This is a genomic window from Rhodococcus sp. P-2 (assembly GCF_016598535.1).
Classification (GTDB): Bacteria; Actinomycetota; Actinomycetes; order Mycobacteriales; family Mycobacteriaceae; genus Rhodococcus_F; species Rhodococcus_F baikonurensis.
In genome coordinates, this window is sequence record NZ_CP066779.1 from 3205919 (window position 1) to 3319542 (window position 113624).

The window sequence follows — 113624 nt, forward strand, 5'->3', positions numbered from 1 at the left end:
GCGCTTCGTCCGGCATCCCCTTCGGCGGTGACTCGCAGAACGCCACGATCAACGCGGCGTGCTCGAACGAACAATCCCCGCAATCGAACCGAGCCGCCACCGCCGGAAACGGCCGCAACGCAGCACCGAGGGCGGCGATCTTCTTCCCGTCCCGAACCTGCAGCATCGTGTTCGCCGCCAACCAGGAACCCACCCCGCGGCTGGCGATCACCTGATCATCCGGGCGCAACGACAACTCGTCGACCACCGCCACCCGCACCGCTTCCAGTCGCAGAATCTCCGCACTCGCCGACACCGCAGCAGCCCGTAACTCAGCAGCCGACAACCGCCACAGGCGTCCGCGTAAACCCACCGCAGAACCCGAAACCACGTCCGACAGATAGACACTCATTGAATCCCCCGATCCCCACCCTAAACAATACTCGAACACCAGTTCGAGTCAAGAGTGTTTTCGAATCTGCGATTCGATCCCGTCGAGGAGGATTTGGAGGCCCTGAGTAAACGACTCCTCGGCTTCTCGTTCGAGATAGAAGTCGCCGCCGAGTGTTGGCGGGGCCTCCCGACCCAACTGCATCGTGTGGGGGAAGCGGTCTGCGAAGTCTGGTGCAGCAGCGGTCAGTGCAGCAGAAGACTGTGCCCACCAATGTGACTCGGATTCTCCAATCGTCGATGCGCTCCGGATCTCGGCCAGGGTCCGCGCGGATCCTCGGATGAAATGGAAAAGCATGCTCACCGATCTGCGAATGGTCGGAGAATCGAGACCTGTGGAGTAGAGGATGGACAGGAGTGATTCGAGTCCGGCTTGCTCGCGCGGACCCAGGACGGGGCGCGCCAACGAGACGTCCAATGTCCACGGATGGCGTGTGTGTAGGGCGAAGAGTGTGGCAGCCCAGTCGGACAGCGAAATGCGCCAGTTGCCGGTGCCTTTGATCGTAGGTAGTTCGGCATGAACCCTGTCGTACATCAGGTCGAGCAACTCGTCCTTTCCTGGGACATACGTGTACAGCGACATTGCGGTGCGTCCGAGATGCTCGCCGAGCATGCGCATCGACAACGGTGTCGTGGGGTTGGCGTCGGCGACTTCGATTGCGGCGTCGACGACCGTGTCCGTTGACAGGGCGGGTTTCGGTCCTCGCCGTCCGGAAGGCGCCTCGGTACGGCGCCACAGAAGTGAAATCGTGCGTGCGATATCGCGTCGGCCTGCCTGTTTGTTCATCTTGTCGCTTTCGTGGAGTCGCGCTACTCTTAATTACTTTACAGTGTAAAGATTTGGGAGTGGGCATGGTTGAGGCAAGACTTCACGACGGGACAACTATCGAGGTGGAGGTTCTCGGACATGGCCCAGCCGTGCTGATGCCCGTGAACCCGATCCCGGCTACCGGCGACAAGGCGGAAGAACTGAGTGCCTGGGGCGTCGACCCGGCGCTCGGTCGAACATTCGTGGAAGCATTGGCGTCGAATTTCACCGTGGTTGCCTTCGATTACGAAGGGCACCGGATGGCGTCGCCTGCTCCGGACACGCTCACTCCCGACAAGATCGCGTCAGATCTTCTGGCCGTGGCGAATGCTGCTGGCATCGATCACTTCGCCTACTACGGATACTCCTGGCTGGCTGTGTGTGGGTTGCAGTTGGCGCTGCGCACCCATCGTCTGACCGCACTGGTCATGGGCGGTTTCCCGCCGGTGGATGGGCCGTACAAGGCAATGCTCCAGGTCACCGAAGCGACACATCGCATGGCGAGCGAACCGCCCCAGTCCTCATTGCAGTCCACGGCATCGCCGGACGAGTTCGATTGGAACTCCATCGACATTGCATTGACCGAAGCGCAGACCCGGCAGTTCGTGACGCTGTACCGCGCACTTGGTGAATTCGACGATCGAACGATTCAAGAGCGCATCCTTTGTCCGCGAATGTGTTTCGTCGGATCGCAAGACGTCATCGAGTACGGTGACCGATGGGGTGGGGTACGGGTCGCGCCGGCCGATCTCGACCTCGACGCCGCTCGGTCGGCAGGGTGGGATATCGAGGTACTCGACGGTCTGGATCACACGCAGGCAATGCAACCGGCTCATGTTCTACCCATCCTCAAACCTTGGTTGGAGAAGGTGGTCGGTGTTTGACCGTGCGAGCACGCGGGTAACCCGCTCCGGATGCCGTCAGCGTGAGGGGGCCGTGAGTGGACGAGTCACACAAGATCCGTCGCCGATCGTTTGTTCAAGGGCTGGGCCTGCTGGCTGGACTGAGCGCATTGTCCGCTGGATCTGCGACGGCTCGACCTCCTGATGTCGATCCACTGCGCCCGTTCCAACTTCCATCTCCCCGTCTGGAACCGTTCCGGGAGTCCCTTCCTGTCCTGCCGAGCATTTCGGGTGGCAATCTGGAAATTCGTGCGGCCTCGTCGATGCACCGTTTCCATCCGGACCTACCGCCGTCGCCGTCGCTGGGCTACGGCGGAATGGATTATCTGGGCCCCACCATCGAGGCTCACGTCGATCAGCTCGTGACAGTCCGATATGCCAACGACATTGCTGCGTATCCGCTTGCCGCGGATGTGGATCCGGGTTTACACGGCGTCAGCGACCTCGACCGTACACAGGTCCCCACTTCGCTTCACCTGCACGGAGGTGTAACCGCACCGCAGTTCGACGGGCATCCGGAGCTGATCCAGCGTCCGGGCGAAGGCTTGGTCCACGAATACACGAATGGTCGTGCCGCCGGCAATCTCTGGTACCACGATCATGCCATGGGGATGACGCGCCTCAACGTCTACGCCGGGTTGGTCGGGATGTATCTTCTCCGCGACGATGCTGACACAGGCACCGCCGGGAACTCATTCGGCCTGCCGTCCGGTGAGTTCGAACTCCCGATGATTCTGCAGGACAAGGTATTCACCTCCGACGGCCAACAGAGTGTCCGTTCCACGTGGCTCACTCCGCAGGGGTCCTGGGACCCTGCGACTCCCGGTGACGTGGGTGTGGTGAACGGCGTCGTATGGCCGAAGTTGGAAGTCGCTCGCGGACTGTACCGCTTGCGCCTGCTCAATGCAGCAACCTATTCGGTGTGGAATCTACACTTCGCAAATCGCATGCGGTTCTGGGTGATCGGGTCCGAAGGCGGGTTGCTGGCCGCTCCTGCGCCGACGGATCACGTTCGGTTGAGTCCGGGTGAGCGCGCTGATTTGCTTGTCGACTTCAGTATGCTCGAGCCGGGCACGACGGTGGAATTGCGCAACGACGAACCGGTACCCCTTGCGGTGGCTCAACGCGGCACCCAGGTGATGCCGGTGTTCTGTCGGTTCGACGTTGGCAGCGCAGCGGGGTTCACCGGATCGATCCCACAGCAGCTGAATTCCGTTGCCGCCGAACCAGCGTCCCCGGATGTGGTGCGAAATCTCACGATCATGCAGCTGTCGCGTTCCTCGGATTACCCGTCGATCACTATGTCGCTCAACAATTTGAGGTTCACCGATTCGGATATCGAACTGCCGCGTCAGGGAACCGTCGAGCAATGGAACCTGATCAATATCACCACGGAACCGCATCCGATTCATCTGCATCTGGTGGCGTTCCGCGTTGTGGGACGCCAGAACATCGACACGGCAGCGCTGATGCAGCGGTATCCGGTGCCCGACTTGGGGGTCCGATGGACGCCGTCGGCAGAGGAATTCGTGACTTCGTCGCTGCGACCTCACGAAGTGTGGGAAACGGGGGAGAAGGACACGGTCATCGTGGATGCCAACTCGATCACCCGCGTGATCGTGCGCTTTCCGACTGCCGATGAGTTGGGCTTCGATCCGGATGCAACTTTCGCGAGAGGATCCATGGCAGATCACTCGGCCCACGGAGAAGCCGGCATGGGAGACCTGCAGGGGTACGTCTGGCACTGCCACATGCTCGATCACGAAGACCATGACATGATGTTGCGATACCGGGTGGTGACGTAGCCTTCAAAGGGAGAAAAGTTCCCAGAGGAGGCAGCTGTGTCGGAAGGTGCGCCCACCGGGCCCCTGGACGGATATCGGGTGATTGAACTCGGAACCTTGATCGCCGGGCCCTTCGCCGGGAAACTGCTCGGCGACATGGGTGCCGACGTGATCAAGATCGAATCACCGGACCGCCCCGATCCTCTTCGCACCTGGGGTCAGGCAGAGCAGGACGGTCATCGATTCTTCTGGACGGTTCACGCCCGCAACAAGCGCTGTGTGACGTTGGACCTTCGGGTCGACGCGGGCCGCGACCTGTTTCTGAATCTGATCGAACATGCCGACGTGGTGGTCGAGAACTTCCGGCCGGGCACCCTCGAGAAGTGGGGTCTGGGATTCGACGTTCTCAGCGCGCACAACCCGAAGTTGGTGTTGGCCAGGGTATCCGGCTACGGACAGAGTGGCCCGCAAGCGAAGAGCGCCGGATACGCCTCGGTTGCCGAAGCGGTCAGCGGATTTCGGCATCTGAACGGTTATCCAGGGCAGGCACCTCCGCGTATTGCCCTTTCACTCGGAGATTCTCTCGGCGGGATGTTCGCCGTTCAGGGAGTGCTGGCGGCGTTGCTCTCGCGAGAGCGGACCGGCCGTGGCCAGGTGGTGGACGTTGCCCTCACGGAATCCTGTCTGGCAGTGCAGGAATCCACGATCCCGGATTACGATCGGGGCGGGATCATCCGGCAGCCCTCGGGAACGAGGTTGGAGGGTATCGCGCCGTCCAACATCTACCAGACCTCGGAAGGAAACTGGGTGGTGATCGCGGCCAATCAGGACACGCTGTTCGTGCGTCTGTGCACCATCATGGGTCGACCGGAACTAGCGCATGACGACCGATTCTCCAATCATGTTGCGCGTGGCAAGCATCAGGACGAGCTCGACGAATTGATCAGCGCCTGGGTCGCGCTCCAAGATCCCACCAGCCTGGTGGAACGCCTCACCGAAGTGGGAGTTGTTGCCGGGCCGATCAATACGGTTGAAGATGTGGTCAAGGATCCGCAGCTGATCGAACGGGGGATGCTCGTCGACCATTACGACGAACGGATCGGCGAAAACGTCCTCGGCCTGGGCGTCGTGCCTACCTTCAGTGAGACACCCGGGTCCGTGCGCAACGCGGGAGCATCGTCGCCGGGGCACGACAACGCTTCCGTCTGGGGCGGGATCCTCGGACTCTCGGACGACGAGCAGGCAGAATTGAAGAAGAAGGGCGTGATCTGACGTGTCGGTACCTGAAGCAGGTGTTCCCGCGGTCAGCATTCGCGAGGTCGGGCCTCGGGACGGGTTACAGATCGAAAAGCCAGTATCGCTGGCGGACAAACTTCGACTCGTAGAAGCTCTGGCTGCGACGGGTGTTTCGCGCATCGAGGCGACGTCATTCGTGTCGCCGCGAGCTGTGCCGGCATTAGCCGACGCGGAGTCGTTGGCCGCAGAGCTGCACCGGTGGCCGGGTATCGAGTTCTCGGCATTGGTCGCCGGAATCGGCGGAGCAAAGCGGGCCGTCGCCGCAGGAATGAAAACCGTCGAATATGTTGTGTCAGCGTCGAACGGCCACAGCGAGGCCAACACTCGGTCGACGACGGAGCAAGCGACCGAACGTATCGGAGAGGTCGTCCGGATCGTTCACGACGCCGGCGGGCGGGTAGAGGTCATCGTCGCTACAGCCTGGGACTGTCCGTTCGACGGTCCAACCGATCCGGATCGCGTTCTACGGATTGCGGAGCAGGCCAAAGAGTTCGGCGCTGATCAGTTCTCGATCGCAGATACCATCGGTACTGCAACGCCCGGACGTGTCGGACGATTGATCGACGCTGTCGGCGAAAGAGTGGGTGACTTCGGCTTGGGTGTGCACTTCCACAACACGCGTGGCGCTGGCATTGCCTGCGCGTTGGCGGCTGTGCAGCACGGTGTTCGAAATCTGGACGCATCCACCGGTGGTCTCGGCGGCTGCCCGTTCGCTCCCGGTGCGAGCGGTAACCTCGCGACCGAGGAGTTGGTCTACATGCTCGAAGACATGGGCATCACGACGGGCATCGACCTGGATGCGAGCATTCAGGCCGCCGCTGTCGCGGAAGAGATTGTGGGCCATGCTGTTCCCAGTAATCTTCTCCGCGCGGGCGATCGGAAGCGATAGGGAGCTTCACTCGTTTCGGTTGGGTGATGCGAGTTGAAGTTTGACCAGCTGTTCGTGTGCTGCCGGGGGCCAACCGGTGCGCTGCTTCTCCAGATACCAGGCGCCGGCGGCGAATACGATGGCGAGGACGATCCAGATCGCGACGCTTCCGATCTGCGAGCCCAGGTCGCTCGATGAGGACACTTCGCCCGTGCTGTAGTCGTATTCCGTTGTCGTGGTGATTCCCTCGACTGCGAAGGTCCACAGAATCGGAACGGCGCACAGTGCGGCGAGAGCGCGAGCGACATGCGCTGGACGCAGTTCGAAGATCATTCTTTTCTCCTGGTGATCGACCCGGTGAATCTCACTCGCCTCGAAAACTATTCGGGATCGACGGCGCTGTCTGTAGTCGGATCGACGGACATGGACGGGGTGCCGAGTTCCCCCCGATCTCCCTGCCGTACCAGCTGCACTCCATTGTGATCGAACTCGATTCGTCGAACGTCTTCAGCGTCGACCAGCATCGTGGCCATAGCGGTACGCCGTGGTGGAAGGATCCGAATGGTCACTTTCCCTCGCGTGATCGCGGTGAGTTCCCGGACGATGCTCGAGTGGATCCTGTCGCGAACGGCGGGGTTCGCGCCATCCATTCCGTGGTCGTCGAGCAGGACCACCTCGATGCCACGGTTTCGAGCGGCATGCACAGCATCGATGACATCTGTCTGTTGTAAGACAGGCGCTCTCAGCGAATCTCGGAGTTGCGCCTCGAGGAGTTCGCATTCTTGCCGTTCCGCCGTTGTCAGCGGAATCCCGGAAGCAACCCGTTCGAGAAGCGGGCGTGCAAGGAGATCGAGCCTGTCGAGTTGCGCGTCGCGTTCCTCGAGAACCGCAGCGCTAGCGGACGCGGAGGCAATTCGTTGGGTGGACTGCTCCCGAAGTTCGTAGATAACCCTGGCTTGAGGACGGATGGTGTACGCGAAGAAGGTCGACATCAGAACGGGGCCCGCGTTGATGACCGTCAACGACACTCCGTACATGGCTCCCTGGCCGGTAGTGGACGACCAGATGGCGGTCACCAACACCATGAGCCCAAGCCCGAGCCACGCGAGTGCCGTACGCCCACGAACGCACATGAAGGTGAAAACGGCCGTCGACATCCCGAACATCCACAATTGAGTCATGTCGTTGACGGGCACTGGAACCACTGACAACACCAGGCCACTCGTGACGGCGCCGGTCAGGGACACCAGAAGGCTCTGGCCCAGCGGCATCGGGTCGCCTCTGCTCAGAACGAGTGTGAATGCCGCAGTTGAGCACACGACAATTGCCAAAACCATCGGCCAGACTGCGCGGACGTCGGAGGAGGTGTACGCGACCGAGATCACGCAGGTGAGAGCGAAGCATGCAGCCATGAATCGAGCAGCACGGCTGTGCATGCCGAGAAGATCGCGGACATCTCGTCCGTCCGGTCTGGTCACGCCATCACCGCTGCGGGCAAGCTCAACGTCAGAGTCACCGAAGTACCGCGACCGGGTGACGATCGAATGGTTGCCGATCCACCGTCGAGTTGACGCATTCTGCCGCGGATACTGACAGTGATTCCGAGGCGATGCGTCTCGACGGAGCTCGGATCGAAGCCGACGCCGTCGTCCTCGACGACTACCTCGAGGCGGGTTGTGGTTGCCGTGACCGTGACCGAACGCCGTGCACTGCTTCCGGCGTGCTTGACGCTGTTGCGCAGCGCCTCGGCCATCGCACCGGCTATCGCACGAATCGAGTCGGGTGCGTATCCGCTCGGATCGGACCCGCTCGAGATGGCGGTCTCGAACGCGACGCTTTCATCTACTTCCGAAGCAGCTGAACGCAACTGAGCGAGGATTCCGTCGAAGTCGAGAATCGTCTCGTGATCGGTTCCGGAGCGGAGTTCGTCAAGCCTTTCGACAGTCCGTCGCGCCTGAGCGATGACCGAGGGATCGGCATCGTTTCTCGAAGCAGCGAGCAGAGTGGACATCACGGTGTCATGGATCAGTGCGTCGAATCTCTCGCGTTCGACGGACTTGGCCTCGGCCGCGGCGGCACCGGCGGCAGCGGCATGAGTGGTGGCGATGGTCGCGTCCAGTACTCGGCCGGTGCGCAAGGCCATGACGGCTGCTGCGACGAAAACCGCGCAAAATGTCCAGGCGAAGGCGAGGTCGGGAACAAGCAGGTGCGTCGTAGGACTCGTCCGGATTATGTGATTGGTCAACTGTGCGAGCGTTGCCGCCAGGAAAAGGTGCACGACGGCAGCGGCCGGTCGCCAAGCCGCAGCTGCCGCAAGGCTGGCGACACCGGGAAATTGGAAATGCACAACGTGAAATCCGTGACGTGCTCACCATTCCAGGCCGGCCACCACAGGAGGATGACCACGACGTAGAGAATCGCGTTTGCACTCGCGGCTCGTTTCACCCACCGGGTGTCTGCGTGAAACGTCGAAGCTCCCAATAGCAGTCCACTACCGAAAGTTGCGACCGCTGCCAGCGGGGTCCACCATGACGCGGACATCGCAGTGGCTTCGGCAATGGCAGGGGCAAGCAATAGCAGATAGCAGATATAGCCTGCACCGATGAAGCGGCCGAAGAGCCTCAGAATTTCGTCAGAAGCTGTGGCTGTTTTGTCGAAGGCAACTCTGTCGATCAGAGTTCGTCGATCGTCACTATCCGATCTTGTATCGCTCGCACGAGTAGTTCGCATTTCGTCGGTGCTTTCCTTCCAACGTCGGCATACTTCTCGCGAATCCGAGACAGGTGAGTCCCCACCGTTCCCACGCTTATGTAGAGGTTTTGAGCGACGCGTGACTTCGAGTCACTCAGTAGCCATTCCCTGAGGACCTCGACTTCGCGATCCGACAAACTTGGTCCGACGGGATCCTGTGCCATGCAGTTTTCCACAGTGACGGTCATGAGTTTCGTCCTTCTTTCGTCCAGCGGAATGACAGACTCCCCGACAGTGCCGTCTTCGTACCAGGTGAATGTAAGTCGAAGTTGGTCATTTCCCCAGACATCAATTCCTCTGCCCATATTTCCAGGGGCAGCCTTTTGGCAAAACCATTCGTTACCGAACTTTTTCTTTACTGAAGGTCATTATTAGTCAGGGTCAGATTTCTACCGAAATCCCTCCGTTCCGGAATCGGTAACACCCCGTCCTCGACTGCTCGCTTGTACAAATCGGTTTTGGTTGGCGCCGGCCGTCCGGCGGCAGCATATTTTTGCCTGATGCGCTGTAGGTAGTCGTTGACCGTTTGTGGTGCCAAACCGGTGAGCCGTGCAACGCGATCCGCTTTCTCTCCGGATGCGTAGAGTTCGAGGACCTCTAGCTGTCGAGGGCTCAGACCTACTTCATCTAGACCTGGATCCCCGTCGATGGCGGCGGCCCACTCCGTCGTCACCACTTGCCCTCCCGAAGCGGCGGCACGTATCGCATCAACCACGACGGCCGTCGGTTCGGACTTGCGCACAACTCCGAGTACACCGGCACGCGCGGCCGAGCGAACAAGGAAAGGGTTTTCTGCCCCGGTGAAGATCAGAGTCTCGAGGCCGGCGGTCCGAAGTTGCTCGACGTTGCTCTTGGGTGATGACCCGTCAGCTAATCGGAGGTCGAGAATTGCCAGATCCAGGGTGACGTTCTGCGCCAGAAGTTCGGACACGGTGGTCCCGATGCACACCAACTCGAGATCTGGCTCGTCCTTCAGCATCACAGACAGGCCGATAGCCACCGACTCGTGGTCCTCCACCAGTCCTATGCGGCGATGCTGAGATGCAGTTTGCTCTGACATAACGACCGATCCCCTCCTCTCGATGCGAAGACGCTATCAGGGAAGCTGACTGGTTGGTCCGGATAGTGTTATCGGCTGGCTAAGTTTTGAAGTCAGCCTGGACTGTTTTACGTTTCGGCTCTACAGTGTTCTTGTGACCGAGACCACTTCTGATGCGAAAGTGAGCCGTACGCAGGCCGAACGAACTGCCGCGATGCGTGGGCGTCTGCTCGACGCCGCCGTCGAATCGTTGGTCGAGCTTGGCTACGCACGGACCAGTACGCAAGAGATCGCCCGCCGCGCAGGCGTCTCGCGGGGTACGCAACTGCATCATTTTCCGACCAAGGAATCGCTGGTCGTCGCGGCCGTCGAGTATCTGGTCGACAAGCGACTTGAAGAAATCCTCACCGCTGAAGTGGATCGCGGCCGAGGTCTCGAGGTCCTGGCGGACGCGTTCTCCGGGCCGCTGTTCTACGCTGCGCTCGAATTGTGGGTCGCGGCGCGAACCGATCCTGTTCTGCACGCGGCGACGGTGCCCCTCGAACGCAAGGTCAGTGAGGCACTCGAGTTCGGTAGCGCCGAGTTGTTCGGCGATCGATTCGATTCCGAGTCGGTCGAGCTCACCATCGAACTCGTCCGCGGTCTTGCAGTCTCAGCCCTTTTCCGTACACCCGAAGCCGACGATGCGCTCAGAGCGCGACTGTTGCCGGCCTGGCAATCCCGAGTGGAGAAGAAGTGAAGCTTCCCGAACATGTCGAAACGCTGATCGTCGGTGCCGGATTCGCTGGTATGGGCTTGGCAGCCAGAATGCTTCGCGACAATCACGCGGCGGACGTCGTGTTGATCGAGCGCGGAGCTGACATCGGCGGCACTTGGCGCGACAACACCTACCCAGGGTGTGCCTGTGACGTGCCGACGGCGCTGTACTCGTATTCTTTTGCGCCGAGCGCCGATTGGAGTCACACCTTTGCTCGTCAGCCCGAGATCTACGACTATCTGAAGAAGGTGGCGGCAGACACCGGCATCGTGGATCGCGTAGTCCTGAACTGCGAACTCGAAGCTGCTGTGTGGGACGAGGATGCGGCGCTGTGGCGTGTTCGGACATCCCGAGGGGCATTGACGGCCAAGACGCTGGTCGCTGCGACCGGGGCGTTGTCGACTCCAAAGATTCCCGACTTTCCCGGTCTCGACCAGTTCTCCGGTACCACTTTCCATTCGGCGACGTGGAATCACGAACACGACCTGCGCGGTGAGCGCGTAGCAGTGATCGGAACGGGAGCGTCGGCGGTTCAGTTCGTTCCCGAAATTGCCGACCCGGCGGACCATGTCACCGTGTTCCAGAGAACTCCGGCCTGGGTGATTCCGCGAATGGATCGCACCCTGCCTGCTGCGCAGAAAGCCGTGTACTCGCGGATTCCCTTTACTCAGAAGGTTGTTCGCGGAGCGGTTTACGGCTTCCGTGAGCTACTCGGTGCCGCGATGTCGCATGCGACGTGGGTGCTGCCTGCCTTCGAGGCGGCCGCGCGCCTCCATCTGCGAAGGCAGGTGAAAGATCCGGAACTGCGCCGGAAACTGACCCCCGATTTCACGATCGGTTGCAAGCGCATGCTTCTGTCCAACGACTGGTTGCGCACCCTTGACCGCACGGACGTGAGTCTGGAAGACAGCGGGCTCGTCTCGGTCACAGAAAACGGAGTGGTCGACGGTCGCGGAGTCGAGCACAAGGTCGACACCATCATCTTCGCCACGGGATTCACTCCCACGGAACCGCCTGTCGCGCATCTGATCACCGGAAAACGTGGCGAGACGCTGGCTGCGCATTGGAACGGGAGTCCCAATGCGTACAAGGGCACCGCGGTCAGCGGGTTTCCGAATCTGTTCCTCATGTACGGTCCGAACACCAACCTCGGACACAGTTCGATCGTGTACATGCTCGAGTCCCAGGCCGAGTACGTCAACGACGCCTTGAACACCATGAAGCGAGAGCGGATCGATGCACTCGACGTGAACGAGACGGTACAGGTGCACTACAACAAGGGAATTCAGCACGAGTTGCAGCACACGGTGTGGAACAAGGGCGGATGCTCGAGTTGGTACATCGATCCGGAGGGGCGCAACTCGGTGCAGTGGCCGACGTTCACGTTCAAATTCCGTTCGCTGCTGGAGCATTTCGATCGCGAGAACTACTCCGCTCGCAAGATCGAAAGCGTCGAGGCATGACCACGACGCACTACGACGTGGTGGTGATCGGATCGGGATTCGGTGGCAGTGTCGCAGCTCTTCGCCTGACGGAGAAGGGTTACCGTGTCGGGGTGCTCGAAGCCGGCCGCCGGTTTGCCGACGACGAGTTGCCTGAAACCAGTTGGCGACTGCGAAAGTACCTGTGGGCGCCGTGGATTGGGTGCTACGGCGTGCAGCGCATCCATCTGCTTCCGGATGTACTGGTGATGGCGGGATCCGGAGTTGGCGGAGGATCGTTGAACTACGCCAACACGTTGTATCAGCCACCCAAGCGGTTCTTCGAAGACCGTCAATGGGCGCACATCACCGACTGGCACGATGAACTGGCGCCGTACTACGACCAGGCCAAGCGGATGTTGGGTGTTCGTACCAATCCGTCCTTCACTCCCGCCGACGCGGTGATGAAGGACGTCGCCGAAGAGATGGGCGTGGGGGAGACCTTCACGTCTACCCCCGTCGGTGTTTTCTTCGGGGAGGCAGGAGTTTCCGTGCCGGATCCGTTCTTCGGTGGCAAAGGGCCCGAACGCACCGGCTGCACCGAATGTGGGGGGTGCATGACCGGGTGCCGAGTCGGGGCGAAGAACACGCTGGTCAAGAACTACCTCCATCTCGCCGAGCAAGCGGGCGCCAGGGTTCATCCGCTCACGACCGTCACCGACCTTCGGCCGAGCGCAGATGGCGGTTACCACCTGCTCGCCCGAAGAACGGACGGCGTCCGCCGGCGAGAAATCAGGTTCACCGCAGATCAGGTGGTGGTTGCCGCCGGAACGTACGGAACGGCGAGACTGCTGCTCGGTATGAAGGAATCCGGCGCCCTGCCCGGCCTGTCGGACACGCTGGGCACCGTCGTACGTACCAATTCCGAAGCCGTGCTGGCCGCAACGTCGAAGTCACGTCGACGGGATTTCACGCAGGGCGTTGCGATCACCTCCTCCTTTCACCCGGACGATCACACGCATATCGAACCGGTGCGATACGGCAAGGGCAGCAATGCGATAGGTCTTCTGCAGACCGTCCTGAGTGACGGGGGTGGGCGAACTCCCCGGGTGCTGAAGACTCTGGCAGTCGCGGCCCGGCACCCGGGTGCGTTCTTCCGATCCTTGTCGGTGCGGAACTGGTCCGAGCGAACCGTCATCGCGCTGGTGATGCAGACCGACGACAACTCCCTCGAACTTTCCAAGAACACCAAACGATTCGGACGTTCCCTCACCAGTAGGCCGGGGCCGGGGGATCCACCTCCCCCGTGGATTCCGCAGGGGCATACAGCTATTCGCAAGGTCGCCGAGAAGATCGACGGCGATCCGGGTGGTTCCATCGCCGAGATCGTGAACATCCCGATGACGGCGCACTTTCTCGGTGGCTGCGCGATCGGGGACAGTGCGTCGAGTGGTGTCGTCGATCCGTATCTCCGTGCCTACGGACATGCGGGCCTGCACGTCATGGACGGTTCGGTGGTGAGCGCGAACCTCGGAGTGAATCCTTCCCTGACCATCACCGCGCAAGCGGAACGAGCGTGCGCGATGTGGCCCCTGACAGATCGATACCGCCGATGAGGATGACAAATGTGCCGGCGAGTGCGAGCACGGTCAGGAAAGCCATCTGGTTGAGAATGTTCTGCGCGGACGTGGCAGTGATGAAACTTTCCGTGCGCCACTGGAAATAGATGATCAGGACCAGCACTGCAACCGTCGGAACAACTATGTTGCGGTGCTGATCGAGTCGACTCAGCAGACCGCGCGCGCCTGACGGCGCTGCGGCATCGCTGGCCGGCGATTGCTTCGAGAGTGTCTGGGTCACTGCATTCCTCACATCATGTGCTTGATCACGTCGACTTCGGCGGGCTTGTGCTCTGCAGGGGCCGCCAACTCTGCGCTGATGACCCCGTCCTTCATGACCACGATTCGGTCGGACATTCCGATCACTTCTTCGAGGGACTCGGCGCACAGCAGCACACCGACCCCCGACGCAGCCATCGATCGGACCAAACCGTAGATCTCCTCGCGAGTTCCGACGTCGATTCCTCGCGTCGGATCGCTGAGTACCAGCACTTTGCATTCGCGACCTTGCCACCGAGCGAAGATCGCCTTCTGTTGGTTCCCGCCACTGAGTTCCCCGATAGGCGTCGACAACGACGGAGCCTTGACCTGCAGCGCGCGGGCCAACTCCGTCGTCCGTTCCCGTTCGGTCCGCAGACGCAGTAGCCGCGTCCACGGGTGGCGGATGAGATCGAGGAAGCCGATCGAGATGTTGTTTCTGATCGATGCGCTGCGGAAGAGGGAGTCCAGGGCGCGCTCCGGTGGGACGTACAGGACGCCGGCGGCCACGGCGGCGGGAACCGACCAGTGCTCGTGCACGGTACCGCCGACGTGAATCGAACCCGTCGACAACGACTCGGCACCCGCGACAGTTGCGGCCACCGACGCTTTCCCCGAACCGATGACCCCAGCTAATCCCACTACCTCGCCCGGTCGGACGACCAGATCGACCGACTCGAACTCGCCTGTACTGCCTGCATTTCGGAGTTCGATCAGCGGGTTCGTCGACAGCGCTCCGGCCTGTTCGCCTTCTCGGTAGTAGTCGGCGCTGCGCTCGCTACCCACCATCAACTCGTGCAGTCGCTCCGCCGTGACGCCGTCGGCAGAGAGGGTTTCGATGGACCGCCCGTCGCGAAGTACGAGTAGCCGCGTGCTGATCCGCAAGACGTCTTGCAGGATGTGGGACACGAAGATGAACGACACCCGATCGCGCCACCCTTCGATCAATGCGAAGAGAATTTCCACCTCGGTCTCGGTCAACGCGCTGGTTGGCTCGTCGAGAAGGATCACCGGAGCTTCGGTGGCGTCGGTGATCCGCGAAAAGGCGCGTGCGATCTCGACCAGTTGCCTTTGTGGGTATGTCAATTCGGCGACGACGGCGTCGGCGCGCAACCCTTCGATGCCGAGGGTGTCGAGAAGGGACTGGGCGGCGTCGCGCATTCTCCGACGCCGGCCGGGGCCCCAACCACCTATCTCGCCCTCACGTCCGAGGTAGATGTTCTCGTACACCCGCAGTGCATCGACCAATGACTGCTCCTGGACCACCACGGAGATTCCGAGTTCGCGGAGAGTGCGAGAGTCGCCGAGTTCCACGTGAGTCCCGTTGACGTCGAGGCTGCCGGCGTCGGGACGTACCGTTCCCGTCAAAACGCCGATCAGCGTTGACTTTCCGGCGCCGTTCTCACCGATCAAGCCGAGAACGTCACCTCTGCTGACGTCGAGTGAGACGTCCTGGAGGGCGTGAACGGGCCCGTAACTCTTGCAGACCCCACGCAAGCTGATGGTTGCTGTGTCGCTCACCTTCGTATCACTCATTTCAAGCCACGAGTTGATCTTTGTACTGCAGCAACGGGCCCGATCGGAACGCGGCTGCGTAATCGGTCCGTACTCCGGTGATGTCTGCAGAGTTCCAGGCGCTGTTCAGCGTGTACTGGTCCTGCGATACGCCGGCGTAGTACTCCCGCGGATCGATCGGGTTGAGTACGGTCTGCGGGTCCCAGTCGTCAGGATGCAGAGCCTTGCTCATCTTTGCCCAGTCGAACGGAAGTGTAGGCGCGTACACAGTTTTCAGTACGTCGTCGGCGATCTCCGGAGTCACCAGGAGTGCTCCCTGTGAAAGGAAGCGCTCCGGCAGGGACAGGTCGACACCGTTGAGTTGATCGAAGATGGTGACACCGAGAATTCCTGCCGTGAGTCCGCCGACCGTCGCACTGGTCAGGTATTGCTTTCCCTGCGCGATGTATTCGACGTTCTGCTTGTTGCCGTCGAATCCGACAACGATCTTGCCCGTGATCTTCGCAGCATCCAGTGCCGCGATGACTCCTGCGGCTTGACTGTCGTTCTGCGCGAACACCCCGACGAAGTCCGGCACCGAAGGCAGGATGTTCGTGAACGCCTTTCTTGCGTCCTCCGAAGTCCAGTTGCCCGGCGAAGCGGTGACGATCTTGATTCCCGGGTAGTCCTTGGCCGCGGCGTTCAAACCAGCGGTCCGTTGATCATCGGAAGACGAACCCTTCTGTCCCGGAACATGAATGATGGTTCCGCTGCCACCGACTTTCTCGAACAGAGCCTTGGCGGTTGCGACGGCGATCTTGGTCGACGGCGGCGTGATGAAACGAACCCACTTGTCCGCGTCGGCAGGCGTGTACCAGGCGGGTGCCGTGTACGAGCTGGCATACAGGATCCCCGCTGCCTGGCAGGCCTTCGTGACAGCGGCCGCTTGAGCTTCCGTGGCGGGAGTGCCGAAGATCGACTTGCCGCCCGAAGCGCGGACGTTGCCTACCTGCCCCAGTGCGGTGTTGACGTTGCCCTGGTCCTCCACCGAGGACATGCTGACGCCCAACGCGTCCATTGCCTGTTTGCCGCCGTCCGAGAAGGCGACGAAGTAGTCGTTGGAGAGTGTTGTCACCTGGCAGAGGGTTTTTTCCTGGACTTTTCCCGCACCGGCGCCACCGCCGGCAGCGGTACTGGTGGAACTGCCGCCTGCTCCGCAGGCCACTGCGCCGAGAGTGATGCCTGCTGCGCCCATTGCGGCGAAGAAGGAACGTCGGGTCAGTGGATGAGAGAACGTCGCGTTTCGCGCGACGTCCACGATCTTCGATTCGATCGAAGGCATGATCACATCCTTGGTCTCGCAAGAGGGGGTTCTCGAGAGGTCTTCTCGAGGTGTGGAGGAAACGGGAGATTTCGCTACTTCGACAGCAGATGCGTTGTGAACCAACGGGAAGCGTGTTCGGCAGCCACTGCGAGCTTGGACTGGTCGCTGTAGAGCGTCATGTGCGACGTGTGCGGCAGGACGACAAGTTCTTTCTTCGGAGTCGGGATGTTGTTGAAACTCTCGATTTCCAAGTCCCACAACGTGAGGTCGTCACCTTCGGCGACGATCATCATCGACGGTGTGTCGAGGATCCTGGGCACGAAATAGTTGACGTCGTAGTCGAGCAGGAGATCGACGGATTCCATAGTCGAACTGTTCTGGTAGAGAGGAGCTTCGGTGGCTTGAAGAGCTGCGAAGGTCGTCTTCGTCTCGGGGAACGGCCAGGAAGACAGTTCTTCCTCGGGATTCTCGCTGGCGTGAGCGATGTGCAGTCGCTGATCCGGATCGTCGAAGCGGAGTCGGCGATCTTCGAGGATCGCGTCCCACAGCTTTCGATAACCCATGGTCCCGTGGATCCGACGCATGTTGCGGAACCCGTCGATCACCGGAATCTGAGACACGATGGCCTTCACCCGAGGATCGGTCGCGGCGAGAATCATCACGTGGCCGCCGGAGTAGGAGATGCCCCAGGCTCCGAGACGGTCGTTGTCGATGCCGGGAGTGCGCTCGAGAAAGCTGAGCGCGTTCTGATAATCACGAATCTGTTGCTTCGGGTCCAGGTGTTGACGGGGTTCACCGTCCGACACGCCCAGGTTGCGGTAGTCGAAGACCAGCGCAGCCATACCGGCCGTCACGAAGGCCTCGGCGTAATAGGGCATGACCAACTCACGGACGTAGCACCAACCGCCTGCCAGTACGACGGCCGGTACGTCTTCGTCGGTGTCGGGTCGGTACAGCCAACCGCGGACGGTGACTCCGTCGCTGGAGAATTCGACATCTTCACGGCGCATTGCGCGACTCCTCATGTAACGAGTGAAAGCTGAACGGAAGTAGGTGCGAAAGAAAACGGACGGTCTTGTCGCCGTGCGTATTACGGCATCGACGCGGTTCGCTCGTGTCAACTGCCCCGAGCGGATCGTCGCGGATCCGAAGTACCCCGTAATCGTGAGTCACCTCACAGCCTTTGTCAAGTGTCACTGGACAGCAAGGAAAATCCGTCGGTATAGTCCTGCTCACCCACTGCGCATGTATTCGTAACGAGCGCAGCATTATTGGAGGTGTTCCGGCTCGTGAACGGCGAAGAAGTCCTGTGTGCCTACGAAAAGATGTTGTTGATCCGTGTGATGGAGGAGCGCATCTCGGCGCTCTACAAGGGCGACATCATTCCCGGATTCGTTCACACCTCGATAGGTCAAGAGGCATGCGCGGTGGGGGCTCTCACTCATGCGCGGGTCAGTGACGTCATCACCTCGACGCACCGCGGGCACGGTCATGTTCTGGCCAAAGGTCTCGAGCCCGACCGGATGATGGCGGAGTTGATGGGAAAGGTCACCGGGGCCAACAACGGCCGGGGCGGTTCGATGCACGTCGCCGATCCCCGCCTGGGAATCTTCGGTGCGAACGGCATCGTGGGCGCAGGGTTGCCGATCGCCCTCGGTGCGGCTTTCGCTGCCAAGGATCGCGGTGAGGGTGATCTGGTCGTGGCGTTCTTCGGTGACGGGGCGATCGCGACCGGCGCGTTCCACGAGGCGATGAACATGGCCGCGCTGTGGAAACTGCCGATCATCTTCCTTTGCGAGAACAATGGGTTCTCGGAGTTCTCCTCGACGGCGGATCAGCATCCGGTCCCGATCTCTGCGCGCGCAGCGGGATACGGAATGGAATCGATCACGCTGGCAGGCAACGACGTCGAGGCAGTCGCCGACGGTATTCGGCCGGTGTACGCGCAGGTGCGAGGCGGCAGTGGTCCGGTGTTCGTCGAGGTCACGACCCTGCGGGTGCACGGGCACTACGAGGGCGATCCGCAGGTGTACCGCGACAAGGACGAGATGGCCCGAGGCATTCTCGCGGCCGATCCACTGACGGTGACGCGGGGCCGACTTCGGGAGCGAGGCATCGGGGACGATGTCCTCGATCTGGTGGACAAGCGGGTGAGGGCGGTGGTCGACGAGGCGGAGCGTTTCGCGCGGGCGTCGCCGCAACCGGAGGCGTCGAGCGTGATGGAGTACATCTATTCACCGCGACGTGTCTATCCGCCGGGCCACCTCGACGTGAGTATCGACGCGGGTGGTGCAGCGGTGTCGCAGTCCAAGATCATCAAAGCCGCGCTCGACGACTCCCTGGGGGCGGATCCGGATGTGTTTCTTGCCGGTATCGATGTTGCCGGCGGGAATGTTTTCGGTCTGACCAGGGGATTGGCCGCGAAGTATCCGGGGCGGGTGTTCGATACTCCGATCTCGGAATCGGCGATCATGGGCCTTGCCGTCGGCTCCGCGATGGCAGGCCGAAGACCTGTCGTGGAACTGATGTACCTCGATTTTCTCGGGGTGTGTCTGGATCAACTGATGAATCAGGCGGCGAAGTTGCGGTTCATGACGGGCGGCGCAGCCAGTCTGCCGTTGGTGGTGCGGACGCAGTTCGGTTCCGGCAGATCGTCGGGTGGCCAGCATTCGCAGAGTCTCGAAGCGCTGTTGGCGCACATCCCTGGACTGACTGTGCTCATGCCCAGTTCGGGCGCCGATGCGTACGGCCTGCTGCGGGCAGCGATCGAGGACGACAACCCCGTGATGTTCATCGAACATCGACTGCTGTACGAGAAGAAAAATTTGTTGCCGAGCAAGGATTTTCGGGTTCCGATCGGAAAGGCGGCGGTGACGAGGCCAGGGTCGGACGTCACCATTGTCTCGTGGTCGAGGATGGCGATGCACGCTTTGATTGCGGCGCAGTCGTTGGCAGACGAAGGGATCGATGCGGAGGTCATCGATCTACGAACGATTGCTCCACTCGATCGGGAGACCATTCTCGAATCCTTCGGTCGGACCAACCGGATGGTCATTGCTCAGGAAGCGGTGGTGGACTTCGGCGTCGGAGCCGAGATCGCAGCGTTGGCAGTAGATTCCGGATTCTACTCGCTGGACGCCCCGGTGGTACGGGTGGGAGCACGGTACGCACCCGCACCCTATGCGCCGGTGCTCGAACGTGAGTGGGAAGTCGGGCCTGACGACATCGTTGCAGCTGTTCGGCGGGTGATGTCATGCTGAGCGCTACCCGTCCGCGGGCGATGACCGGCGGAGGTCCGGTGCTGCCTGAGATGCTTCTCGATGCTCTGCATCGAGATCCCGAGGCACTGGCCCTTGTCGATGGCAGTGCGCGGTGGACGTACCGGGCATTGGTGGACGCTTCGACGAGATTTGCAGGCGCGCTGCATAAATCAGGGTTCGAGCCTGGAGAAGTGGTACTCGTTCAGCTGCCGAACTGGTGGGAATCCGTGGTTGCGGCCTGGGGTACATGGCTTGCCGGCGGCATTCTCCTTCCGGTAGTCCCGATCTACCGCGCACACGAGTTGTCCTTCATCATCGAGCAAGCTGAGCCGACGGTGATCGTCGCCCCGCAGGAATACCGCGGATATCGTCACGTCGAGCAATTCGGGACCGTACTCCGTGATCTGGGCCGAGAGATTCTTCTCGTGGAAGCTCGCGGCGAAGGTGGGTTGCGGCGCACCACGTTCGACGACTTTCTGGACTTCGGGACGGCGTCGAACAGGCCCGACCGCCACGCGGATCCCGACGATGTCGCCCTCGTTCTCTACACGTCCGGAACCACTTCGGCTCCGAAAGGCGTTCTGCACACTCACCGGACCCTGATGGCCGAGAGTTCGAGCATGATTGCGCACTGCGGCGTGGATTCGCACGATCGAATCTTCATGCCTTCGCCGTTGCCCCACATCACCGGGATTTCGTATGCGGTCGTCCTGCCGGCAGCGGCAGCCTGCTCGACGGTTCTGATGCAACGGTGGAATCCTGACGAGGCGGTTGCGTTGATCGAGCGCGAACAATGCACGTTCACCGTGAGCGCGACACCGTTTCTCCGTGGTCTTGCCGACGCGTACGAGAGTGGCGAATATCGACGATCCCAGCTGACCCGATTCGTGTGTGGTGGGGCCGGGATTCCGCCCGAGTTGGTGCGCCGGGCCCATCGCGTGATGGGGACAGCGGTTGTACGTACCTACGGATCGACGGAACTTCCGACTCTCGTCATGGGTGATCCTTTCGGTGACATCGATTTGCAGGCCGAGGACGAAGGGGCTGTGATCGGGGGAAACGAATTCCGGCTCGGCGAAGACGACGAGCTGTTGGTGCGGGGTCCGGAACTGTTCGTCGGCTACGTCGACAGCTCGATCAACGCGGAATCGTTCACCGACGACGGCTTTTTCCGAACCGGCGACGTAGCCGCCGTGGACGGACCCGGTCAGATCCGGATCACGTCGCGAATCAAAGACATCATCAATCGGGGCGGAGAGAAATTCAGTGCTGCCGACATCGAGTGGGCCCTCGAGGCTCATCCCAACGTCGGAGAGGTGGCAGTGGTCGGGTATCCGGACGAGGAACTGGGGGAGCGCGCGTGCGCCTTCGTCGTTCCGGAGGGTGAACCACCAAGCGTTCGAGACCTGCGGATCTTCTTGCTGTCCGAAGGATTCGCTGTTCAGAAGGCTCCGGAGAGAGTCGAGACTGTCGCGTCTCTTCCTCGGACGGAGAGTGGGAAGGTTCAGAAGTTTCTCCTGCGTCGAGCGTTAGGCTTGGGCTCCGCACAGGCGGTCCCCGAGACCTACGGAAGCGAGTTCGGACATGACGGCAACCGGCGCAAAGCCACCTCGTAGGGCGGCTGAGTCGACAGCGGCTGCATCGAAGAAATCGCAACCGCGCAAGACGACTCCCCCAAAGGCGACGGCACAGAAGAAGTCGGCACAGAAGAAGTCGGCACAGAAGTCGGCGCCGGCCAAGGTGGCGGCGCGCAAACAGAAGGCGGAGGACAACGGTTTGGGGACGTCGGTAGGCAAGACGGTTCGTGCCGAACGCACGCGACAGGGAATCCCGGTTCGCGAATTGGCGAGGCGGCTCGGCGTATCGCCGTCCTTCCTGTCGCAGTTCGAACTGGGGCAGAGTCAGGCCGCGGTGAACACGCTTTTTGCGATCGCGACCGAACTCAACCTGTCGCTGGACGTGCTGCTGGGCAACAGCGTCGATCCGGAACGTGAATCCGCATCCGAAACGAAGACTCACGAACCGCGGATCTCCGACTGCCTCACCTTTCGGTCGGGTGTTCGCTGGCAACGGTTGGCGAACACTCCCGCCAACCATCACGTCCAGTTCCTCCTCACGGAGTACGAGCCCGGCGCCGACTCCGCGCCGGGCGATGCACCGCAGACCCATTCGGGTGACGACTACGGGTACGTGCTCGAAGGGACTTTGACTATCGACATCGACGGAATGCGTCGGCTGCTCAAGTCGGGTGAAGCGATCCACCTGGTCGGGAACGTTCCCCACCGGTTGCGCAACGAGACAGACGAGACGGTCAAGGCGATCTGGTTCGTCCTGGGCTGAGTAACCGGGTGCGGTGCACTGGGTGTGATGCCACTGGGTGTGACGCCGATCTCGATTCAACTTAGGCAATCCTTTTCTTGACTAATTCCAGAAAAGCGGCATACTGGGAAACATGCGAGACGGAGAGCATGACTTCGACCCCCGAGCGCAACTGCGCGCCGTCGGGTTGAGGGTCACTGCTCCGCGCCTCGCCGTGCTGGATGCGGTTACAGCCCAACCGCATTCAGACGCCGATTCTGTTGCAGCACTCGTGCGGCAGCAGCTCGGATCGGTATCCACACAGGCCGTTTACGACGTGCTGAAGGCATGCGTGAACGCAGGATTGCTGCGACGCATCGAGCCGGCGGGTTCACCCGCCCGGTTCGAGACGAGAACTGGTGACAACCACCATCACCTCGTCTGTCGCGGCTGTGGCAAGGTCGTCGACGTCGATTGTGTTGTCGGCCAAGCTCCCTGCCTCGAACCTTCCGATAATCACGGCTTCGAAATCGACGAAGCCGAGGTCGTGTTCTGGGGCCGTTGCGAAGATTGCCTGAAGAAGTCTGCCGAATCCGACACCGCGTCGGACACGGTCTCGCAGAATCGAATTGATGCGTCCAGAACCTCCGAGCCAGCCCCTTCGCATGCAGCCCATGCGTTCGGCTCGGATGCAGCCCCGCTCCTCTGACGCCCAGCCCACAACGCTAGGAGGCTTCGCCATGACCAAGCCCACCACCAACAATTTCGGTATCGCGGTCGCAAGTGATGACGAATCGCTGACCGCGGGTATTCAGGGGCCGGTGCTCCTTCATGACCACTACCTGATCGAGAAGCTCGCGCAGTTCAACCGCGAGCGTGTCCCGGAGCGCATCGTCCACGCCAAGGGCGGCGGCGCTTTCGGTGAACTCGTCATCACACACGACGTCAGCAAGTACACGAAGGCCGCGTTCCTGCAGCCGGGTAAGAAGACCGAGTCGCTCGTCCGCTTCTCCACCGTCGCCGGTGAGCAGGGCAGCCCGGACACCTGGCGCGATCCGCGCGGTTTTGCGATGAAGTTCTACACCGAAGAGGGAAACTACGACCTCGTCGGCAACAACACCCCGGTGTTCTTCATCAAGGACGCGATCAAGTTCCCCGACTTCATTCGTTCGCAGAAGCGACTGCCGGGTTCCGGCCTTCGTGACCACGACATGCAGTGGGACTTCTGGACGCTGCGTCCCGAGACTGCTCACCAGGTGACCTGGCTGATGGGTGACCGCGGTATCCCGAAGACCTGGCGCAACATGGACGGTTTCGGATCGCACACCTACCAGTGGGTCAACGCTGCGGGTGAACGCTTCTGGGTGAAGTACCACTTCAAGACCGATCAGGGCATCGAATTCCTGACGCAAGCCGAGGCAGACAGCCTCGCCGGTAGCGATCCCGACTACCACCGTGCGGATCTGTACAACGCCATCGAGGCCGGCAATTTCCCGAGTTGGACCCTCAAGGTCCAGATCATGCCCGTCGACGAGGCCGAAGGCTACCGCTTCAACCCGTTCGACCTCACCAAGGTTTGGTCTCAGAAGGACTACCCGCTGATCGAGGTCGGCAAGTGGACGCTCAACCGCAACCCGGAGAACTTCTTCGCGCAGATCGAGCAGGCGTCGTTCGAGCCGTCGAACGTGGTGCCCGGCATCGGATTCAGCCCGGACAAGATGCTTCTCGGCCGCGTCTTCTCCTACGCCGACGCACATCGTTACCGTATCGGCACCAACTACGCCGACCTGCCGGTCAACGCCCCGAAGAACGAGGTGAACTCCTACTCCAAGGAGGGCGCCATGCGGTACAGCTTCAATTCCCCGTCGACGCCGGTGTACGCACCGAACTCGTACGGCGGACCGCATGCCGATCCGTCGGTTGCCGGTGACGAAGGACTGTGGGCGTTCGACGGCAAGGCAGTGCGCGCCGGATACATCGAGCACGCCGAAGACGGCGACTTCACGCAAGCCGGAACGCTGGTTCGTGAGGTTCTCGACGACGCTGCTCGTGAGCGCCTGGTGAGCAACATCGTCGGCCACGCTCTTGCGGGCGTCAGTGAAGAAGTTCTGCTGCGTGTCTTCGAATACTGGAAGAACGTCGACGCTGATTTGGGTAAGCGAGTCGAAGAGGGTGTACGCGCAGGTCAGTGACCCGCTGACATGAGCATCGCCTAGGTGTACCGAATGCGGACCGCTGCAAGGGAAATCACTTCCCCGCGGCGGTCCGTTTTCGTCTGCCCGACTACAGCAGTGCGAACCAGTAGACGAAGCATGCGAGAAGAAACACAACTACTGACTCCATGACGACACCCCTGTTCGACGTGCACTTCTGCTGTTCGCACTCTCCATGATCCGCTTCTCGAGCGGAGAATGCTCGGGGCACAAGTTTCGCGAACGGAAGTGTTGGGCAGTCAATTCCCATGGCAATAGGTGCAGTTCTCTTCGACATCGACGGAACGCTCGTCGATTCCAACTATCTGCATGTAGAAGCGTGGTCACGAGCCTTCTTCGAGGTAGGTCGCCCGGTTGACGCGTGGCGGGTGCACCGCAGCATCGGGATGGACGGCGACCAACTGTTGGAGACGCTGCTCGGGGAAGACATCGACGGGTGCGGGCCGCGGGCCAAAGAACTTCACACCACGTACTACCGGCAGTCGGCCGACCGTCTCCGAGTGCTGCCGGGAGCGCGCGAGTTGATCCGCCGAGTTCACTCGCTCGGACTGCACGTGGTGCTCGCTACCTCGGCGCCTGACGACGAACTGAAGTTGCTTCGCCAGACGCTCGACATCGACGAAATGATCTACGCCGCCACCTCTTCGGAATCCGTCGAGGAGGCAAAACCTGATCCGGACCTGATCGAGGTCGCGCTCGCGAAGGCAGGTGTCGACGCGGGCGAGGCGGTCATGGTCGGGGATGCCGTCTGGGACATGAAGGCGGCGACATGGGCGGGCGTTGTGGCTGTGGGAGTGCGCAGCGGCGGCATGTCGACCGACGAACTCGAAGGCGCGGGTGCGGCGGCCGTGTACGACGACGCCCGCGACCTTCTCGACCACCTCGACGGCAGTGTGATCTCCGAACTCGTTTCAGGCCAAGATACCGGGAGTTGATCAGTGATGGCACGATTCGGCTACACCTTGATGACGGAACAGGCAGGCCCGAAAGAACTGGTTCGCCATGCAGTTCGGGCCGAGGAAGTCGGCTTCGACTTCGAAGTGATGAGTGATCACTACTCGCCGTGGCTGACCGAGCAGGGGCATGCGCCCTATGCCTGGTCGGTGCTGGGGGCAGTCACCCACGCCACCGAGCGAGTCGGATTGATGACGTATGTGACGTGTCCGACCGTGAGGTACCACCCCGCCGTCGTCGCTCAGAAAGCCGCGACGATCCAGATCCTCGCGGACGGTCGCTTCACCCTGGGGTTGGGAAGTGGCGAGAGCCTGAACGAGCATGTGGTTGGCGAGGGTTGGCCGTCCATCGACACCCGCCAGGACATGCTGCAAGAGGCGGTGAGCATCATTCGCGCACTGCTCGCCGGAGATCTGGTGAGCTGGAAGGGGGAGTACTTCGACGTCCAGTCCGCCAGGATCTGGGATCTCCCGGAGAACCCGGTTCCTCTGGCGCTGGCCATGTCCGGAGACAAGTCCGTCGAGCGTTTCGGTCCGATGGCCGACGATCTGATTGCCGTGCAACCTGATTCGGATCTGGTGCACCAGTGGAAGCACGTGCACGGCCGGGCATACGGATTGGCTCCCGCAGGACGGACCATCGGTCAGATTCCGATCTCGTGGGACCCTGATCGCGACACGGCAATTGCCCGAGCTCATCAGCAGTTCCGCTGGTTCGGCGGAGGGTGGTCCGTGAACTCCGAACTACCGACGCCGGCGAGCTTCTCGGGTGCGACTCAGTTCGTGCGCAAAGAGGATGTGGCTGAAAGCATTCCGTGTGGTCCCGATCTGGATGTGATCGTCGAGGCGGTCAAGGCATACACGGACGCCGGATTCACCGATGTGGCACTGGTACAGATCGGTGGAGATACCCAAGACCGATTCTTCGACGAGGCGGCCAAGCCGCTGCTCGAGGCTCTGCACGTCGAATTAGGTTGATCGAGAAGATCAATCGAGTTCCGCCTAGTGGGCTCTTGTCGAGTCGCGCGCTACCGCCGTGCAGTCGCGCCTGCTGCGCCACGAGGGCCAACCCCAAACCGCTTCCGGCGTCGCCCGCACCGGTACCACGAACAAATCGTTCGAACATCGCTTCGCGTTCCGAAGGCGCGATCACGGTGCCGTTGTCGTCGACGAATACCGTCGCCGAACCGGTGGCAGCACCTGATCGGACGGTGATCTCGACTTCGTCGGCATTGCCGTGCCGAACGGAGTTGGTGACGGCGTTGGTCAACACCAGACGGATGCCCGCGGGGAAGGCCTGAACCGAAAGTTCTTCCGGTGCTTTCAATCGAACGTCGACCTGAGGGTGCAGACGGCCCGCATCCGCGACAGCGCGATCGGCAACTTCCACGAGATCGACGTCGGCACAATCCTCGGGATCGGCCACTTCACCCAGAGCGAGTGTCTCCAGATCGGTCAAGGTGCGCTCGATCTGGCGCTGCGCTTCCAATAATTCGCTGGACAGTTCGCGCCGTTGGCTTTCCGTGAGATTCAGTGTTGCGAGAACTTCAAGATCGGTGCGCATCGACGTGAGAGGTGTGCGCAGTTCGTGGGCGGAGACGCGAGCGAAATCGCGTGCCGACTCCAACGCCTCCTCGGTGCGGCTTCGATCGTTCTCGATGCGACTGAGCATGCTGTGGATTGCCTCCGACAGTTCTTCGGCTTCGCGCGTTCCACGTACCGACGGTGCCCGGCGCGAGAGTCCTTCGACATCGAGGTTGTTGCCTATGGAACTGGTGGTCTCGGTCAATTGCTGGAGAGGGCGGACGGCACGGCCCGTGAGTAACCAGCCGAGCCCGGCCGCGGCGAGGATGGCGACCACTGCCGCAGCGGCCACTTGGAACTGCTGCTCACGGATTGCCTGGGTCAGTGGGTCTTCGGGGATACTGACAGCCAGTGCGGCACCGCTGTCGCCGGGTACGAGAACATCACGACTGCGAACATCGGTGGTAGCCAAGGCGCTGACGGTCGTGGCATTGAACCCAGGGCTGCCGACCAATGGTTCTGTTGTTGCAGTTGGTGTTTCGATGAACAGCGGGCTCGGCGCACTCGCTGCGACACCCAGGGTGACGGAATCGAGAGTGCGTTCCAGTTGTTCGGATCCGTTGACGCGCAGGAAGACCGCGAATGCAATTCCGATCGCGGCAATCACGATTCCGGCGGCCAGACCCGAGGCGATGGCTACCCGGGTCTGAAGTGACAGTGGCCGCTTCATCGTTCGGCCCTCAGGACGAAGCCCACTCCGCGCACCGTGTGGATCACGCGGGGCGCCCCGTCGACTTCGAGTTTCTTGCGTAGATAGGTGACGAAGACGTCGACGACATTGGTGTCGGCAGCGAAGTCGTAACCCCAGACGAGTCGCAGGAGTTGTGCGCGACTGAGTACGACACCGGCATGCTCGGCGAGTACCGACAACAGGTCGAACTCTCTTTTGGTGAGTTCGATTCGCCTACCGTCGATGTGCGCTCGATGGCCACGGAGATCGACCGTCAGCGGTCCCACCGTGATCGGATGGTCGACCGACGGGGTGGCTCGCGTCGTGCGTCGAAGCAAGGCATTGAGTCTGGCGACAAGCTCCGCCAACTCGAAAGGTTTGGTGAGGTAGTCGTCGGCGCCCGCCTCCAGCCCCGCGATGCGGTCACCCACGGAACTTCGGGCGCTGAGTACGCAGATCGGAACCTCGTTGCCGATTGCGCGCAGGGCCGTCACGACTCCGACGCCGTCGAGGCCGGGCATGTTGACGTCGAGAACAAGTGCGGCCGGGCATTGCTTGTTCACCGAGGACAAGGCGGATCGTCCGTCGACGGCAGTTGCCGTGTCGAAGCCCGACAATCGAAGTCCACGTTCGAGCGAATTCAGAACCTTCGTGTCGTCGTCAACGATCAGGATGCGCTCGCGTGTACTCACCCCAGCCATGGTGCCATCGGATTACGGCCCGGGGCCTCGCTCGGAGCCAGGGCCGCCGCATTCTCATCAACTCCTAAGAAACCGACAACAGATCTGCAGTGTCGGCTTCATAACCTCGGGTTTCTCGGATGCGACCGCGCCGAGAATTCGAGAACGTTCGATCAAGGAGAACAACGATGACGCGATTGACAGTGAACGGCAAGCGGGCCCGCCGGACCGGTGTGGTGGTGGCGTCCGTGGCGGTCCTCGGTATGGCCGTGGCACCGGGAATCGCCTGGGCTTCCAATCCGATTTCCGACGGGTCGCCGGTAGCGGTGCGATCGATCGCGACCGCTCCGTCCGATGCTGGTGTGGCACCCGAAGTAGCGTGTGGTGCCACGACGCCGATATCCGACGAGGAGCTGCAGAAGCTCATCGACGAGGGCAAGGTTGTGCGCGCGGAGGAGGCCGGTACAGCCGCAATCACGATTGAAGTGCCGAGCGACGCCGCGACATTCATTGCGCGTGAAGGGGTGCCGGCGTTGCCGACCGTCGAGTGGGCTCCGACCACCGAGGGGGTTCCGGCAGAGGTGCTCGACATGGCCGGCGTCGCTCCGCTGGAGGAAGGCGTTGCCCTGTCATGCACCGTTGCTGCGGGCTGACGAGCGAAAAAAGCTCCGCATGAACCGCTTTGACCTGGAACGGTACGGCCGTACTCAACTGGGACGAGAGGGCGGTCAACCCTGTCGGTAGCACTTGCTACGTTCGGGGCGGTCTCGGCGAGCATGCCGGGACCGTCGCCGATGGCGTCATGTGTGTGGTGTCTCGCAGAGGGTGCGGTACGGCCTGATGCGGGGCGCGTTTCGAAAGGTGTTGTGTTTCATGGTCATGGGCCCCACCCACGCGATGTCCGGTGCTGCTGTGGGGTTGGTGGTTGCAGAGTTGTTGCCTCTCGATTGGGGAGGGCCCACATCCACCGCTGAAACCTTGACCTTTGCCGGTGTGTGCGCCGGCGCCGCCTTGCTTCCCGATCTCGATACCGGTCAGTCGACGGTTTCCCGATCATTCGGTCCGCTCAGTAAAGCGCTGGCCAAAGGTATCGACGCAATTTCGGTGACCTTCTATCGCATCACCAAAGGCAAGAAGGACGGCAAGCGTCGTGGTGGGCATCGGACGCTCACGCACACCGCACTGTTTGCCGCCGGTCTGGGGGCCGGGGTTTCTGCGTTGGTTGTTCAATTCGGGAAGCCCGCCATCATCATCACGCTGTTCTTCTGCCTCGGACTGGCCATCCGAGGGTTGGCGGGTGAATTGGCCAAGGAGAAGGGGTGGCTCGCGGTTTCCGCCGTTGCGTTGGTGCTCTCTGCCCTCACTTGGCAGTGGTATCCGAGTGAGGCCGGATCCACCGGGCTAGGTGTTGCGGTGGCACTGGGCTGCGCCACGCACTGTCTCGGCGATGCGATCACCAAGGAAGGGGTGCCGTTTCTCGCGCCCCTGATTCCGCTCGGCGGCAAGCGATGGTGGGAACAACGGCTGCCGTCATTCCTGTCCATCCGTGCAGGTGGGAACCTCGAGAAGATCCTGATCGGGCCGGCGCTGACTGTTCTGACTGCCTGGTTGATCATCAGTGCGTTCGACGGCGCCCCGGAAGCGATCTATGCCGTCTTCGCTCCGATGGTGCAGTGAGCTTCGGAAAACTTTTATTACGGAACCACTGGCATCGTAATCATATTTGTTCTACGTTCGTCCCTGACATGAACCGAGTCGGCTGACGGAGTGAGCAGTGGTGCATCGAGCAGAACCCAAGGCAGAGCACAGCTCAGGAGTAGACGGTGTGAGCCGGCGCGGATTTCTCGCAGCGAGTGCCGGTGCTGCCGCGCTCGCGGGCATTTCCTGGGCGCCGGCGGGAGCAGTGCCCTGGGGTTCGGCATCGACCATCGCGCCACCGCCCGGATTTCCGTCGGACATTCCGCTGTCACAGCAGGCATACGCCAACTGGTCGCGAGAAATCATGCTCGACAGCGTGTGGACTGCAACGGCGCGTCACAGCGGCGACGTCGTCACCCTCGCCAACTGGGCGTTCGACAACGGGTACACAGTGCGTGCGAAGGGAACGATGCACGGGTGGAGTCCGTTGACCGTGGTGCCCGGCGCGCCTTCGGATCGAGTTCTGCTGGTCGATACGATGGCGAACTTGAATTCGGTTGTGGTGCAGCACGGCACGCCCGCAACAGTCACGGCGGGCGCCGGTACCAGTATCGAAGCCATTCTGACAGCGCTCGAGCGAGAAGGGCTCGGCTGGGCGAACTCTCCGGCGATCGGTGAGCTGTCCATCGCCGGGGCACTGGCGATCGGCGCTCACGGGGCAACGTATCCGGCGGTAGGGGAGACGATCACCCCTGGTCAATCGTATGGTTCGCTGAGCAATCTGATCACCGAGATCACGGTGGTGGCGTGGGAGGAAGGCAGCAATCGATACGGGCTGAAGACTTTTCGCCGATCAGATGACGAGATCACGGCTTTCCTGACTCACCTGGGCCGAACCTTCGTCACCTCCGTGACGCTGCAAGCCGGGGAGAATTATCGGCTGCGGTGCCAGAGTTTTACCGACATTCCGTGGCAAGAACTCTTTGCTGCTCCCGGTTCGCCAGGGCGTACCTACGAGAGTTTTGTCGAGAAATCCGGACGGGTAGAAGCCATCTGGTTCCCGTTCACGCAAACACCGTGGCTCAAGGTCTGGACGCCGACCCCGGTCAAACCTCCGGAGTCCCGAGAGGTGAGCGGGCCGTACAACTACTTCTTCTCCGACGCGATTCCCGAAGAAGTCACCACACCGTTGGGGATGGTGGCGCAGGGTCTTCAAGCTGCGACACCACTGTTCGGTGCCTCTCAGTTCGGAGCTGTAGCAGCAGGGTTGGTGCTGACCGACACCGACGATCTGTGGGGCTGGTCGAAAGACGTCTTGTTCTACCTGCGGCACACGACGTTGCGCGTCGTAGCGGGCGGCGGGGCGGTGATCACCAAGCGCTCCAACATCGGCCGCGTCGTCCACGAGATGACGAGTTGGCTGAACGAGCGAATGACGCACTACGCGTCGCTGGGGCAGTATCCCGTCAACATGCCGTTCGAAGTACGTCTCTGCGGTGTCGACGATAACGGCGAGGTGTTGGTCGACAGCGCCGGTGTGCCGGATCTGTCAGCGGTGCGGCCCCGCGCGGATCGTCAGGACTGGGACACGGCGATCTGGATGAACGTGGTCTCGATTCCCGGCACCGCGGGATTGCCCGTGTTCCTTCGTGAGATGGAACGGTGGATGGTCGCGAACTACTCCGGCGACTACGCGACTTTCCGTCCGGAGTGGTCGAAGGGATGGGCATTCACCGATCAGGCGGCGTACCAGGACGACGAATTCCTCACCAGCACAGTGCCGGCCACCTTCCGGGCCGGTGGAGACGGGAACTGGGACTTCGCTATCGCCACGCTCGACGAACACGACCCACACCGCGTATTCAGCAATATGTTCCTCGACCGCGTATTGCCGCCCAGCTGAATCTCCTACTGCGGGAGCGGTTTGCGCCAACGTACGTCGGTGACACGGATACGCTGATTGTTGTCACCGTTCCAGTCGATGCTCAGTCCCTGGGCTCGGAGTGCGTCGGCCACCTGGCGCCCGACGGTCTGATCGGTGTGCGCGATCATGTGTGCCTTGGCGGTTTCGTCGCCGCCGAAAGCAGCGGCGATCAGTGCGGGATCGAGATCGTGGGCAGGGCGAAACGCACTGTAGGACAAGTAGAGATCGGACGGCTCGTCGCCGAGACGCTCCGCATCCTGCATGTGGAAGAACGTGTACGCCCACTGAGCAAAGGGATACCCGTTCTCGTCCGGTTCGGCCGGCGTGCGCTCGTCGTCGATTTCGGTAGTGCCACACTGCATGCAGCAGGTGAAGTTCATTCGGGCCACGATGCCGTTGTGCTCGAGTTCTGCGAAGGCGGCGGATAGGCGCTCGAAGTCGCCAGGAGCCGTCCACTGGGTCTGCTCCTCGAGTCTTCGGTCCCAGACCTCACGCACTATTGCGTCGATCCGTCTGCCGAGTTCATCGTTCTCGAAACCGCCCTCGACGCTGTCTCGGGCGGCTTCGCAGATTTCGTCGAACGTCGCGAAACCAGGGACTACCAGTTCGCGCGCTTGCTCACGGACAGCGACGATGTCAGCCTCACTGAGCACCGGTGCTGACCGTGACTGTGTTGACCGTGACTGTGCTGACCGTGACTGTGCTGACCGTGACCAGGGCAATCGCATACCGGCACCGTACTGCACCTATTCGGCCGTCAGGCGACGTCGGCTGGTGCTTTCGTTTCCTCCTCGCTTGACGGGGCAGGCTTGTTCGGGATGAGCGCGGTGGCGATCAGGCCGACCACGACGAATCCGGCCGCAAGGTATCCGCCGAGTGTGATGCCGTGAGTCATTGCAGACTGTGCAGCGTCGGCGACGAAAGCGGTGCTCGGTGACCCGGCCAGCGAGTCTATGGCGGCGCCCGCGCTGTCGGTGACAGCACGAGTCAATTGATCAGCCTGAGCTTGGTCGACACCGGATTCGGTGAGGTCGTTGTTCAGCGTGGAATTGAGAGTGCTGAAGAAGGCCGTGGTCAGGACAGCGATGCCCAGTGCGGATCCGAGTTGGCGGAACGCACTCTGAATTCCGGAGCCTTGACCGGCGCTCTGCTCGGGAATCTCCTCGAGCACGACGTTGGTCACCTGCGCAGTCGCAAAACCGACGCCGATTCCGTAGAAGAACAGCACTGCGGCGATAGTCCACCAGGGGCTGTCTGTCGCAGCGATGAATCCGAGACCGGCGAGACCGAGCGCTTCGAGGGCCAAACCGATACGGACCAAACCCAACGGCGAGACCTTCGATGCCATTCCGAAGCTCGCACCACTGGCGACGAAGCTGCCGATGGCGATGGGAACCAGTGCAAGTCCGGCCTGGAGTGCGCTGTATCCGAGCGTGAACTGAAGCCAGAGAGGAAGCACCGCAACGATTCCGAACTCGCCGAGCCCGATGATCAGCGTCGCGATGTTGCCGTTGCGGAACGACGAGATGGAGAAGAGTCGCACGTCCATCAGCGCCCGCGACGGATCGTCGCTGCGGGTGAGCATGGTTTGCCGGTAGGCGAACGCACCGAGCGACAGAACGGCGAGTACGAGCGCGACCAGAACCGGTGACGGTCCGCTGGTCCATGACAGACCGAACAGATCGAAGGGTTCCTTCGTGGTCAGCCACCCGTACGTACGTCCCTCGACGAGGCCGAAGGCGAGCAGGCCAAGGCCGGCGATGGACAGTGCCGCTCCCGTGGCGTCGATGCGCCCAGCGGTGCGGGGTGAGGGCGCGATGAACAGCACTGCGCCGATGAGAATGAGCGCAGCCAGCGGAATGTTGATCCCGAATGCCCAACGCCATGAGGCATGTTCGGCAAGCCAGCCGCCGAGCAATGGGCCGAGGGCGGAGGCTGCACCGATGGTGGAGCCCCAGACTGCGAAGGCCTGGCCGCGGGCTTTGCCGGTGAACATAGCGTTCAGCAGCGACAGTGAGGTGGGCAGGATCATGGCCGCGCCGGCGCCCTGCAGGAATCGCGCCAGGATCAATAGACCGCCGTTCGGTGCCAGTCCGGCCAGCAGGCTCGTCGCGCCGAACACGATGACACCGGCAATGAAGATACGACGAGCGCCGACCAGATCGGCAACTCTGCCGACCAATAGCAGAAGTGCCGCGAACACGATTGCGTAGGACTCTTGGATCCATTGAGCCTGAACGGAATTGATTCCGAGATCTTCGATGATCGAGGGAACGATGACGTTGACGATGGTGGTGTCGACGACGATCAGTGCCACGCCGAGTGCAATGGCGATCAGGCCCAACCACTTGCGGGTGGTGGGTGAGATGTTCACGAATAAACCTCCATGGTGAAGTAACTTTATAATGAAGGTATATTTGAGGCGGTAAGTTGTCAACGTGCGCGCTGGGCTCTGCTGGCCGCCGTCTGGCACAGGAAAGGTGGGATCACCGAGGTGGAGGCACCGCGCGACATCTCCGTGGAGCGGGAGCGGCTGATGGACGAATTCCGCGCGTACGGTGGGACGTTCACCGAATTCAGCCATCGATTCGCGTCGTGGCTGGGTCTTCATTCCACCGATGCAACTGCCCTGATGGAAATCACCGCAGCCGAGGAGAAAGGTGCGCCGCTCTCACCCGCGCGCCTCGCGGAGCGGATCTCCTTGACGTCGGGCGCAACCACCGCGCTGCTCAATCGTCTGGAGAAGGCGGGACACATCGTCAGGACCCGAGAGAATGCAGACCGTCGCGTGGTCACGCTGCACAGCAGTGCGCATGTGCAGGATCTGGCGGACGAGTTCTTCGGGCCCCTTGCCGTGCGACTCGACGCCATGATGGCGAAGTACCCGCCCGAACTGCTCAGTCGATTCGAGGAATTTCTCGTCGACCTGCACTCGACGATGAACGAACACCTCGAGCAGGACAACCGCTGAACAAAAAACGCCGCTCGACTCCGGAGAGTCGAGCGGCGGTCTTGGCTTCGGTGACGGCTACTTGCCGAGCTTGGCCTGCAGGTCGTCGAGAACCAGGCCGGCACCTGTCGGGCCGAGACCCAGGAACCAGGTCTCGTCGCTGACCTCGGTGGCGCGGCCTTCCTTGACTGCGTCCATGCTGGCCCACAGCGGGCCGGCAACGACGGTGGTCTGGCCGGTGTCGGCGGGATTTCCGTAGCTGGAGTAGAAGATTCGGTCTCCCTCTGCTTCGGTGATCGTCTCTGGGCTGACCTCGACGGCCAGTTCGTCGATGTCCTGGATCGCCGGGCGGGGCAGGCCGACGTCCTTCAAGATGACGCCGATGAACGACAGGTTGCCGTACAGGCGCAGCTTGCCGGACATGAAGCGAACCAGAGAGATGGTCGGGGAGCCGTCGATCGACTCACGGACCTGATCCGCGTGCGTCTGGTAGTCGTTGAGAACCTGCTCGGCCTTGGTCTCCTCGCCGAGTGCGTCACCGGCAAGGAGGAAGTTCTCCTTCCACGGGAAGCCGGGGCGGATACTGAAGACCGTCGGAGCGATTGCCGCGAGCTGCGGGTACAGCTTGTCCTGGCGCAACTTGCTACCGAGGATCAGATCGGGCTGCAGTGCGGTGATCGCCTCGAGGTTGAGGTTGTTGGTCGTGCCCACGTCGGGGACTCCGACCAACTTGTTTGCCAGGTACGACGGCTGACCGGCGGCACTTTCCGGGCTGGCGATGCCTACCGGCGTGATCCCGAGCGAGAGGACCTCGTCGAGTTCGCCACTGTCGAGGACCACGACGCGGGTCGGCTTGGCCTCGAGTGTGGTCTCGCCCAGAGCGTGGGTGATGGTGCGCGGGAACTCGCCGGGCGCGGCGTCGCTGCCGAGCTTCGCAGTTTCCGTGTCGGCAGTGCTGAACAGCTTGCCGCCGGTCGCGACATCGGTGTTGCCGTTTGCGTTGCCGCCGGCGTCGGAAGAACCGCAGGCCGTAGCGGCAAAAACAGTCGCCAAGGCAACCATGGCGACCCGGACCGACGTGCGGCTCCGGAGAGTGGTGCGTGAATGCATTAGGCTACCCTACCTTCCGCCTATCGGGCTTGGTCAGGGAGGTATCCGCACCGTCGATACCAGGTGAACGGCGCGTCAGGTCTCGCTCAGCGGGACCTCTACGCAATTCGGACTACAGGGCTCGAGCAACGTGTTAGCTTCGCGAAAGACCTGTGCTGGTAAGTGAAGACGCGTGTAGTGAGGAATTCGATGACCCTGAACATTGCCGATCTGTTCGAGGCCGTTGCCGATGCGATCCCCGATCGAGTTCCCTTGATCCTGGAAGATTCGCGGTTGAGCTACGCCGAACTCGAACTGCGATCGAACCGCCTCGCTCATCATCTGCAGTCCGTCGGCGTCGAACCGGGCCAGCATGTCGGTATTCACATGCGTAACTGCGTCGAGTACGTCGAATCGCTCCTGGCGTGCTTGAAGATCAGAGCGGTACCGATCAACGTCAACTTCCGTTATACCGATGCAGAACTGCTGTACATCTACACCAACTCTCAAATGGTGGCACTGCTGGTCGAAGCAGAATTCGTGCCGACGGCTTTGGCTGTGGTTCCGCAGTGTCCGGAGATCACCCACGTGCTGATCGTCGGCGACGACTACGAGAACGCGCTTGCGGCACAATCCGATACCCGCGACTTCGGTCCTCGCAGCAACGACGACCATTTCATCATCTACACCGGCGGTACAACCGGAATGCCCAAGGGCGTGGTGTGGCGGCACGAGGACTTCTTCTTCGCTGCGCTGTCCGGAGCAAACCTCAGCGGGCCACCGCGTCGGAGCCTCGAAGAGGTTGTGGAGGCGGCCGTGGCGAACACCAACCCGACTGTGCTGCTACTCATTCCGCCGCTCATGCATGGAGCCGCGATCTATTCACTGCTCACGGCATTTCTCATGGGAGCGCCCCGAGTGTTGACCCGCAGCTTCGATCCGATGGAGGTGCTGCGACTGGTCGAGGCCGAGAAGATCACCGGGATCACCGTCGTCGGCGATGCAATTGCTCGGCCGATCGCCGACGCCATCACCGCAAGCGAAGGGCGCTACGACCTTTCGACTCTTAAACTTATCGGGTCGGGTGGCGCATTGTTCTCCCCGAACCTGAAGGCAGAAATGACAACCCGATTGCCAGGGCTGGTGATCAAGGATGCGTTCGGTGCTTCGGAATCCGGCAACGACGGCGTCGTCGAATTCGGGGAGGACGGTTCCAAGCGAATTCGATCCAACCCCAACATGATTCTTGTCGACGACGAGTTTCGTCGTATCGAACCAGGCTCGGACGCAGTCGGTTTCATCGCCAGGGCCGGCCATGTTCCCGTGGCCTACTTCGATGACCCCGTCAAGACTGCGGCAACTTTCCCCGTCGTCGACGGGGTGCGTCTGGCGGTGCTCGGGGACATGGGCACGATGGAAGCCGACGGAACCATCGTGCTGCTCGGGCGCGGTTCGATGTGCATCAACTCCGGTGGCGAGAAGGTCTACCCCGAGGAAGTGGAGCAGGCACTCAAAACTCACCCGGCAGTTTTCGACGCGCTGGTCGCGGGCGCGCCCGACGCACGATTCGGTGAGAAGGTCGCCGCTGTCGTGCAGGTTCGACCGGGGTTCGAAGATGTTGCGACGGAAGCATTGTCGGAGCACTGCCGCACCCACGTCGCCGGGTACAAGATCCCCCGCTCGATCGTGCTCGTACCAAGTATCCTCCGCTCACCCAGCGGTAAGGCGGACTACCGTTGGGCTCGCGAAACCGTAGCGGGAGTGTGAATCAACTTTCGACTCCTTTGACGACGCACCACTCGTTTCCCTCGGGATCCAGCAACACCTGAAACGTGCCTGCCGGGTCCTCCTGAACAGTGCCGACCCGAGTTGCGCCGAGGCGCTCGGCCGCCTCGGTTGCAACTACGACGTCATCCACGCTGACGTCGATGTGGAGGCGATTCTTCGTCAGCTTGGATTCCGGTACGCGCTGGAAGGCGAGGCGGGTCCATCCTGGTGGGTCGACAAACGCCCACTCCTCGCTCCGTTTCACCGGCTTCCCACCGAGGATTCCGGCCCAGAAGGTCGCCAACTGAACTGGCGCGGAGCAATCCACAACTACTTCGTCGACCTGCCCGATCACCTGTTCACAGCTCCGCTGAATGCGGCTGTCACAGCTGCGCCCAATTCGGCTGTCACAGCTGCGCTGAATTCGGCTGTCACAGCTGCGCTGAATGCGGCTGTCACAGCTGCGCTGAATTCGGCTGTCACAGCTGCGCTGAATTCGGCTGTCACAGCTGCGCTGAATTCGGCTGTCACAGCTGCGCTGAATTCGGCTGTCACAGCTGCGCTGAATTCGGCTGTCACAGCCAGGGCTCGATCGGCTTCTTCACCCACATGATCTTCTCGTCCGGATGCTCACGCCGAGCTTCGGGTCGGTCTGGATGAGCGGCTGCCCACACGGCTTTCTCGTCGAGCAGTCCGCCCGCGATCGTCCAGGTCTCCCGCGTGCTCGGCGGATTGGCGCCCGCCGCCCGCGCGAGTTTGCGCAGCCGATCGTCGGGCATCTCGAGCAACTCTGCACTGCTGATATCGCGATCCCAGGCGAACTTGGCAAGGCCGACAGCTTTCTCACGTCGGCTACGGCTCGCCATGTCGTTGTGCGCGAAGTCTGGTTCGGATGCCACGGCTTCACCTTATCGTCAACGCAATCGAGGCCCTCCCGCGTAAGCGGAAGGGCCTCGATTGCTGTTCTTCACTGTCGGGGTGGCGGGATTTGAACCCACGACCTCTTCGTCCCGAACGAAGCGCGCTACCAAGCTGCGCCACACCCCGTGTCGAACCTCGGTTAGCTTACATTACCGAGTCGACTGACATTAAATCCGCAGGTCAGTTGCGTAGAACCGACGCTGGAGACTCTGTGGAACTGTGTGCGGAGACGTGCTCCGGTTCGCGCCTGGTGGCCGGAACCAGAGTCAGCAGAGTTGCCTCGGGGCGGCAGCAGAAGCGCGCCGGTGCCCACGGCGAAGTGCCGATGCCTGCGGAGACGTGCAGCTGAGTGTGCGCGCCCCACTTGGACGGCCCCTTGACCCGCGACCGGTCGATCTGGCAGTTGGTGACCAGCGCGCCGTAGAACGGAAGGCACAGCTGACCACCGTGCGTGTGGCCGGCGAGCACGAGGTCGTAGCCGTCGTCGGCGAACCGGTCGAGAACTCGAGGTTCGGGCGAGTGTGTCAGGCCGAGCTTGAGCTGGGCGACGGGATTGGGTGTTCCGGCGACGGTGTCGTAGCGATCGCGCTTCAGGTGCGGGTCGTCGACGCCGGCGGCAGCAATGCGAATACCGGCCACTTCGAGTTCGCGGCGCACGTGGGTCATGTCCAGCCACCCACGTTCGGTGAACGCGGCCCGCAGATCGCCCCAGGGGAGGGGATCCCCGGTGATGCGCTTGTCCTTGTTGAAGATGTAGCTCAGTGGGTTCTTCGGTTTCGGAGCGAAGTAGTCGTTGCTGCCGAAGACGAACAGACCCGGCCGAGCCAACAGATCGCCGAGTGCCTGGACCACTGCCGGGACGCTGCGCTGGTGCGACAGATTGTCGCCGGTGTTGACCACGAGATCGGGATCGAGGCCTTCGAGCTCACGCAACCAATTCTGTTTCAACCGTTGGTTCGGCATCATGTGCAGGTCGCTGAGATGGAGGACCCGCAGCGACGACGAACCGGGCGCCAGGACTGGCATCGTCACCTCACGCAGTGCAAATGCATTGCGTTCGATGCCGGATGCGTACCCGATCCCTAGTGCAGCGGCGCCCGCGGCACCAAGTGCGGTGCGGGTCAGATTGGTGCGGAACTGGGAAGACACCTCTCAAGGATACGGGTGTGGCGTTCTTCTGCGTCGCTCTCGCCGCCTTTTACAGCTATTCCACAGAGAATTGTGTCCGGGCGGAGGCAACTATCGGCACGCTCGAAACGCCGAGCGCGTAACGTTTCCACCATGTCCGACACGACACCATCGCTCAAAGCCACTCTCCGAACCGACATGGTTGCATCCATGAAGGCGAAGGATCCGCTACGTACAGCCACCCTTCGGATGCTCATGGCAGCCATCCAGACCGAAGAGGTGGCCGGTAAGGAAGCACGAGTCCTCACCGACGAAGAAATCATCAAAGTCCTTGCAAAGGAATCGAAGAAGCGCGGCGAATCGGCCGAGATCTACACCGAGAACGGCCGCGGAGAGCTTGCCGCGAAAGAGCGCGCCGAAGCTCAGATCATCGACGAGTACCTGCCGACGCCGTTGACCGACGCCGAACTCGTCGACGTCGTCGACACCGCCCTCGCTCAGGTTTCCGAGGAGCTCGGCGAGCGTCCGGGGATGCGTCAGATGGGCCAGGTCATCAAGGCCGCCAGCGCGCTGGCCAAGGGCAAGGCCGATGGCGCTCGTATCTCTGCAGCAGTGAAGTCCCGCCTGTAGTAGCGCGCCACCAGACCGAAAACGGCCGCGATCTCCGAGTCACTCGGAGATCGCGGCCGTTCTTGTTTTCAAAGAGCCGTCAGTTTTCAGGGCCGTCAGTTCGGCGGGGTCCCCGCAGGCGGTGTGGGTTCGCCTCCGGGCGGAGTCGCATCCGGGGGAGTCGCGCCCGGTGCCGGGGCTGCGGGGGATGCGGGTGCTGCCGGAGCCCTCACGGAACCGTCACTGATGTAGATCGTGACGGTCGAACCCGGGATCGCGGACCCGGACGGCGAAACTCCGGTAACCGTTCCCGCCCGTGCTCCGGACGCCGTGGTCACGGAATTGACCGTGAAGCCGGACGCCTGCAGGCGGGACGTCGCGGCCGACTGGCTCAGGCCGACAACCTCGGGAACCTGGCCGTTCTGTGATCCCCGTGCGTACTTCTCGTCGATCGGAGGCAGCGAGGTGGGCCCGAAGTTGTTGGCGACCGGGTTCATTGCCGCGAACCAGGATCTCGCCGGTTCGGTACCGCCGTACAGATTGCCGCTGTAGCAGGGGCGCAGCGGGCTCGAGCAGATCTCGCCTGGCGTCGGGGAGTCGCCGAAGATGTAGACGGCCGCAGCGAGGTTGTTGGTGAAGCCGAGGAACGCCGAGGACTTGTGGGTCTCGGTGGTACCCGTCTTGCCCGACATCGGCAGGCTCCATCCGGCGCTGCTCGCGGCACCGGCTGACGTACCGGCGCCGACGTCGTCGCGGCTCATGGCGTTGGCGAGTGTGTCTGCCAGGCCGGGCTCGACAACTTGCTCACAGCCCTGCTCGGTGACGGCCACCGGCTTGCCGTAGCGGTCGAAGACCGAATCGATGGGACTCGGCGGGCACCACTTGCCGTGCGAGGCGAGGGTGGCCGCGACGTTGGAGAGTTCGAGCGGGTTGATCCAGGTGGGGCCGAGGGTGAACGAACCGAGGTTCTGTTCCTTCTGGAAGTCGGCCATGCTGCGCTCGTCGAAGCCCGAGGTGTTGGGATCGGCGTACGAGCGCATGCCGAGACGGACAGCCATGTCGACCGTCGGCGTGACGCCGGTCGCCTCGATGAGCTTGACGAAAGCGGTGTTGGGGGACTGTGCCAGTGCATCGGTCACGGACAGCGTCGGTGGGTAGTTGCCGGCGTTCTCCACGCAGTACGTCGAGACCGGGCAACCAGCCGCACCACCGCTACCCATGCCCTTGGCTTCGAAGCGCTTGGGCACGTCCAGCGTCGCGTTGATGCCGAGGCCCTTCTCCATCGCCGCAGCCGTCGTGAAGATCTTGAAGACGGAGCCCGCACCGTCACCGGCGAGGGAGTACGGCTGCGCCTGGACGGTTTCGTCGGCGTCGGCATTGAGGCCGTACGTGCGACTGCTGGCCATCGCGATGACCTTGTGTGAATCCTGGCCCGGCCGGATCACGTTCATCACGTTCGCGATGCCGTCGAGGTTGGCACTCGCGTTCGCATTCAGGCCGGCCTTGGTGGACGCCTGGACCTGCGGATCGAGAGTGGTCTTGATGAGGTAACCACCCTCGTTGATCTGGTCGCGCGTGATTCCGGCGTCCGAGAGGTACTTCAGTGCGTAGTCGCAGAAGAATCCGCGATCGCCCGCAGCGATGCAGCCGCGCGGCAAGTTGTTGGGGGTTTCCAGGACGCCGAGGGGCTCTTCCTTGGCTGCGCGGAACTCGTCGGCACGATCCGGAATGTTCGTGATCATGGTGTCGAGAACGGTGTTACGACGCTCGGTCACGCCCTCGACGTTCGTGTACGGGTTCAGAGCGGAGCTGGACTGAACCATGCCGGCCAACATCGCCGATTGGGGAACGGTCAGATCTGCGGCATCGACGCCGAAGTAGGTCTGGGCCGCGTCCTGGATGCCGAAGGATCCGTTGCCGAACGGTACGAGGTTGAGGTACCGGGTGAGGATCTCGTCTTTCGTGAGTTCCTTGTCCAGCGTCAGTGCCATCCGGATCTCGCGGATCTTTCGGGCCGGGGTGGTCTCGATGGCGGCGCGGCGCTCGGCATCCGTCTTGGCCACGACCAACAGCTGGTAGTTCTTCACATACTGCTGATCGAGTGTCGACGCGCCCTGCTGCACTTCACCGGTCGTCGTGTTGGTGAGGAAGGCGCGCAGCGTTCCCTGCCAGTCGACGCCCTTGTGGTCGGGGAACCGGCGGTCCTCGATGGAGACGATCGCCAACTTCATGTTGTTGGAGATCTTCTCGCTCGGGACTTCGAAGCGTCGTTGGTCGTACAGCCAGGCAATGGGATTGCCTGCCGCATCGACCATGGTGGACACCGCGGGGACCGTGCCTTCGACCAGTTCGGCCGAGACGTTGTCGACGGTATCGGCAGCGCGATTGGACGCGAATCCGAATCCGCCGGCCACCGGGAACATCACCCCTGCGACCAGGACACCCGCCAATGCGGAGCTTCCGGCGAGCTTCGCCACTGTTTTTGCAATCGACACGATCTACAGAGTACGTGTGCCCACCCATTGGAACCGGTTTCAGTGTTTTGGGGGTGTTCAAAACCTCCTGAACACGCGCTTTGTACTGCCGTACCAAAAAATGCCCCCGACCGTCTTGCGTTAGGGGCGTTCTTTACCTAAATTGTGATCAGTGTGATCGACGTAACACTCGATCACGAATGTGTCTCAGCTTTCACCGTGCTACCGCGGGGACAGCTGAGATGGTGCGCTGCTCGCCTCATGGCGACGGTCAGACTTTGTAGAGGGGACCCAGAATGTACACAGCCACCCCGAGTAGCCGTTTGGACATCGAGCAGGCCGAGGCACGAATTGCCTGGGTAACTCAGGCACGATGCCGCGAGGTCGACCCCGACCAACTTTTTGTTCGTGGCGCCGCGCAGCGCAAGGCAGCCACCATCTGCCGTCACTGCCCGGTCCTCATGCAGTGCGGAGCCGATGCGCTCGACAATCGCGTCGAGTTCGGTGTGTGGGGCGGAATGACCGAACGTCAGCGCCGTGCGCTGCTCAAGCAGCACCCCGACGTCGACTCCTGGTCCGAGTTCTTCGAAGACCAGCGCCAGCATCACTCAGCAGTCTGATCCAGGTCGATCGGGGGGATCAGCCCTTACGCGTGAGCTGATCTCCCACCGCGCGCAGCGCCTCGAGGTCCGAGACCTCGAACGGTAGCGACGGAACACCGATCAGCGGCACCCTCGGGTGAGCTGCGGTGAATCGACTCAGCAAGGCGATTTCTCGCTTCGCGATCACGGCCCGATGGGCATGGATGCGGAGAACGGCTGCGGTGAGGGCTTCGGCCTCGGTCGCATTTTCCTTCGCTTCCAGTTTGTCGGCGGCGGTCACTGCATGATCGGCAGGCAGAGCCGTCAACGTCGGGTGCGTGCGGTTGAGAACCAAACCGGCCAACGGCATCGAATCACCCGCAAGGCGATCGACGAAGAACGCCGCCTCGCGAAGAGCGTCGGGTTCGGCCGCTGCGATCACCAGGAAATGAGTCCCCGGCTGACGCAGCAACTCGTAGGTCTTCGTGGCGCGTTCACGGAAACCACCGAACATCGAGTCGAGTGACTGCACGAATGCCGATGCATCCGAAAGCATTTGGCTTCCCACGATGGTCGAGACGCCCTTCAGTGCCAATCCCATCGCGCCGGCCACGAGCCTGGTCAGGCCACGGCCGGGTGCCGAGAGCAGCCGGATCATCCGTCCGTCGAGGAATGTTCCCAGCCTCTGTGGAGCGTCGAGGAAGTCGAGCGCATTGCGGGACGGCGGGGTATCGACGATCACCAGATCCCACGCGTCGTTCGACGCCAGCTGCCCCAACTTCTCCATCGCCATGTACTCCTGCGTTCCGGAGAACGATGTGGCAACGGTTTGGTAAAAGGGGTTCGCCAGGATCTGCTCGGCCTTCTCAGGGCTCGAATGCTCGATGACCATCTCGTCGAAAGTCCGACGCATGTTCAGCATCATCGCGTGCAGTTCGCCCGTGGCTTCGGGACCCAGCTTCACCGGCTGCGGAGTGTTGTCGAGTTCGGCCACACCCAAGGCCTGTGCGAGGCGACGGGCCGGATCGATGGTGAGTACGACTACGCGTCGGCCCTCCTCGGCGGCACGCAACGCCAGCGACGCCGCCGTCGTGGTCTTGCCGACGCCACCTGCACCGCAACACACCACGATCCGGGCCGTCGGGTCCTTGATGATCGCCGAAATATCGAGGGCAGGAGCTGCGCGTCGGCCGGTCCTGGAACTGCCGACCGTCACGTTCTCGGTGGTCTCGGTCATCACACGCCCTGTTCCGTGAGGTATTCGGCAAGTTCGTACAGCCCACCGAGATCGACGCCGTCGGCGAGTGCGGGGAGTTGCACCCGAGCCCCGTCGATCTCGCGGAGCTTCTCGGCGCTGGATTCTTGAGCTTCGAGCACCGACGCGTGTTCGATCGTCTCGGTGAGCAGGCCGGCGAAGTCGTCGTCCGACAGATCGATGCCGACATCGGAGAGCGTCGACCGGATCGAAGCTGCATCGATATTGCCGGCTGCAGCACCGGAGAGTTGATCTTCGGGCAAGAACCTCGGGCTGGCGCGGTTGACGATGATGGCACCGAGGTTCAGGTCGTCACGCGCCAGTTCTGCGGCAGCGTCGGCAGTTTCCTGAACGGGCAGCGCTTCGAGAAGTGCAACCAGATGTACGACGGTCTCCGGCGAGTGCAGCAGCCGAACGACGCCCTCACTCTGGGAGTGCACCGGGCCGCCCTTGGCAAGATCGGCCATCGCCTTGGTGACGTCGAGGAAGCTGCCGATTCGTCCGGTCGGGGGAGCGTCGACGACAACGGCGTCGTACACGCGTTTGCCGGTTCGATCGGTGCGGATGACGCACTCCTTGATCTTGCCGGTGAGGAGAACGTCGCGAAGGCCGGGAGCGATGGTGGTGGCGAATTCGATGGCGCCGAACTTACGCATCGCCCGGCCGGCGAAGCCGAGGTTGTAGAACATTTCGAGATATTCGAGGAACGCGGTCTCGATGTCGACGGCCAGAGCCATCACTTCACCGCCGCCTTCGGCGGCCGCGACCTTGGTTTCCTGCGGTGGAAGCGGCGGTACGTCGAAGAGCTGCGCGATTCCCTGGCGGCCCTCGACCTCCACGAGGAGAACGCGCTTGCCGCCTTCGGCCAACGCAAGCGCCAACGCAGCGGCAACCGTGGACTTACCGGTTCCGCCTTTACCTGACACAAAGTGCAGGCGGGCCTTCGTCGCGGACTCGGGCCAGGTCCTGCTCAGCTCATCTTGGGATGCAACCACACCGCGAGCCTATAAGTCTGGGGCCGAAGATGTACGCGGGATAGGCTCACCGCATGAGCGAAATAACTTCCTGGGAATACACCGTGACTCCGTTGCTGGTCCACAATCCGAAGGCAATTCTCGACAACTGGGGTGTCGACGGCTGGGAGCTCGTCGCAGTCCTGCCGAGCGCGTCGGGCGAGCAGCACGTCGCGTACATGAAGCGTCCGAAGGGCTGAATCACATGGCAGAGGCAACACAGACCTGGTCGGAGCGTCTCGCCGAACTGGGCATTGCACTTCCCGCCGTCGCGGCACCCGTCGCTGCGTACGTTCCCGCGGTTCGCAGCGGCAATCACGTGTACACGTCGGGTCAGCTCCCGTTCGTCGACGGAAAACTGACGCTGACCGGCAAGCTCGGCGCGGGCGTGTCGGATGAGGACGCCAAGGCCGCGGCTCGCACCTGCGCGCTCAACGCTCTCGCTGCCATCGACGCCCTGGTCGGCATCGACAACGTCGTTCGTGTCGTCAAGGTTGTCGGCTTCGTGGCATCCGCCGAAGGATTCACCGGTCAGCCCGGCGTGATCAACGGCGCTTCCGAGTTCCTCGGCGAGGTGCTCGGCGACGCCGGTATCCACGCTCGTTCGGCAGTCGGTGTGGCAGAACTTCCCCTCGGCTCTCCGGTCGAGGTGGAACTGATCGTCGAAGTTCGCTGATGTCGACGGTCCATCCCGCCTACGCGCAGCTTCGCCGCGTCACCGACATCGCTTCGGTCTTGCTCGAGAACAATCCGGGCATGATGACGCTGGACGGTACGAACACCTGGATTCTGCATGCTCCCGGCAGCGTCGAGTGTGTTGTCGTCGATCCAGGCGACAACGACGAGGAACACCTGCAACGTGTCGCTGGTATCGGTCCGGTAGCGCTGACCTTGATCACGCACCGGCACTACGACCACACCGGCGGGGTGGACCGTTTCCATGAATTGACTTCGGCTCCAGTGCGTTCCGTCGATCCCACTTTTCTTCGCGGGGGCGCTTCGGCGCTTGTCGACGGTGAAGTGATCGAGGTAGCGGGTCTGAAGTTGCGGATCCTCGCGACGCCGGGCCATACCGCCGACTCGGTGTCGATAGTCGTCGAGAACGACGCGAGCGTGCTGACGGGCGACACCATTCTCGGCCGCGGCACGGCAGTCCTCGACGATTCCGACGGCGATCTGGGGGACTACCTCACCTCGCTGCGATCCCTGGCCGCACTCGGCGAAGGACTGACGGTTCTGCCCGGGCACGGTCCGGACCTGCCCGATCTGCAGACGATTTCGCAGCAGTACCTGGCTCACCGCGAGGAGCGTCTGGACCAGGTGCGAGCCGCTCTGTCGACGTTGGGGGAGTCGGCCTCGGTTCGCGACGTTGTCGAGCACGTCTACTCCGACGTGGACCCGAAGCTGTGGCCGGTGGCGGAAAAATCCGTCAATGTGCAGTTGGCGTATCTGCGTCGCTGAGGCGCTCGGCGCCGACATGGCGAGCTGAGTTGTTTGGCCGAACTGCCGCCATCTATGCCGATCGAGGTATAGCTGGCGGCAGTTTTTGCATTTGTTTGATATGGGTCACGGGCCAATAGTTAGTCCATGACCTCACAATGCGACGGATGGATCCGCAATTACGTGGACGGCTCCTATGTCGAACCCGACGAGTCGTCGAGCTTCGATCAGGTCGACCCGGCAACGGGCCGTGTTCTCGCCCGGGTCCACGAGGCCGACAAGGCCCTGGTCGATCGGGCCGTGACCTCTGCCAGACGCGCTCTGGGCAACGGTTGGGCCGATACGCCGGTTCGAGAGCGGACGGCTCTGCTGCGACGCGCCGCCGACCGGATCGAGGAGCGATTCGAAGAGTTCGTCGCCGCAGAGATGGCGGACACCGGCAAGCCGATCACGCAGGCACGCGAACTCGACGTCGCGCGCGCCCTGACGAACTTCCGCACCTTCGCCGACATCGTCGCCGCGGCCGGACAGGAATCGTTTGTCACGGATCTCGCGGGTGGTAAGCAGGCGCTGAACTACGCGATCCGCAAGCCGCTCGGCGTCGTCGCCGTGATCGTTCCGTGGAACTTGCCGCTGCTTCTCCTGACCTGGAAGGTCGCGCCCGCGCTCGCGTGCGGAAACTCCGTGGTGGTCAAGCCCTCCGAGGAAACCCCGGCGACTGCGTCGTTGCTGGCCGAGGTACTCGAAGAAGTAGGCCTGCCTGCCGGCGTCTACAACGTCGTCCACGGGTTCGGTGCGAACTCCGCCGGCGAGTTCCTCACCACGCACCCCGGCATCGACGGCGTCACCTTCACCGGATCTTCGGCAACGGGTTCGCATGTCATGAAAACCGTTGCGCCGCGGGTCCGTCCGGTCTCGTTCGAACTGGGAGGCAAGAACGCCGCGATCGTCTTCGACGATGTCGACATCGACGAAGCGTTGACGGGTCTGACCAAGTCGGTGTTCACCAACACCGGCCAGGTCTGCCTGTGCACCGAGCGGGTGTACGTGCACCGCAGTATTTTCGACGACATCGCCGGTGGACTCGTCGAGCGGGCAGCAGGATTGCGTCTGGGCGACCCGACGCTCGATGCAACGACGACCGGACCGCTCATCTCGCAGGCGCACCGGAAGAAGGTTCTCGACTACTTCGAGATTGCCGAGCAGGAGGGTGCGAAAGTGCTTACCGGTGGCGGCATTCCGGATCTCGGGCAGGAGCTTGCCGGCGGGTCGTGGATCGAACCCACCCTGTGGACGGGTTTGACCAACAAGGATCGCGCCGTGCGCGAGGAGATCTTCGGACCCGTTGCGGCACTCATTCCGTTCGAGACCGAAGCCGAGGCGATCGCACTGGCAAACGACACCGAGTACGGCCTCGCTGCCTCTGTGTGGACCAACGACCTGCGCCGTGGACACCGCGTCGCGCAGAAGATGAACGTCGGAATCTCCTGGGTCAACACGTGGTTCACCCGTGAACTGCGATCTCCCTTCGGCGGTATGGGCTTGTCCGGCATCGGACGTGAGGGTGGCGAGTCCTCGCTGCACTTCTACACCGAACCGACGAACGTATGTGTGCAACTGTGAACATCGAAACCGCAAAAGTTTTCCAGAAATGAGCGAGGCGTGATGACAGCCCAAGAAGACACCGTATCCGCACTCGCACGTCGCCTCGACGACGCTCAACAGAGTCGCACCGACACCCCGAGCCTCGCCGACGAACACACCATCGACATCGACGAGGCCTACCGGATCCAGAACGAACTCCTCGAACGACGCACCAGCCGTGGCGAATCGATTGTGGGCATCAAGCTCGGCTTCACCAGTCAGGCGAAGATGGCGCAGATGGGTGTGTCCGAAGTGATCGTCGGTCAGCTGACCGACACGATGTGCGTGAGCAACGGCGGCGAAGTCGACCTGAGGACGTTCATTCATCCCAAGATCGAACCCGAAGTGGCATACCGCCTGTCGAAGGACGTCGATCTCGACGATCCGAACGTCGACATCGAAAGCTGTGTCGACGCGCTGGCTCCGGCAATGGAGATCATCGACTCGCGCTACCGCGACTTCCGCTTCACCTACACCGACGTCGTCGCCGACAACACCAGCGCGGCCGGATACGTGATCGGGCGGTGGCTGCCGCTGCAGAACGTCGAGAACCGATCCGTGCGTATGGAAGTCGGTGGCGAGACGGTGCTCGGAACCACGGCGGCCATTCTCGGCGATCCGGCGCGAGCTTTGCATGCGCTGCTCGACATCGCGCGTCGACGCCGAATTCCGTTGCGCGCCGGTCAGGTAATTCTGGCCGGTGCCGCCACCGCAGCTGTGCGACTCGACGAGGGCGTCGCCCAGTGCACCATCGACGGCCTCGGAACCGTCACGGTGAAAGGTGTGAAGCGATGAGTGGGGCGCAGGTCATCGAGAAGCTGGCAAAGCCGCGCGGAAAGTTCCCGCACGTCAGAGTGGTCGGTGACTTCGTCTACGTCTCCGGTACCAGCTCGCGTCGGCCCGACAACACGTTTGTCGGCGTCGAGGTCGACGAGATGGGGACGACGGCGCTCGACATTCGGGCCCAGACCCGTGCCGTCATCGAAAACATCGCGGCAATCCTCGCCGAAGTGGGCGGAGAACTCGGTGATCTGGTTCAGGTCACCTCCTACCTGGTGTCGATGAACGACTTCGGCGGATACAACGAGGTGTACGCCGAACTGTTCGACGAAAACGGTCCGACGAGAACGACTGTGGCTGTTCACCAACTGCCCCACCCTCACCTGCTCATCGAAATTTCCGGCGTGGCGTACGTGCCCGCCTCCAGGCGCTCAGCGTCCGAAGATACGGAGAATGCATCATGACCACGATTCCTCCCGTCATCGACTTCAAGAAGTGGATCGACGACAACCGCCACCTGCTGCAGCCGCCTGTGAACAATCAGACGATGGCGCTCGGAGACGACTTCATCGTGCAGGTCGTCGGCGGCCCCAACCAGCGGACCGACTATCACCTCGATCCGTACGAGGAGTGGTTCTACCAGCTCGAAGGCGACATCCACGTCAACGTGATGACCGAAGACGGTCCTCAGCGTGTCGATATTCGCGAGGGCGAAACCTGGTTGCTGCCAGGAGACATTCCGCATTCGCCCCAGCGTCCCACCGCGGGCTCGATCGGCCTGGTCATCGAACGCGTCCGCAAGGAAGGCACGCTCGAGAAGTTCCAGTGGTACTGCCTCGAATGCGACCACAAGATTCACGAGGTCGAACTTCAGGTGCGCGACATCGTGGCCGACCTGCCGCCGGTGTTCGTCAAGTTCTACGAGAGCGAAGAAGCCCGCACGTGTGACAAGTGCGGCACGCTCCATCCCGGCAAGGGCTGAGCTATGAGCAACCTGATCGACATCCACACCCATTACGTGCCCAACGGGTGGCCGGATCTGACCGAAGACGCGGGGCCGCAAGCGCCGTGGCTGAAGGTCGAGTCGGAAGCCGAAGCAATGATCATGATGGGCACCAAGGAGTTCCGCCGCATCCAGTCCGATGCCTGGAACGCCGAGGTGCGGCTTCGGGACATGGATGCCGACGGCGTGCAGACGCAGGTCGTCTCACCTACTCCGGCGTTTTTCAACTACGGCCGGAGCGGTGAGCAGGCAAGCCGCATTGCACGGATCTTCAACGACCTCGCACTCGAGATCGTGGAGCCGGCGAAGGATCGGTTGATTCCGTTCTGCCAGGTGCCTCTGCAGGACACCGACGCAGCGTGCCGTGAGTTGGAGCGGTGCATCGCGAACGGGCACCGCGGTGTCGAGATCGGCAATCATGTCGGCGATCTGGACCTCGACAGCGAGGGCGTGGTGACGTTCCTGCAACACTGTGCGTCGCTGGACGTGCCGGTCTTCGTGCACCCGTGGGACATGGCCAACTCCCCGCGTCTCGACCGGTGGATGGCGCAGTGGCTCACCGCGATGCCGGCCGAAACGCACCTGTCGATACTCGCACTGATTCTCGGTGGGGTGTTCGACAAGATCGACGATCGTCTGAAGATCGGATTTGCGCACGGTGGTGGATCTTTCGCGTTCTGGTTGGGACGGATGGAAAACGCCTGGCACGGCCGCAACGACATCATCGGTACGTCGGAGTTCCCTCCTTCGCACTACCTGGGAAGGTTCTACGTGGATTCCGTCGTCTTCGACGAGCGTGCGCTGCGACTGTTGGTGGACACGGTGGGGGTGGACCGTGTGATGGTGGGTAGCGATTACCCGTACCCCTTGGGGGAGCGTCCGGTCGGTGAGGTGGTTCGCAAGAGTGAGTTCTTGGACGATACTGCGCGCCAACTGATTTCGCGGGGGAATGCCGAACGCTTCCTGGGTCTCGCCTGAGGCCCCGGCTATACCCTTTCCGGTATGGCGGACGGTGAATTCGGCATTTGTGAGTCATGTCTCGAGCGAGCACAATTCCAAACACAACGATCGACGACGCTCGTGATGCCGACAATCCCGAAGACGGGGTCGGTGACTACAGATTTCATCGTCCGCCTGCCCCATCCAATCGATAGGTTCCGCGATGTCAGACAAGATATCCAACAGCACGACGAGTGACGGAAAGCCGTTGCCGGAGAAAGCTGCCCGCAGCCGAGTTGCCATGGCAACCCTGGCCGGCACAACTCTCGAATGGTACGACTTCTTCCTCTACGGCACAGCCGCCGCGCTGATCTTCAACAAACAATTCTTTCCGAGCCTGAGCCCCACGGCCGGCACGCTGGCTGCCTTCAGCACCTTCGCCGTCGGGTTCATCGCACGGCCGGTAGGTGGACTCGTGTTCGGGCACTTCGGTGACCGGATCGGGCGCAAGGCCACGCTCGTGGTCTCGCTGGTGATGATGGGCGTCGGGTCCACACTCATCGGCCTCATCCCGAACTACGACTCCATCGGGTTCTGGGCGCCCGTCCTCCTGGTGGCCATGCGCGTCGTTCAGGGCATCGGTCTTGGCGGTGAAGGCGCCGGCGCGACACTCATGTCGATGGAGCATGCGCCGGCCGGGCAGAAGAATCTGTATGCAGGTTTCCCACAGATGGGCACACCTGCCGGACTGGTTCTCGCCAACGGCATTTTCCTGACGACCAACGCCGTGATGTCGGACTCCGCATTCGCGTCGTGGGGTTGGCGAATCCCCTTCCTGCTGAGCTTCGTTCTGGTGGCGATCGGTTTGGTGATTCGCCTGCGCGTCACCGAGTCTCCGTCATTTGCCGGGGTCATGGAGAAGGGCGAAATAGTTCGCTTCCCGCTGCGTGAGTCGCTCAAGGTCGGCTTCCCCCGTTTGTCTCTCACGCTTGCCGCGTGCTTGGCGAACTCCGCCGTGGCGTACGCCTTCATGGTGTTCACTCTGTCGTACGGCACTCAACATCTGGGCTACGACAAGCAGTTCCTGGTGCTCAGCGTGACCGCTGCAGCAGTCCTGTGGTTCCTTTCCATCCCGTTCTGGACCAAGATCGCCGACAAGTACGGGCGTCGACACATGTTCATCGGCGGGTCTGCCGCAATCCTGTTGTGGTGCATCGTGTTCTTCCCGCTCCTCAACACCGAGAACAAAGTGGTCGCCGTCATCGCGTTCCTGGGTATGGGCCTGATCGTTCCGGTCACACATTGTGTCCAGGGCAGCATCATCGCCGACACCTTCCCGGCCAAGGTCCGCTATTCCGGCTCGTCTCTGATTCTCCAGAGTGGTGCGATTCTCGGTGGTGGACTGGCGCCGATGATCGCCACGGCTCTGCTCGACGCCACTGGATCTTCGGCGGGTGTGACCTGGTATCTCGCCGGGGTGTGCACGATCAGCCTGGTCGGCGCCATCGCCCTGTTCAAGATTGTCCCCGATTCGTCGCGGGGCTTGGAGCACGAGGAAATTCGCGTCTCCGAAAACGCCTGAGTACCGGATTGATCCGATCGGCCCGTTCCCCCTGGAGGGAACGGGCCGATCGGCGTTTCACGGTCGCATGAGCTCGGCTGCAAAGGACTCCAGCGTCGCGATGAGGGCCTGAGCGGACGGACTCGACGTGCGAGTCGCCGACGATGTGATGCCGACGCTGTGCCCGATCGGATCGAGTGTGATGGACAGGGTGGTCAAGCGCGCGTCGTCGCGGGGGATGAGGCTCGGCAGTACCGCGATCATGTCGGTCTCGACCAGCAGTTGACGCACGGTGAGGAAAGAGGTTGCCTCGACCCGATTTTCGGGCAACGGCAAGCCGTTGCGGGCGAAGAACTCCTCCAGCTCGCGGCGGAGCACTGTCTCGACCCCGGGCAGGATCCAGGGGAAGCCGCGCAACTCTTCGAGTTGGACGTCCTCACGAAGAGCGAGCGGGTGATCCACGCGGGTGACGAGTTCGACGGATTCGGCGTAGAGGTTCCGTCGTATCGCGGTGTCATCGGTAGGTGAGGTGAGCCGGCCGACGATCAGGTCGATTCGGCCCGCTTCCAGATCGGTGAGCAACTGTTCGGGCGTACCTTCGCGCACGACGACGGTGAGCAGCGGGTGGTGAACCTTCAGGCGTGCGATTGCGCCGGGAAGCAGCACGTTGGATCCGGCGAGATGTGTTCCCACGATGACCGTTCCGCGATTGGCGTCGGCAAGTTCGACGACGTGCCGCCCGGCTTCGGTCAGCTGCGCGATCACGGCCCGCGCATGAGTTGTGAAGGCCTCGCCGAAAATGGTCGGGGTGATTCCGCGTGGGCCGCGGTCGAAGAGCGAGACACCGAGAATGGACTCGATGTCGTGCAGACTACGAGTCGCAACGGGTTGCGTGATGTGAAGTGCAGCAGCGGCACCGACCACACTGCCCTGACGGCTCAACGCGTCGACGAGCAGTAGATGGCGGAGTTTGAGTCGCCCGTCGAGGAGCTTGGGCATGTCCATGGAGCAATCCTAGACGGGATTGCGGCGAGTGGGTAGGCGCCCGAAGTTGCTCAGGAGAAGGTGATTCCGATCGGTTGGGCCGGGGTGTACTTCTCCCACGTTTCGCTGTTGCCCGGACTTCCCGTGTGCGCAAACGACGTCCAGTGTCGGCGTATCCGTCGGCCCAGTGCGTCGATGCTCTGCCAGTCGCTGCTGCCCAGCATCGGTGAGCCCTGCCAGGACTGCTCGGTTCCCAACACGAAGGGTAGTTCGATGCAGTGGGTGGCTCCGAAGACGTCTTCCGTCGGTGCCCAGTCGAAGCGATACGTGTACACCGACGCGCCGGCCGCGGTGAAGGTATCGGCCAGCTCCATCGCCGGTTCGGCAAACATGTTCTGTGTCAGTGCTTTTTCGGCGACGCGTTCGGGATCGGGTGCTCCCGCCACGTCGCGCAGGAAAGCGGATCCCTCGTCGCGGGTGTATCCCACGATGACGTCAGGCGCTGCGTCGAAGGTCCGGGTCACGGGTTCCAGTTCGGAAATCGGTGCGAAGGGCGGTTGCACGACATTGGGGGACCGCCGGCTGAACTCGATTGCCGTGCCGCGGAATGCGTCGAGGATGTGGGAAAGTGGCGCGGTCCGAGGATCTCCGTCGAGCAGTCGGGCAAACGTCTCGCCGTTCTTGATCGCGGCAGCCTGCGTGAAGTTGAGGTCCGGCCGCGGGGTGCTCTGCAGAATTGCTCGACGGAACAGAGTTCGAGAGTTGTTACTGCCCAACAGATTCACAATGGAATGAGCGCCGGCCGACTGCCCGAATACGGTGACCGAATCGGGGTCGCCACCGAATGCCTCGATGTTCTCGCGTACCCACTCGAGCGCCGCGATCTGATCGTGGACCCCGAGATTGCCTTCGCTGACGCCGTCGAGGAGGAGGTATCCGAGCACACCGACGCGATAGTTGACCGACACCACGACGACGTCGCCCTCGGCTGACAAAGCCCCGCCGTCGTACCAGGGGAGGGAGCCGCCGCCACTGGAGTATCCGCCGCCGTGCAGCCACACCATCACCGGGCGGCGACCGTTCAGCGACGGGGTTGTGACCGTGACGGTGAAGCTGTCCTCGCTGAGCTCCGGTTCGGGGAGTGGAGGTCCCATGATCCGTTCGAGACGTGAAGGTGGTTGGGGGAACACCGTTCCGAGAGCCGTGGCGTCGAAGACGTCGGAGAACGGTTCCACCGGGCGAGGTTTCTCGAAACGCCCCGCGCGGGCATAGGGGATCGCACCGAAGTAGTAGGAACCGTCACGCTTTCGGCCGCGGATCTTCCCCGAAGCTGTGGATGCGATCACCGTCTCGGACGAGAGCATGGGTTCCTTTCGTCTTGTGCGTGCCTTGTCGAGCATGCCAGGTGGATGCCGTGGCACAAATGCCTTTGTGGTCGTGCGGTATGCGTTACGGCGTGAGTGCCTGCATCAGTCGATCTTCGAGTTTCGTCGTCACTCGGCTGTATACGGCACCGTCGTCCAGCGCTCGAGACATCACGATTGCGCCTTGGATCCCGGCCACGGCTTCTTCGGCGAGTCCGATGGAATCTTCGGCGCCGGCGAGTGTCGCCGCGAGAGCGGCTGTCCATTCGTCGAAGTAGGTTCGAACTTTGGCGCCGAAGCGGTTTCGCTCTTCACCGAGTGCAAATGCGCCGAACAGGCAAATGCGTTGCCCGGACCGAAAGTAGTCGGCGACGGTAGCGAACATGCTCTCGATGCGCTGCCGCGGTGGAACCGACTCTGCTCGAAGCGGTTCGAAGACTTCGGTGCGAAACCATCCGTCGACCTCGTCGAGTACGGCCTCGGCCATCTCTTCCTTCCCTCGGGGAAAGAAGTTGTAGAGACTGCCTTTGCCCAAACCGGTGTGTTCGGTGATGACGGCCAGGCTTGCTCCGTCGAACCCGTAGGTTCGAAACACGTTCGCGAGGGCGGGGATCGTGTCCGAGCGTTCAGCTACCTGTCTGGCCATGGATTCATCCTTTCATCACAGGGCCATTCCATTACAGGCCCAGCTCGCTCAGGCCTGGATGATCCTGCGGGCGTGGTCCTGTCGAATCCCAGAAGAACTTTCGGTCGTTCTCCGCGATGGCGACGTCGTTGATGCCGGCATGACGGTGGTGCATGAGGCCGTCGGAGTCGAACTCCCAGTTCTCGTTGCCGTAGGAGCGGAACCACTGCCCGTCGTGATCGTGCCACTCGTAGGCAAATCGAACCGCGATGCGGTCGCCGTCGTGGGCCCACAGTTCTTTGATCAGGCGGTAGTCCAGCTCGCGGGTCCACTTCTCGGTCAGAAGTTCGACGATCTCGGATCGGCCGATGACGAACGTGGACCGATTGCGCCACCAACTGTCCGGCGTGTAGGCCAGCGACACTTTGTGCGGATCGCGTGAGTTCCATCCGTCCTCGGCGAGGCGGACCTTCTGGACGGCGGTTTCGTGGGTGAAGGGCGGAATCGGTGCTCGGACGGTCATTACGTGGCCTCTCGATCAGACGTGTACCTATCGGTACAGATTTTACCGATAAGTACAACGAGAGTCCAGGGAATGACTTCGGCCGCCCCCACCGAAGTGGGAGCGGCCGAAAGAGTCGAGAAGGAAGAAACTAGCGCGCGCGACGAGCCAGACGCTCGGAATCCGAGATCAGAACGCTCTTGCCTTCGAGGCGCAGCCATCCGCGGTGTGCGAAATCGGCGAGCGCCTTGTTGACGGTCTCGCGGGAAGCGCCGACGAGCTGGGCGATCTCTTCCTGTGTGAGGTCGTGAGTGACGCGCAGGGCGCCACCTTCCTGAGTGCCGAAGCGCTGCGCGAGCTGCAGGAGCGCCTTGGCGACACGGCCGGGAACGTCCGTGAAGATCAGGTCGGCCAGGGTGTTGTTGGTACGACGCAGTCGGCGGGCGAGAACGCGCAGCAGCTGCTCGGCGATCTCGGGGCGCTGCTGGATCCATGCCTTGAGAGCGTCGCGATCCATGCTCACGGCGCGAACCTCGGTGACGGTCGTCGCCGTCGAGGTGCGGGGGCCGGGGTCGAAGATGGACAGTTCGCCGAACATGTCGGACGGGCCCATGATCGTCAGCAGGTTCTCGCGACCGTCGGGTGAGCGTCGACCGATCTTCACCTTGCCGGACACGATGATGTACAGGCGGTCACCGGGCTCACCTTCGTTGAAGATGACATGTCCACGGGGGAAGTCGACGGGCTGCAGCTGCTTTGTCAGCGCCGCTACCGCTGAGGGCTCGACTCCTTGGAAGATGCCGGCTCTTGCCAGGACGTCGTCCACGTGCGCTCCTTGTTGGGATTTGTTCGTTTGTGGTGTCATTTTTGCGCTATCTATCTTTGTACCCGTGCTGCGCACAAACCGTCGCACACAGGCTCAGCCCTCATGAGTGAGACACTGTGTCCAATGCAATCTGTGTTCAATGCAACAGGTACGGCATCGAAGTCTACGTCCCGATAGCTCGCGGCGAGTGATTGATGCCACGTAAGAGCCGAAAATTCTTCCGGAATCCGCTGCGGTGACTACTTTGTATGGCCGTCAACTTGCCCGTTGTGTCCGGATTTCGCCCAGGCTGGCGCTCTCGGGAGCCTCCGACTGACGGCCCTTCCGCTTCCGGTGGAAGCGGGCGAAAGCATGGGGAAACCCATCGCTTGCCAGGCGGGCGACATCGTCGTGACTTGCCTGATCGAGGAAGTCTTCTACTTCGTGCTCTTGAACCGAGAGCCGACGCAATCGCCCTTCGACTCGTTCCATCGCCAGGGCAAAGAGCATCAGCAGTAGCGGAAAGAGAATTACTGCGAGTCCTTGCATAGGGGGAAGTAAACACGTCGAAGGTCTCAGAATCGACACGACGGAGTCTCCACTCATGTCGTATCCGTACAGTTGTCTGAGTGCAGACCACCCCGACAGGCAGTTCAGAGCAGCGGAAGAAACCGCGTTCGGGGGGTGCGCGGAAGGAAGAATCACACCTTGGATTGGTACGCCGGGCGCGTCGGATGAATCGTGAGCTCGCGGTAGCTTTCCCGCACGTGTATTGCGAACTCGACTTCACGACTCCGTTGGAACTGGCAGTGGCGACAATTTTGTCGGCGCAGTGCACGGACGTCCGCGTCAACATGGTCACCCCCGCGCTCTTCGCGCGTTATCCCGACGCGAAGGCATACGCGGAAGCCGATCGGACGGAACTCGAGGAGTACATCCGCTCCACCGGCTTCTACCGGAACAAGACGACGTCGTTGATCGGACTCGGTCAGGCACTACTCGAACGCCACGACGGTCAGGTCCCGAACAAGCTCGAAGATCTCGTGAAACTCCCAGGCATCGGACGCAAGACCGCGAACGTCGTGCTGGGCAATGCCTTCGACATTCCGGGAATCACCGTCGACACCCACTTCGGCCGGCTCGTGCGGCGGTGGAAGTGGACCGAGGAAGAAGATGCCGTCAAGGTGGAACACGCCGTCGGGGCACTGATCGAACGTAAGGAATGGACACTGCTCTCGCATCGCGTGATCTTTCACGGCCGACGGGTCTGCCACGCGCGCAAGCCCGCGTGCGGTGTGTGCGTACTGGCCAAGGACTGCCCGTCGTACGGGCTCGGCCCGACCGACAAAACCGAGGCCGCGGCCCTGGTGAAAGGCCCCGAGACCGATCATCTGCTCGCCCTGGCAGGGTTGTGATCGCCGATGACAAGTGCTGGAAGATGGTCTCTCGCTGCGCTCGTGGTCGTCGCGGCTCTCGTCGTGGCGATCTGGCCGCGCGGGGGAGACGACACGACGCCCACCTCGACAGGTCCGTCGTCGTCGGCGTATCAGCCGCCGACGTTCACTCCGTCGTCGGAATCGCTCGATCAACTCCGTAGCCAGGCGGCTCTGGCCCCCTGCCCGACTCCGACCGGTGAAGCGCCTGCCGGCTCCGCTCTCGCCGGAATCACCCTCGACTGCGTGTCCGACGGAGCGCCCGTCGACCTTGCCGCAGCGGTGGGCGGAAAACCGACTCTTCTCAACCTGTGGGCGTACTGGTGCGCGCCGTGCGCCGAAGAGCTTCCGTACCTTCAGGAATTCGCGGAGCGCGCCGACGGCAGCATCAACGTGCTGACTGTGCACTCGGATCCGAATCAGGAGAACGCTTTGACGCGACTCATCGACTACTCGGTGCGTTTGCCCGGCGTACAGGACGGTGACGGCAAGGTGCGGATCGCGGTGGGCGCACCGCCGGTGCTGCCTGTCTCGGTGCTCGTGCGCGCTGATGGAACGGTCGCCAAGGTCTTGCCCCAACCCTTCCGCAGTGCGGACGAAATCGCCGCCGCTGCGGCGCAATATCTGGGAGTCGTCGTATGAGTACACCGGTTCCCGAGTGGTTGCGTGCTGTCGCCGACAATCAACCCACCGATCCCCACCGGATCAACCCCGTCCTCGAGCGTCGCGCGCCGCGCGGCACCGTGACGCGTCCGGCCGCGGTGCTCGTGCTCTTCGGCGGACCTCGCGAGGCCGACCCTCTTGCCGTCGGCGGATTGCCCGAGGGCGCAGACGTGTTGCTGACCCAACGTGCGTCGACGATGCGTCAGCACAGCGGACAGGTCGCATTCCCGGGCGGCGCCGCCGATCCGGGCGACGACGGCCCCATCGGCACCGCGCTGCGTGAAGCGCAGGAGGAGACCGGGCTCGATCCGAGCGGAGTTCAGCCGCTCACCGTGCTGCCGGAGATCTTCATCCCGCCGTCGGGTTTCGACGTGACGCCGGTGCTCGGCTACTGGGAGCAGCCGACGGCGGTGGGCATTCAGGACGAAGGCGAGGTCGGACGGGTGGCCAGGGTGCCGCTGCGCACGTTGCTCGACCCCGACAACCGGTTTCAGGTTCGCCACCCCCTCGGATACCAGGGCCCGGCGTTCCGCGCCGACGGCATGCTGGTCTGGGGGTTCACAGCAGGAATCCTCGCGGCGCTGTTCACGGTGTCGGGCTGGGAGATTCCGTGGAACTACGAGGACGTGAGAGACCTGGACACAGCGCTGTCCGAGTTCGGTGAAGGTGTCGAGGATTCGGCGGTGCCGCGATGACAGGTTCTCGTTGGGTGGACATCGCCATCGTTCTGGTCGCCCTCATCGCGGCCACGTCCGGATGGCGTCAGGGCGCGGTGGCGTCGGCGTTGGCGTTCGTCGGCGTGATACTCGGCGCCGTCGCCGGAATTTTGTTGGCGCCACACCTGCTCGTGCACGTCACCGAAGGCAAGCTGCGCATCCTCGCGGGCATCTCGCTGATCGTGGTGTTGGTCATCATCGGCGAAGTCGCCGGCATGGTGCTCGGCCGCGCGGCGCGCAGCGGAATGCACAGTCCGACGGCCCGATCCGTCGACAGCGTCATCGGTGCGGGTCTACAGGCGGTGGCTGTCGTGGTCGCGGCGTGGTTGCTCGCGATTCCGCTTACTTCCTCGTCGCAGCCGAATATTGCCGCCGCTGTTCGTGGTTCGGACGTTCTCGCCAGTGTGGACGAACTGGCGCCGCAGTGGCTGCGCCGCATCCCGACCGAGTTCTCGGCGTTGCTCGACACCTCCGGCCTGCCGGACGTCATCGGCCCGTTCGGGCGCACGCCCATCACCGAGGTCGAAGCACCCGACGCGAGCGTTCTGGCCAGTCCGTTGGCTGCGCAGCTGCGCCCGAGTGTTCTACGCATCAACGGCGTCGCACCGAGTTGCCAGCGCGCGCTCGAGGGATCCGGATTCATCGTCGCCCCCGAACGCGTCATGACCAACGCCCACGTGGTGGCCGGAACCGAGAGCATCACGGTGGACACCATGGAGGGCGCACTGCCCGCGCAGGTGGTTCTCTTCGACTCCGCCGTCGACATCGCGATTCTGGCGGTTCCGGGATTGGACGCACCGGTGCTGCCGTTTGCTCCGGAGCAGGCTCAGACCGGAGACAACGCGTTGGTGCTCGGTTACCCCGGCGGCGGTCCGTACACGGCCAGCGCAGCCCGCGTTCGTGAGGTTCTGAACCTGAACGGACCGGACATCTACAAGGCCGGAACCACTCAACGTGAGGTCTACACCGTCCGCGGATCCATCAGGCAGGGCAACTCCGGTGGGCCGATGGTCGACGATCAGGGGCGGGTCCTCGGCGTCGTGTTCGGTGCTGCCGTCGACGACAGCGACACCGGATTCGTCCTCACCGCCCAGGAAGTCTCGCGCCAGTTGAACGCAGCTGCGTCGGCCTCGACGCCCGTGCCGACAGGCGCCTGCATTCTGTAGCGATCAGGTCTCGTAGCGGTCAGTTCTCGTTGAGGAAGTCCCCGAGTTCGCGGTTGACGCGCTCGGGGGCTTCCTGATGCGCGTAATGGCCGACTCCGGCAATGGTGCGCAGTTTCTCGCCGGGAGCCCAGTGCTTGTCGCGTCGCACGGTACGGGTGAGCACGTACGGGTCGAGCTCGCCGTGAATCTGGACGATCGGAATGCGAAGAACCTGATCCATCAAACGCATGAAACGTCGGCCCTCGGGGCGGAGCTGGCTGCGGAAGGCCCAACGCTGGTACTCCAGCGTGGAATGTGCGACGCCCGGAATCCGGATCGCGGACCGCATCTTGCTCATGGCGTCCGCGAATTCGGGTTGTTGCGGCCAGGTGGGGCCGGACCGCGAGCGAACCAGACGCTCCACTTCGGCGCCGTTGTCGGCCGTCAGCCGTCGCTCGGGGCGCAGCGGCACCTGGTAAGCCAGGAACGAAGGCAACAGCGCGCGACGCTGATACGGGTCGCGCACGACGGCTTTCTTGAGCGCCATCGGGTGTGGTGACGAGATCAGCGCGATCGATCGCACCAGGCGTGGATGCAGGAGCGCGGTCGCCCAGCACACCAACCCGCCGTCGGCATGACCGATCAGCGTGGCCTTGCCGTACCCCATCGCACGAATGAGACCGGCTACGTCGCCGGCGAGCGTCCAACCGTCGTAGCCGCGAGGGGGCTTGTCGGAATCGCCGTACCCACGAAGATCCATCGCGACGACGCGGAAGCCCTGCTCGGACAGTGCCGTCAATTGATGGCGCCAGGACCACCAGAAATCAGCGAATCCGTGCAGAAGCACCACCAACGGAGCATCCGGCTCCGCGTCGCCTACCTCGACGACGTGAAACCGGATGCCGTTGGCGTGAATGTCCCGGTGAATCCAGGGGCCGTCGAACCTGACGGTGGATGGATCTGGGGCTGCCACTTTCGATCAGACTCGCTACCGGCGCGCGTTGAAATCGACAGACGGCTTTGCGTCGTCATGGCTGCCGGGGATGACGTTCTTGGCCTGCTTGAGCGATTCGATCGTCTTCTCCGGAGCCCTCAGCTTGCGTACTCGCAGATAACCGAGCAGCGCCAGAATCGCGGTGGTCACCACCATGATCAGGAAGACGATGAGGAACGCCAGCCAGCGCGGCACCCAGGTGTCGAGCATCTCGGCCAGGAAGAAAAAGAAGAAGAACGAGCTGAACAGCAGAACCGTGAAGGCCAGGATGAAGAAGACGCTGCCCTGCAGACCCTTCTTGACCTCGCCTGTCACCTCGGCCTTGGCAAGTTCGACCTCGGCGCGCACGAGGGTGGAGACCTGTGCGGTCGCGTCCTTGACGAGGGCCCCGATGGTGGCCTCGCCCGGCGTGCGGGCGTCCACATCGGTGAGAGGGATGGACGAGACCGTGTTCGGTACTCCATCTCCGGTGAAGCGCTGGCTCTCTCCGTTGGTCAAGCTCACTTGTCGACCTCTCCAGGTAGTTCTCTCGCGTCCGTGGCAATGGCGGTGGAAGCGTCGTCTCGAGCCGCATGGACCCGTCCACGTCGCCACAGCAGCGCTGATCCGATCAGCGATGCCACCAACGATGTCACGAGAACTGCGGCCTTCGCTATCTCGGCCTCGCTGCCATCGCCGACCCCGTCCAATGCGAGGTCTGCTACAAGCAGGCTAACGGTGAACCCGATGCCACCGAGAACTGAGAGGGCAAACATGTCTCTCAATTCCAGTGTCTTGGGTTTGGTTGCTATCCCCAATTTGATCGCGAGCAGGGAAATTCCGAAGATTCCGACGGTTTTGCCGACCAGAAGGCCGACGACAACCGATTGCCCGACGGGGTCGGTGAAAATGTCGCCGAGTACAGCCGCGTTGATCGGAACACCGGAGGCGAACAGTGCGAAGACGGGGACGCAGAAGCCTGCGGAGTAAGGCTGAATGCGGTGCTCGAGACGGCTACCGGGCGCGTATTCCTCGTCCGGATCGCGCCTGACCCGGGTGAGTAAGCCGAGCGCGACGCCCGCGAGTGTGGCGTGTATCCCCGCTTCGTGCATCGCGTACCAGGTCAGAAGTGCCAGTGGAACGTAGAGGAACGGCGTCGTGATGCGTTTGTGTTGGGCGTAGGCGTAGACAGCGAGGGCTGCGGCCGCGGTCAACAGCCACAACATCGCGAGGGAACCGGTGAACAGTACGGCGATGAGGATGATGGCGAGCAGATCGTCGACGACGGCCAGGCTGAGCAGGAAGACTCGGGCGCTCGCGGGGATCTTCGAGCCGGTGAGTGCGAGCACGCCGAGGGCGAAAGCGATGTCCGTCGCGACGGGAATGGCCCAGCCCTTGTCCATGCCTGGCGTGCCGAAACCGATGGACGCCGCGATGATCGCGGGGACCAGGACGCCGCCGCACGCCGCGATGATCGGGAGCATCGCGGCTTTGCGGTCCGCGAGTTCGCCGACCACCAGTTCGCGTTTGAGTTCGAGGCCGGCGACGAAGAAGAAGACGGCAAGCAGTCCGTCTTGCGCCCAGGTGCCCAGGCTGAGGTCCAGATGGAGTGCAGACGGGCCGATCTGGAAGTCGCGCAGAGCGATGTAGCTCTCACCGAAAGGTGAGTTCACCCAGATCAGAGCGACAGCAGCGGCGATGAGGAGTATCGATCCGCCCACCGTTTCGGTGCGGAGATAGCGGGACAGTTCGGAACGCAAAGTGGAGATCACGCGTGGGGACGACCTTTGTTCGTGCACCCGAGTTCGGATGCAACAGACATGAACGTGATCGACGTTGTAAAGCATCGAATGCACGTGCCGACCAGACTTCCCGGCTCACCTTTACGGGATTTTATCGCGGATCGCCCGCTGAGCCGAATCCGCGAACCGAATTTGCGCCGGAAAACCCCGCGGGTGTTCAATTCCTACTGATTGGGACAGGATCCCACCAATTGGACATCTTTCGTATATCGGCGCAGGAGCATGCTTTGAGCACGTCAGTCAGTGAGAACCCACCCAAGCCCGAGGGCGGCGACGCAGATACCGTCGCCGGAGTGCCGCGTAGCCGCATCGTGGTCGCCAGCATGGTGGGTACGTCCATCGAGTTCTACGACTTCTACATCTATGCAACAGCGGCGGTATCGGTGTTCCCGCACCTGTTCTTCCCGAAGGGCAACGACACCACCGCGCTTCTCGCCTCGTTGGCGACGTTCGGACTCGCGTTCGTCGCTCGTCCCCTCGGCTCGATCCTCTTCGGGCACTTCGGTGACCGCGTCGGGCGCAAGGCAACTCTGGTCGGCTCGTTGCTGACGATGGGCATCGCGACCTTCCTCATCGGTCTGTTGCCCACCTATCACCAGATCGGTCTGCTGGCCCCGGCGTTGTTGGCGCTCATGCGTTTCTGCCAGGGTCTCGGGCTCGGCGGTGAATGGTCGGGTGCGGCTCTACTCGCGACCGAGACGGCCAAGGAAGGCAAGCGGGCCTGGGCGGCGATGTGGCCGCAACTCGGAGCGCCCATCGGCTTCTTCATGGCCAACGGCCTGTTCCTGATCATCACGTTGTTCATGAACCACGACAATTCCAGCCCGGACCTCGAAGGTGCCTTCCTGAGCTGGGGATGGCGAATTCCGTTCCTGCTCAGCGCAATCATGGTGATGATCGGCCTGTACGTTCGGCTCAAGCTCGAGGAAACTCCGGTGTTCGCGCGTGCAGTCGAGCGCGGCGAGAAGGTCAAGACTCCGGTTGCCGAGGTGTTCAAGACCAGCTGGCGTCAGCTGATCATCGGTACGTTCGTGATGCTCGCGACGTACACGCTGTTCTACATCATGACCACCTGGGTTCTCAGCCACGGAACCGGCAAGACGCCGGCCGACGGCGGAACGGGCGCAGGCTTCAAGTACACCGATTTCCTTGTCCTGCAGCTCATCGCAGTCGTGTTCTTCGCTGCCGCCGTGCCGGTCTCGGGTTGGCTCGCCGACCGGTACGGGCGTCGTATCACACTGCTGATCATCACCGGTCTGATCATGGTGTTCGGCTTGACCTTCGGTGTCTTCCTCGAACCGGACGGAATGAACGACGGCCGCATGTTGGCGTTCCTCATCGTGGGCATGTTGCTCATGGGTCTGACCTTCGGCCCGATGAGTGCCGTTCTCCCGGAACTCTTCCCGACCAACGTCCGCTACACGGGCTCGGGAATCGCGTACAACACCGCCAGCATTCTGGGCGCTGCGGTGGCGCCGTTCATCGCCGTCTACCTCGCGAAGAACTACGGCGTCGGCTGGGTCGGCATCTATCTCCTCGTGGCGGCGACGTTGACTTTTGTCGCGCTGCTGGTCATGCGTGAGACCAAGGGTGAGTCGCTCGACGATGTAGGGAAATAACCTGCTGTGCGCCTTTATCAACCCCCGGCGGTTAATAAAGGCGCACAGCAGTGGTCAGGGCTGAGCCGGCAGGACGTGCTCACCGGTCTTGTCGGTGCTCAGCGCCAAGGAACTGATGTACTGCTTCTCGCCGTTCGGGCCGGAAACGTTCGACGCGAGCATGTCGGGACGCTCGAACTCGATTCCGCTGACGCAGCACAAAAGCGTTTCACCGGAGGGGTTTCCGTACTCGTCGAACATCGGCAGATCGATGCCGTCGTCGGTGCGTCGTAGGTAGTACTTGCCCTTGGTGGCGACGGCGAGGACCGGCGGCATCACCAGCGCGATGACGATCGCGACGATCGGGGAGAACGGCTTGATCGTCGAACCGAAAGCACCGAAGAACACCAGGATCGAAACTCCTGCAGCCAGCAGCATCGACACGAAGCCGACGGGGTTGACGTCGTAGAGCATCCCGCGTCGGAATTCGGGGACCTTCGGGGAGAGCTTCAACCAGTACTTGTTGATCGCGATGTCAGAGGCGACGACCACGACCCAGGCGATACCGCAGTTGGCGTAGAAGCCCAGGATCGTGTTGAGGAAGTCGAACATGTTGGCTTCCATCAAGATCAGTGCGATCGCCAGGTTGACCAGTACGAAGATCATGCGTCCCGGGTAGGTCTTGGTGACGCGGGTGTACGAGTTGGTCCAGGCCAGTGAGCCGGAGTACGCGTTGGTGACGTTGATCTTGATCTGGCTGATGACCACGAGGATCACGGCAAGGGTCATGGCCAGCCAGTGCGGCATCATGTCCTGATAGATCTCGAGGAATTGGTGCACGGGCTGGTTGGCGATCGAGGAACCGTCGACGACGTTCGCGATGATGTACACGGCGAGGAACAGTCCGACGATCTGCTTGAACGCGCCGAAGATGACCCAGCCGGGCCCGGCGAGAATTACTGCAGCCCAACAACGACGGGTGTTCTCCGGTGTCTTGGGCGGCATGAAGCGCAAGTAATCGATCTGCTCGGCGATCTGCGCGATCAGCGACAGGCAGACACCCGCAGCCAACATCACCGAGCCGAAGTTGACACCCTTGCCGTTTGCGCCGTCCTCACCGCCGAAGGCGAAGAACGCGCTCACCGAATCAGGGTGCTTGAACAGCAGATACAGGAACGGCAGCACCATCATGACGAGCCACAAAGGCGTCGTCCACACTTGGAGTTTTGCCAGGGCCTTCATGCCGTAGATGACCAGTGGGATGACCATCAGCGTCGAGACCGCGTATCCGATCGACAGTGGAATCCCGAGCCCCAGTTTCAAACCCTGGGCCATGATGGAACCTTCGAGGGCGAAGAAGATGAAGGTGAACGTCGCAAAGATGACGTTGGTGACGACCGAGCCGTAGTAGCCGAAACCGCTTCCGCGCGTGATCAAATCGAGGTCGATGTTGTATCGCGCAGCGTAGTAGGCGAGCGGGAAGCCGGTGGCCATGATGACCACGGCAAAGACTGCAATGCCCAGAAGTGCGTTGCCGGTACCGTACGAGATGCCGATGTTGGCGCCGATCGAGAAGTCCGCGAGATACGCGATTCCACCGAGTGCGGACGTCGCGACGACTCCGGTTCCCCATTTGCGGTAGCTGCGTGGCGCGAATCGGAGGGTGTAGTCCTCCAGCGTCTCCTTCAGTGCGGTGTTCTGACCGGGATTCGCCTGGTCCGGTGCGACTGCGGACACCTGCTCGTTCACTGCTGTCATGACGTCACTTCCCCTGGGTGCCTGTGCATGTGCACTTTGTGGTGCAGGCACCCAACCTAGGGAGGTGGCGTTACGCGGACATGTTTGAAATGTGTCGCCCACGTTGCGGATTCGATCCGCAACGTGAGCGAGCACTCATGGGGCTTTCTTTACCTGTATCTGATCACCAACTGCCCGGGCCTGCAAGGCGAGTGGCTGTGTCCCGACCGGTCGCAGGTCGAGAACGGCGCCGGCCACCGGGTCGGCCAGGACGTTCCGGATGGTCCGACGCAGACCGCGTGCGCCGTACACCGGATCGAATCCGCGTCGCTGCAGGAGAGCGACGGCGCTGTCGTCCACCTCGACGTCGATGCCTCTCCGGGCCAGCCGAGTCGTGATCAGGTCGATCTCGAGCCGGGTCACCTGTTCCGCGGTCTGGTCGTCGAACTCGTCGAGGATCACGGTTTCGTCGATGCGGTTGAAGAACTCGGGGTCGAAGAACTTCTCCAACGCGCGTTGGACCAGGTGATGGCCATGGCGTGGTCGATCGATCCGGACGCGATCGGCGAGCTGCCGCAGGTGTGACCGTCGACGTTCCGCCACCGCAGCCGAACCGAGATTCGAGGTCAGGAACACGTAGCTGTTGCGGAACGAGATCTTCTGCTGACCGTTCGCCAACCTGAGTTCGCCGTTGTCGAGGACCTGCAGTAGCGCACGCAGCACGGTGGGGTCCGCCTTCTCCACTTCGTCGAACAGGACGATTCCGGGGGTGTACGGATCGCCCTCGACGGTGTTCTTGTCGAACAGTGTGAAGGACTCCTTGCTGCCGGCGTATCCGGGCGGGGCCCCGGAAAACGACGCCGCATAATGCTCTTGCGCCAGAGCATTCATGTCGATGCGGCACAGATCGTCGGGCCCCGACCGCAGTTCCGCGGCCACGCGCCGCACCAACTCCGTCTTGCCGACGCCGGTGGGGCCGACCAGAAGGATATTGGCGAGTGGACGCGTCGGATCCGTGGCACCGACATGCGCGATCGAAATCGCACGAACCACGGCGTCGACGGCGGCCTGTTGTCCGACGATCTTGGAACTCAGGGCTTTCGAGAGCCTCCGCGCGTCGAAGGCCCCGACCGGTACGGGTTCGGATCGTTCCTCGGCCGGTGGTGTTGCTGCACTGTTCCGGTCGTGGAGCATGTCGGTGATATACGGCACAGCAGGATCCTTACGCTTCGACGGTCTTCTCGACCGGGAGATTTCCGACGCGGCAATCCGCGACGCCCACGGTGTCTCGTGTGATGGCCTCGACGCGTTCCTGAGCCTTCTGCGCATCGGTGACCCACAGCTTGTAGAACTCGAACGGGCAGTCCGCGACGCCCTTGTCTCCGTCGCCGGCTGCGTGGACTCCGGAGTAGCCCCGGTGGAGGAGCTTGAAGATGTGGTTCTGGGATTGGTCGTTCTCGCGTGCGTCACGAATGGCCGAGACGGACAGCTGCGCGTACTGGATTCCGTATTCCTCCTCGCCGGTCTCACCCAGCGTCCGACCGTCGAATCCGATGATCGCGGAGTGCCCGAAGTAGGAGTAGACGCCGTCGAATCCGGCCGCATTGGCAACTGCCACATAACAATTGTTGGCCCAGGCCATTGCCTTGGACATCATCACCTGCTGGTCCTTGGCCGGGTACATGTATCCCTGGCAGCGGACGATCAGCTCGGCGCCCTTCATTGCGCAGTCGCGCCAGATCTCCGGGTAGTTGCCGTCGTCGCAGATGATGAGCGAGATCTTCAGACCCTTCGGTCCTTCCGTGACATACGTCGTGTCTCCCGGGTACCACCCTTCGATGGGGCACCAGGGCAGGATCTTTCGGTACCTCTGAACGATTTCGCCCTTGTTGTCGATGAGGATCAACGTGTTGTACGGGGGCTTGTTCGGATGGTCCTCGTGCTGTTCACCGGTGATGGAGAAGATCCCCCACGTGTCGGCTTCGCGGCACGCGGCGGAGAAGATCGCGGTCTCGTCGCCCGGGATGGTGGCCGCAGTCGCGTACATCTCCTCCTCGTTGTACATGATTCCCTGAGTGGAGTATTCGGGAAAGACCACCAGGTCCATTCCGGGGAGGCCGGTCTTCATGCCGATCATCATGTCGGCGATCTTGCGGGCGTTCTCGAGGACGCCGGCGCGATCGTGCAGGCGGGGCATCTTGTAGTTGACGACCGCTACGCCGACTGTGTCGTTGCTCGAGGAGATGTCACCGTGTCGCATTGTCTTTCACTCCTTGGTTGTGTGGATCAGTTGAAGACTGGACGGGGTTGGGGTACTGCGGCTTTGGGTGCGGCAAGGATCTTGGCAAGCCCCAGGAGAACCAGAAGTGCTCCGGCCCAGCCGGCGGCGACCGCTGGCGTGGTGTGGAAGTTGCCGGTCAGGATCAGGAAGGCAGGAACCGTGCAGGTGGGCTGGCTCAGAAGGATCGCGGCCCAGCCGGTGAAGCGGCTGAGGTTTTCGCGGCCGAGGCCGAGTACCAGGAAGAACAGCGTCCACAGCGCCGCCCAGGCGAGCCAGATGACTCCGAACACCGGGTCGTTGCTCACCGTGAACGAAAGGAAGGAATACACGAGTGCGGCGCACGCGACGAACAGCGAGAACCACCCGATTCCTTCCGGTTCGAAGCCGGCGAGATTGCTGATTCCCACGTAGAGATAGGTGAAGCCGAACAGGTAGAGCCCCGAGGCCGCCAGGACGGCGCTCGAATCTCCCTGCGCCTGAATCAACATGACGGTGGGGACGACGCATTGAAGTGCGCCGACGAAGAGGTTGAGGACCGAGGCGGATCGAACGGGAACCGTGCCGAGCAGCATCAGTCCGTTGACGAAGAGGACGGCTCCCACGTAAAGCAAACCAACACTGCCCATCGGGCACCTCCGGTTACTTCGGGACGGGTTACTTTCAAATGAAATGATTCTAAATGAAACTAAGTGATGCGCGCCACAGAAGTCAAGAGGTGGATCTCAGGAGGAGATTTCAGAGCGTTGCGATGATCGAGAAGTCGAGTCCGTCGGCGACGGCGAGCTGAATCTTCTGTCGTGCAACACGATCGCGAAACTCGACGGTTCCGCGAGGCCCGTCGTATGCGGCGCCTTCGACGACGGCGTCGAGGTCGTGTGGACGTGTGCTGTCGGCGCGTCGTACCAGGGCCGAAAGGGTGTGTATCCCTTCGTAACACGACTCGGCGGCGTTGTTCAATGCTGGGGCGTGCGCGCCGTGCAGCGCCACGTAGCGCCCGAGTAGATCCATCGAGTTGCCGTCGACCATCGAGCGGAAGTATGCGGCGGAGGCAAACAGGTTACGGGTCGCTCTCGGCCCGCTCGCGAGCAGCATGTTTTCTTCCATCAACGGGCTGAACCGGATCATCGACTCGTCGAGGCCTCGGCGGGCGAAGGCTCGGTTGAAGTCGACGGCGTCCTGCCCGACGAGGAGCATGATCACGCCGTCGCAACCGGAGTTCGAGACGGTCTCGACCAACTGCTTCATGTTGCCGCGCCCCAGATCGACAAACGAACCGCCGACCAGGGTGAGATCGAGTTCGGTGGCGAATTGCCTCACGGCCCCGAGCGAGCTGTGAGGCCAGATGTAGTCGTCGCCGACGACGAACCACTTGCGCGCTCCGACGTTGTCGCGCAGCCACTTCAGTGCCGGCGCGATCTGCTGTCGTGGTGTTTCGCCTGAACAGTAGATCCCTGGTCTGACCTCGCCGCCCTCGTAGAGCGAGGTGTACGAGTACGGAATACGGCCTGCGACCACCGGTGCGAGTGCGTGGCGGACCGAGGAGATGTGCCAACCGCTGACGGCGTCAATGTCACCTGCGTCGAGTAGCTGTTGCACGCGGGCTGCGACGACGCCCGGCGAAGCGCCGCCGTCGATCACTTCGATCTGGACTTCGCGTCCCAGCACGCCGCCGGAGTTGTTGAGGTCGCGGGCGGCCAATTCGCTGATCGCCTCACACGACGGACCGAACAGTCCGGCCGGCCCTTGGAGGGGAACCACCATGCCCAGGCGCCACACGGCGCTGCGCGCGCGTTCGAGCGCGCCGGTAGCGCTCATGCGTCGCCGCCGGAATCGGAAGCCAGCGGCCTGGCCTGGGTTACTATCATTTCATTTGAAAGTATTGCCCGAGAAGTGTGAACTACGCAACAGCGGGGGAGCGATCAGTGGGAAAAAGTGACTCCGGAATTCTTGATGCGTCGCTGACGACCGCGCTGGTCCGAGCAGCCCGAATGGCCGCGGCGGCGGCGGAGAAGACGCTGGCCGCAGAGAATCTCACTCTCGATCACTGGATGACGCTCGAAGCCTTGGCGTCGACCGAGGGGCTGACGATGGCTGAGCTGCGCGATCGAACGGGAACACCGGCTCCCACGCTGACGCGGGTCGCGGACAAGCTGGTCTCGCTCGCGCTCATCTATCGCGAAGTCGGCGAGGACGACCGCCGGAAAGTGCGCGTGTTTCTCTCCTCGCGTGGAAAGTCCTTGCACAAGCGGGTTGCTGCAGATATTCGCGTGGCCGAGGAGTCCTGGCTGACGTCGAAAGAGGAAGTGAAGCTGCGAGAGGGGCTCCGCCCCTGCACGCCTTCCTGGTAGGGGGACTACCAGAAAGGCGCACGGGGGCCGAAGGCCTTATTTGCCGCGTATTGCGTCGAATACCTTGGGGTCGACCAGGGTTGAGGTGTCTCCGAGGTCTCGGCCTTCGGCGACGTCGCGCAGGAGGCGGCGCATGATCTTGCCGGATCGGGTTTTGGGCAGTTCCGGCACGATGGTGATCTGACGTGGTTTGGCGATGGGGCTGATGTCGGTGGAGACCTGAGCCTTGAGTTCGGCGATGAGGACGTCGCCGGTGTTTTCGACGCCTTCGCGCAGGATGACGAACGCGACGATGCCCTGTCCGGTGGTCTCGTCCGCGGCGCCGACGACGGCGGCTTCTGCGACGCCGTGGTGGTTGACCAGTGCTGATTCCACTTCGGAGGTGGAGATGCGGTGGCCGGAGACGTTCATGACGTCGTCGACGCGGCCGAGGACCCAGAGTGCGCCGTCGTCGTCGTATTTGGCGCCGTCACCGGCGAAGTACCAGCCTTCTTCGGCGTAGCGGGACCAGTAGGTGTCGCGGTAGCGGTCCATGTCGCCCCAGATGCCGCGCAGCATCGCCGGCCACGGCTCGTCGAGGACGAGGTAGCCGTTGCCGCCGGGGCCGAGGGGTTTGGCGTCGTCGTCGACGATCTTCGCGGAAATACCGGGCAGGGGTGCCATGGCGGATCCGGGCTTGGTGGCGGTGATACCGGGGAGCGGGGAGATCATGATCGCTCCGGTCTCGGTCTGCCACCAGGTGTCGACGATGGGTGCTTTGTTGCCGCCGATGACCTCGCGGAACCAGCGCCACGCTTCGGGGTTGATGGGCTCGCCAACGGAGCCGAGGAGGCGGATCGAGGTCAGGTCGTGGGCGTCGGGGATCTCGCGGCCCCACTTCATGAAGGTGCGCACGAGGGTGGGTGCGGTGTAGTAGATGGAGACGCCGTACTTCTCGATGATGTCGAAGTGGCGGTGCTCGTTCGGGGAGTTGGGGGTGCCTTCGTAGACGACCTGGGTGACACCGTTGGAGAGGGGGCCGTAGACGATGTAGGAGTGTCCGGTGACCCAGCCGATGTCGGCGGTGCACCAGTAGACGTCTTGTCCGGCTTTGTGATCGAAGACGTTGTGGTGGGTGTAGGAGGCTTGGGTGAGGTAGCCGCCGGAGGTGTGGATGATGCCCTTGGGTTTTCCGGTGGTGCCGGAGGTGTAGAGGATGAACAGGGGATGTTCGGCGTCGAAGGCCTGCGCTTCGTGCTCGGGTGAGGCTTGTGCGACGGTTTCGTGCCACCACAGGTCGCGGCCGTCGGTCCAGTCGACGTCGATGCCGGTCCGGTTGACCACCAACACGTTCTGGACGGAGTCGGCGCCGTCGACGGATTCGTCGACCGCTGTTTTGATGGGTGCTGCGGCGCCGCGTCGCCACTGGCCGTCGACGGTGACGACGAGTTTGGCTTGGGCGTCGTCGATGCGTGAGCGTAGGGCGGTGGCGGAGAATCCGGCGAAGACGACCGAGTGGGTCAGTCCGAGGCGGGCGCAGGCGAGCATGGTGACGATCGCTTCGGGGATCATCGGCATGTAGATCGCGACGCGGTCACCGGCGACGAGGCCGAGGTCGGTGAAAGTGTTTGCGGCGCGGCTGACTTCGGCGAGGAGGTCGTTGTAGGTCAGATCGCGGGAATCGCCGGGTTCGCCTTCGAATGCAATGGCGACGCGGTCGCCGTTGCCGGCGAGGACGTGGCGGTCGACGCAGTTGTAGGCGACGTTGAGTTTTCCGCCGACGAACCACTTGGCGACGGGGGCGTCGGTCCAGTCGAGGACGTCGGTCCATTTCTCGTGCCAGTGAAGGCGCTCAGCCTGATTCGCCCAGAAAGCGAGGCGGTCGGTATCTGCGGCAGCCTGCAACTCCGGTCCCGCGTTGGCGGCCGCAGCGAACTCTGCGCTCGGCGGATATGCCTGGGGGACGTCTGTTTCGGCTGCGCTTGTCATGGCTGACGGCCTTCTTTCCACATTGATCGACACTTTTCTGACTCCGTGTGAGGGTAGTCACAAGCTCGCTCAAACGCACCGTTGCATCACGTTGCAACCCGTTGTCCTGCGACGATCGGTCGAATCGATGCGACGGGTGGTCGCTTCCGCCGACGAATGAATGTGCCCGAATTCAATTACCCCCAATTTTCCAACAATGGGTGCGGTGCGCGCTTCGAGCTCGATGTGTCTATTGTCAAACCATTATTCGACCGCAACTCGAAGTCACGTTCACTTTCAGTTGTAGGCGACACGACGCCGGCAGTTACGGCTGTCGGCAGGCCGCGAGCATGCTCGGGGTCACTTAGATGTGGAAGGAATTCCTTTGCGTATCTCACGCATAGCGACCGGCGCGGTCGCGCTCGGAATGACGGCAGTGCTGATCACGGCATGTTCGTCCGGCGATTCGTCGGGCGGATCGTCCAGTGGCGTCGTCAACGCCTGGGCGGGCGAGCCTCAGAACCCGTTGATCCCCACGAACACGAGTGAGAACATGGGCGGCCGCGTCCTCGACTCGCTGTTCTCCGGTCTCGTTTCGTACACCGCAGACGGCGGTACGGAGAACGAGGTTGCCGAGTCCATCGAGAGCACCGACGGTCAGAACTTCACCGTCAAGCTCAAGGACGGCTGGACCTTCACGGACGGCACCCCCGTCACCGCGAAGTCGTTCGTCGACGCGTGGAACTACGGCGCTCTCTCCACCAACGCTCAGCTCCAGGCTTCGTTCTTCGACCCGATCAAGGGCTACGACGAAGTTGCCGCCGAGGTTCCGACGGCACAGACCATGTCGGGTCTGAAGGTCGTGGACGATTCCACCTTCACCATCGAACTCAAGCAGCCCGAGTCGGCGTTCCCCGATCGCCTCGGCTTCACGGCGTACTACCCGCTGCCCGAGGTCGCGTTCAAGGACATGACCGCCTTCGGTGAGAACCCGATCGGCAACGGCCCGTACAAGCTCGACGGAACCGGCGCGTGGCAGCACAACGTCCGCATCGACACCGTCGTCAACCCGGACTACAACGGCAACCGTAAGCCGAAGAACGCCGGCGTCGACTTCATCATGTACAACAGCCTGGACACGGCGTACACCGATCTCCTGGCCAACAACGTCGACGTTCTCGACCAGGTTCCGCCGAGCGCCGTCACGACCTTCGAGTCGGACCTGCCCGGACGCACCGTCAACCAGCCGTCGGCAACCATCGAGACGTTCACGATCCCGGGTCGCCTGCCGCACTTCAGCGGCGAAGAGGGCATGCTCCGCCGTCAGGCGATCTCGATGGCGATCAACCGCGATCAGATCACCCAGCAGATCTTCAACAAGACCAGGACGCCTGCACTCGACTTCACCAGCCCCGCAATCAAGGGCTGGAACGACTCGCTGACCGGCAACGGCAACCTGAAGTTCGATCCCGAGGCAGCCAAGGCCGCTTGGGCGAAGGCCGACGCGATCGCTCCGTGGACCGGTAGCTTCGAGATCGCGTACAACTCGGACGGCGGACACCAGGAATGGGTCGACGCCACGGCGAACAGCATCCGCAACACCCTCGGCATCGACGCGAAGGGCAAGCAGTACGCCACCTTCGCTCAGATCCGCACCGAAGCCACCAACCGCACCATCCAGAGCTCCTTCCGCTCCGGCTGGCAGGGTGACTACCCGCAGCAGTACGGCTTCCTGGCGCAGAACTACCAGACCGGCGGCAGCTCCAACGACGGTGAGTACTCCAACCCCGAGTTCGACCGCCTCCTGCGCGAATCGGCCGGCCAGACCGATCAGGCCAAGGCTCAGGAACTGCTCGATCAGGCTCAGGAAGTCCTGCTCAAGGACCTGCCCGCAGTTCCGACGTGGTACCGCAACGCTGCCAGTGGATGGTCGGAGAACGTCTCCAACGTGACCATCAGCTGGAACGGTGTTCCGGTCTACGAAGACATCGAAAAGAACTGACGCGTAGAACGATCCGCATCTGAAACGTGAGTTCGGGGCGGCAGGCGCCCTGCCTGCCGTCCCGAACTCGTGTTCACACCGGACTGTCCGCTGACGTACACGATCATCGACAAGGAGGTGATCCGATGCTCTGGTACATCGGTCGCCGAGTGCTTCAAATGATCCCGGTTTTTCTCGGGGCCACTCTTCTGATCTACGCCATGGTCTTCCTGCTTCCCGGTGATCCGATTGCCGCGTTGGCGGGCGACAAGGCGCTCAGTCCGGCTGTTGCACAGCAGCTTCGGGAGCGCTACCACCTCGACCTCCCCTTCTATCAGCAGTACCTGCTGTACCTGAAGGGCATCTTCACGCTGGACTTCGGCACGTCGTTCTCCGGACGACCTGTCAGTGAAGTTCTGGCACAGGCATTTCCGATCACGATGAAACTTGCCTTCATGGCACTGATCGTCGAGACGGTCTTCGGTGTCGGCTTCGGCCTCATCGCCGGCCTGCGTAAGGGCGGATTCTTCGACAGCACCGTCCTGCTGTTCAGCCTCGTTCTCATCGCCATCCCGATCTTCGTGATCGGCTTCCTGGCTCAGTTCTTCATCGGCGTCAAATGGGGCATCGTCCCGCCGACGGTCGGTGGCAACACCAGTTTCACGAATCTCCTTCTCCCGGCACTGGTTCTCGGCTCGGTCTCGTTCGCGTACGTTCTGCGACTGACCCGAACGTCCGTGGCGGAGAATCTGACTGCCGATTACGTGCGCACCGCTACCGCCAAGGGACTTTCCCGCGGACGAGTGGTTCGCGTGCACGTGTTGCGCAACTCGCTGATCCCAGTGGTCACGTTCCTGGGTGCCGACCTCGCGACGTTGATGGGCGGCGCCATCGTCACCGAGGGCATCTTCAACATCAACGGCGTCGGCGGCACGATCTACCAGGCGGTGACCAGAGGTGAAGCGCCGACGGTGGTTTCGTTCGTCACCATCCTGATCGTGATCTACCTGATCGCGAATCTGCTCGTCGACCTCTTGTACGCCGCGCTCGATCCGAGGATCCGCTATGTCTGAGACCGTGAAGACCGGACGCGTAGTCCGGCAAAGCCATTTCGTGGCGCCGCCCGAAGTTGCGGCACCGGGGGAGACGGACGCCGTCAAACTCGATCAGGCGCCGACGAGCATGTGGACCGACGCGTGGCGCGACCTACGCAAGCGTCCCCTGTTCATCATCTCGACGATTATCATCCTCGCGGTCATTGTCATCGCAGCGTTTCCGAGCTTGTTCACGAGCACCGATCCGCGGTTCTGCGACCTGACCTACAGCATGCAGGGGCCGACCTCAGGGCACTGGTTCGGTTTCGACCGCCAGGGCTGTGACGTGTACTCGCGCACCATCTACGGTGCTCGCGCATCCGTACTCGTGGGCGTCGGTGTCACGGCGTCGGTGCTGGTGATCGGCGTGATCTTCGGTGCGCTGTCCGGTTTCTACGGCGGATGGACCGATTCGATCCTCTCCCGTGTCGCCGACATCTTCTTCGGCATCCCGCTGATCCTGGCTGCCATCGTCCTGATGCAGCTCTTCACCGATCGCACGATCTGGACTGTCGTCGGCGTCCTGGCGCTCTTCGGCTGGCCGCAGATGGCAAGAATTGCTCGCGGCGCGGTGATCTCGGCGAAGAACAACGATTACGTCATGGCTTCGGAGGCATTGGGTGTCTCGAAGCTCAAGACACTGATCCGCCACGTCATCCCGAATTCGTTGGCGCCCATCATCGTGGTGGCCACCATCTCGCTCGGTACGTACATCGTTGCCGAGGCGACGCTGTCCTTCCTCGGTATCGGTCTTCCGTCCACCGAGGTTTCGTGGGGTGGAGACATCAGTAACGCTCAGGTGACGCTGCGTCAGGGTTCGACCATTCTGTTCTACCCGGCAACGGCTCTGGCGATCACCGTTCTCGGATTCATCATGATGGGTGACGCTCTGCGCGACGCCCTCGATCCCAAGTCGCGGAAGCGGTGAGCACGATGACCACCAAGGAAACTCTCACCTCGGAGGAAACTCCGTTGCTCGAGATTCGTGATCTCGAGGTGTCGTTCCAGTCCAATTCCGGTCCGGTTCCGGCAGTTCGAGGCGTCAGCCTGACCGTGTACCCGGGACAGACGGTCGCCATCGTCGGCGAATCGGGCTCGGGCAAGTCCACCACCGCACACTCGATCATCAATCTGCTTCCCGGCACCGGCAAGGTGACGGCAGGCGAGATCATCTTCGACGGCAAGGACATCTCGAAGGTTTCGGAGAAGGACTTCGTCCATATCCGGGGCAGCCAGATCGGTTTGGTTCCGCAGGACCCGATGTCGAATCTGAATCCCGTGTGGAAAGTGGGCTTCCAGATCGAGGAAGCACTGGCTGCCAACGGGATCGCCAAGGGCAAGGCCGCCAAGGTTCGCGCCGCCGAACTGCTCGAGGAGGCAGGTCTCGCCGAAGCCGAGAGCCGGTTGGGGCAGTACCCGCACGAGTTCTCGGGCGGTATGCGCCAGCGCGCACTCATCGCGATCGGGTTGTCCGCTCGTCCGAAGCTTCTGATCGCGGACGAGCCGACGTCGGCGCTCGACGTCACCGTCCAGCGTCAGATCCTCGACCACCTCGACGGTCTGACAACGGAACTCGGCACCGCGGTTCTGCTCATCACGCACGATCTGGGCTTGGCTGCCGAGCGTGCCGAGCATCTGATCGTGATGAGCAAGGGTCGTATCGTCGAATCCGGTCCGGCACTGGAGATCCTGAAGCGTCCGCAGCATCCGTACACACAGAAGCTGGTTGCCGCTGCGCCGTCGTTGGCGTCGAAGCGCCTCAGCTCGTCGGTGGCGCGCGCCGAGATTCGCGAACAGGCGGAAGAGGTAGCCGAAGCGGTCAAGGCCGAGGAAAGTGCGGGAGAGTCCTTCGGCAAGGCGACCGACGACGTTCTTGTCGTCGATCATCTGACCAAGGTGTTCAAGCTGCGCAAGGGTTTCCGCAAGACCACCGACTTCACAGCCGTGAACGACGTGTCCTTCAAGGTCCGCCGCGGAACCACGACGGCGATCGTCGGCGAATCGGGTTCCGGTAAGTCAACGGTCGCGCAGATGGTTCTCGGCTTGCTCGAGCCCACCGCAGGCAACGTCGTCTTCGACGGTCAGGACGTGGCGAAACTCGGCGCGAAGGAAACCTTTGCGTTCCGTCGCCGAGTGCAGCCGATCTTCCAGAACCCTTACGGCACGCTCGACCCGATGTACTCGATCTACCGCACGATCGAAGAGCCGCTACGTACCCACAAGGTCGGGACAAAAGCCGAACGTGAGGCTCGCGTCCGCGAACTTCTCGACAAGGTCGGTCTGCCCCAGTCGGTCATGCGACGGTTCCCGAACGAGCTCTCCGGCGGACAGCGTCAGCGCGTCGCAATTGCGCGAGCGTTGGCACTGCAACCGGAGGTCGTGATCTGCGACGAGGCGGTCTCCGCTCTCGACGTGCTCGTGCAGGATCAGATCTTGACCCTGCTCAACGACCTGCAGGCAGAGTTCGGGTTGACGTACCTCTTCATCACGCACGACCTGGCCGTGGTTCGTCAGATCGCGGACAACGTGTTGGTGATGTCGCGTGGCTCGATCGTCGAATCGGCACCGATCGACGACGTGTTCGGAAATCCGCAACAGGACTACACCCGCAAGTTGCTCGATGCGATTCCCGGCGGTTCCATCACGCTGGGAAGCTGAGGCAACAGGTAGGTAGGCAAGTCCGCAGAGGGGCTGCAAGGGTACCGTCGTTGATCGTGACGGACCCCTTGCAGCCCCTCGTCGATCTTCCAGGTGTACGCGCCGCTGCCGATCATGCGCGCGACGCTCTGGGGGAGGTTCATCGGCACAAGACCAACCGTCGCGGTTGGCCCACCACTGCCGCCGAAGCCGCGGTTCGCGCAGCGCGAGCCTCCGCGTCTCTGGCGGGTGGCACCACGGAATTGCCGGCCGAGGGCATGGCCGGTGATCCGATTCTCGCGGGTGCTCTGCGCGTGGCTCAGGCACTGGACGGCGACAGTCTGCCCCTCATGGAGTCGACGTGGAAGCGCGCCCCACTGCAGGCTTTGGCCCGTCTGCACCTGCTGGCCGCGGCGGACCTCGTCGAGGACGTGGATCAACTGGGGCGGCCACGATCGGATCGCGGAGTGGGGGAGCGGTTGGACGCTCTCGCGCAACTCGTGACAGGCGGGACCAGTGCGCCGGCTCCGGTTCTGGCGGCCGTTGTACACGGAGAACTCTTGGCGCTGAGCCCGTTCGGCACGGCTGACGGCATCGTCGCCCGTGCGGCCTCGCGTCTGGTTGCGGTCTCGTCCGGGTTGGATCCGCACAATCTAGGAGTCCCCGAGGTCAGTTGGCTTCGGCGGCCGCAGGCGTACACGGACGGCGCAGCTGGATTCGCTTCGGGAAATCCGGCGGGCGTCGGCAGCTGGGTGATTCTGTGCTGCGGCGCTCTCGAAGCCGGTGCGCGAGAAGCGACTTCGATCGCCGACGCGGCGACTGGATAATCTGCAACAGGGCGAGGCTGGAACATAACGAACGGGCGGCGCTGCCGATAAATCGACTTCGCCGCCCGTCAGCACGGACTACTCGTTACCAAGCGTGCTCGGTGGGTTGTGTGGGTGGCCTCGGCGAGGGATCGCACTTTCTGAGGTCGTCCCCGCAACCGGTGCGGGGTCCTCGCTCAAATTGAACGAATCTTGCAGGCCCACAACGCTTCTGCCCTTATAGTGGCTTGTGCTCCGCGTGGGTGCCCTAGTGCCCGTGCTAGGAATTTCGGTTGGGGAAACGGTCCTTCTCTTCCGAGCCGTTCCTGGCCTTCCGTTCTTCCGTAACTCCTTTGTACCCTGTGTCCGGGCTCACAGCAAGTACCAATTTTTGTTTGTGGGCATTGGATTTCAGCGTTTCCGACGCAGTAGCCCGAAGGTCATGGCGCCGGCCACCAAAGCTGCGATTCCCACCGCTGCAGTTGTGGCCACCGTCGTCGTGGACTGCGCCGACAATCGCGCGCGAAGCGAGACTGGGTTCGAGAAAGTCAGTATGGGCCAACCGTTTACGGCCGCTTCCTTGCGTAATGCACGATCGGGGTTGACTGCGGTGGGATGTCCGACTGCCTCGAGCATGGGCAAATCGGTCACCGAGTCGGAGTAGGCGTAACTGGCGGCGAGGTCGTAGCCGTATTCCGCGGCGAGTTTTTCCATCGCCTCGACCTTGCCCGGGCCGTAGCAGTAGAAGTCGACCTCGCCGGTGTAATGGCCGTCTTCTTCCCTCATCGACGTCGCCACGGAATGGGTGGCGCCGAGGGCTCGGGCGATCGGCGCGACGATTTCCTCGCCCGACGCCGACACCACGATGACGTCGTGTCCACGCAGCTTGTGATCTGCGATCAGATCGGCCGCCTCGGCGAAGACGAGTGGGTCGACGATGTCGTGCAGAGTCTCCGCGACGATGGCCTTCACCTGTTCCACGTCCCAACCCGCGCACATGGCCGTCAGGTGCTCGCGCATGCGCTCCATCTGATCGTGATCGGCGCCGGACAGCAGAAACAGGAATTGTGCATAGCTGCTCTTGAGAACCGAGCGTCGATTGATCAGACCCTGGGCGAAGAAGGGCTTACTGAACGCCAGGGTGCTCGACTTCGCGATGATCGTTTTGTCCAAATCGAAGAAAGCGGCTGTCCGCCCGGTATTCAGTCCGTTCGCAGGCTTGTCGGTCACAGGAACGAGGATAGTCCGACAGGCGGTTCGTGTGCTCCTCGGCAAGCGTCCTCTTGCGGCGAAAAACAGCAGTTCAGTGCAGCTCAGGCTTGCGTTTCTCGCCAATGGCGGGTGTAAGATCGTTGCTGTTCGATTCGTTCGAACTAGTTCAGCCCGACCCCCCGGGGCTGAACTCAGACGACCCCCGCCTCCTCCCCCCATTGGCGGGGGTCGTTCTCTGTCTCAGGCCTGTTTCTCCACACCTTCGTAGTTGTCCACAGGCTCTCTCGACCCACTGTTTTCGGTACTCGCGCTCGTTCAGGCTCTGCAGTCATGAACACGACGATCAACTCTCCGGAAACCGGAGCTCACATTCTGGTTCTCGTCGAGGACGCGAAGGTCCTCGCGAGCGTGCGACGGGTCGCTGCGGCGGTGGACCGCCGTCTCGACGAGGCCGAGCATCCCGTGTCCCGACAACAGTGGAACCGGGCCTCGGCGGTCGTATTGGACGCGTCGGCTGCGCGGGATGCTGTGGCTCGTTCCCCCAAACGGACGCGAGTGTTCCTCGTCTGCGACGGCACACCGACCGTCGACGACTGGAAGTGCGCCACCGCGATCGGAGCCGACAGCGTTCTGTCCTTGCCGGAAGAAGAGAACGCGCTGGTCGCAGTTCTGGCCGACCACGTCGAGGTGAGTGGTGACGGCAACGTCGTGAGCGTGGTGGGTGGCTGTGGTGGCGGAGGAGCCTCGGTAACAGCCGCGGCTGTCGCGTTGACGTCGGCGGCACGTCACGTCCCGACGCTACTGGTGGACGTCGACGCGCTCGGCTCGGGCGCCGACGTGCTGTTGGGTATCGAGACGACCCCCGGATTGCGTTGGGGTGCACTGACCGTCGAGGGCGGGCGGCTGGCCCCGGATGCGCTGCGCGATGCACTGCCGGCAAAGGGGAAGTTCCTGAGGGTTCTGGCGAGCAGTCGCCGCGAGATCGACGGTCCGTCGGTGACCGCCGTTCGCGCTGTGCTGGACGCAGGCCGCAGTTCAGGCGGACTGGTGGTGTGCGACGTGCCACGTCATCCCAGCGAGGTAGGTCAGGCCGTGTTGGAGATGTCGGATTCGGTCCTCGTGGTGGTTCCGGCCACCGTGGCTGCGTGCGTCGCTGCCGAGAAGGTCGGAGCCTGGGTGGTCCGACACAACTCCAACGTCGGGCTCGTCGTGCGTGGGCCGGCGCCGGGAGGCTTACGCGGTGCCGATGTGGCAGACATGCTCGGGCTGCCCCTGACGGCCGTGATGCGCGGCCACCGCTCGCTGGCACCGATGCTCGAGCGTGGTGGCCTCGAATTGACCCGTGGTTGTCCGCTGAGTGCGGTGGCAACAGCGGTACTCGACGCCGTCGAATCCGGCGCACGCCCGCGCAGGGCTGCAGCATGAGTGCGTTGGTCACGACGGAACTGCTCGACCGAGTTCGCGAGCGGCTGACGGCGTCGTCGGTCGCCGAGCCGACGGCGGCCACCGTTGCCGACGCCGTGCGAGCCGAGTCCTCCGGCGTTCTGGCGGACACGGATCTGTTGGAGGTCGTCAGGGTGCTCCAGACGGAACTGACAGGCGCAGGGCCGCTCGAACCACTGCTGCACGAACCCGGTGTCGCCGACGTACTGGTGACAGCGCCGGATCAGGTCTGGGTGGACCGCGGGGTCGGCCTCGAAAGGTCGGGGGTCCGGTTCACCGACGAGGCAGCTGTGCGTCGACTGGCGCAGCGGTTGGCACTGTCGGCAGGCCGACGCCTCGACGACGCTCAACCGTGGGTCGACGGCCGCCTGCGGGGCGTCGGCGACGGGCACTTCGGGGTACGACTTCATGCCGTGCTCGCGCCGGTGGCCCAGGGCGGAACCTGCGTGTCACTGAGAGTGCTGCGGCCCGCAACCCAGGGTCTCGACGCGCTGTGTGCTCACGGCGCCGTGGAACCGGACGCCCGCGAACTCCTCGATGACATCATCTCTTCTCGCTTGGCCTTCCTGGTGATCGGCGGGACCGGCGCGGGAAAGACCACGTTGTTGTCCGCCATGCTCGGCGCGGTCGACCCTCGCGAGCGAATCGTCTGTGTCGAGGACGCGGCCGAACTAGCGCCGCCGCACCCGCACGTCGTCCGCCTCGTCGCCAGAGCTCCCAACGTCGAGGGTGTCGGAGAGGTGACGGTGCGCGATCTGGTTCGGCAGGCGCTACGGATGCGTCCCGATCGCATCGTCGTCGGTGAGGTCCGCGGTGCAGAGGTGACGGATCTGCTCACGGCGATGAACACCGGCCACGACGGCGGCGCCGGCACCGTTCACGCCAATTCGCCCGAAGAGGTGCCGGCCAGACTCGAGGCGTTGGCTGCGCTCGGCGGTATGGATCGCCACGCGTTGCACAGTCAACTTGCCGCGGCGGTTCAAGTGATCCTGCACGTGCATCGGTTGGCCGACGGATCGAGGCGTCTCGAACAGATCGGCGTCATCGACCGCGGTGCGGACGGATACGTACAAATCATGCAGGCATGGCCGGACGGCGGTTCGGGTCGTGAGCGGCTCGAGCGGATGTTCCGGCTTCGCAATCGAGAGGTCGGGACGTGACAGTTTCCCTCTTGGCCTTCGCGTTGGCGGTCTCGATTGCGCCGGTGCGGGATTCACGTGCTCGGCTCGCTACGTACGCCCCGAGCGTCCGCAAGCCCTCCCGGCAGATTCCGTGGCAGTTCGTCGCCGCATTTCTCGCGATTTCGGCAACGTGGGTTCTCGGAGGTCTTCCGGCAGGGTTCGCGGCGGTCGTCCTCGGCGGAACTCTGATCTTTCGCGGGCGGCGCGCGAAGGCGGCCGAAAACCGGGGACTCTCACAGAAGATGCTGCTCTCCGGTCTGGAGGTGCTGATCGCCGAGCTGAGCGTCGGTGCGCATCCTGCAGCGGCCAGTTCTGTTGCAGGCGAGGAATGTACCGGCGAAGTGAGCGCGGTTTTCCGGTCCGCTGGGGCCAGGGCACGTCTCGGGGGTTCTGCCGCAGCGGCCTTCGCGGTACCGGATTCGTGCATCGAGAGAGAGTTCTTCCGCATCGGATCCGTCTGGCGGGTCGCAGACCAACACGGTCTGGCTCTGGCTGAACTACTCGGAGCCGTCCGGACGGACATGTTGGGACGTAGACGCTTTCGTCAGCGCACCGAGGCCGGGTTGGCGGGCGCTCGGGCGACCGCTGCGGTGCTGGCTTTTCTACCGCTACTGGGGGTCGGCCTCGGACAGTTGATGGGTGCGTCGCCGTTGCGTGTGCTACTCGGAGGTGGGCTCGGCGGTGTGCTACTCGTGATCGGAACTGCCTGTGTCTCAGCTGGTCTGCTCTGGACCGATCGGATCACCGCGAAGGTGGCGTCGTGACCTGGATGTCGGTGGCGGTGATGGCGTTGTCGCTCGCGATCATTCCCACTCGGCGCGGCGCTTCGACCAGAGCAGCGGGGATTCTGGTCGCAGACACAACAACAGAAGTTTCGGGTTCGGTGCCTGGCAAGCCGGATCCACTCGCAGTTGCCGCAAGTCTCGACCTACTCGGGGCCTGCCTGCGAGCGGGGCTTCCAGTCTCCGCCGCGATCACAGCGATGGCGTCGACCGCGCCGAAACCGATGGCCGACTCGCTTCGCCGCGTCGCCGACCTCCTCGCGCTCGGTGCAGATCCCGACACCGCGTGGAGCGAAGCCGCTCTCGATCCCGATACCGAGGCGCTCGCCAGAATGGCTCGGCGTTCCGCCCGTTCGGGTTCGTCGCTGTCCGCGTCCACGGCCGAACTTGCCGAGCGTAGTCGAGGTGACGCCGAGGATCTGGCTGCTGCCGCGGCCGAACGCGCGGGAGTGTTGATCAGCGGTCCGCTCGGACTGTGTTTCCTGCCGGCCTTCATCGCCTTGGGCATTGTTCCGGTGGTGATCGGGCTTGCCACGACTGTGCTCGGTAACGGCCTGCTGTGAGCCGGATCCGTGTGAAAGCTCCTGCGGCAGAGGTGCTGCCGCAGGTTTCGATTGAAGGGGGAGAAATGATTTCGAAGACGCTCAGGACGGTGTCGGCTAGATTTGCGCTGTTGATAACGGAGGACGACGGCATGTCCACCGCCGAGTACGCGATCGGCACGATTGCGGCCGCGGCGTTCGGAGCCGTCCTGTACACCGTTGTCACCGGCGACTCCATTGTCTCGGCACTGACAGGCATCATCGACAAGGCTCTCAAGACAGCTGTGTGATGTTGTCCACGAGAGGTATTCGGCACGCCGACGACGGCGCCGTGACGGTGGAGGCCGCGATTGCTCTGGCTTCCATCGTCACGGTGGTCGTGCTGTGTATCGGTGGTGTCCTCGCGGTGTCGATGCAGGTTCGGTGTGTCGACGCCGCTCGTGAGGCCGCGCGGTTGGTGGCACGTGGTGATCGTGAGTCTGCGGTTGCCACGGCCCGTCGGATCGCACCCGATGATGCGTCGATCTCGGTGGAGATCGTGGACGGCTTTGCCGTTGCCGTTGTCAGCGCCGAGAGTACGTTGCTGCCGTTGGTCGACATTTCTTCCGAGGCGGTGGCAGCTGTGGAGTCAGGGGTGGAAGAGGGGTGAACCTACGTGAGGACGAAGGTGTTGCCACGGTTCTGGCGTGCTGCGTTCTGGCAGCGATCGTGATGGTGACTGGTGGGATGTTGCATGTCGGGTCTGCGGTGGTGGCCCGGCACACGGCGCAATCGGCCGCTGATCTGTCGGCTCTCGGCGGCGCGGGCGCTTTGGACGGCGGTGACGAGGCGGCGTGTGAGATGTCCGCGGCGATCGCGGAGCGTATGCGTACGGTGCTCGCGGAGTGTGAGGTGCAGGGGTGGGATGTAGTGGTCGAGATACGCGCACCGGTGTTGTTGTCGGGCTTCGGGATCAGTGATGCGCAGGCTTACGCCCGTGCGGGTCCGGTCAGCTGATCGTGTCGATGACGGCGGTCAGAACCTTGACCGCGCCGTCCTTGTCCAGCGGATCGTTTCCGTTGCCGCACTTGGGTGAATAGACGCAGGACGGGCATCCGTGAGCGCACTCGCAGGACAGTATTGCGTCGCGCGTCGCGGTGAGCCATCGTGACAGTTCGCTGTGCCCCCGGTCGGCGAACCCGGCGCCGCCGGCATGACCGTCGTAGACGAAGACCGTCGGGAGTCCGGTGTCCGCGTGCATCGCCGTCGATACTCCGCCGATGTCTCCGCGGTCGCAGATCGCCACCAGCGGCAGCAGACCGATCGCGGCATGTTCGGCGGCATGTAATGATCCGGGGAACCGCTCGGGCGGCACCCCGATGGATTCGAGCAGTTCCGGTGTGACCGTGTACATCACTGCCCTGGTGGGCAAAGTGTGTGCGGGCATGTCGAGTTCGATCGAGTCGAGGACTTCACCCGAAGTCAACCGTCGTAGGTACCCGACGACTTGATGTGTCACCTCGACCTGAACGAGAGCGACGGCGATGTCGCCGTAGTTCTTGTGCTCGAGTTGTTCGGTGATCGTGATTTCGGTGGTCTCGCGAGCCGAGGTGGTCCAGTCCGGATTCTCGGTGTGTACCAATGCGAGTCCGACGTCGAGGTCCAGTTCATCGACGACATAGGTCTCGCCTTGATGAATGTGCACGGCACCGGGATGAACTGTGGCCGGAGCGCGGCCCGCATCGACAGTACCGAGCATCCGGCCGGATTCACCGTCGACAATGGCCACCTGAGTTCCGATACCGCCGCGAATGTCCAGAGAGCCGTGGGGGTTCGAATCGGCGGTGACGAACCATCCGTGCTTTCGGCGCCGGATCTTGCCTTCCTCCGACAGTCTGGTGAGAACCTCGAGAGCGCCGAATGCGTCCACCTCGGCATCGGAGAGTGGGAGTTCCATTGCAGCACAGAGCAGTTGTGGGCCCAGGACGTACGGATTTCCGGGATCTGTCACCGTCGCCTCGACGGGTTTGTCCAGTACCGCCGACGGATGGTGAACGAGGTAGGTGTCGAGTGGATCGTCGCGTGCGATCAACACGACGAGTGAACCCTCGCCGCGTCGCCCCGAGCGACCGGCTTGCTGCCAGAACGAGGCGACGGTGCCCGGGAAGCCCGCCACGACAACGGCGTCGAGGCCTGCGATGTCGACGCCGAGCTCCAGTGCGTTGGTGGTGGCTGCGCCCAGCAGTGTGCCGTCGGCGAGTGCAGCTTCCAGTTCGCGACGGTCCTCGGCCAGATATCCGGCGCGATACGACGCGACTCGCTCGGCGAGGTCCGGGTCCACCTCGGCGAGTAGACGTTTGGTGGCCATCGCGGTCAGTTCGGCGCCGCGGCGGGAGCGGACGAAGGTGAGAGTACGGGCGCCTTCGATCATGAGGTCCGCCATGATCCGGGCTGCTTCCGCGCCCGCGGGACGTCGTACCGGGCTACCGTTTTCGCCGGTCAATGCCTCGAGTAGCGGCGGCTCCCACAGTGCGACGGTGCGTGGGCCGTGCGGCGATCCGTCTTCCGTGACCTCGGTGCAGTGTGCGCCTATGAGCCGCGAGGCCGCCGCGCCGGGATCTGCTGTGGTCGCGCTGGCCAGGATGAAGGTAGGTTCGGCGCCGTAACGGGCTGCAATTCTGCGTAGTCGCCGGATCACGAGCGCGACGTTGGACCCGAAGACTCCCCTGTAGGAGTGGCATTCGTCGATGATCACGTATTTCAGGTTGCGGAAGAAGTGCGCCCATCGCTGATGGGTGCGGAGCAGCGAAATGTGGATCATGTCGGGGTTGGTGAAGAGCCAGCGTGAGTTCTCGCGTGCCCAGGTGCGGAGTTCCTGCGAGGTGTCGCCGTCGTACGCACTGGCGTTCGTGCTGCGAAGTTCGACGTCGAAGTCAGTGAGGGACAGCACTGCTCGCAGTTGATCCGAGCCCAGCGCTTTGGTGGGAGAGAGGTACAGGGCAGTTGCGAGCGGATCGGTCGCCATGGCCGTCAGCACCGGGAGTTGGTATGCCAGTGACTTACCCGACGCCGTTCCGGTGGCCACGACCACGTGTTTTCCCTCGTACGCGAGGTCGGCGGCCTCACTCTGGTGGATCCACGGGGACCGCACGCTGTGCTCGGCGAGCGCGCGGACGACGCTGGGGTGCACCCACTCCGGCCATTCGGTGAACTCGGCTACGCGAGCAGGCAACTGCGCGGTGAACATCAGTGGTTTTTCGCTTCCACTGACCCCGGCGACGACGCGATCGAGCAGCATCTGCCCGTAGGTCTCGCCAGGCTTCCCTCCCGGGGCGGGGATCGGGGAAGGTGCGTTCACGTGACTCTCCGGGCTCGGCGTTGGGGTGTGGCGGCAATCGGAAACTGTCGCTACCTGCAGTTTTGATGATACGCAACGGCCGATGGTCTTGGTGGAACCGGGTGGTCGGCGCGCAAGCGGGAAACCACGATCGTGGGCTGTTTTTCTCGTAGCGAACTTTTAACGTTTTTAGTTCCCTTTTCGACTGTTGTGCACGCGGAGAACATGGTTGACTGACAATCGGTCGCAGCTTCTGTGTTCGTAGGCTTGAGAAAGTGCACGCTCGCAGGATCGTTGTTGCGAGCGCGGTGCTCTGCCTTTCCTGAGGGGGAAATAAAGACGTACAGCGGTCGGAACCGGCCCGGTGGACTGTAAGGGCTGTTCACCGAATCCGGTGTTAGAAAGAGAAGGAAAAGCATGGCACAGGGCACTGTGAAGTGGTTCAACGCTGAAAAGGGCTTCGGCTTCATCGCTCCCGAAGACGGTTCCGCAGACGTCTTCGTTCACTACTCCGAAATTCAGGGCAACGGCTTCCGTACCCTCGAGGAGAACCAGCGTGTGGAGTTCGAGGTCGGCCAGGGCACCAAGGGTCCCCAGGCTACCGGCGTTCGCGCGGTCTGATTTTTCCGCTCACTCGCTGAGCGATTAGTTCGGACAGTATTTGTCCCCCATCGCACCCGTGCGGTGGGGGACAAATCTTTTCGGGCTGATTCAGTACTTTCTCTGTCCGATGTAATACACGCAGCGGTTCGACCACGGCCGGTCGTCGGCCGGTCGTCTATGCCGTCACTGCCTTCGTGGCTTACGTTTCACTCTGTGAGCCAACTGTCCTTTTTCTCTGCCGAGTCGATTCCACCTGCCGTGACGGACCTCGCCGGAATGCTGGCCGGACCAGGTCAGGTCGTGACCTCGGAGGACCGCGCCCGGATCTCGATCGTCGTGGATCGGGACTGGAGGGCGCAGGCCGTTGCGGAGTTGATCGCGCAGTGCGGACTCGGGGCCGAGGTGACGCGCAGCGAAGAAGGCAGCCCACTCGTCCGAACTCAGTCGACCCCCGCACTCCTTCCGCTGTCCGTGCAGTGGACCAAGGGAGCAGTGAAGGCGGTGCCGGTCGGTTGGGTACCGAACTCCCGCCAACTCCGGGTGTGGGCCGTCGCGGCCGGCCGGCTCGAAGAAGGGGGCGAGCGATTCGTGTTCGGCCTCGACCCCCATGCCAAGGAGACGCACGCACCGCTCGCTCAGGCCTTGATGCGAGTGGGTATCGCGCCGACCCAACTGGGTAACCGGACACCGGGCCCGGGGCTCCGTGTGTCGGGAAAGAAGAGACTGACAAAGCTCGTCGAATACCTCGGTGAGGCGCCGAAACACGTCGACACTTCGGTCGCCTGGCCACACGTCTGACGGTGCTCATGCCGCGTGTCCGACGGTGATCATGCCGCGTGTCCGACGGAGCCCATACTGTACTGATCTGCACGAATGTCTTGCGGGTATGTCACTCTGTAAAGAGAGACACGGGGTATAACTTGCTCCACACGTCTAGTTCTGAAGATCTGCCGACGGCAGTGAACGTCCAAAGGAAGGCTCGGGCAGCAGGTGGCTAAAGCGGACAACGGCAGCGGTCAGGGAGCGTCCGGTAACCCTCGTCGCCTCGTGATCGTCGAGTCACCGACCAAGGCGCGCAAAATCGCTCCCTACCTCGGTAAGGACTACGTCGTAGAGGCATCGGTCGGTCACATTCGCGACCTGCCGCGAGGCGCAGCAGACGTTCCGGCCAAGTACAAGGGCGAGTCGTGGGCCCGTCTCGGCGTCAACGTCGATCACGACTTCGAGCCGCTCTATGTCGTGAGCCCGGAAAAGAAGGGCAAGGTCGCCGAACTCAAGTCTCTGTTGAAGGACGCCGACGAGCTCTTCCTCGCAACTGACCCCGACCGCGAGGGCGAGGCAATCGCCTGGCATCTCCTCGAGACTCTCAAGCCCAAGATTCCGGTTCGTCGAATGGTCTTCCACGAGATCACCGAGCCGGCAATCCGTGCCGCTGCCGAAGACACCCGCGAACTCGACACCGACCTCGTCGACGCTCAGGAAACCCGCCGCATCCTCGACCGTCTCTACGGTTACGAGGTCAGCCCGGTTCTCTGGAAGAAGGTCATGCCGAAGCTGTCGGCCGGACGCGTCCAGTCGGTGGCCACTCGCGTCATCGTCCAGCGTGAACGCGAGCGCATGGCGTTCAAGTCGGCGTCGTACTGGGACATTTCCGCGACGCTCGACGCCGGTGCAGAGGCCAGCCCGCGTAGTTTCGGTGCTCGCCTGGTCTCCGTCGACGGTTCGCGTGTCGCCTCCGGTCGCGATTTCGGAGCTGACGGAAAGCTCAAGGGCAGCGCGGTCACCGTGCTCGACGAGGCGTACGCCCGTCGTCTCGCGGAAGCGTTGCAGGGCGTCGACCTCACGGTTTCCTCCGCCGAGGACAAGCCGTACACGCGCAAGCCTTACCCGCCGTTCATGACGTCGACGCTCCAGCAGGAAGCCGGACGCAAACTTCGTTTCACGTCCGAACGCGCCATGCGCATCGCACAGCGTCTGTACGAAAACGGCTACATCACCTACATGCGTACCGACTCGACGACGCTCTCGGAGTCGGCGATCGCAGCCGCTCGTGCGCAGGCCACCGAGTTGTACGGTCCGGAATACGTGCATCCGACGCCGCGTCAGTACACCCGCAAGGTCAAGAACGCGCAGGAAGCGCACGAGGCGATCCGCCCCGCCGGCGACGTGTTCCAGACCCCGGGTCAGCTGCACTCCAAGCTCGATTCCGACGAGTTCAAGCTGTACGAACTGATCTGGCAGCGGACCGTCGCTTCGCAGATGGCCGACGCCCGCGGTACGACGCTGACGCTCCGTATCTCCGGCACGGCAGGTACCGGCGAGGACTGCACGTTCTCCGCTTCGGGTCGCACCATCGTGTTCGCCGGCTTCCTCAAGGCTTACGTCGAAAGCGTCGACGAGGAGGCCGGCGGTCAGTCCGACGACGCCGAATCCAGGCTTCCGGTACTGGTCAAGGGCCAGGAAGTCACGGCCACCAAGCTCGATCCGGACGGGCACAGCACCAACCCGCCCGCCCGCTACACAGAAGCCAGCCTGATCAAGACGCTCGAAGAACTCGGCATCGGCCGTCCTTCGACGTACTCGTCGATCATCAAGACCATCCTCGATCGCGGATACGTCTACAAACGTGGCAGCGCGCTGGTTCCGTCCTGGGTGGCGTTTGCCGTCATCGGACTGCTCGAGGTGCACTTCGGCCGGCTGGTCGACTTCGACTTCACCGCCGGAATGGAAGACGACCTCGACGCGATCGCCGGCGGCCGTGAGCAGCGTGGCAACTGGCTGAGCAGCTTCTACTTCGGTGGCGAGACAGGCGCTGAAGGTTCGGTGGCCCGCGAGGGCGGGCTGAAGAAGATGGTCGGCGTCAACCTCGAGGAGATCGACGCTCGCGAGGTCAACTCCATCCGTCTCTTCGACGACGCCGAGGGCCGCGAGGTTCACGTGCGTGTCGGCCGGTTCGGCCCGTATCTCGAGCGCATGGTTCAGAATCCGGACGATCCCGAAGGCGATCTGATCTCGCAGCGGGCAAATCTTCCCGACGACCTGCCGCCGGACGAGCTCACTCCCGAGTACGCCGAGAAGTTGTTCTCGACGCCTCAAGAGGGCCGCAAGCTGGGCGTCGACCCGTTGACGGGCCACGAGATCGTCGCGAAGGAAGGCCGCTTCGGCCCCTACGTGACCGAAATCCTGCCCGAACCGCCGGCAGAGCCGGAACCGGACATCGTTCCCGTCTCCGCTCCCGAGCCGGAGGAAATCAGTTCGGGCAGCACTAAGACTGCGGTGAAGAAGGCCGCGGCCAAGAAGGCGCCGGCGAAGAAGGCTGCCAAGAAGGTCGCGGGTCCCAAGCCGCGGACCGGATCGCTGCTCAAGTCCATGGACTTGGCGACGATCACCTTGGAAGATGCGCTCCGTTTGCTCTCGCTTCCTCGCGTCGTCGGTGTCGACCCCGAATCGAAGGAAGAGATCACGGCGCAGAACGGCCGATACGGTCCGTACCTGAAGAAGGGCACGGACTCGCGCTCGCTCGCCAACGAAGAGCAGATGTTCACCGTCACGCTCGACGAGGCACTCAAGATCTACGCCGAGCCGAAGCGTCGTGGACGTCAGGCGTCGGCAACGCCTCCGCTGCGTGAGCTGGGTGTCGATCCGGTCAGCGAAAAGCCGATGGTGATCAAGGACGGCCGTTTCGGTCCGTACGTCACCGACGGCGAGACCAATGCCAGCCTTCGTAAGGACGACGACGTCGAATCCATTTCCGATGCTCGTGCGTCGGAGTTGCTGGCTGATCGTCGTGCTCGCGGCCCGGTCAAGAAGAAGGCAGCGGCCAAGAAGGCCCCGGCAAAGAAGGCAGCTGCCAAGAAGACTGCAGCCAAGAAGGCTCCGGCAAAGAAGGCAGCAGCCAAGAAGGCTCCGGCGAAGAAGGACTCGTAAGTCTTCGTCGGTGCCGACGGTTAGGGTTTTTGCATGAGTACTGAAGTGGCCGAACGAGGTGTGTTCGGTCGGCTGGTTGGTCAGCACGACGTCGAGCAGAGCCTGCGCGATGCCGCACTGTCGGCTCGTGGCGATTCCAGCGGCTCGGAGATGACTCACGCGTGGCTCTTCACCGGGCCACCCGGCTCAGGCCGTTCGGTGGCCGCTCTCTGCTTCGCCGCGGCCCTGCAGTGCACCTCCGACGGTGCACCAGGGTGCGGCGAGTGCCATGCGTGTACGACCACGATGGGCGGCACCCACGGTGACGTACGACGGATCATCCCCGACGGCCTGAGCATCAGCGTCAAAGGCATGCGCGAGATAGTCAACATCGCTTCGCGGCGGCCGACGACAGGGCGATGGCAGGTCATCGTGGTCGAGGATGCCGATCGTTTGACCGAAGGCGCGGCCAACGCCCTCCTGAAGGTTGTCGAGGAGCCGCCGGACCGCACGGTCATCCTGCTCTGTGCGCCCACGACCGATCCCGAAGACATGTCTGTTACCTTGCGCTCGCGGTGCCGGCACATGCCGTTGGTGACGCCGTCCGTCGAATCGATCGCTCAGGTATTGATCGACCGCGACGGGCTGGATCCCGAGCGGGCGAGAATCGCCGCATCGATCAGCGGCGGACATGTCGGGCGGGCTCGGCGTCTCGCCACTGACGAGAGCGCACGGGACGAGCGTCAGCGTTCGCTGCGGCTAGCTGCCGACGCCATCGGGGCGTCGACGGCGTACAAGGCCGCAGAGAATTTGGTGAAGTCGATCGAGGCCGACACCAAGGCGTTCTACGCCGAGCTCAAGGAACAGGAACTCGAAGAACTCAAGGTCGCGTTGGGCGGCGGTGGTACCGGCAAGGGAACGGCAGGGACTCTGCGCGGATCTGCTGGTCTGATCAAGGACCTCGAAGCGCGTCAGAAATCGCGCGACACCCGGGCCCGCCGTGATCTTCTCGACCGGACGCTGATCGATCTGGCCGGCATGTACAGGGATGCACTTTCGTGCTCACTGGGTTCGACGTCGACGGCGACCCATCCCGACATGGCCCGTCAGGCCGCCGAGCTCGCTGCCCGAACGTCCCCGGAGGGGTTGCTCAAGTGCATCGAAGCGGTGCTCGAATGCCGCGAAGCTGTCGACTTCAACGTCAAGTTGCAGTGGGCGCTCGATGCGATGGTTGCCTCCATCGGAGCCGCTTTCCGACCCCCGTTTTCGCGATCCGGGGGTTGACCAGATAGACTCGCCACCGCCGAAAGGCACGCTGCCTTAGCTCAGTCGGTAGAGCATTTCACTCGTAATGAAAAGGTCGAGAGTTCGATTCTCTCAGGCAGCTCGGCCAAGAGCCCCACACCCGGAAATCCGGATGTGGGGCTCTTGTCGTTAGTTCTCAATTCTTGCGTATGTGCGGTTTATCCTGAGTTCGGCGAACACGTGCCTGAACAGGGGAGACCTCGATGTCGGATCAGAACTGGGGACCGGACCAACCATCGCAGAATCAGCCGCCGTACGGACAGATGCCGCCGATGCCGCCGCAGGGTTATCAGCCGCCGACGCCCGCCTATCCGTACGCAACCTGGATCTCTCGCGTGCTCGCGTCAATCCTCGACGGCTTTGTCGTTCCGCTCCCGGGTGTCATCCTCGCGATCATCGGGGCGGTGATCGCGTTCTCCGGATCCGAAGTGACCACATATGACGACGGCAGCGTGAGCGCGGAAGGCGGCAATCCGGTCGGCGTGATCGTCATGGTCGTCGGAATACTGGCGATCTTCTTGATCGAGGTGTGGAATCTCGTCTTCAGGCAAGGGAACACCGGACAGACGCTCGGCAAGAAGTGGCTGGGAATTTCGGTGATTCGGGAGTCCGACGGTGTACCTCTCGGCCCGGTGATGGCGCTGCTTCGTTGGATCATGATGGCGATCCTGGGTGGCGCCTGCTTCCTCAATTATCTCTGGCCGCTCTGGGACTCGAAGCATCAGTGCTGGCACGACATGGTGGTCAGGTCGGTAGTCGTTCGAGCGCGCTAGTCGCTGCCGGGGTCTCTTACAGTGGGTGCCATGGAGTTGGAAGCGGTCACACGTCGACGACGCGCGTTGGCCGCACCCGTCGGTGTTGCTGCAGTGGCGGTGACGGCCGCCGCAGTACTCCACTTCCGTGATCCCCACAGCGCGGGTAGTTACGGCGTTTGTCCGATGTACGCGTTGACGGGATTGTGGTGCCCGGCGTGTGGTGGCCTTCGTGCGGTCAACGACCTGACTAATCTGGATCTTGGCGCCGCAGTGTCCAGCAATGTCTTGATCGTGCCGTTTATCGCGGTCTTGGTGATCGCGTGGATCGGTTGGACAGTGCGCCGTTGGAAAGGCACGCGGGATCGCATGATCGTGCTTCGGCCGACTGTGACGATCGTGGTGCTCGGAGTTCTCGTTGCATTTACGGTTGTTCGAAACACCCCGTGGGGGAGCTGGCTCGCGCCGGCGTGACGGTAAGAGGTCGACATGGCACTGCAGGTTTTTTCGCTCATCGTTCTGCTCGGCGCGCTGATCATCCTGATTCCGACGGCACGACGTGTCTTCGGCAAGAAGGACGACGAGTAGGTCTCGACAACTGGGCACGAGCGGCACATGCTGACGGTATGGCTGATTCGTTGAAAGCCCGCGTCAAGGAAAAGCTGCTGAGGCAACTCGCCGAGGACGGTCGGCACCCGATCCAGGAAGCTGAGGGTGACGATCCCCGGTTGGTGTCGATCAACGACGACCTCGAAGCGTTGGAACAGGCCGAGGAAGGCGATCCGATCGTCGAAGAACTGGCCGAGAGGTACTGGGTTCCGTGAAGTTTACCGACCACAGTGCTCTGACCTGGCGATTTGGTGTTGTGTTGATCTTCGCGTAACTTTGTCCAGGTCAGAGCGACACGGACACCGACTCCCACCTGCGAGGGTGAGTGACACGAGGTTGTACGGAGTGCCTGGCGAACACAATCCAGTTCGATTTCGACGGGGTTCCGGTTTGCGCCGGTGACTTGGTTGGGATAGGCTGGAAAAGTTGCCCCGGAGCGGCGGCCATAGGGTCGTGGTGATGGTGGGGTTCGTCGGCAAATGGGAGATCCGGATCGGGGTCGACAACAAGCCGTGGTTCATCCCGCCGCCCTCGATCGATCCGCAGCGGCACCCGCGGCCGGCGAACACCACCTTCACAACCTGAGAAGAGTTCGGGCACAACCGAACATAGCCGAGCACCGCATCGAAGAGATCCTCCGATGCGGTGCCAAAAGTCATGCTCAGCCCAAGTCGGCGACAATCCGCTCGGCGAGTGGCCTTGACGAAGCCGGATTCTGGCCGGTGTAGAGCTTGCGGTCCACCACGACATAAGGCGACCACGCCTCAGCCTTCGAAAATTTGCCGCCCAATTCGCGTAGTCGAGTTTCGAGCAGCCACGGAGCCTTGTCCGCCAGACCAGCCTGCGTCTCCTCTTCGTTGGTGAACGCGGTCAGCTGATAGCCGTCGAACAGCCAGCTTCCATCGGATCTCTGGGCCGGCAGGAGTGCCGCCGGCGCGTGACAGACCGCCGAGACCACCTTGTCCGCGTCCAAGAAGTTCACGAGAAGCTCACCGAAGGATGCCGACACCGCAAGATCCTCCATCGGTCCATGTCCACCCGGTACAAAGACCACGTCGTAATCGGCGGCATCGGCGTTCTCCAGAATCTCCGGCGAATCGAGCACCGGCTGCAGATCGGCGATGTACTTGCGCAAACGGTCGGCACCTTCTTGCCCGCCGTTCACCTCGGGCGCCAGGCTTCCCTCGTCCACAACGGGAGCTTTACCGCCAGGCGTCGCGATCACGATGTCGTAGCCGGCGTCGACGAAAACGCGATGCGCCTCGACCAACTCTTCCGCCCAGTACCCGGTCGGGTGGGGTGTTCCGTCCTTCAGCGTCCAGTGATCTGCAGAAGTGACCGCAAACAACAGCTTTGTCATCGCGCAACCTTTCGTCGGTAACAGGAACCCAGTGGTGACAAGACACCATCGTCAAGGCCCGATCAATGAAACAACGTCCAGTCAGTGCAACACGCTGTCCTTGTGAGAATTCCTCACCACCGCAGAATCACGTCACCCACTAGGTCCCGATCGGCTTGCCGAACAGGCCTGCGACGAGTTCACCAACCGCATCCACCCAGACTGGCCAGGTCCTCTGATCAAGTGCCATAGATCCAGCGTCGAAGGTGCTGCATCCCTGTTGGGCAGGGACACCAGCGAACCGATCACGAAGCCACAGTAGAGCACTCGGCAATGCGACGACTTCCATGCTGACGTGCTCACTGAAGTGGTCTCTGGTGTAAACGACACTCGCAGAAGGATCTTGGCAATAGGTATCGACAAGCTTGTTCACCGGACCCACAGGCACCAACCAGTCGGGATTCGACTGATAGATGTACATCGGCACATCAGGAACCGACTTACCCATGGCAGCTCGGGAGAGCGCGGCTCTCACCGTGGGGTGTTGGACGGGATCTCCCGGGACATCGAGGAAACCTTTGATGTTGAGGAAGGGCACTGCAGCCGACGTCCAGAGCATGCACAAGTTGTCCTTGGCAGCGAAAAGCGCTCGGCCGGCGGGGTTTATGTGCTGATCGATGAAGCCGGCAAGTTCCGAATCCTCTCGGCTCACTCCGATGACACCGGCAGCGACGATCCCGGCCCCTAGAGCGTTGTTGGCATTGTCGAGCAAAGCGCCGAGATCCGCGGCAACACCACCTTCGGCGACTCCGACGATGTTCAGTTCCGGCGCGTACGCCTGCCGTATTTCAGCTGCGTGACCGGTAGGAATCGATCCACCCGAGTATCCGAGCAGCCCTACGCGAGTTGACCGCCCTTGCAGCTCCATGGGTTCGAAGTTCTCAGCGGCACGAATACCGTCGAGCGTGATCCGGGCCGCTACGGGGCCGGAGGCGAAGGAAGAATTGGGTCCCTGATGATCGGGCACGGACAATGCCCAGCCCTGCGCCAGCGCCGCCTGCACTTCGAGGAACTGAGTCCCACCGGTCGCAGCGCCCGTCACCAGCCACGGCAACGCGCCTTGCTGCATGACATACGAAGGTGCGCAGTAGCTTCCGAGTGAATCTTCTGCCATCTGAAAGGACAGCAGTGGACGCGGCCGTCCATCGCGAGTGTCGCCGCGTGGCTTGATCACTGTGGTGACAGCTGGAATCGCTTCACCTGCAGCATTATTGGATCGATACGAGATCTGCCACGCATCCACGTTGGCCGGAATCAGATTGAGAGTGCCGAGATTAACCGCACGGGCGGCGATGATCTCACCCGGATCCCTGGCTTCGACGACCCCGACAGGCGGTTCGTAAAAGGCCTGGTCCAGTTCAGGCAATGGCGGTGCAACCGCAGGCGGCAGGGCAGGCTGGACCTGAACTTGGGTGGGAACACCTTCGTCCGGCGCCGCTGAGGCAGGTGCCGAAAGCCCGATCTGCCCGATTACTGCAATCACGGCAATAGCCAAGCCCCCGCGTTGTCGGTCAGTTGTCCAGCGTCGTCCCATACCAATTCCTCCCCGGAAAAGCACAGATTGCCTTGTGTTGCCGCAGTTCTCGTCACGAGCACACAAGTTAGATGCGAGTGTCTAACATAGTGAGGACGAGAGTAGAGCGTTGTGGGCTGGATTACAATCCCCTGGTGTTCGTGACCTATTCGCCGGCACGAAGGGGTGCGTCGTCAATCAACGCATTCAAGAGCACCGTCATCAGATCGACCAGTACCGACACAGGAGGACGAGGCTCCGTAGTGCTCCACTGATGCACCAGCGCGGTAAGCGCGCCGATGAAGGCGGTGGATGCCCACCGGTAACCACCCGGCGGTTCGTAATCGTCGCCCACAATCCCTTTGATGATCGATTCGAAAAACGTTGCCCAGACCGAACGTTGGTCCACGCGATGCTTTTCCACGCGAGGACTGACACCTACGACGTCGATGAAGGCAACGTGCGCGCGTCGTGGGTCACTTCCGACCGACTCGACGAAGGCGGCCATGGCCGTTGCTGCCTTGTCACGGAGATTGACCGAAGGCTCCGCATCGAGTGCGTCGACCATTGCAATTCTGGCGTCGAGTTGAATCTGGTCATACAGGGCGAGGAGTAGATCCTCGCGGCTGCCGAACTCGTCGTAGAACTGCCTTCTGGCCAGACTCGCGGACGCACAAATGTCTGCCACCGAGCTTCCGGCATACCCCTTGTCTGCGAACACGCTGAGAGCAGCATTCAAGAAGAGGGAACGGCGTTCGGCCTTGCGAGCCGCGACCGACCTTCCGCCATAGTTTCTGTCCGTTTCAGCGATTGCCACGCCTGCCAGAGTATGCGGCATCGTGCCGCACACAAAACGCATCTGACCTGCTGCGTAGTTCCTTCACCGCCACCACTGGCGCACTGGCACGGCAGCTCGATCAGGCCAATACGAATGCCACGGCAAAAAGAGTCCAGGCGGCCGCGAGAACTGTCGACGCAGCGGTAACGACCCCAGTCACCGCAGGTCGAGTACTGCGGTTGCGTGCCGCGATGATCCCGATCGTCATCAAGGTCAGCGCCATCAGGAATGACAAGACCACGATCTTCATCAGCAACCCCTTCGACGTCGGTCAACAGAACCGGAGACTATTTAGATAGTACACAAATAGATCGTGCATTAATCAAACTACGAATCCGTCAGGGAGTTCTTGACAAATTTCGAGAGGGCCTGTCAGGCTAGTCCTGACGAAAGGAGAACTTCTCATGGAAGACCTGATCGAACGCGCCCTGACTGCGAAGGTCGAGACCGCCGCGATCACTACGGTCAACGCCGCGATCACCGAGGCCGGCACTCAGGCAGACAAGATTGTCGGAACGGACCCTTTACCTGGCAGCCCTGAGTGGGAGGCGGAACAGGACACCGATATCCCGGCGCAGCGTCAGATGGCGTGGCAGTTGGCCTGTTTCCGGATTCAGCTCGCAGCGGGTATCGATTCGACGGCAAGCGTCATGAGTCTGCGTAGATTCGGCGCAACGTGGACGACCATAGGCCGGGCGGCCGGAATGACTCGTCAGTCCGCGCATGAACGGTGGGGTCGACGCGTCTCGGACATGCTCGATCCTTATGGAGTAGGAATGCCGCCCATGGTTCCTGACGACGATCCGTCGCAGGCGTGACCACTCATCGCCGATCCGGGAGTAGTGCATCCGCCTTCGCGACCAGCACTGCACGTTCACGCTCGTTCCCGGCCAGCCGAGCGGCTTCGAGGAGTTCGGTCCTGGCCTCCTCGGATCGGCCGAGCTGACTGAGCAACTCGCCTCGAACGCTCGGAAGCAGGTGGTAGCCGGCCAATTCACCTGAAGCGACAAGCTTGTCGACGAATTCGAGCGCCGGGGCCGGACCGTAGGCCATCGATACCGCCGCCGCATGATTGAGGTCGACCACAGGTGAGGGTGTCAGTTGCGCCAAAGCCTCGTAGAGGATGACGATCTTCTTCCAATCGGTGTCCTCGAAAGTTGCTGCTCGCGCGTGGCATTCGGCGATTGCGGCCTGCAAGCCGTACGGGCCGCGTCCACGCCCGACGGCGTCAGCCCGTTCCAGCGCCGCAAGTCCCCGCGAGATCTGTAGGCGGTCCCACCGAGTCCGATCCTGGTCCGCCAGCAGAATGGGCTCACCTGTCGAGGTAGTCCTGGCACCGAATCGTGAGGCCGTCAGCTCCATCAACGCGACGAGGCCGTGCACCTCGGATTCGCCCGGGACCAGCTCGGCCAGTATCCGCGCGAGCCGCAGCGCTTCTGCACTCAGATCCGCACGCATCCACTCGTCCCCCGAACTGGCTGCATAGCCTTCGTTGAACACCAGGTACAGCACTCCGAGTACGGCGCCCAACCGTTTCGAAAACTCTTCTCGCCCTGGAACTTCGAATACCGCTTTCGAAGCAGTCAATGTCTTCTTCGCGCGCACGATTCGCTGCTGCACCGTCGCTGTCGGCGTCAGGAACGCTTTGGCGATCTCGTCCGTGGTCAACCCGCCCACCACCCGAAGAGTCAAAGCTACCTGCGCTTTTCGATTCAACACGGGGTGGCAGGCGATGAACATCAGCCGAAGGACGTCGTCGTCGATGCGATCCGGATCCCAACTGACGTCGTCGAAGTGCGAAGCGTCGTTCTCGAGTTCGCGCGCAAAGTGGGCGTAGCGCTCGTCCAACCTCTCACGTCGTCGCCACCCGTCAATTGCCCGTCGTGTCGCTACAGATGTCAGCCAGGCAGCGGGATTTCGCGGAACCCCGGTGGCAGGCCACTGCTCGACGGCTTCGAGCAGAGCCTGCGCGGCCAGGTCCTCGGCAAGATCGAGATCTCCGACGGTGCGAGTCAACGTGGCGACGATCTTCGCGGATTCGATTCGCCAAACCGCGTCGACAGCCGTTCTCGTTGCTTCTCGCACCGCCTCGTCGGTCATGGTTCAGCCTGCGACCGGGCGATCGGTACCGAGTTCTTCACGCCAGCCGGCCTCTTTCTGGATGTACTCGTTGTCCTGATCGAAGTCCGACATCTCACTCACCCGACGCACTTCGAGCTTGCTTCCCGGCCCCAACGGGCAGCGCTTTGCCCACTCCAATGCTTCGTCCTTGGTCGAGGTCTGAATGATCCAGAATCCCGAGAACAACTCCTTCGTCTCCCCGTACGGGCCGTCGGAAACCAGCGGAGGATCGGATTCGAAGTCGACGATGAATCCCTCCTCCATGGCCAGTCCCTCACCGGCCAGCAAGACACCTGCCTTGATCAGGGACTCGTTGTACTGCCCCATCGCAGCGATGATCTCGTCGAAGTCCATGTCCTTGGATGCTTCGATGGCCTCGTCGGTGGAACGCATGATCAGCATGTACTTCATGGGAATCTCCTTCGTTTGTGGGCCGTTCCGTTCGGCCCCTCTGCCTACACGTCGAACGGCACACTCACCGATCGACAAACTTCCGAAAATAATTTTCCGAGGACATAACCGCCGGTCGAGATACGCTGCCCACGGTATCGGCAGACGAGCCGTCGGGCCGGTCAGAAGTCGAGAAATCCCGGCACAACTTCACGTGCGAGCCCAGTCGCGTCAGTGCTCCCGTAGAAATACACCGACCCGTAACCGAATAGGTACTCCTCTACGAACTCGGGGTGGGACTCGTCAACTACCGGCCACCCCTCCTCATTGATCTGGAACAGGAAACTGTGTCCGTCCGCCTCGACGGCAGTGGCGTAGGACGGTTCGTTCTGGATGAGCACCGGTTGCGGAGCTATCCGCACCAACGGCACCACGTCGTCGTCCGGAGGAATCCTGATCAACGCCGCGCTGCCCAGGCCCTCGTGGGCGCCCGACGATTCCGCACTTCGCGATGACGGTGGGTGCAACACAGCCCGGACCCCGATGTTCGGGTATTCGAGGTCGTCGTCGCCGATGGTGAAACCTCGACGGATGAAAACCGAAAGCTCTCGCTCACCGAGCCACGGCGCCGTGTGTGCCCCGAGCGTCAAGAGATAATCATGCGTCTGAAAAATCGGCTGAGCAGCGAAAACCTGCGGCGGGCGTCCACCGATCCTGGCCCCAACTTCCGAATCGCTCGAACCCACCCCGAGATGTACTCTGTCCACCGGCGTCATCCTAGGGAGATCCGACGGGCGTCGGAAGAAGACTCTCCGATTTCCTACAAGCCACTGGTGACGTAGGACACATGCAGGCTCGATGATGAGTGCATGACAACCTTCCCCACTCTCGACCCTGAACTCGCCGCAGCACTCACCATGCTCCCAAAGGTGGACTTCTCGGACATCCCCAACGCGCGGGCCATGTACGACGCACTGGTCGGCACCATGTTGGCCGACATGTCGTTCGACGGAGTCACGCTTCGTGAACTGTCCGCTCCTGGCCTGGACGGCGATCCGGAAGTCACGATTCGTTTCTTCACCCCGGACAACACCGCCGGCCCTGTCCCCGTTCTGCTCTGGATCCATGGCGGCGGATTCGCAATCGGCACCGCAGAGTCCAGCGATCCATTTTGTGTCGAGGTAGCGCGCGAACTCGGATTCGCCGTTGCAAACGTGGAGTACCGCCTCGCCCCCGAGACCCCCTTCCCCGGCCCCGTCAACGACTGCTACGCCGCACTCCTCTACATCCACGCCCATGCCGACGAGCTGGGGGTCGATCCCAGCCGCATCGCCGTGGGAGGGCAGAGCGCAGGCGGTGGACTGGCCGCAGGCACTGTCCTCAAAGCCCGAGACGAGGGAGTTGTGCCCGTGGCATTCCAATTCCTCGAAATCCCGGAACTCGACGACCGTCTGGCGACGGTCTCGATGACGAACTTCGTCGACACCCCCTTGTGGCACCGCCCCAACGCCATCCTGTCGTGGAAGTACTATCTCGGCGAGTCGTATTCCGGTCCCGAAGATCCTGACGTCTCCAGTTACGCTGCACCGTCCCGGGCCACCGACCTCACAGGTCTGCCGCCGACCTACCTGTCCACCATGGAACTGGACCCGCTCCGCGACGAAGGAATCGAATACGCCCTTCGGCTGCTGCAAGCGGGAGTCAGCGTCGAATTGCACTCCTTCCCCGGAACCTTTCACGGGTCGGCACTGGTCGCGACCGCAGCGGTCAGCGAAAGGGGTGCCGCCGAAGCCCTCACTGCGCTCAGGAGAGGGTTGCGTTCGCTGTCGCCAGTCTCGTAGCGTTGCGAGATGCAAGGACTGATGTACCGGCTTGCCGAGCTCGACGCAGACTCGGCAGGCCTGGTACGTGTGATCGACTACTTCGACTCCCTCGTACGTCACGGCGCCGACACGGCGTCCCTGCTGCGCGCAAGCGCACAGTTGGCGGATTGTGTTGTGGGTATCGAGATCGTGGAACACGGTCGCAGCAAGAAGAACTTGCGCCGTTGTGACCCGCGCGGCCGATGGTCACCCGAACCTCAGCTCCCACCGAGTATGGCCAGAGACATCGCTGTAGACGATGAAGTTCTCGGGACGGTATGGATCGAGCGACCCGGGACGAGCTTGCCACTGGACGAAATGCTGGTGGACCGGATGGCCTTGACCGCCGCGATAATCCTGCAACCACGACGGTTACCTACCGTGGCCGAGCACAGTCGAAATTTGTTGTTCCCGATGGATGAGCTCGCGGTGCTCACCTCGTGTGCCGGTCTCGGTATCGAACCCCATACACCAGTCCGTGTAGTGGCAACCAAGGCAGTCTCAGACACAGCCGACAGCAGTGCACGCCTTGTTATTTCGCAAGATTGCACACCTGGCAAAGCCGCTGGGATAGAAGCTGATGGCGAGTATCTGAATCTCGTGGCGGGTTCGTTCGCACCGACACCCGAGCTGTCCGAGGCAGCGCTCTCATCCTCCGTCCGCGCCGGAATATCCTTGGCCGCAGCCGCTTCCGAGGTGCATACCATTGTCGCCACTGCACGATTCGCTCGTACACAGGCGTCAGCGACAACACCGATCGTGAACGCCGACGATCTCGGCGCCCTCAACCTCCTGGCACCGGGAGCGCGGATTGATCACTCCAGGATTCCGGATCTAGTTCTCGCCAAGGAGATCGGCAGTACCAAGCAGGGATTCGAACTGCTGGAAACCCTGAGGACGTATCTGCGATCCGGAACATTGAGGGCCGCAGCCGATGCCATGCATCTTCATCACAGCAGCGTCGCGCATCGATTGTCGAAGCTGTCCCAGCACGTCGGATTCCACGTCGACACTCTCGAGAACCGAGCACGCGCAACGGCCATGATGCTGGTCCTCGATGGCGGATAACGCCCACCCCGCATCTCATGCGCTACGCAGTCGTTGACGATCTTTCGCGTTCAGCGAGCGCCACAAACGGCGCAAGCGCCGGATTCGGATTATCCGGGCGGTAGGTCACTGCAACGTCGAGAGTTGGTTGCTCACCGGCGATCTCACATAGATGTATACCTGGGATCCGGAGCATCCGCGCCCTGCCCTGGGGGATCGGCGCAATACCCACCCCGTCAGAGACGGCGTGGAGGACCTGCTCGTCGTCAGCTTCGAAGCGAATGATATCCGGAGTGCTGTTCGGCCAAAGTTGTTCGAGCGTACGCGAATACATCCCGGGTGCATTCTCCTCGGGCCAGAACACAACGGGGATGTCCACCAGATCTCCGAGTTCGAGTGTCGCTCGGCCCCCGAATGGATGGTCTACAGGAACCGCAACCAGTATCGGTTCCGAATCGAGGACGATCAGAGGAAGTTCGCGATCGCCGTCATCGAGTGGCGGGCGCACAACCGCGATGTCTACCGCTCCGCTTCGGACGAGATCAACTGTCTGCGCTGAAGTGCCACGATGGACGACGACCTCCACGCCCGGGTACAGCTTTCGATAGGTGCTGACCAGATCCGCGACTGCGCCGCCTGCCCACGAGCGGGTGTACGCGATGCGCAGTTCCCCATCCACACCGCGCGCGGCCAACCGAATTCGTTCGACCGCCCGGTCCGCACACCCGAGCAAAAAGCGCGCCTCTCGTACCGCTACCCGGCCGGCGTCGGTGAAGGTGAACTGTGGACCACGACGATCCACCAACGGCACCCCGAGTTCGCGCTCGAGCACCTTGATCTGCTGACTGAGCGCCGACTGCGCTACGTGGACGTTCGCTGCGGCGCGAGTGAAGCTGCCGTGATCCGACAGAGCGATCAGATAACGGGCGCGCTGCAGGTTCATACGGCGATTATAAGAAGAACAGATGGTCGTGTCACTACTTGGTCTTGGACACGGCATCACCTGAGGTCGGAGGATCGAGTTCACGGAAGTTCCACCGCTTGTCTTCCGAAGAATTGTCACCCGATCGATCACAAGGTTGCACATGAACCCCCGAACACTCACGGAACCACGCGAACCTGCAACAGATGCGAGGCTTCTCGATGCCCTCGCGGAGATCGTCGGCCAAGCGCACGTCCTCACCGATCCCGAACTGATCGAGGGCTACACACGCGACTGGACGGGACGTTGGATCGGCGACGCGATCGCGGTCATTCGACCGGGCAACACTTCCGAAGTGTCTGCGGTGCTTCGAGCCTGTTTCGACGCGGGGGTTCCCGTCACACCTCAAGGCGGAAACACCGGACTGGTCGGGGGCGGAATCGCCTCGGCTGGGTCCGTGGTGCTGAGCACCAGACGTCTAGAGACGATCGAATCCGTCGATCCCATCGGCCGGACAATCGCAGCCGGCGCCGGCGTGACCGTTGCCCGCGCCGACCTTGCTGCCTCTGCACACGGACTTCGATTCGGAATCGACTTGGCATCAAAGGAATCGGCGACACTCGGCGGCATCGTCGCGACCAATGCCGGTGGAACACGCATGGTCCGATACGGAAATACACGGGCGCAGATCCTCGGCATCGAGGCAGTACTCGCCGACGGTTCCGTCCTGAGCAGGTGGACGCCACTCGTCAAAGACAACGTCGGCTACGACATTCCAGGGCTACTCGCCGGCAGCGAGGGAACTCTTGCCGTCATCACCAAGGTCTTGATGAAGCTGGTCACCCCCGCGACCGACACCCAGGTTGTGCTCGCCGGTGTGCGCGACGTCGATCAAGCGCTTCATTTGTGTAATCGCGTGCGTCAGAGCGGATTGACCGTCGAAGCCGCCGAGATCATGACTGACGACGGCATCTCCCTCGTTTGTGCACACACCGATGCACGTCGCCCGTTCGGCGCCCCTTCACCGATGTACACACTGATCGAGGTTTCGTCGCCGCGCGAGACGGAAGAGTCGCTCCTGGAGGTTCTCTCCGACTCTGCCGATCTCATCGAGGACGCGACTGTAGAGCCTGGTCCGGCGCGGAAGCTGTGGACCCTGCGGGAAAGCCACACCGAAAGCATCAGCGCTTCGTCGACGACGCCGGTGGTCAAACTCGACATCTCCGTCCCCCTGTCCGTGATGGGAATGTTCATCGAAAGCCTCCGAGAGACGTTGGCCGATCGTTTCCCCCTCGTTCGACCAATCCTGTTCGGGCACTTCGCCGACGGAAACATTCATGTGAACCTTCTGGATGCCGAGCCGAGGGTCGCCCACGAACTGACCGATACGGTGTTCCGACTCGTCGCCGCCCACCATGGAAGCATCAGCGCCGAGCACGGGATTGGTCGCGCGAAGTCGCCGTGGATATCGCTGGGGCGCACTGAGGCCGATATCGCCGCAATGCAGTTGATCAAATCGTCCTGGGATCCACGTGGAATCCTCAATCCTGGAATACTGTTGCCGGAAAAGGTGTAAGCAAAGGGGACTCGTGCAGGATCTTTACGTCGTCACTCATCCTCAGGCCGAACACACCGCGCAGGATGTGGTCGGAGGTTGGCACAATTCGGTTCTCACGCCTGCCGGCCGGCGTGATGCAGAAATGATCGCCGAAGAGATGAAGCGTCGACGCACAGGAACTTCGCGCCCGATCCGCATCACCTCGTCCGACCTCGAACGATGCTCTGAGACATCCGCAATCATCGCCCGGACACTCGAAGCTCCGGCGACAACAGATTCTCGATTGCGCGAAATCAGCTTCGGAGAAGCGGAAGGGCGACCGAACTCCTGGCTGGCCCAGCGGCAGGTCCCGGCTCCCGACGACAACCGCCTCGATCATCGTGGCCCCGTTGCCGGTGCCGAGACCCGCCGCGAAATCGCGTCGAGGGTCGGCGAATGCGTTCACGAATTGATGACCGACCTCGACCACGATCACATCGTCGTAACACACGGCTTTGCACACACATTCGTCATCTCCGCCTGGTTGCAGATCCCCGTCGAAGCCACAGGGTTTGCAACCTTCGCGACCACACCCGGTGCAATCACCCATCTCCGACACGACGACTACTGGCGCAACCGAACCCTCGCGCAACTAGCCGATACGTCCCACCTGGACTGTGGCACGATGTCCTGATGCGCCATGTCTCCGACGACGAACGCCGTGCACGCATGGGCATACGTCATGCGCTGGCTCCCGCATTCCTCGTCGATTCTCCCGAAGCTGCGACCAAGGCCATGACAGTGCTTCACGCCACCGAGTCGGCGACGGTCTACCTGTCCTGCTGGGCGAGGGTTCGGTCGTTGGACGCCGCCGACGTCGACCGCGCCCTGTACGAGCAGCGAAGCCTCGTGAAGCAATTGGCAATGCGCCGCACACTCTTCACTTTTCCCCGAGACTTGCTGCCGGCCGCGTGGTCGAGTGCGTCCGCCCGGGTCGCCAACACCGAGCGTGCTCGAATGTCCAAGGACGTAGTCAAAGCCGGACTCGCCGTCGACGGCAACGACTGGCTCGATCGCGCACGCTCCGAGGTACTGTCACTGCTCGCCGATGCACCTGAAGGGCTTTCAGCAGTCGACGTCCGTCAGGCGGTGCCGATGATCGATGTGAAGGTCGAGGGTTCGGCAGGTGAAATCTGGTCGGCACCCAGGGTTCTCACTCACCTCGGGGCCACCGCAGATATCATGCGCGGCACCAACACCGGACGCTTCCCCACCTCGCGCCCACTGTGGACGCTCACTGCGCACTGGCTCGACGACGCCCCCGTCGCTCTCGAATCCGTTGACGTCAAACCCGCTGAGGGATACCGAGAAATAGTCCGACGCTGGCTCTACACCTTCGGGCCGGGGACGGAAGACGACATCGTCTGGTGGTTGGGCTCGACGAAGACGGTCGTCCGGGCTGCCCTCGCCGAACTCGATGCCGTTGCAGTCACACTCGACGGCGGTGGCACAGGCTGGTTGCTGCCGAACGACGTCGCGGAGGTAGCGGATCCCGGCCCTTGGGTGACGCTCCTGCCCGTGCTCGACCCGACGATCATGGGCTGGAAGGGCCGCGACTTCTATCTCGGACCGCACCGCAACCAACTCTTCGACACCCGCGGCAACGCCGGTACCAGCGCATGGGTCGACGGCCGCGTCGTGGGCTGCTGGATCCAGGACGAAGCCGGGGCCGTCCACCTGCGCCTCATCGAACCCGTATCAGCGTCTGCGCGGCGCTCTCTGGAGGCCGAGGCGGCCCGACTCACCGACTGGCTCGGCGGCGTCAAAATCGGTACCGGGTATGTCTCACAAGCAATGAAGCAGGCGGCCGGCGTTCTTGCCGCCAGGTCCTGAGAACACGAGCAGAACACTGCTCTAGCTGGCCTTTCTTCCAACCCTTTTCAGCTGCGGTACTAACAATCATCGACAAGTGTACGAAACGTACAGTACACTTTTGAAGTCAATGATTGACCGACCTAGGAGGTCCCATGGAGGGTCAAGCAGTTCGTGAATACGGTGCGTTCATCAATGGAGCGTTCCAAGCCATGGGCACATCCACATTCGAGGCGCGTGACGCCGCTTCCGGCGCTCTACTCGCCACACTGTCTCGGTGCGGGCCCACGGAGATCGATGATGCGGTCGAAGCCGCCAGGCGGGCATTTCCGGCGTGGGCGAACCTGACCACAGAAGAACGATCCGCACAAATCTTGCAGTTTGCCATGCTCGTGGAGGATCGAGCCGAAGAACTTGCCCAACTCGAGTGCAGGGATACCGGGCGACATATCAGGGAGATGCGAGAGGACTATCGAGCCGCCATCTCGCACCTGCGATACTTCGCGTCAATCTCGTTGGCCCACCATGGCTTCGGCCGCGAGTTGGCATCGGGATACCTGGTCGCGAAGCGAGTGCCGTTGGGCGTCTGCGGACAGATCATTCCCTGGAACGATCCCGTGGTGATGACGGCGTTCAAGATTGCACCTGCTCTGGCTGCGGGAAACACCGTGGTACTCAAGCCTGATGAAAATGCCTGTGTTTCGATCATGGAGCTGGCGAGGATCGCCGCCGACGTGTTTCCCGCAGGCGTTTTCAATGTTGTCCCTGGTCTTGGCGGGGAGGCCGGCGCAGCCCTGATAGACCACCCGAAAGTCAGCAAACTCGCTTTCACGGGAAGCACCGAAGTCGGCCGACTCGTGGCACACGCCGCAGCCTCACGGCTGATCTCGACCACGCTCGAACTCGGTGGCAAGAGTCGCAGCATCGTGTTTCCTGATATCGAGGATGTAGACGCAGTGGTCGCCGATGCCACCGCGGGTGTCCTCATGTGCAACGGCCAATCCTGCTTGGCCGGAACACGTCTCTTCATCCACGAGGATATCTACGACACCTTCGTGGAAAAACTTGTCGCATCATTCCGCTCAATGCGAGTCGGGCCGCCACTGAACGAGGACACCGAACTGAGCGGATTGATCCACCAGGAACACGCCGAACGCGTGATCTCCATGATCGAATCCGGAATCGGCGAAGGCGCACAGCTACTTACAGGCGGGAATCTGATACAAGTGCCGGGATTCGAAGCCGGAAACTTCGTCGCGCCGACGATTCTCGAGGTGACCAACTCGATGCGAATCGCACAGGACGAAATATTCGGACCGGTCCTGTGCGTCCTCAGATGGAACGACTACGAGCATGTGATCGCAGAAGCAAATGACACCCCGTACGGTCTTGCTGCTGGGATCTATACCTCCAACCTGAAAAACGCGATGGAAACCGCGGATCGTCTTGACGCGGGCTGCGTCTGGATCAACCAGTACTTCAACCTGGGCGGCGGCGTTCCCTTCGGAGGATTCAAGGAAAGCGGGCTCGGGCGAGAGTTCTGCCTCGAGACTCTCAACGAATACACCCAACTCAAATCGATCACGGTGGTCACGTCGACTCCCCTCCCAAAGCAAGGATTCAAAAGTTGAACATCTCAGGAAATACCATCTTCATTGCGGGCGGAACGTCCGGCATCGGTCTCGAACTCGCACTGGCATTACAGAACGAGGAGAACAAGGTAATCGTCGGCGGACGGCGTTCCGCTCTGCTGCAGGAGATCTCGGACAAGAATCCTAAGATCAGCACCGTCGTCATCGATGTGGACGACCCGAATTCCATTCGGAAGGCATACGAATCCGTTACACACGACTTCCCCGACCTGAATGTTCTCGTGACAATGTCAGGGATCATGTACCCGGAGGACTTGAAGAACCCGGACTTCCTCGACATCGCCGAGCGAACGGTTACGACGAACCTCCTCGGGACAATTCGCTTGGTCGGCCGGTTCATCCCGCATCTGTTGACGACGCCCAGCGCCACTATCGTCACTGTCTCATCCGCTGTCGGCTTCGTCCCGCTACCCATCACGCCCACGTACAACGCGACGAAGGCGGCTGTTCATCTCTTCACAGAGAGCATGCGCGTACAACTTGCCGATACCTCGATCCAGTGCATCGAGCTCATCCCACCAGGAGTCCGTACCACGCTGATGGGCCAGGAGAACTCGGAATCTGCCCTACCCCTTGATGATTACGTCGCAGAAACCATTGCTCTGTTGAAGGCTGACAACAACGCCACAGAGATCGTGGTCGAGGCCGCCAAGCCGCTTCGTCATGCCGAGATGAACGGTGAGTACCAGAATGTCCTGAAGATGCTCAGCTGACGGTACCGAATTGACACACGTCGCAACGCTGGAGAGGGCGGATCACCCTCTCCAGCACAAGGGATTTCAACAGTCAATCCTCTTGGTCGCCACTCCGGAGCCCACGAACTGCGTGATCGATGATCGAGCGCACTGTGTTGTCGTCGATACTCGCGTGCCCGACCAACATCCGGTAGATCAACGGCCCGAAGAACAGATCGATCGCTTCCTCGGTGTCGATGTCTTCGCGGAAGTAGCCGGAATTCACACATCGCCGAATCAGTTCGGCGAAGCCTCTACGACGTTCGTCGAGAAAGAAGGTGCGGAAGTATGCCGCCGTCGTCGGATCGTTGGCACACGCACCGACAAGTTCGGCAAAGATCGAACCGAGTGGACCCCGGTAGAACTCTCCGATGTCACCCAGATAGTCGTTCAAATCAGCTTGTGCACTATCGGTCTCGGGAAACGTCAGATGCCGAGCCATGAGTACACCGAATGCTTCAGCAGCGATCGCCTGCCGCGACGGCCAGTGCCGATACAGAGTCACCTTGCTGACGCCCGACTGTTCGGAGATCGCATCGATGGTCGCAGCCTTCATGCCACCGGACTTCAAAAGAGATTCCGCCGACCGGAGGGCCTTCTCGTGGGCCACCTCACTACGTGTACCGCTCGGAGGAGTGAGCAAGCCCGTCTCTGCCTCACCCGGGCCGCGAGACACATCGCCATCGGGAGCGCGCTTACCCATGTCTACCCCTTCATCCTTCAATGCCTTGCAGCACAGAGCATTTCCCGGTACCAGACGCCCCTGAACGGCCATGGGCGACCCAAGGCAGAAGTTCGGCGCGATAGCTACTAGCCGTATCGTACACATGTCATCCTGGATTGAATCATCCAGGAATCGGTGGCCACCTCAATCCCATTGCATCCATATGTGATTCAAAGAAGCACGACAAACTCTCTCGTTTATTACTCAAAAGTAAGATAGCGTGTGTTCGTCATCACACCAGTTCGTCAAGCGTCGAGGAAAACACGACATCGAAGGGTCGATCGTGACATCAAGGATTCTTTTTCGTGGAGTGGTGGCGCTGACTGCCATTGCACTCACAGGCATCACAGCACCTACTGTCGCCGCGCAACCGTCGGCGGATTCTTTCTACCAGTACGACGGTTCTGCACCGCTGTCGACGTATCCGCCTGGGGCCGTTCTCAAAACGAGAACCTTGCCCTACCACGTCGTCAACATTCCTGCCCCATTGCTGGCCGTGCAGGTGTTGTACCGGTCGACCGACGCCTTCGGCCGACCGTCTGCGAATGTCACATCGATTCTCCGACCACCCAATGCCCAGCCGGACAAAGTTGTCTCGTTCCAGTCGGCTTACGATTCACTGAACCCGGAAGACGGTCCGTCACGAGCTGTCGCCGGGGACACCCTGATCGGCGGCCTGACCACCAGCGGACGCAATGTCGCCTTCGGCGGGACTCTCGCTTCCGGCGAAGCGGTCATGTTCGCTCCCCTACTGGCGCTGGGCTACACCGTCGTCATTCCCGACACCGAAGGGCCGA

At 62.3% G+C, this 113624-nt stretch carries 113 protein-coding genes, 2 tRNA genes and 1 pseudogene (2 of these 116 running past the window's edge); 66 read left to right on the forward strand and 50 right to left on the reverse strand.

Going from position 1 to position 113624, the window contains the following annotated elements; translation table 11 throughout:
• Both I7X09_RS15230 and I7X09_RS15235 read right to left on the reverse strand, forming a co-directional pair.
• On the reverse strand, nucleotides 1–391 hold the 5' portion of the coding sequence (locus I7X09_RS15230; RefSeq protein ID WP_200312901.1) for an HNH endonuclease signature motif containing protein. The gene continues 929 nt to the left of window position 1, outside the view; the window shows 391 of its 1320 coding nt (coding positions 1–391); it begins with the start codon at nucleotides 389–391; the stop codon falls past the left edge of the window.
• Between the two features lie 48 nt (nucleotides 392–439).
• Nucleotides 440–1216 carry a TetR/AcrR family transcriptional regulator gene (locus I7X09_RS15235; RefSeq protein ID WP_200312902.1) on the reverse strand — a complete coding sequence of 259 codons (777 nt, stop codon included), beginning with the start codon at nucleotides 1214–1216 and terminating at the stop codon, nucleotides 440–442.
• A 65-nt stretch (nucleotides 1217–1281) separates the two neighbouring features.
• Between I7X09_RS15235 and I7X09_RS15240 the strand changes: the two genes are divergently transcribed.
• The 4 genes from I7X09_RS15240 to I7X09_RS15255 are packed head-to-tail and all read left to right on the forward strand — an operon-like array spanning nucleotide 1282 to nucleotide 6108.
• A complete protein-coding gene (locus I7X09_RS15240) occupies nucleotides 1282–2121 on the forward strand; it encodes an alpha/beta fold hydrolase (protein ID WP_200312903.1) in 840 nt (279 codons plus the stop codon).
• Nucleotides 2122–2177: 56 nt separating this feature from the next.
• Nucleotides 2178–3944 carry a multicopper oxidase family protein gene (locus tag I7X09_RS15245; protein WP_200312904.1) on the forward strand — a complete coding sequence of 589 codons (1767 nt, stop codon included), beginning with the start codon at nucleotides 2178–2180 and terminating at the stop codon, nucleotides 3942–3944.
• 36 nt (nucleotides 3945–3980) lie between these two features.
• On the forward strand, nucleotides 3981–5195 hold the full coding sequence (locus I7X09_RS15250) for a CaiB/BaiF CoA transferase family protein (RefSeq protein WP_095969638.1): 1215 nt from the start codon (nucleotides 3981–3983) through the stop codon (nucleotides 5193–5195).
• Between the two features lies 1 nt (nucleotide 5196).
• Complete coding sequence (locus I7X09_RS15255; RefSeq protein WP_200312905.1) at nucleotides 5197–6108, forward strand: hydroxymethylglutaryl-CoA lyase; 912 nt, start codon at nucleotides 5197–5199, stop codon at nucleotides 6106–6108.
• Nucleotides 6109–6114: 6 nt separating this feature from the next.
• On the opposite strand, the gene I7X09_RS15260 is transcribed toward I7X09_RS15255, so the two are convergent.
• The 5 genes from I7X09_RS15260 to I7X09_RS15280 form a co-directional block, all read right to left on the reverse strand.
• Entirely contained in the window at nucleotides 6115–6420 is a 306-nt protein-coding gene (locus tag I7X09_RS15260; protein WP_124566734.1) for a hypothetical protein, read from the reverse strand.
• A gap of 47 nt (nucleotides 6421–6467) precedes the next feature.
• Nucleotides 6468–7565, reverse strand: coding sequence for a hypothetical protein (locus tag I7X09_RS15265; RefSeq protein WP_200312906.1), 1098 nt, complete (start codon nucleotides 7563–7565; stop codon nucleotides 6468–6470).
• A complete protein-coding gene (locus I7X09_RS15270) occupies nucleotides 7562–8434 on the reverse strand; it encodes a sensor histidine kinase (RefSeq protein WP_234036580.1) in 873 nt (290 codons plus the stop codon). The genes I7X09_RS15265 and I7X09_RS15270 overlap by 4 nt, the downstream gene beginning before the upstream one ends.
• A 325-nt stretch (nucleotides 8435–8759) precedes the next feature.
• Entirely contained in the window at nucleotides 8760–9143 is a 384-nt protein-coding gene (locus I7X09_RS29760; protein WP_378377215.1) for a helix-turn-helix transcriptional regulator, read from the reverse strand.
• Nucleotides 9144–9193: 50 nt separating this feature from the next.
• Nucleotides 9194–9898, reverse strand: a complete 705-nt coding sequence (locus I7X09_RS15280; protein ID WP_166811873.1) for a response regulator transcription factor — start codon at nucleotides 9896–9898, stop codon at nucleotides 9194–9196.
• A 193-nt stretch (nucleotides 9899–10091) separates the two neighbouring features.
• Here I7X09_RS15280 and I7X09_RS15285 point away from each other — a divergent pair, with 193 nt between their 5' ends.
• From I7X09_RS15285 to I7X09_RS15295, 3 genes and pseudogenes are all read left to right on the forward strand, one after another.
• Nucleotides 10092–10616, forward strand: coding sequence for a TetR/AcrR family transcriptional regulator (locus I7X09_RS15285; protein ID WP_020968240.1), 525 nt, complete (start codon nucleotides 10092–10094; stop codon nucleotides 10614–10616).
• The gene (locus tag I7X09_RS15290) at nucleotides 10613–12097 is read left to right on the forward strand and encodes a flavin-containing monooxygenase (RefSeq protein ID WP_200312907.1); all 1485 of its coding nucleotides are present in this window, start codon (nucleotides 10613–10615) and stop codon (nucleotides 12095–12097) included. The genes I7X09_RS15285 and I7X09_RS15290 overlap by 4 nt, the downstream gene beginning before the upstream one ends.
• Nucleotides 12094–13647 (forward strand): annotated as a pseudogene (locus tag I7X09_RS15295) (GMC oxidoreductase); the annotation flags it as partial. The gene I7X09_RS15290 and the pseudogene I7X09_RS15295, both read left to right, overlap by 4 nt.
• Here the strand turns inward: I7X09_RS15295 and I7X09_RS15300 are convergent.
• The 4 genes from I7X09_RS15300 to I7X09_RS15315 form a co-directional block, all read right to left on the reverse strand.
• On the reverse strand, nucleotides 13610–13915 hold the full coding sequence (locus tag I7X09_RS15300; protein WP_200312908.1) for a hypothetical protein: 306 nt from the start codon (nucleotides 13913–13915) through the stop codon (nucleotides 13610–13612). The pseudogene I7X09_RS15295 and the gene I7X09_RS15300 overlap by 38 nt on opposite strands.
• Before the next feature lie 8 nt (nucleotides 13916–13923).
• Complete coding sequence (locus I7X09_RS15305; protein WP_166811859.1) at nucleotides 13924–15453, reverse strand: sugar ABC transporter ATP-binding protein; 1530 nt, start codon at nucleotides 15451–15453, stop codon at nucleotides 13924–13926.
• A gap of 16 nt (nucleotides 15454–15469) precedes the next feature.
• A complete protein-coding gene (locus tag I7X09_RS15310) occupies nucleotides 15470–16768 on the reverse strand; it encodes a sugar ABC transporter substrate-binding protein (RefSeq protein ID WP_166811857.1) in 1299 nt (432 codons plus the stop codon).
• A gap of 74 nt (nucleotides 16769–16842) precedes the next feature.
• The gene (locus I7X09_RS15315; RefSeq protein WP_166811855.1) at nucleotides 16843–17760 is read right to left on the reverse strand and encodes an alpha/beta hydrolase; all 918 of its coding nucleotides are present in this window, start codon (nucleotides 17758–17760) and stop codon (nucleotides 16843–16845) included.
• Between the two features lie 279 nt (nucleotides 17761–18039).
• Here I7X09_RS15315 and I7X09_RS15320 point away from each other — a divergent pair, with 279 nt between their 5' ends.
• From I7X09_RS15320 to I7X09_RS15350, 7 genes are all read left to right on the forward strand, one after another.
• On the forward strand, nucleotides 18040–20010 hold the full coding sequence (locus tag I7X09_RS15320) for an alpha-ketoacid dehydrogenase subunit alpha/beta (RefSeq protein ID WP_200312909.1): 1971 nt from the start codon (nucleotides 18040–18042) through the stop codon (nucleotides 20008–20010).
• Entirely contained in the window at nucleotides 20004–21626 is a 1623-nt protein-coding gene (locus I7X09_RS15325; RefSeq protein ID WP_200312910.1) for an AMP-binding protein, read from the forward strand. The genes I7X09_RS15320 and I7X09_RS15325 overlap by 7 nt, the downstream gene beginning before the upstream one ends.
• Complete coding sequence (locus I7X09_RS15330; RefSeq protein WP_200312911.1) at nucleotides 21595–22350, forward strand: helix-turn-helix domain-containing protein; 756 nt, start codon at nucleotides 21595–21597, stop codon at nucleotides 22348–22350. The genes I7X09_RS15325 and I7X09_RS15330 overlap by 32 nt, the downstream gene beginning before the upstream one ends.
• 112 nt (nucleotides 22351–22462) lie before the next feature.
• Complete coding sequence (locus I7X09_RS15335) at nucleotides 22463–23017, forward strand: Fur family transcriptional regulator (RefSeq protein ID WP_095969646.1); 555 nt, start codon at nucleotides 22463–22465, stop codon at nucleotides 23015–23017.
• Nucleotides 23018–23048: 31 nt separating this feature from the next.
• Entirely contained in the window at nucleotides 23049–24500 is a 1452-nt protein-coding gene (locus tag I7X09_RS15340) for a catalase (protein WP_003943483.1), read from the forward strand.
• 269 nt (nucleotides 24501–24769) lie between these two features.
• On the forward strand, nucleotides 24770–25456 hold the full coding sequence (locus I7X09_RS15345) for an HAD family hydrolase (protein ID WP_124566735.1): 687 nt from the start codon (nucleotides 24770–24772) through the stop codon (nucleotides 25454–25456).
• Between the two features lie 6 nt (nucleotides 25457–25462).
• Nucleotides 25463–26452: an LLM class F420-dependent oxidoreductase gene (locus I7X09_RS15350; RefSeq protein ID WP_200312912.1), complete on the forward strand. Its 990-nt coding sequence runs from the start codon at nucleotides 25463–25465 to the stop codon at nucleotides 26450–26452.
• Here I7X09_RS15350 and I7X09_RS15355 read toward each other — a convergent pair.
• Together I7X09_RS15355 and I7X09_RS15360 are read right to left on the reverse strand one after the other, a co-directional pair.
• Nucleotides 26349–27728 carry a sensor histidine kinase gene (locus I7X09_RS15355; protein WP_200312913.1) on the reverse strand — a complete coding sequence of 460 codons (1380 nt, stop codon included), beginning with the start codon at nucleotides 27726–27728 and terminating at the stop codon, nucleotides 26349–26351. The two genes, I7X09_RS15350 and I7X09_RS15355, sit on opposite strands and share 104 nt — an antisense overlap.
• Nucleotides 27725–28429 carry a response regulator transcription factor gene (locus I7X09_RS15360; protein ID WP_095969650.1) on the reverse strand — a complete coding sequence of 235 codons (705 nt, stop codon included), beginning with the start codon at nucleotides 28427–28429 and terminating at the stop codon, nucleotides 27725–27727. Before I7X09_RS15360 ends, I7X09_RS15355 begins: the two co-directional genes overlap by 4 nt.
• A gap of 167 nt (nucleotides 28430–28596) precedes the next feature.
• On the opposite strand from I7X09_RS15360, the gene I7X09_RS15365 reads away from it, so the two are divergent.
• The 3 genes from I7X09_RS15365 (at nucleotide 28597) to I7X09_RS15375 (ending at nucleotide 31949) form a co-directional block, all read left to right on the forward strand.
• Nucleotides 28597–29061 carry a light harvesting protein subunit alpha gene (locus tag I7X09_RS15365; protein WP_200312914.1) on the forward strand — a complete coding sequence of 155 codons (465 nt, stop codon included), beginning with the start codon at nucleotides 28597–28599 and terminating at the stop codon, nucleotides 29059–29061.
• Between the two features lie 220 nt (nucleotides 29062–29281).
• Nucleotides 29282–30085 (forward strand): metal-dependent hydrolase, encoded by an 804-nt coding sequence (locus tag I7X09_RS15370; RefSeq protein ID WP_007732353.1) that lies wholly within the window; start codon nucleotides 29282–29284, stop codon nucleotides 30083–30085.
• Between the two features lie 97 nt (nucleotides 30086–30182).
• Nucleotides 30183–31949, forward strand: coding sequence for a cholesterol oxidase substrate-binding domain-containing protein (locus I7X09_RS15375; protein ID WP_200312915.1), 1767 nt, complete (start codon nucleotides 30183–30185; stop codon nucleotides 31947–31949).
• Between the two features lie 5 nt (nucleotides 31950–31954).
• Here I7X09_RS15375 and I7X09_RS15380 read toward each other — a convergent pair whose 3' ends face one another.
• Both I7X09_RS15380 and I7X09_RS15385 read right to left on the reverse strand, forming a co-directional pair.
• Complete coding sequence (locus I7X09_RS15380) at nucleotides 31955–32623, reverse strand: DUF6891 domain-containing protein (RefSeq protein ID WP_200312916.1); 669 nt, start codon at nucleotides 32621–32623, stop codon at nucleotides 31955–31957.
• Nucleotides 32624–32727: 104 nt separating this feature from the next.
• Nucleotides 32728–34344 (reverse strand): DHA2 family efflux MFS transporter permease subunit, encoded by a 1617-nt coding sequence (locus I7X09_RS15385; RefSeq protein ID WP_200312917.1) that lies wholly within the window; start codon nucleotides 34342–34344, stop codon nucleotides 32728–32730.
• A 120-nt stretch (nucleotides 34345–34464) separates the two neighbouring features.
• Between I7X09_RS15385 and I7X09_RS15390 the strand changes: the two genes are divergently transcribed.
• On the forward strand, nucleotides 34465–34941 hold the full coding sequence (locus I7X09_RS15390) for a MarR family winged helix-turn-helix transcriptional regulator (RefSeq protein ID WP_095969655.1): 477 nt from the start codon (nucleotides 34465–34467) through the stop codon (nucleotides 34939–34941).
• A 57-nt stretch (nucleotides 34942–34998) separates the two neighbouring features.
• Here the strand turns inward: I7X09_RS15390 and I7X09_RS15395 are convergent, their stop codons facing one another.
• Nucleotides 34999–36030 carry an ABC transporter substrate-binding protein gene (locus I7X09_RS15395; RefSeq protein WP_095969656.1) on the reverse strand — a complete coding sequence of 344 codons (1032 nt, stop codon included), beginning with the start codon at nucleotides 36028–36030 and terminating at the stop codon, nucleotides 34999–35001.
• Between the two features lie 189 nt (nucleotides 36031–36219).
• Here I7X09_RS15395 and I7X09_RS15400 point away from each other — a divergent pair, with 189 nt between their 5' ends.
• Nucleotides 36220–37776, forward strand: coding sequence for an acyl-CoA synthetase (locus tag I7X09_RS15400; protein ID WP_200312918.1), 1557 nt, complete (start codon nucleotides 36220–36222; stop codon nucleotides 37774–37776).
• Between the two features lies 1 nt (nucleotide 37777).
• On the opposite strand, the gene I7X09_RS15405 is transcribed toward I7X09_RS15400, so the two are convergent.
• The 5 genes from I7X09_RS15405 to I7X09_RS15425 all read right to left on the reverse strand — a co-directional run bounded on the left by I7X09_RS15405 (nucleotide 37778) and on the right by I7X09_RS15425 (nucleotide 39846).
• A complete protein-coding gene (locus tag I7X09_RS15405) occupies nucleotides 37778–38131 on the reverse strand; it encodes a VOC family protein (RefSeq protein WP_200312919.1) in 354 nt (117 codons plus the stop codon).
• Complete coding sequence (locus I7X09_RS15410; RefSeq protein WP_234036581.1) at nucleotides 38128–38355, reverse strand: hypothetical protein; 228 nt, start codon at nucleotides 38353–38355, stop codon at nucleotides 38128–38130. Before I7X09_RS15410 ends, I7X09_RS15405 begins: the two co-directional genes overlap by 4 nt.
• A complete protein-coding gene (locus I7X09_RS15415) occupies nucleotides 38352–38675 on the reverse strand; it encodes a hypothetical protein (protein ID WP_200312920.1) in 324 nt (107 codons plus the stop codon). Before I7X09_RS15415 ends, I7X09_RS15410 begins: the two co-directional genes overlap by 4 nt.
• A 74-nt stretch (nucleotides 38676–38749) precedes the next feature.
• A tRNA-Pro gene (locus tag I7X09_RS15420) sits at nucleotides 38750–38823 on the reverse strand.
• A gap of 54 nt (nucleotides 38824–38877) precedes the next feature.
• Complete coding sequence (locus I7X09_RS15425; RefSeq protein WP_200312921.1) at nucleotides 38878–39846, reverse strand: metallophosphoesterase; 969 nt, start codon at nucleotides 39844–39846, stop codon at nucleotides 38878–38880.
• Nucleotides 39847–39978: 132 nt separating this feature from the next.
• Here I7X09_RS15425 and I7X09_RS15430 point away from each other — a divergent pair, with 132 nt between their 5' ends.
• A complete protein-coding gene (locus tag I7X09_RS15430; protein WP_003943491.1) occupies nucleotides 39979–40455 on the forward strand; it encodes a GatB/YqeY domain-containing protein in 477 nt (158 codons plus the stop codon).
• Between the two features lie 95 nt (nucleotides 40456–40550).
• Here I7X09_RS15430 and I7X09_RS15435 read toward each other — a convergent pair whose 3' ends face one another.
• Nucleotides 40551–42911, reverse strand: a complete 2361-nt coding sequence (locus tag I7X09_RS15435; RefSeq protein WP_200317858.1) for a penicillin-binding protein — start codon at nucleotides 42909–42911, stop codon at nucleotides 40551–40553.
• Between the two features lie 293 nt (nucleotides 42912–43204).
• On the opposite strand from I7X09_RS15435, the gene I7X09_RS15440 reads away from it, so the two are divergent.
• Complete coding sequence (locus tag I7X09_RS15440) at nucleotides 43205–43528, forward strand: WhiB family transcriptional regulator (protein ID WP_007732375.1); 324 nt, start codon at nucleotides 43205–43207, stop codon at nucleotides 43526–43528.
• Nucleotides 43529–43547: 19 nt separating this feature from the next.
• On the opposite strand, the gene I7X09_RS15445 is transcribed toward I7X09_RS15440, so the two are convergent.
• Together I7X09_RS15445 and I7X09_RS15450 are read right to left on the reverse strand one after the other, a co-directional pair.
• The gene (locus tag I7X09_RS15445) at nucleotides 43548–44726 is read right to left on the reverse strand and encodes an ArsA family ATPase (protein ID WP_007732380.1); all 1179 of its coding nucleotides are present in this window, start codon (nucleotides 44724–44726) and stop codon (nucleotides 43548–43550) included.
• The gene (locus I7X09_RS15450; RefSeq protein WP_037130910.1) at nucleotides 44726–45739 is read right to left on the reverse strand and encodes an ArsA family ATPase; all 1014 of its coding nucleotides are present in this window, start codon (nucleotides 45737–45739) and stop codon (nucleotides 44726–44728) included. Before I7X09_RS15450 ends, I7X09_RS15445 begins: the two co-directional genes overlap by 1 nt.
• Before the next feature lie 53 nt (nucleotides 45740–45792).
• Between I7X09_RS15450 and I7X09_RS15455 the strand changes: the two genes are divergently transcribed.
• The 9 genes from I7X09_RS15455 to I7X09_RS15495 all read left to right on the forward strand — a co-directional run bounded on the left by I7X09_RS15455 (nucleotide 45793) and on the right by I7X09_RS15495 (nucleotide 53145).
• A complete protein-coding gene (locus tag I7X09_RS15455) occupies nucleotides 45793–45957 on the forward strand; it encodes a hypothetical protein (RefSeq protein ID WP_003943454.1) in 165 nt (54 codons plus the stop codon).
• Between the two features lie 5 nt (nucleotides 45958–45962).
• On the forward strand, nucleotides 45963–46433 hold the full coding sequence (locus tag I7X09_RS15460; RefSeq protein ID WP_095969665.1) for a RidA family protein: 471 nt from the start codon (nucleotides 45963–45965) through the stop codon (nucleotides 46431–46433).
• The gene (locus tag I7X09_RS15465) at nucleotides 46433–47218 is read left to right on the forward strand and encodes an MBL fold metallo-hydrolase (RefSeq protein WP_095969666.1); all 786 of its coding nucleotides are present in this window, start codon (nucleotides 46433–46435) and stop codon (nucleotides 47216–47218) included. Before I7X09_RS15460 ends, I7X09_RS15465 begins: the two co-directional genes overlap by 1 nt.
• A 126-nt stretch (nucleotides 47219–47344) precedes the next feature.
• On the forward strand, nucleotides 47345–48820 hold the full coding sequence (locus I7X09_RS15470) for a 2-hydroxymuconic semialdehyde dehydrogenase (protein WP_095973774.1): 1476 nt from the start codon (nucleotides 47345–47347) through the stop codon (nucleotides 48818–48820).
• Between the two features lie 42 nt (nucleotides 48821–48862).
• Nucleotides 48863–49636: a 2-keto-4-pentenoate hydratase gene (locus I7X09_RS15475; RefSeq protein ID WP_200312922.1), complete on the forward strand. Its 774-nt coding sequence runs from the start codon at nucleotides 48863–48865 to the stop codon at nucleotides 49634–49636.
• The gene (locus tag I7X09_RS15480; RefSeq protein ID WP_200312923.1) at nucleotides 49633–50085 is read left to right on the forward strand and encodes a RidA family protein; all 453 of its coding nucleotides are present in this window, start codon (nucleotides 49633–49635) and stop codon (nucleotides 50083–50085) included. Before I7X09_RS15475 ends, I7X09_RS15480 begins: the two co-directional genes overlap by 4 nt.
• Nucleotides 50082–50603 carry a 3-hydroxyanthranilate 3,4-dioxygenase gene (locus tag I7X09_RS15485; protein WP_003943511.1) on the forward strand — a complete coding sequence of 174 codons (522 nt, stop codon included), beginning with the start codon at nucleotides 50082–50084 and terminating at the stop codon, nucleotides 50601–50603. Before I7X09_RS15480 ends, I7X09_RS15485 begins: the two co-directional genes overlap by 4 nt.
• Before the next feature lie 3 nt (nucleotides 50604–50606).
• On the forward strand, nucleotides 50607–51602 hold the full coding sequence (locus tag I7X09_RS15490) for an amidohydrolase family protein (RefSeq protein WP_200312924.1): 996 nt from the start codon (nucleotides 50607–50609) through the stop codon (nucleotides 51600–51602).
• A gap of 184 nt (nucleotides 51603–51786) precedes the next feature.
• Nucleotides 51787–53145 carry an MFS transporter gene (locus I7X09_RS15495; protein ID WP_095973489.1) on the forward strand — a complete coding sequence of 453 codons (1359 nt, stop codon included), beginning with the start codon at nucleotides 51787–51789 and terminating at the stop codon, nucleotides 53143–53145.
• Between the two features lie 57 nt (nucleotides 53146–53202).
• Here I7X09_RS15495 and I7X09_RS15500 read toward each other — a convergent pair whose 3' ends face one another.
• The 6 genes from I7X09_RS15500 to I7X09_RS15525 form a co-directional block, all read right to left on the reverse strand.
• Entirely contained in the window at nucleotides 53203–54129 is a 927-nt protein-coding gene (locus tag I7X09_RS15500; RefSeq protein ID WP_095973490.1) for a LysR substrate-binding domain-containing protein, read from the reverse strand.
• Nucleotides 54130–54179: 50 nt separating this feature from the next.
• Nucleotides 54180–55472: a carboxylesterase family protein gene (locus I7X09_RS15505; RefSeq protein WP_200312925.1), complete on the reverse strand. Its 1293-nt coding sequence runs from the start codon at nucleotides 55470–55472 to the stop codon at nucleotides 54180–54182.
• An 85-nt stretch (nucleotides 55473–55557) separates the two neighbouring features.
• Nucleotides 55558–56118, reverse strand: a complete 561-nt coding sequence (locus tag I7X09_RS15510) for a TetR/AcrR family transcriptional regulator (protein WP_200312926.1) — start codon at nucleotides 56116–56118, stop codon at nucleotides 55558–55560.
• A gap of 31 nt (nucleotides 56119–56149) precedes the next feature.
• Nucleotides 56150–56620, reverse strand: a complete 471-nt coding sequence (locus I7X09_RS15515; RefSeq protein ID WP_200312927.1) for a nuclear transport factor 2 family protein — start codon at nucleotides 56618–56620, stop codon at nucleotides 56150–56152.
• A 130-nt stretch (nucleotides 56621–56750) separates the two neighbouring features.
• Nucleotides 56751–57425: a Crp/Fnr family transcriptional regulator gene (locus tag I7X09_RS15520; protein ID WP_003943506.1), complete on the reverse strand. Its 675-nt coding sequence runs from the start codon at nucleotides 57423–57425 to the stop codon at nucleotides 56751–56753.
• Nucleotides 57426–57680: 255 nt separating this feature from the next.
• Entirely contained in the window at nucleotides 57681–57953 is a 273-nt protein-coding gene (locus I7X09_RS15525) for a hypothetical protein (RefSeq protein ID WP_019746620.1), read from the reverse strand.
• Nucleotides 57954–58033: 80 nt separating this feature from the next.
• On the opposite strand from I7X09_RS15525, the gene nth reads away from it, so the two are divergent.
• Genes nth through I7X09_RS15545 form a run of 4 tightly spaced genes read left to right on the forward strand, consistent with a single transcriptional unit; the run spans nucleotide 58034 to nucleotide 61382 of the window.
• Nucleotides 58034–58819, forward strand: a complete 786-nt coding sequence (gene nth, locus I7X09_RS15530; protein WP_003943471.1) for an endonuclease III — start codon at nucleotides 58034–58036, stop codon at nucleotides 58817–58819.
• 6 nt (nucleotides 58820–58825) lie between these two features.
• Nucleotides 58826–59479, forward strand: a complete 654-nt coding sequence (locus I7X09_RS15535) for a TlpA family protein disulfide reductase (protein ID WP_095973494.1) — start codon at nucleotides 58826–58828, stop codon at nucleotides 59477–59479.
• Nucleotides 59476–60195: an NUDIX hydrolase gene (locus I7X09_RS15540; RefSeq protein ID WP_124566758.1), complete on the forward strand. Its 720-nt coding sequence runs from the start codon at nucleotides 59476–59478 to the stop codon at nucleotides 60193–60195. Before I7X09_RS15535 ends, I7X09_RS15540 begins: the two co-directional genes overlap by 4 nt.
• Entirely contained in the window at nucleotides 60192–61382 is a 1191-nt protein-coding gene (locus I7X09_RS15545) for a MarP family serine protease (RefSeq protein WP_019746623.1), read from the forward strand. Before I7X09_RS15540 ends, I7X09_RS15545 begins: the two co-directional genes overlap by 4 nt.
• Before the next feature lie 19 nt (nucleotides 61383–61401).
• On the opposite strand, the gene I7X09_RS15550 is transcribed toward I7X09_RS15545, so the two are convergent.
• From I7X09_RS15550 to nhaA, 3 genes are read right to left on the reverse strand one after another with little or no spacing between them, the layout of a single operon-like run.
• Complete coding sequence (locus tag I7X09_RS15550; protein ID WP_095973496.1) at nucleotides 61402–62334, reverse strand: alpha/beta fold hydrolase; 933 nt, start codon at nucleotides 62332–62334, stop codon at nucleotides 61402–61404.
• A gap of 15 nt (nucleotides 62335–62349) precedes the next feature.
• Entirely contained in the window at nucleotides 62350–62859 is a 510-nt protein-coding gene (locus I7X09_RS15555) for a phage holin family protein (protein WP_007732413.1), read from the reverse strand.
• Nucleotides 62856–64190 carry a Na+/H+ antiporter NhaA gene (gene nhaA / locus I7X09_RS15560; protein ID WP_019746626.1) on the reverse strand — a complete coding sequence of 445 codons (1335 nt, stop codon included), beginning with the start codon at nucleotides 64188–64190 and terminating at the stop codon, nucleotides 62856–62858. The genes I7X09_RS15555 and nhaA overlap by 4 nt, the downstream gene beginning before the upstream one ends.
• A gap of 173 nt (nucleotides 64191–64363) precedes the next feature.
• Here nhaA and I7X09_RS15565 point away from each other — a divergent pair, with 173 nt between their 5' ends.
• The gene (locus I7X09_RS15565; RefSeq protein ID WP_200312928.1) at nucleotides 64364–65755 is read left to right on the forward strand and encodes an MFS transporter; all 1392 of its coding nucleotides are present in this window, start codon (nucleotides 64364–64366) and stop codon (nucleotides 65753–65755) included.
• Nucleotides 65756–65809: 54 nt separating this feature from the next.
• Here the strand turns inward: I7X09_RS15565 and I7X09_RS15570 are convergent, their stop codons facing one another.
• The 5 genes from I7X09_RS15570 to I7X09_RS15590 form a co-directional block, all read right to left on the reverse strand.
• The gene (locus I7X09_RS15570) at nucleotides 65810–67492 is read right to left on the reverse strand and encodes a purine-cytosine permease family protein (RefSeq protein ID WP_200312929.1); all 1683 of its coding nucleotides are present in this window, start codon (nucleotides 67490–67492) and stop codon (nucleotides 65810–65812) included.
• Nucleotides 67493–67627: 135 nt separating this feature from the next.
• The gene (locus I7X09_RS15575; RefSeq protein ID WP_200312930.1) at nucleotides 67628–68683 is read right to left on the reverse strand and encodes an AAA family ATPase; all 1056 of its coding nucleotides are present in this window, start codon (nucleotides 68681–68683) and stop codon (nucleotides 67628–67630) included.
• A 10-nt stretch (nucleotides 68684–68693) separates the two neighbouring features.
• A complete protein-coding gene (locus tag I7X09_RS15580) occupies nucleotides 68694–69731 on the reverse strand; it encodes an aliphatic amidase (protein WP_095973499.1) in 1038 nt (345 codons plus the stop codon).
• Between the two features lie 26 nt (nucleotides 69732–69757).
• A complete protein-coding gene (locus I7X09_RS15585) occupies nucleotides 69758–70378 on the reverse strand; it encodes an AmiS/UreI family transporter (RefSeq protein WP_166813885.1) in 621 nt (206 codons plus the stop codon).
• A 109-nt stretch (nucleotides 70379–70487) separates the two neighbouring features.
• On the reverse strand, nucleotides 70488–71567 hold the full coding sequence (locus I7X09_RS15590) for a substrate-binding domain-containing protein (protein WP_200312931.1): 1080 nt from the start codon (nucleotides 71565–71567) through the stop codon (nucleotides 70488–70490).
• Nucleotides 71568–71674: 107 nt separating this feature from the next.
• Here I7X09_RS15590 and I7X09_RS15595 point away from each other — a divergent pair, with 107 nt between their 5' ends.
• A complete protein-coding gene (locus I7X09_RS15595; RefSeq protein ID WP_200312932.1) occupies nucleotides 71675–72100 on the forward strand; it encodes a MarR family transcriptional regulator in 426 nt (141 codons plus the stop codon).
• 36 nt (nucleotides 72101–72136) lie between these two features.
• Here the strand turns inward: I7X09_RS15595 and acs are convergent, their stop codons facing one another.
• Nucleotides 72137–74068 carry an acetate--CoA ligase gene (acs, locus tag I7X09_RS15600; RefSeq protein ID WP_095973502.1) on the reverse strand — a complete coding sequence of 644 codons (1932 nt, stop codon included), beginning with the start codon at nucleotides 74066–74068 and terminating at the stop codon, nucleotides 72137–72139.
• 364 nt (nucleotides 74069–74432) lie between these two features.
• Between acs and I7X09_RS15605 the strand changes: the two genes are divergently transcribed.
• The 5 genes from I7X09_RS15605 (at nucleotide 74433) to I7X09_RS15625 (ending at nucleotide 80586) form a co-directional block, all read left to right on the forward strand.
• Entirely contained in the window at nucleotides 74433–76049 is a 1617-nt protein-coding gene (locus tag I7X09_RS15605; RefSeq protein WP_095973516.1) for a peptide ABC transporter substrate-binding protein, read from the forward strand.
• Between the two features lie 125 nt (nucleotides 76050–76174).
• Nucleotides 76175–77101 carry an ABC transporter permease gene (locus I7X09_RS15610; protein ID WP_095973503.1) on the forward strand — a complete coding sequence of 309 codons (927 nt, stop codon included), beginning with the start codon at nucleotides 76175–76177 and terminating at the stop codon, nucleotides 77099–77101.
• On the forward strand, nucleotides 77094–78050 hold the full coding sequence (locus I7X09_RS15615) for an ABC transporter permease (protein WP_095973504.1): 957 nt from the start codon (nucleotides 77094–77096) through the stop codon (nucleotides 78048–78050). The genes I7X09_RS15610 and I7X09_RS15615 overlap by 8 nt, the downstream gene beginning before the upstream one ends.
• Nucleotides 78051–78055: 5 nt before the next feature.
• On the forward strand, nucleotides 78056–79780 hold the full coding sequence (locus I7X09_RS15620) for a dipeptide ABC transporter ATP-binding protein (protein WP_200312933.1): 1725 nt from the start codon (nucleotides 78056–78058) through the stop codon (nucleotides 79778–79780).
• 56 nt (nucleotides 79781–79836) lie between these two features.
• Nucleotides 79837–80586: an oxidoreductase gene (locus I7X09_RS15625; RefSeq protein ID WP_200312934.1), complete on the forward strand. Its 750-nt coding sequence runs from the start codon at nucleotides 79837–79839 to the stop codon at nucleotides 80584–80586.
• Nucleotides 80587–80976: 390 nt separating this feature from the next.
• Here the strand turns inward: I7X09_RS15625 and I7X09_RS15630 are convergent, their stop codons facing one another.
• Nucleotides 80977–81795, reverse strand: coding sequence for an HAD-IB family hydrolase (locus tag I7X09_RS15630; protein ID WP_019746641.1), 819 nt, complete (start codon nucleotides 81793–81795; stop codon nucleotides 80977–80979).
• A 312-nt stretch (nucleotides 81796–82107) separates the two neighbouring features.
• Between I7X09_RS15630 and ssd the strand changes: the two genes are divergently transcribed.
• From ssd to I7X09_RS15665, 7 genes are all read left to right on the forward strand, one after another.
• A complete protein-coding gene (gene ssd / locus I7X09_RS15635; protein WP_200312935.1) occupies nucleotides 82108–83202 on the forward strand; it encodes a septum site-determining protein Ssd in 1095 nt (364 codons plus the stop codon).
• On the forward strand, nucleotides 83199–84380 hold the full coding sequence (locus I7X09_RS15640) for a TadA family conjugal transfer-associated ATPase (protein ID WP_200312936.1): 1182 nt from the start codon (nucleotides 83199–83201) through the stop codon (nucleotides 84378–84380). Before ssd ends, I7X09_RS15640 begins: the two co-directional genes overlap by 4 nt.
• Nucleotides 84377–85165, forward strand: a complete 789-nt coding sequence (locus I7X09_RS15645) for a type II secretion system F family protein (RefSeq protein WP_200312937.1) — start codon at nucleotides 84377–84379, stop codon at nucleotides 85163–85165. Before I7X09_RS15640 ends, I7X09_RS15645 begins: the two co-directional genes overlap by 4 nt.
• Nucleotides 85162–85746 carry a type II secretion system F family protein gene (locus I7X09_RS15650; RefSeq protein WP_200312938.1) on the forward strand — a complete coding sequence of 195 codons (585 nt, stop codon included), beginning with the start codon at nucleotides 85162–85164 and terminating at the stop codon, nucleotides 85744–85746. Before I7X09_RS15645 ends, I7X09_RS15650 begins: the two co-directional genes overlap by 4 nt.
• A 65-nt stretch (nucleotides 85747–85811) precedes the next feature.
• Nucleotides 85812–86015 (forward strand): DUF4244 domain-containing protein, encoded by a 204-nt coding sequence (locus I7X09_RS15655; protein WP_200312939.1) that lies wholly within the window; start codon nucleotides 85812–85814, stop codon nucleotides 86013–86015.
• On the forward strand, nucleotides 86015–86374 hold the full coding sequence (locus I7X09_RS15660) for a TadE family type IV pilus minor pilin (RefSeq protein WP_095973510.1): 360 nt from the start codon (nucleotides 86015–86017) through the stop codon (nucleotides 86372–86374). The genes I7X09_RS15655 and I7X09_RS15660 overlap by 1 nt, the downstream gene beginning before the upstream one ends.
• Nucleotides 86371–86721 carry an Rv3654c family TadE-like protein gene (locus tag I7X09_RS15665; RefSeq protein ID WP_200312940.1) on the forward strand — a complete coding sequence of 117 codons (351 nt, stop codon included), beginning with the start codon at nucleotides 86371–86373 and terminating at the stop codon, nucleotides 86719–86721. The genes I7X09_RS15660 and I7X09_RS15665 overlap by 4 nt, the downstream gene beginning before the upstream one ends.
• Here the strand turns inward: I7X09_RS15665 and I7X09_RS15670 are convergent.
• Complete coding sequence (locus I7X09_RS15670; RefSeq protein WP_200317859.1) at nucleotides 86714–89002, reverse strand: DEAD/DEAH box helicase; 2289 nt, start codon at nucleotides 89000–89002, stop codon at nucleotides 86714–86716. The two genes, I7X09_RS15665 and I7X09_RS15670, sit on opposite strands and share 8 nt — an antisense overlap.
• A 456-nt stretch (nucleotides 89003–89458) precedes the next feature.
• On the opposite strand from I7X09_RS15670, the gene cspE reads away from it, so the two are divergent.
• The 9 genes from cspE to I7X09_RS29595 all read left to right on the forward strand — a co-directional run bounded on the left by cspE (nucleotide 89459) and on the right by I7X09_RS29595 (nucleotide 96801).
• Nucleotides 89459–89662 (forward strand): transcription antiterminator/RNA stability regulator CspE, encoded by a 204-nt coding sequence (gene cspE, locus I7X09_RS15675; protein WP_003946117.1) that lies wholly within the window; start codon nucleotides 89459–89461, stop codon nucleotides 89660–89662.
• 195 nt (nucleotides 89663–89857) lie between these two features.
• Nucleotides 89858–90442, forward strand: coding sequence for a hypothetical protein (locus tag I7X09_RS15680; protein WP_003946106.1), 585 nt, complete (start codon nucleotides 89858–89860; stop codon nucleotides 90440–90442).
• A gap of 192 nt (nucleotides 90443–90634) precedes the next feature.
• Entirely contained in the window at nucleotides 90635–93571 is a 2937-nt protein-coding gene (topA, locus tag I7X09_RS15685; RefSeq protein WP_019746651.1) for a type I DNA topoisomerase, read from the forward strand.
• A 33-nt stretch (nucleotides 93572–93604) separates the two neighbouring features.
• Nucleotides 93605–94834 (forward strand): DNA polymerase III subunit delta', encoded by a 1230-nt coding sequence (locus I7X09_RS15690; RefSeq protein WP_200312941.1) that lies wholly within the window; start codon nucleotides 93605–93607, stop codon nucleotides 94832–94834.
• Nucleotides 94835–94864: 30 nt separating this feature from the next.
• Nucleotides 94865–94937 (forward strand) — tRNA-Thr (locus tag I7X09_RS15695).
• Between the two features lie 121 nt (nucleotides 94938–95058).
• A complete protein-coding gene (locus I7X09_RS15700) occupies nucleotides 95059–95628 on the forward strand; it encodes an RDD family protein (RefSeq protein WP_200312942.1) in 570 nt (189 codons plus the stop codon).
• Between the two features lie 30 nt (nucleotides 95629–95658).
• A complete protein-coding gene (locus I7X09_RS15705; protein WP_200312943.1) occupies nucleotides 95659–96081 on the forward strand; it encodes a DUF2752 domain-containing protein in 423 nt (140 codons plus the stop codon).
• A 152-nt stretch (nucleotides 96082–96233) separates the two neighbouring features.
• Nucleotides 96234–96431 carry a hypothetical protein gene (locus I7X09_RS15710; RefSeq protein ID WP_003946112.1) on the forward strand — a complete coding sequence of 66 codons (198 nt, stop codon included), beginning with the start codon at nucleotides 96234–96236 and terminating at the stop codon, nucleotides 96429–96431.
• Between the two features lie 244 nt (nucleotides 96432–96675).
• On the forward strand, nucleotides 96676–96801 hold the full coding sequence (locus I7X09_RS29595) for a hypothetical protein (RefSeq protein ID WP_267910354.1): 126 nt from the start codon (nucleotides 96676–96678) through the stop codon (nucleotides 96799–96801).
• A 76-nt stretch (nucleotides 96802–96877) separates the two neighbouring features.
• On the opposite strand, the gene I7X09_RS15715 is transcribed toward I7X09_RS29595, so the two are convergent.
• The 4 genes from I7X09_RS15715 to I7X09_RS15730 form a co-directional block, all read right to left on the reverse strand.
• Nucleotides 96878–97576, reverse strand: a complete 699-nt coding sequence (locus I7X09_RS15715; RefSeq protein WP_095971771.1) for a type 1 glutamine amidotransferase domain-containing protein — start codon at nucleotides 97574–97576, stop codon at nucleotides 96878–96880.
• A 139-nt stretch (nucleotides 97577–97715) separates the two neighbouring features.
• Entirely contained in the window at nucleotides 97716–99149 is a 1434-nt protein-coding gene (locus tag I7X09_RS15720; RefSeq protein WP_200312944.1) for a lipase family protein, read from the reverse strand.
• Nucleotides 99150–99294: 145 nt separating this feature from the next.
• Entirely contained in the window at nucleotides 99295–99987 is a 693-nt protein-coding gene (locus tag I7X09_RS15725; RefSeq protein WP_200312945.1) for a TetR/AcrR family transcriptional regulator, read from the reverse strand.
• A 58-nt stretch (nucleotides 99988–100045) separates the two neighbouring features.
• Nucleotides 100046–100216 carry a hypothetical protein gene (locus I7X09_RS15730; RefSeq protein WP_166809936.1) on the reverse strand — a complete coding sequence of 57 codons (171 nt, stop codon included), beginning with the start codon at nucleotides 100214–100216 and terminating at the stop codon, nucleotides 100046–100048.
• Nucleotides 100217–100370: 154 nt separating this feature from the next.
• On the opposite strand from I7X09_RS15730, the gene I7X09_RS15735 reads away from it, so the two are divergent.
• Nucleotides 100371–100784 (forward strand): hypothetical protein, encoded by a 414-nt coding sequence (locus tag I7X09_RS15735; protein ID WP_200312946.1) that lies wholly within the window; start codon nucleotides 100371–100373, stop codon nucleotides 100782–100784.
• A 4-nt stretch (nucleotides 100785–100788) separates the two neighbouring features.
• On the opposite strand, the gene I7X09_RS15740 is transcribed toward I7X09_RS15735, so the two are convergent.
• From I7X09_RS15740 to I7X09_RS15750, 3 genes are all read right to left on the reverse strand, one after another.
• Nucleotides 100789–102066, reverse strand: coding sequence for an RNA polymerase sigma factor (locus I7X09_RS15740; protein WP_200312947.1), 1278 nt, complete (start codon nucleotides 102064–102066; stop codon nucleotides 100789–100791).
• A gap of 3 nt (nucleotides 102067–102069) precedes the next feature.
• Nucleotides 102070–102498: a YciI family protein gene (locus I7X09_RS15745; protein ID WP_007735729.1), complete on the reverse strand. Its 429-nt coding sequence runs from the start codon at nucleotides 102496–102498 to the stop codon at nucleotides 102070–102072.
• 161 nt (nucleotides 102499–102659) lie between these two features.
• Complete coding sequence (locus I7X09_RS15750) at nucleotides 102660–103253, reverse strand: hypothetical protein (protein ID WP_200312948.1); 594 nt, start codon at nucleotides 103251–103253, stop codon at nucleotides 102660–102662.
• 93 nt (nucleotides 103254–103346) lie between these two features.
• Between I7X09_RS15750 and I7X09_RS15755 the strand changes: the two genes are divergently transcribed.
• Nucleotides 103347–104318 (forward strand): alpha/beta hydrolase, encoded by a 972-nt coding sequence (locus I7X09_RS15755; RefSeq protein ID WP_200312949.1) that lies wholly within the window; start codon nucleotides 103347–103349, stop codon nucleotides 104316–104318.
• A gap of 9 nt (nucleotides 104319–104327) precedes the next feature.
• Nucleotides 104328–105407: a helix-turn-helix domain-containing protein gene (locus tag I7X09_RS15760; RefSeq protein WP_234036582.1), complete on the forward strand. Its 1080-nt coding sequence runs from the start codon at nucleotides 104328–104330 to the stop codon at nucleotides 105405–105407.
• 22 nt (nucleotides 105408–105429) lie between these two features.
• Here I7X09_RS15760 and I7X09_RS15765 read toward each other — a convergent pair whose 3' ends face one another.
• Nucleotides 105430–106329 carry a LysR family transcriptional regulator gene (locus I7X09_RS15765; RefSeq protein ID WP_200312950.1) on the reverse strand — a complete coding sequence of 300 codons (900 nt, stop codon included), beginning with the start codon at nucleotides 106327–106329 and terminating at the stop codon, nucleotides 105430–105432.
• Nucleotides 106330–106471: 142 nt separating this feature from the next.
• Between I7X09_RS15765 and I7X09_RS15770 the strand changes: the two genes are divergently transcribed.
• The 5 genes from I7X09_RS15770 to I7X09_RS15790 all read left to right on the forward strand — a co-directional run bounded on the left by I7X09_RS15770 (nucleotide 106472) and on the right by I7X09_RS15790 (nucleotide 112082).
• On the forward strand, nucleotides 106472–107884 hold the full coding sequence (locus I7X09_RS15770) for an FAD-binding oxidoreductase (RefSeq protein WP_200312951.1): 1413 nt from the start codon (nucleotides 106472–106474) through the stop codon (nucleotides 107882–107884).
• A gap of 13 nt (nucleotides 107885–107897) precedes the next feature.
• Nucleotides 107898–108539, forward strand: a complete 642-nt coding sequence (locus I7X09_RS15775) for a histidine phosphatase family protein (protein WP_200312952.1) — start codon at nucleotides 107898–107900, stop codon at nucleotides 108537–108539.
• Nucleotides 108539–109738, forward strand: a complete 1200-nt coding sequence (locus I7X09_RS15780) for a winged helix DNA-binding domain-containing protein (protein WP_200312953.1) — start codon at nucleotides 108539–108541, stop codon at nucleotides 109736–109738. Before I7X09_RS15775 ends, I7X09_RS15780 begins: the two co-directional genes overlap by 1 nt.
• Before the next feature lie 134 nt (nucleotides 109739–109872).
• Nucleotides 109873–111348, forward strand: coding sequence for an aldehyde dehydrogenase family protein (locus I7X09_RS15785; protein WP_200312954.1), 1476 nt, complete (start codon nucleotides 109873–109875; stop codon nucleotides 111346–111348).
• Nucleotides 111345–112082 carry an SDR family oxidoreductase gene (locus tag I7X09_RS15790; RefSeq protein ID WP_200312955.1) on the forward strand — a complete coding sequence of 246 codons (738 nt, stop codon included), beginning with the start codon at nucleotides 111345–111347 and terminating at the stop codon, nucleotides 112080–112082. Before I7X09_RS15785 ends, I7X09_RS15790 begins: the two co-directional genes overlap by 4 nt.
• A 73-nt stretch (nucleotides 112083–112155) precedes the next feature.
• Here I7X09_RS15790 and I7X09_RS15795 read toward each other — a convergent pair whose 3' ends face one another.
• Entirely contained in the window at nucleotides 112156–112806 is a 651-nt protein-coding gene (locus tag I7X09_RS15795) for a TetR/AcrR family transcriptional regulator (RefSeq protein ID WP_166809942.1), read from the reverse strand.
• 304 nt (nucleotides 112807–113110) lie between these two features.
• Here I7X09_RS15795 and I7X09_RS15800 point away from each other — a divergent pair, with 304 nt between their 5' ends.
• Nucleotides 113111–113624, forward strand: partial view of a lipase family protein gene (locus I7X09_RS15800; RefSeq protein ID WP_200312956.1) — the start only. The gene runs 836 nt beyond the window's last position; 514 of the gene's 1350 nt are visible here — the first part of the coding sequence; the start codon lies at nucleotides 113111–113113; the stop codon falls past the right edge of the window.

What these genes read in the sequence shown, in the direction of transcription:
- I7X09_RS15235 (WP_200312902.1), bottom strand. Translation starts at nt 1,216, where the DNA reads ATGAACAAACAGGCAGGCCGACGCGATATCGCACGCACGATTTCACTT.
- I7X09_RS15240 (WP_200312903.1), top strand. Translation starts at nt 1,282, where the DNA reads ATGGTTGAGGCAAGACTTCACGACGGGACAACTATCGAGGTGGAGGTT.
- I7X09_RS15260 (WP_124566734.1), bottom strand. Translation starts at nt 6,420, where the DNA reads ATGATCTTCGAACTGCGTCCAGCGCATGTCGCTCGCGCTCTCGCCGCA.
- I7X09_RS29760 (WP_378377215.1), bottom strand. Translation starts at nt 9,143, where the DNA reads ATGGGCAGAGGAATTGATGTCTGGGGAAATGACCAACTTCGACTTACA.
- I7X09_RS15280 (WP_166811873.1), bottom strand. Translation starts at nt 9,898, where the DNA reads ATGTCAGAGCAAACTGCATCTCAGCATCGCCGCATAGGACTGGTGGAG.
- I7X09_RS15285 (WP_020968240.1), top strand. Translation starts at nt 10,092, where the DNA reads ATGCGTGGGCGTCTGCTCGACGCCGCCGTCGAATCGTTGGTCGAGCTT.
- I7X09_RS15310 (WP_166811857.1), bottom strand. Translation starts at nt 16,768, where the DNA reads ATGCCTTCGATCGAATCGAAGATCGTGGACGTCGCGCGAAACGCGACG.
- I7X09_RS15315 (WP_166811855.1), bottom strand. Translation starts at nt 17,760, where the DNA reads ATGCGCCGTGAAGATGTCGAATTCTCCAGCGACGGAGTCACCGTCCGC.
- I7X09_RS15325 (WP_200312910.1), top strand. Translation starts at nt 20,004, where the DNA reads ATGCTGAGCGCTACCCGTCCGCGGGCGATGACCGGCGGAGGTCCGGTG.
- I7X09_RS15330 (WP_200312911.1), top strand. Translation starts at nt 21,595, where the DNA reads ATGACGGCAACCGGCGCAAAGCCACCTCGTAGGGCGGCTGAGTCGACA.
- I7X09_RS15335 (WP_095969646.1), top strand. Translation starts at nt 22,463, where the DNA reads ATGCGAGACGGAGAGCATGACTTCGACCCCCGAGCGCAACTGCGCGCC.
- I7X09_RS15340 (WP_003943483.1), top strand. Translation starts at nt 23,049, where the DNA reads ATGACCAAGCCCACCACCAACAATTTCGGTATCGCGGTCGCAAGTGAT.
- I7X09_RS15345 (WP_124566735.1), top strand. Translation starts at nt 24,770, where the DNA reads ATGGCAATAGGTGCAGTTCTCTTCGACATCGACGGAACGCTCGTCGAT.
- I7X09_RS15350 (WP_200312912.1), top strand. Translation starts at nt 25,463, where the DNA reads ATGGCACGATTCGGCTACACCTTGATGACGGAACAGGCAGGCCCGAAA.
- I7X09_RS15355 (WP_200312913.1), bottom strand. Translation starts at nt 27,728, where the DNA reads ATGAAGCGGCCACTGTCACTTCAGACCCGGGTAGCCATCGCCTCGGGT.
- I7X09_RS15360 (WP_095969650.1), bottom strand. Translation starts at nt 28,429, where the DNA reads ATGGCTGGGGTGAGTACACGCGAGCGCATCCTGATCGTTGACGACGAC.
- I7X09_RS15365 (WP_200312914.1), top strand. Translation starts at nt 28,597, where the DNA reads ATGACGCGATTGACAGTGAACGGCAAGCGGGCCCGCCGGACCGGTGTG.
- I7X09_RS15370 (WP_007732353.1), top strand. Translation starts at nt 29,282, where the DNA reads ATGGTCATGGGCCCCACCCACGCGATGTCCGGTGCTGCTGTGGGGTTG.
- I7X09_RS15395 (WP_095969656.1), bottom strand. Translation starts at nt 36,030, where the DNA reads ATGCATTCACGCACCACTCTCCGGAGCCGCACGTCGGTCCGGGTCGCC.
- I7X09_RS15400 (WP_200312918.1), top strand. Translation starts at nt 36,220, where the DNA reads ATGACCCTGAACATTGCCGATCTGTTCGAGGCCGTTGCCGATGCGATC.
- I7X09_RS15430 (WP_003943491.1), top strand. Translation starts at nt 39,979, where the DNA reads ATGTCCGACACGACACCATCGCTCAAAGCCACTCTCCGAACCGACATG.
- I7X09_RS15440 (WP_007732375.1), top strand. Translation starts at nt 43,205, where the DNA reads ATGTACACAGCCACCCCGAGTAGCCGTTTGGACATCGAGCAGGCCGAG.
- I7X09_RS15445 (WP_007732380.1), bottom strand. Translation starts at nt 44,726, where the DNA reads ATGACCGAGACCACCGAGAACGTGACGGTCGGCAGTTCCAGGACCGGC.
- I7X09_RS15455 (WP_003943454.1), top strand. Translation starts at nt 45,793, where the DNA reads ATGAGCGAAATAACTTCCTGGGAATACACCGTGACTCCGTTGCTGGTC.
- I7X09_RS15460 (WP_095969665.1), top strand. Translation starts at nt 45,963, where the DNA reads ATGGCAGAGGCAACACAGACCTGGTCGGAGCGTCTCGCCGAACTGGGC.
- I7X09_RS15465 (WP_095969666.1), top strand. Translation starts at nt 46,433, where the DNA reads ATGTCGACGGTCCATCCCGCCTACGCGCAGCTTCGCCGCGTCACCGAC.
- I7X09_RS15470 (WP_095973774.1), top strand. Translation starts at nt 47,345, where the DNA reads ATGACCTCACAATGCGACGGATGGATCCGCAATTACGTGGACGGCTCC.
- I7X09_RS15475 (WP_200312922.1), top strand. Translation starts at nt 48,863, where the DNA reads ATGACAGCCCAAGAAGACACCGTATCCGCACTCGCACGTCGCCTCGAC.
- I7X09_RS15480 (WP_200312923.1), top strand. Translation starts at nt 49,633, where the DNA reads ATGAGTGGGGCGCAGGTCATCGAGAAGCTGGCAAAGCCGCGCGGAAAG.
- I7X09_RS15485 (WP_003943511.1), top strand. Translation starts at nt 50,082, where the DNA reads ATGACCACGATTCCTCCCGTCATCGACTTCAAGAAGTGGATCGACGAC.
- I7X09_RS15490 (WP_200312924.1), top strand. Translation starts at nt 50,607, where the DNA reads ATGAGCAACCTGATCGACATCCACACCCATTACGTGCCCAACGGGTGG.
- I7X09_RS15495 (WP_095973489.1), top strand. Translation starts at nt 51,787, where the DNA reads ATGTCAGACAAGATATCCAACAGCACGACGAGTGACGGAAAGCCGTTG.
- I7X09_RS15500 (WP_095973490.1), bottom strand. Translation starts at nt 54,129, where the DNA reads ATGGACATGCCCAAGCTCCTCGACGGGCGACTCAAACTCCGCCATCTA.
- I7X09_RS15505 (WP_200312925.1), bottom strand. Translation starts at nt 55,472, where the DNA reads ATGCTCTCGTCCGAGACGGTGATCGCATCCACAGCTTCGGGGAAGATC.
- I7X09_RS15510 (WP_200312926.1), bottom strand. Translation starts at nt 56,118, where the DNA reads ATGGCCAGACAGGTAGCTGAACGCTCGGACACGATCCCCGCCCTCGCG.
- I7X09_RS15515 (WP_200312927.1), bottom strand. Translation starts at nt 56,620, where the DNA reads ATGACCGTCCGAGCACCGATTCCGCCCTTCACCCACGAAACCGCCGTC.
- I7X09_RS15525 (WP_019746620.1), bottom strand. Translation starts at nt 57,953, where the DNA reads ATGCAAGGACTCGCAGTAATTCTCTTTCCGCTACTGCTGATGCTCTTT.
- I7X09_RS15535 (WP_095973494.1), top strand. Translation starts at nt 58,826, where the DNA reads ATGACAAGTGCTGGAAGATGGTCTCTCGCTGCGCTCGTGGTCGTCGCG.
- I7X09_RS15540 (WP_124566758.1), top strand. Translation starts at nt 59,476, where the DNA reads ATGAGTACACCGGTTCCCGAGTGGTTGCGTGCTGTCGCCGACAATCAA.
- I7X09_RS15545 (WP_019746623.1), top strand. Translation starts at nt 60,192, where the DNA reads ATGACAGGTTCTCGTTGGGTGGACATCGCCATCGTTCTGGTCGCCCTC.
- I7X09_RS15570 (WP_200312929.1), bottom strand. Translation starts at nt 67,492, where the DNA reads ATGACAGCAGTGAACGAGCAGGTGTCCGCAGTCGCACCGGACCAGGCG.
- I7X09_RS15580 (WP_095973499.1), bottom strand. Translation starts at nt 69,731, where the DNA reads ATGCGACACGGTGACATCTCCTCGAGCAACGACACAGTCGGCGTAGCG.
- I7X09_RS15585 (WP_166813885.1), bottom strand. Translation starts at nt 70,378, where the DNA reads ATGGGCAGTGTTGGTTTGCTTTACGTGGGAGCCGTCCTCTTCGTCAAC.
- I7X09_RS15590 (WP_200312931.1), bottom strand. Translation starts at nt 71,567, where the DNA reads ATGAGCGCTACCGGCGCGCTCGAACGCGCGCGCAGCGCCGTGTGGCGC.
- acs (WP_095973502.1), bottom strand. Translation starts at nt 74,068, where the DNA reads ATGACAAGCGCAGCCGAAACAGACGTCCCCCAGGCATATCCGCCGAGC.
- I7X09_RS15610 (WP_095973503.1), top strand. Translation starts at nt 76,175, where the DNA reads ATGCTCTGGTACATCGGTCGCCGAGTGCTTCAAATGATCCCGGTTTTT.
- I7X09_RS15615 (WP_095973504.1), top strand. Translation starts at nt 77,094, where the DNA reads ATGTCTGAGACCGTGAAGACCGGACGCGTAGTCCGGCAAAGCCATTTC.
- I7X09_RS15620 (WP_200312933.1), top strand. Translation starts at nt 78,056, where the DNA reads ATGACCACCAAGGAAACTCTCACCTCGGAGGAAACTCCGTTGCTCGAG.
- ssd (WP_200312935.1), top strand. Translation starts at nt 82,108, where the DNA reads ATGAACACGACGATCAACTCTCCGGAAACCGGAGCTCACATTCTGGTT.
- I7X09_RS15640 (WP_200312936.1), top strand. Translation starts at nt 83,199, where the DNA reads ATGAGTGCGTTGGTCACGACGGAACTGCTCGACCGAGTTCGCGAGCGG.
- I7X09_RS15655 (WP_200312939.1), top strand. Translation starts at nt 85,812, where the DNA reads ATGATTTCGAAGACGCTCAGGACGGTGTCGGCTAGATTTGCGCTGTTG.
- I7X09_RS15660 (WP_095973510.1), top strand. Translation starts at nt 86,015, where the DNA reads ATGTTGTCCACGAGAGGTATTCGGCACGCCGACGACGGCGCCGTGACG.
- I7X09_RS15670 (WP_200317859.1), bottom strand. Translation starts at nt 89,002, where the DNA reads ATGCTGCTCGATCGCGTCGTCGCCGGGGTCAGTGGAAGCGAAAAACCA.
- cspE (WP_003946117.1), top strand. Translation starts at nt 89,459, where the DNA reads ATGGCACAGGGCACTGTGAAGTGGTTCAACGCTGAAAAGGGCTTCGGC.
- I7X09_RS15690 (WP_200312941.1), top strand. Translation starts at nt 93,605, where the DNA reads ATGAGTACTGAAGTGGCCGAACGAGGTGTGTTCGGTCGGCTGGTTGGT.
- I7X09_RS15700 (WP_200312942.1), top strand. Translation starts at nt 95,059, where the DNA reads ATGTCGGATCAGAACTGGGGACCGGACCAACCATCGCAGAATCAGCCG.
- I7X09_RS15705 (WP_200312943.1), top strand. Translation starts at nt 95,659, where the DNA reads ATGGAGTTGGAAGCGGTCACACGTCGACGACGCGCGTTGGCCGCACCC.
- I7X09_RS15710 (WP_003946112.1), top strand. Translation starts at nt 96,234, where the DNA reads ATGGCTGATTCGTTGAAAGCCCGCGTCAAGGAAAAGCTGCTGAGGCAA.
- I7X09_RS29595 (WP_267910354.1), top strand. Translation starts at nt 96,676, where the DNA reads ATGGTGGGGTTCGTCGGCAAATGGGAGATCCGGATCGGGGTCGACAAC.
- I7X09_RS15715 (WP_095971771.1), bottom strand. Translation starts at nt 97,576, where the DNA reads ATGACAAAGCTGTTGTTTGCGGTCACTTCTGCAGATCACTGGACGCTG.
- I7X09_RS15720 (WP_200312944.1), bottom strand. Translation starts at nt 99,149, where the DNA reads ATGGGACGACGCTGGACAACTGACCGACAACGCGGGGGCTTGGCTATT.
- I7X09_RS15725 (WP_200312945.1), bottom strand. Translation starts at nt 99,987, where the DNA reads ATGCGTTTTGTGTGCGGCACGATGCCGCATACTCTGGCAGGCGTGGCA.
- I7X09_RS15730 (WP_166809936.1), bottom strand. Translation starts at nt 100,216, where the DNA reads ATGAAGATCGTGGTCTTGTCATTCCTGATGGCGCTGACCTTGATGACG.
- I7X09_RS15735 (WP_200312946.1), top strand. Translation starts at nt 100,371, where the DNA reads ATGGAAGACCTGATCGAACGCGCCCTGACTGCGAAGGTCGAGACCGCC.
- I7X09_RS15740 (WP_200312947.1), bottom strand. Translation starts at nt 102,066, where the DNA reads ATGACCGACGAGGCGGTGCGAGAAGCAACGAGAACGGCTGTCGACGCG.
- I7X09_RS15745 (WP_007735729.1), bottom strand. Translation starts at nt 102,498, where the DNA reads ATGAAGTACATGCTGATCATGCGTTCCACCGACGAGGCCATCGAAGCA.
- I7X09_RS15750 (WP_200312948.1), bottom strand. Translation starts at nt 103,253, where the DNA reads ATGACGCCGGTGGACAGAGTACATCTCGGGGTGGGTTCGAGCGATTCG.
- I7X09_RS15755 (WP_200312949.1), top strand. Translation starts at nt 103,347, where the DNA reads ATGACAACCTTCCCCACTCTCGACCCTGAACTCGCCGCAGCACTCACC.
- I7X09_RS15760 (WP_234036582.1), top strand. Translation starts at nt 104,328, where the DNA reads ATGCAAGGACTGATGTACCGGCTTGCCGAGCTCGACGCAGACTCGGCA.
- I7X09_RS15765 (WP_200312950.1), bottom strand. Translation starts at nt 106,329, where the DNA reads ATGAACCTGCAGCGCGCCCGTTATCTGATCGCTCTGTCGGATCACGGC.
- I7X09_RS15770 (WP_200312951.1), top strand. Translation starts at nt 106,472, where the DNA reads ATGAACCCCCGAACACTCACGGAACCACGCGAACCTGCAACAGATGCG.
- I7X09_RS15780 (WP_200312953.1), top strand. Translation starts at nt 108,539, where the DNA reads ATGCGCCATGTCTCCGACGACGAACGCCGTGCACGCATGGGCATACGT.
- I7X09_RS15785 (WP_200312954.1), top strand. Translation starts at nt 109,873, where the DNA reads ATGGAGGGTCAAGCAGTTCGTGAATACGGTGCGTTCATCAATGGAGCG.
- I7X09_RS15795 (WP_166809942.1), bottom strand. Translation starts at nt 112,806, where the DNA reads ATGGGTAAGCGCGCTCCCGATGGCGATGTGTCTCGCGGCCCGGGTGAG.